Genomic DNA, 115,343 nt, shown 5'->3' with positions numbered 1-115,343 from the left:
CCTGGCTTACATCTTGCAGCCACACGTCACCAACGATCATTCACCCGTTAATTATTCCGGGCAAGGGACGCGTCGTTAAGGTTTACCCCTGGAACCGCACATTACTTCGAAACACTTTAATACTTCACGAACATAAAAAAGCGGAGATCAAACGCGATACCCTCTTTATTGACGGGAAACCTACACAGCACTGTTATTTTACGAAAGATTATTATTGGATGACCACCACACCTGGGCAGCCAACAGGCTCTCAATTGTTTGGATTAGTTCCAAAAGATCACATCATTGGCAAAGCCTGGTTTATTTGGTTTTCTAAAAATGCACCATCTACTGGGCAATCAGCATATAGATGGAACAGGTTCTTCAAGGCCATTCATTAATCCGATTACAATAAACAATTTCTAGAAATTACGATATCAATGAGAACAGCTTATCTCTCTTCAGCCTATCTAGCTCCAATACAGTATTATAGTAAACTAGTCGCCTACGACAAACTCTATATTGAGCAACACGACCACTACCTTAAACAAACGTATCGCAATCGCTGCACGATTATTGGCCCGAACGGAGAACTATCCTTATCGGTTCCGATCATTCGTCCGGATCATCCTAAAACACCCATGAAAGATATTCAAATATCCGATCATGGAAATTGGCAACACCTACATTGGAATGCCATCGAATCGGCATACAACAGCACCCCTTTCTTTGACTACTACAAAGATGACTTCCAACCTTTTTATGAGAAGTCCTATCAATACCTAATTGATTTCAATGAAGATCTGTGCGAACTCATCTGTCGATTCATTGACATTTCCCCCAATCTGGAACGTACCGCCTCTTACAAAGATCTGCTTGCGGAGAACGAGTATGATTTTCGCGAGTTAATTCATCCCAAAAAAGATTTTCGGTTGACAGATCCTGGCTTCACTCCGACACCATACTATCAAGTCTTCGAATCAAAGCATGGTTTTATTGCGAATGCCAGCATTATCGACCTCCTATTCAATATGGGACCGGAAAGCCTTCTCGTCTTAACAAATCAAGCGGTAAGGTAATATTCTATTGATAAATCAATGTCGACAGATAATCCTCTGCAAACATTTCATTAGCCACCTCCAACAACTGACTGGAGGTGAGCTGGTCAATACGCTGAAACAAGACCTCTGGCAGTTCATATTTACGATAATGTAAATACGATTTAGCCATTCCTAAAGCATTCCCTTCGTTATTATCAGAAGCAACCCCTATTTGACCAATCAACTGTTTCTTAGCCATTGACAATTGCAAGTCACTCAGACGCACCTCTCTTAAGCGTTTTAATTCTTTATAAATCAGCCGCAGGCAGTGATTCATATCCGCCGGATCTGAGCCAAAATAGATACAGAACACTCCAGTATCCGTATACGACGTCAGATTAGATTCCACCGTATACACCAGTCCTCTCCGTTCACGAAGCGACACGTTCAGCCGACTATTCATTCCCGGTCCGCCCAACATGTTATTCAATAAATAAAGTGCCGTACGCTTTTCTTCAAAAGCATTATACCCACGACCACCAATCATCACGTGAGCCTGATGCGTGTCCTTAGGCACAACCAGTCGCTGAGGTTTATAAAGAGGAGGAGCTAGTCGTTTTTTCTCCAAATTCACCAAAGGAAGATCCGAGAAATGTTTTTCACATGAACGCACCACTTTCTTAAAGTCAACTCCGCCTAGAACAAAAAAAACCATATTCGACGGTTGATAGAATTGAGTGGTGAAAGCTAATAAATCGTCTGTACGAAACGTCTTTAAGATGTCAGCTTTACCCAATATATTGTGCCCTAGGGGGTGTTCCTTAAAAATCAGATCCTCAAAATCATCAAAAATAAGTTCAGACGGAGTATCATCATACGATTGAATTTCATCAAGGATGACTTCAGTCTCCTTCTCTATTTCATGTTGTGGAAAGACCGAATGAAAAACGATATCTCCCAATAACTCAACCGCACGATCAAAATGTTCCGTCAAGAAAGCAGCATGAACCACCGTTTCTTCCTTGTTGGTATACGCATTTAGGTCTCCTCCAACATTTTCCATCCGATTCAAGATGTGCCAAGCCTTCCGCTTTTTTGTCCCTTTAAAGATCAGATGTTCTACAAAATGCGCCATTCCTTGCTGTTCATCGTTCTCATCACGCGTACCTGCATCAATAGCAAATCCACAGTAAGCCACTTTCGACAGCGATGAACGATGAATAATTCTCAAACCATTTGGCAATATATGTTCGTTATAATACATCCTTTTACATCTATCTAATAATTGATCACGCAAAAATACAATAAAACTTATTGTCGTTTATAGAAAATTGCAGATATTTGCAGCCTATATTAGCGAAGTTGTGTATGAAAAATATTGGAATATTCTGTTCTGCATCGGAAAATATTGACAAATTGTATTTCGATACGGCTCGTGAACTCGGTCAATGGATCGGCCAGACCAATAGAACTTTGGTCTATGGCGGTGCAAATCTTGGGCTTATGGAGTGTGTTGCTCTGGCAGTCAAGGAAACTGGTGGAAAAATCATAGGAGTGGTACCAACCAAACTCGAGGAGAATGGAAAGGTGAGTGCACTCCCAGATCAAATCATTCATACGCACAACCTCAGCGATAGAAAAGATACCATTGTTGAGTTATCAGATATTTTGATTGCTCTTCCGGGTGGATTAGGAACTTACGATGAAGTTTTTCATGTCATGGCGGCCGCTTCTATTGGATACCACGACAAGAAAGTGATCTTTTACAACGTCAATGGTTTCTACGACACCCTACTAAAAAGTTTAGACGAACTTCAAGACAAGAATTTCACCCGCCAGTCTGTGTCGACTTACTGCAAAGTAGCCCACACTCTGGAGGAATTAATAACCCTATTGCAAAACTAATCTATATTTACGGATATCATGATAGAATCCATTAAAGAAATCCTAAGACAGGAGGCACTAGCTGTGCAAAACATTCCCGTAACCAATGCTTACGAGCAGGCCGTAAACCTTATTGTAGAGCAGGTACACCAGAAACGAGGCAAACTCGTGACTTCCGGTATGGGAAAGGCAGGACAAATTGCGATGAATATAGCAACCACGTTCTGCTCTACAGGTATACCATCAGTTTTTCTTCATCCAAGTGAAGCCCAACATGGCGATTTAGGAATATTACAAGAGAACGATTTACTATTACTCATATCAAATTCCGGGAAGACAAGAGAGATTGTTGAATTAACCTTGTTGGCCCACCATTTGAACCCGAACTTAAAGTTCATTGTCATTACCGGCAACCCCGACAGCCCATTGGCCAATCAGGCGAATGTTTGTTTAAGTACCGGACATCCCAAAGAGGTGTGCACCCTTGGCATGACTCCAACAACATCAACTACAGTAATGACGGTTATCGGAGATCTATTGGTTGTAGAAACCATGAAAAAAACCAATTTTACTATCGAAGAATATTCAAAACGTCACCATGGCGGTTATCTAGGAGAAAAGTCGAGAAAATTATGCGAAAAGTAATTGGAATAGGCGAAACTATTTTAGACATTATATTTCAAGAGAACCAACCTTCGGTAGCAGTACCCGGAGGTTCGGTTTTTAATGGCATGATCTCATTGGCTCGCATGGGAATAAAAACTTGTTTCATTAGTGAGACTGGCAACGACCGCGTCGGGAAAATGATTCTTGACTTCATGCATGAGAATCAATTATCGACCGATCATATCAACGTTTTTCCCGATGGAAAATCACCCATATCACTTGCCTTTCTAAATGACCAAAATGATGCTGAATATCTTTTTTACAAAGAATATCCTAAGCAACGTTTGGACATTATTTATCCGGAGATCCACGAAGATGATATTGTGATCTTTGGTTCTTACTACGCCTTAAATCCAGTCTTAAGAGACAAAGTCTTAGAACTTCTTCATAGAGCCCGTGAGAAAAAAGCAATCATTTATTACGATCCTAATTTCAGATCTTCACATAAAGACGAAGCTATGAAATTAGCCCCAACGATCATCGAGAATCTTGAATATGCCGACATTGTACGCGGATCGCATGAAGATTTCCTTAACATGTATGGATTAACTGATCTTGAGAAAATCTATAAAGACAAGATTCAATTTTACTGCCAAGAGTTTATCTGTACCACAGGTTCGAATCACATTGAATTACGCACTAGAAACCTTCAAAAAAGTTACCCGATTACACCCCTAAAGGCTGTAAGCACAATCGGCGCAGGGGATAACTTTAATGCAGGCTTTATCTATGGCTTACTCAAGTATAACGTACGTCATCGTGATCTTCCCTTTTTAGACGAAGAGACTTGGGACAAACTTATAGCTTGTGCAAGGGATTTCTCGGCCGAAGTTTGTAAAAGCTTCTGCAATTCAATCTCGCCAATCTTTGCCAATGAATACTCAAAGCAATAATCCACTTTCTTAAAATCTCTGTAGTTTGGCTAATTATAGCAAAGTAATTATGAAAGTTGGAAGTTATTTCTATCTTTGCGTATAGATGTTTCTAGTCCAATAAACTATGTATAAAAACTTAATCATACTTTTAACCTCGTTATGTATTTTGCCCTCATGTAGTCGCACCAAACCTAATATTACGGTTATCTGCGAAGAGAATGAGGTAGGTAATTGTATCATCAAGTGGGATGCCCCTTCACGTATAAGAGGGTACGTCAGAGTATATGCTTCTTTAAATAAAGACCTTATACCGGAAAGTACGCCGGTTGGGTTGGCCCCAGTATCTGCAGGTAAGATGGTGATCATCCCGAACGATCCCACAAAGCGATACTATTACACCATGGTTTTTAACAATAATATTAAGATCAAGGTAGCCACTCGAAATATCAATATCCCAGGAATAGAAAATTTCCGAGATCTAGGAGGATACTTATCGAACGACAAAAACAGAGAGACTAGATGGGGTATGATTTATCGATCGGCCAAGATCGATAATATTAACCCTTATGCTCTATCAGAACTAAAAAACATAGGCATACGAACTATTATTGATCTTCGTACTCCCGAAGAGATTAGCAACAAACAACCACTAGGTCAAATCAGAACTGTACATATTCCTATATCGACAGGAAATATGGATCGTTTAATCAGTCATATCCGCAAAGGAGAGAAGATTGACTCTATTCATACCATTCTCAAACAGATGAATCAAGATCTAGTGACAAAATACTCAAAAGAATACAAGCAAATTTTCACTATCCTTTCCGACTCATCCCAATACCCTTTAGTGATTGAATGCTCTTCCGGGAAAGAACGAACCGGAGTCATCACCGCATTAATTTTGGCCTCTGTCGGTGTGGACGAAAATACAATTATGAGCGATTATGAGTTAAGTAACAATTACTTTAATATCACTGAATCATCTAAATACGCCTATAAACTCCCCATAAAATCGCAAGAAGCCATCACCACGATCTATTCAGCGAAACGAGAGTTTATAAATGCAGCAAAAGAGACTATAGAATCTAGATTTGGCAGCGTCAATGCTTATTTGCAGAAAGAGCTCGGACTTAAAAAAGAGCAAATCAAGCAACTTCAGAACCTCTTTTTAGAGGCAGAAGACCGGAAATGTTTTCTTTTTTAATATCTAGAATCTTATTAATTGTCAACAGATAAGCAATGATTCTGAATCTTTTCCTATCTTTGCAACCGAAATATAAAGATATAGAGATATTTAATGAAGACATTTGAAGAGCTTGGTGTTTCTCCGGAGATACGAAAAGCAATTGAAGAAATGGGATACGAAAGCCCCATGCCGGTACAAGAAGAAGTAATTCCGTACCTTTTAGGAGAAAATAATGACGTAGTAGCTCTTGCACAAACCGGAACTGGAAAAACAGCCGCATTTGGTCTGCCGCTACTCCAACAAGTTAAAACAGAAAAAGTTGTTCCTCAATCACTTATCCTTTGCCCAACTAGGGAATTATGCCTGCAAATAGCAAGTGATTTACATGATTACTCAAAATATATTAATGGCTTAAAAGTGCTACCAGTATACGGTGGTTCATCTATTGAAAGTCAAATCAGAAGTTTAAAACGTGGCGTACACATCATCGTGGCCACCCCAGGACGTTTGCTCGACCTTATGGAACGCAAAACGGTTTCTCTTGCAACCATTCAAAACGTGGTCATGGACGAAGCCGACGAGATGCTTAACATGGGTTTCACAGACAGCATCAACGCCATCCTAGCCGATATACCTAAAGAAAGAAACACGCTTCTTTTCTCAGCGACCATGAGTCCAGAAATTGCACGTATTTCAAAGAAGTACTTAAACAATGCAAAAGAGATCACCATTGGTCGCAAAAATGAAGGAAACAACAATGTCAAGCATGTTGTTTATACCGTTCATGCCAAAGACAAATACGAGACACTCAAGCGTATCGCCGACTTTTACCCACAGATCTATGGTATCATCTTCTGCCGTACTAGAAAAGAGACTCAGGAAATTGCCGAAAAATTAATGCACGAAGGGTATAATGCAGATTCTCTTCACGGTGAACTATCACAGTCACAACGCGATGCTGTGATGCAAAAATTCCGTCTCCGTAAAATCCAATTATTGGTTGCAACCGATGTTGCAGCACGCGGATTAGATGTAGACGATCTAACCCATGTTATCAATTACGGATTACCCGACGATACAGAGAGTTATACTCACCGAAGCGGACGTACAGGTCGTGCCGGTAAAACAGGTACTTCAATCGCAATTATCAACTTGCGTGAGAAAGGGAAGATGCGTGAGATCGAACGAATCATCAGCAAGCAGTTCATCACCGGAGAAATACCTACAGGTAATGATATCTGCAATAAGCAACTGATGAAGGTGATTGACGATCTTGAAAAAGTAAAAGTCAACGAAGAGGAAATCATGAACTTCATGCCGGAGATCTATCGCAAGTTAGAATGGTTAAGCAAAGAAGATTTGATCAAGCGTGTCGTATCACACGAGTTCAACCGTTTCTCTGAATACTACCGTAATCGTGCTGAAATTGAGATTGCTACAGATAGTCGTTCGGAACGTGGTGGACAACAAAGAGGAGGAAATCGCGGAAGCCGACAAGCCGAAGCCGGTTACAAACGTTTATTTATCAACATTGGACGTACGGACAACTTCTTCCCTAATGAACTGATTAACCTCCTTAACAGTAACACCCGCTCGCGGATTAATTTAGGCAAGATCGACATCATGAAAAACTTCTCTTTCTTCGAAGTAGAAGATAAAGAGGCTCAGAATGTATTAAAGTCGTTAAACCGACAGAAATGGAATAACCGAAAAGTTGTTGTTGAATTGGCCGACAAAGAGCCTAAAGAACAGACCGATCATTCTAGAGGAGCAAAAAGAGGCAAAGATCGTCCGAGCCGTGAGTCACGCGGTTACTCAAACGCCCGTGGTCCTAAGAAAAAAGACGATTGGCAACAATTCTTCGACGAACCCAAACCTAATTTTGAAGAAGAAGGATGGGCAAAAAGAAAGAAATCGAAGAAGTAAAATCGATGCTTTTTCAAGAGAAAGCAACTCGATGAAAGAGATTTAGACAATACCGATCAATAAAATCGCTATAGTAATATTCAAAAACTATAGCGATTTATTTTTTATCCATAAATCAAGCATCAATCTTGAGTTCTTTGATTAGCCGAGTCGCTTTACCATATTTCTCAATAACAAAAAGCATATATCGGATATCGACTCCAATACACCGCTGAAGATTAGGCTCAAAAACCACGTCGCTGCTCATTGCTTCCCAATTTCCATCAAAAGCCAGTCCTAGAAGTTCTCCTTTAGCATTAAACATCGGACTGCCGGAGTTTCCGCCGGTAATGTCATTATTAGAAATAAAACAGACCCTCATATCACCGTTTTTGTCGGCATAGGCTCCGAAATCACCCGACGACAAAAGGGACAACACCTCGGGTTGTACAGTAAAATCAGGATCTCCGGCATACTGCTTAGCTTTATCAAAGATCCCCTTCACCGTCGTATAATAATCAAAAACGACGCCATCGATAGGCGAATATCCACCAACCGTACCAAAGCTAAAGCGCATGGTAGCATTAGCATCCGGATAATAGTGACAATCGGCGTACATACGCCTCATGGCAGCATTAAACTGCCGTTCGTCCTTCTCAATTTGATCAGAAAACGAAGAGATGCTTTGATTCATCTCATAGAATTTAACTAATAAATCGATCGAAAGTGCAATTGCCGGGTCATTAACCAAATTATAGGTACTATCCCGTTCGAGGAAGCGTTTAAGTCCTTTGATCGAAGTGATCGACGATTTAGAGTAGAGTGAATCGACATACGCTTCTACATTGCCATTATAGATCGAATCAACCTGATGATATAATGGAGGAAGATATTGAGTCGGGACTTTAGACCGATAAGCCTTAATCATACCTTCAAACACCTCTTTATCAAGATTTAGATCGATGTCGTCATATTTTTTGATGAGCCCCTTCAATTTAGTCACCACACTTTTCTGATCAGCTCCGAAGTCAAAATTCAAGATTTCCAATCCTAATTGCACCAATTCCGGTCCGTTAATAAAGGCTTCGCCAAAATAAGACAATGCCCGGTTAGTTTCCTTCCGATTGCCATAATTTAGTTCCAAAGAAGAGAATAAATGCATCAACGCCTCTCGTTCTTTGGGAACAGAACTGATCCAAGCACGAAGCGTTTCCTCCGATTGCCGTTTTTTATCAAGCACCTGGAGTTTTATGATCGCTTCATTTTCTCCAATACTATTCTTATAATAGTTTGAACTCTCATCATATTTAGAGGCATATTTGATGTAGATATCCGACCGTTGATCCATTTCACGCTTCCAGATTCGCTGTTTGACCGCCCTAAGATCAATCATCGCTTGATTCAACCCTGTCATTTTTTCCTCAATACCATACGAGGACAGAAAACGCTCGGTACTTCCCGGGTAACCTAAAGTCATACAAAAACTTCCTTCGTCATATCCATTAAGAGAGATGGGCGCAACATACTGAGGGTGATAAGGCACATTATTAGTCGAGTAATCTGCAGGACGATTATCCTTATCCGCATAGATCCTAAATACACTAAAATCACCGGTATGACGAGGCCAGACCCAGTTATCGGTATCCCATCCAAATTTCCCAATCGATGAAGGCGGAGCAAAAACTAAACGCACATCAGTATAGTCACGATAAACCGACAGCCAAAACTCATTACCACCGTAATAAGTATCCACCACGCCCACCAGCGTACTATCTTTCGAAGTGACTTCTTGAGCAATCACACTCATCACAGAATCGATCACACTCCGCCGTTCAGTCTCTTTCATACCAGACTTAACCGGCTTTAAAACTCGCTTAGTGACCTCCTCTGTTCGAACCAAGAAACGAACAAATAGCTCTGATATGGGAAGCTCTTCGGAAAACGAATGAGATACAAAACCCTCTTTCAAATAATCATGTTCCACAGTCGACTGTTGCTGAATGCTACTAAACCCGCAATGATGATTCGTAAAGACTAAGCCATCTTCCGAAACCACGACTCCTGAGCAGAAACCACCAAAGCTAACAATAGCATCCTTGAGTGATTTCTTTTTAGGATGATAAATTTGATCGATAGGAGACGTCAGCCCCATTTGCTTTACGACATGCTTAACTTGCTTGTTTTGATTCAAACGTCCAAGAAGCCACATGCCTTCATCTCCATACCCCATCGCCGCAAAGCTTAAAAAAGCGATCAGCATCAATTGCCTTAATTTCATAGTATCGTGTTTTTGTGTGTGTCTGTTATTCGGTCAACAATTTAATGTTCTCTTGTCCTGTTCGGGCCTTAAGCCACTCTGCTATTTTTGCTTTTTCTTCCTCGCTAGGCTGCTGGCTAAACTTTAATAAAGCAATCGTTAAGGTATCGACTTGTTCCGAATCAACTTGCTTCTGAATAGCTTGAGAGATAGATACTGAAGTCACACTTGGATAAAGAACTTTCAGTTCCGGACTGATCTTCACTCCAATCTCATCATAAGACTTATAAACCTTAAGATCATTTTCCAACTTCGTGATTTTAGTCTGCTGCTCTTGCAAGCGTAACTCACTGTTCTTATAGAAGTCCTCCATCACCATCGCTCGGATAGAAGAAACATCCGTTGCAGCATTATTCACACCTTGTAGAACAACTAAATTAGTTTCCCCAAGACTATAATCTTTCATCTTATCTTTCGCTATAGCAATCGACTCTTTGGGAACATCCGCTCCAATCAGAACCACACGAATCTCTTTAGGTTTAGAAGAACTATTAATACTTCGATCGACCACCTGAGCATGTTCAAAATGCAACTCTTTATTGATAAACTTATTCGCAGCACTCTCATAGAAACTCTTTTGAATAATGCCAACAGTCAGATAAATAGCCGGACACATCGTACCAACAACAATCAAGATCAGGTATCGTCTGACTTTACGTTCACGCTCTTTATCCAAGAACTGTTTACGTTCAAAATGCATTCCACGCACACCAAGGAAAGTCGCCAAGGAGATAAACACCGAGTTAATAAAATAGAGATAGAAAGCCCCAAGAAAATAGACCAAGTTACCTGTAGCGAGACCATATCCGGCCGTACAGAGCGGAGGCATCAAAGCAGTCGCAATGGCCACCCCGGGAATCACATTCCCCTTTTCCTTGGTAGACAAAGCAATCACTCCGGCCAATCCACCAAGAAGTGCTATAAAGACGTCATATATCGTTGGAGAAGTGCGAGCTAAAAGCTCCGATTGAGCCTCAGCGATCGGAGTAATCAAAAAATAGACTGTTGCTGTTGCCACACTAAATGCCGTTGTAATCAGAAAACTCTTCAGAGAGCGTTTCATCAACTCAAAGTCATTCAATCCAACCGAAAGTCCCACTCCCATGATCGGGCCCATAAGTGGAGAGATCAACATGGCACCAATAATAACAGCAGTCGAATTAACATTCAACCCAAGAGAAGCCATGAAAATAGCTAAAATCAGAATCCATAAATTAGCCCCTTTAAATTCCACTCCTTTGCGAATGGAATCGACAGTTGCCAACTCGTTATCTTTATCTTTACGAAGATCAAGATACTCTCTTATAAACTTTCTGACAATAAACTGTGTTTGACGTTCTGTATTCATAACTATTCTTTTTTAATAAACCGATGAATCAAAGCTTTTTTCACAAATAGAAAATCACTATTTATAAGATAACAAACAAACAGCCCTAAAAGTAAGGTTCGGAAAGCTAAACGCCAAACAATTGACTCAATATGTACACCTTGAGCTATAAAATAAAGTACAACTGTGGTTAATACATAACCACCGATCTTTTTCAAATCATAATGGATAGGGTATTTTTTCTGTCCGATGACATAAGATAATAGCGTAATGACAGCATATCCTGCCACCGAAGCCCATGCCGAAGCGACATAACCATAAGTGGGGACTAACCAAACATTCATCATCACAATAATCGCACAACCCACAAGCGAGAAATACGCACCCCAGCGGGTCTCATCGGTTAGCTTATACCAAAAAGAAAGGTTAAAATAAATACCTTTAAAGATCTCTGCACCCATCACTATAGCCACCACGCTTAAGCCCTCCCAATATTCGCGATTAACCAGATAACGGAGAATATCAAGATAGAACATGATTGCAAGAAAGGCCAAGAGCGAGAAGATCAAGAAATATTTCATTGCATCGGCATACATCGCCCGATGATCACCCTCCTTATTCTTACCAAACACAAAAGGCTCGTAAGCATATCGAAAAGCCTGAGTAAACATCGCCATAACCATTGCGATCTTACTTGTAGCACTATATATTCCCAACTGAACCAAACCTTCTTGTCGATCGGTAAACAAAAACGGATAGATCATCTTATCAACAGATTGGTTCAAAACCCCAACCAAACCCAAAATAAGAATAGGAAAAGAGTAAGTGATCATCTGCTTCATCAGTCGTTTGTCAACACGATAAGCAAATCCCTTGAGTTCCGGAATAAAGAAGAACAGTTGAATGACCGAAGTGACCACATTAATCGCAAAAATATAGCCCACCAAATATTGGGGATCATAGAACCAAGAAACGCTTCCGGGCCAATGTGCTTCTAACCACGGACAAACGAGTAAGAAGAATAAGTTTAGACCAATATTAAGAGAAATAGAGAACAACTTGATTCCCGCAAACTTCATTGGCCGCTTCTTGTAGCGCAAAAAAGCAAACGGAATACTTAAAAAAGAATCTAGAGCGATCACAATCACAATCATCCCAACAAACTCCGGATGAGCATCATAATCGAGCCAACCCGCCAAAGGATGCAAAAAGGCCAGACATAAGACCAGAAACGCCAATGAAAGCCCCCCCACATAGATCAAGGCATTAGCGTACACTTTCATCGGTTCCTCGTCCGACTTATTCGCAAAACGGAAAAAGCCGGTTTCCATTCCAAAAGTTAGGAACACGAGCATGAGTGCGGTAAACGCATACATATTCGAGACCACCCCATATTGGCCTGAAGCTACTGGTAGAACCGCCGTATGCAAGGGCACCAATAAATAATTCAGAAATTTCCCAATGATGCTGCTCAATCCATAAACAGCCGTATCTTTTGCTAGCGATTTTAGTCCAGCCATAACAATCTTCTATTTATATACAATATTAGTCTTCAAACAACATTTTCTGGCTACGGTATAGATTCCGCCCCAGGTGTTTGTAAGCCAATTCAGTTACCTCACGTCCACGAGGAGTACGCTTCAGAAAACCTTCTTTAATTAAGAAGGGTTCATAAACTTCTTCAATGGTTCCAGGATCCTCACCCAAGGCTGTTGCAATAGTCGTCAGTCCCACCGGTCCACCATTAAATTTATCAATAATGGTACATAAGATTTTATTATCGACCTCATCCAATCCGTATTGGTCGATATTCAAAGCCTCCAATCCAAATCTTGCAATCTCCGTATCAATGCGTCCCGAACCTTTGACTTGAGCAAAGTCGCGCACACGACGCAACAAAGCATTCGCAATACGCGGGGTACCACGACTACGCGACGCAATTTCACCTGCCGCATCACTCAAACACGGCACATCCAAAATCGAAGCAGAGCGACGGATAATACCATTAAGCACATCATCGTCATAATATTCAAGATGGAGATTGATACCAAAGCGCGCACGCAACGGAGCTGTTAGCAACCCGCTACGTGTAGTCGCTCCCACCAAAGTAAACGGATTCAGGTCGATTTGAATACTTCTCGCCGAAGGACCTTTATCGATCATAATATCGATCCGATAATCCTCCATGGCCGAATAAAGATATTCCTCTACAATAGGCGATAAACGATGGATCTCATCAATAAACAAGACATCATTAGGTTCCAGGCTGGTCAATACCCCGGCTAAATCACCCGGTTTATCGAGTACCGGACCTGAAGTTATTTTAAAGCCAACTCCTAATTCGTTGGCAATAATATTCGAAAGCGTTGTTTTTCCTAATCCGGGAGGTCCATGCAATAACACATGGTCGAGAGCCTCCCCACGTAACCGCGCAGCTTTAACAAAGATACGCAAATTGTCGACCACTTTGTCTTGCCCACTAAAGTCGTCAAAGCTTAGTGGTCGAAGTGCATTCTCAAAATCACGTTCTTTTGGGGTTGGACGGTAATCTCTTATATTAAAATCTTCTTGTTCCATTGATCATTAGAATAGGTTACAAAGATAACGATTTGACCTAATCTGTCACTAAAATTGGCATAAAATAACAATGAGGGCCGTTCACCTCAAACCGATCTTCCGATAAGTTATGCTATGAACAAAGGGCGGCATAAAAAAAACGTCCCTAATGCATTTGTAAAAACACATCAGAAACGTCTCATATCTGAAATAAAACTTATTATTCTTTTTCGCCGTAAGCTAAATCACCGGCATCACCCAATCCAGGTACAATGTACGAATGTTCATTGATTTCAGGATCAATAGCCGCACACCAAATAGTCGTACGATCTTCAGGGAAAATGCTCATGATATGTTCCACAGCCTGACGACTAGCAATAATAGCAGCCACATGAATCTCTTTAGGATGCCCTTTAGTCAACATTGCTTGGTAACTCAATTCCATACTTCCTCCGGTCGCCAACATCGGATCGGTAATAATCAGAGTTTTATCATCGATACGCGGTGAAGCAATATATTCAATATGTATATCAAATTTAAGCGTATCCTTATATTTACGGTAAGCAGACACAAACGCGTTCTCCGCTTGGTCGAAATAGCTAAGAAATCCTTGATGAAAAGGAAGGCCGGCACGCAAGATTGTACTAATCACCAATTGATCGTCGGGTGTGCTAACCGGCGCAATGCCTAGAGGCGTTTGAATCTCTTTAATTGAATATTGAAGGGTCTTACTCATCTCGTAAGCCATAATTTCTCCGATACGCTCAATATTACGACGAAAACGTAAGCGATCGTTCTGAACATGAACATTTCTTATCTCTGATACGTACTGATTTAAAATAGAGTTTGTTTGACTGAAATCAATTACTTTCATTTTTTAGAATTTTGTTGTTAAGTGTAATGTGCTAAACCTTATTAAAGAGGTATTTGTTTCTTTTTAGTGGTCTGTACGCACACGATTCCAGGCTACAAAGGTAATTGATTATCTTCAAATTGCAATATTCAGTTGGCAGATTTTGTTATCGATTTATAAAAGGATATAGATTAAAGAAAAATTTCTCTAATAACTTCTTTCTTTTCAAAGAAAGTATTACTTTTGTGACAGAATAGATCGATAAAAACAGATCTACTGTCTTTTTTAAGGTAACAAGAGATTATTATTTGACATACCAATTTTTAATTAATTTCAAAAGAAAATGGCAAATTTAGATTTAAGCAAGTACGGTATTACCGATGTGAAGGAAGTTTTCCACAATCCTTCTTACGATGTATTGTTCGCTGAAGAAACAAAAGCTGGTTTAGAAGGCTTTGAAAAAGGTCAGGTGACAGAATTAGGTGCAATGAACGTAATGACAGGTGTTTACACAGGTCGTTCACCTAAGGATAAATTCTTCGTGAAAGATGCTACAAGTGAAAATACAGTTTGGTGGACTTCTGAAGAATACAAAAACGATAACAAACCAGTAGACGAAAAATGCTGGAAAGCTGTTAAAGAATTAGCAACAAAAGAACTTTCTAACAAAAGATTGTATGTTGTTGATGCTTTCTGTGGTGCTAACGAACACACTCGCTTGAAATTACGCTTTATCATGGAAGTAGCTTGGCAAGCACACTTCGTAACTAACATGTTCATCCGTCCTACAGCTGAGGAATTAGCTAGCTTTGGCGAACCTGACTTTGTTATTATGAATGCTTCTAAAGCAAAAGTTGAAAACTACAAAGAATTAGGTTTGAACTCTGAAACAGCAGTTGTATTCAACTTGACTGAAAAGATTCAAGTCATCTTGAACACATGGTACGGTGGTGAAATGAAGAAAGGTATGTTCTCTTACATGAACTACTTACTTCCATTGCGCGGTATCGCTTCTATGCACTGTTCTGCTAACACAGATATGGAAGGTAATAGCTCTGCTATCTTCTTCGGTTTGTCTGGTACAGGAAAAACTACTTTGTCTACAGACCCAAAACGTTTATTGATCGGTGACGACGAGCACGGATGGGATGACGAAGGTGTATTCAACTACGAAGGTGGTTGCTACGCAAAAGTTATCAACTTGGACAAAGAAAGCGAACCAGATATCTTCAACGCAATCAAACGTGACGCTCTTCTTGAGAACGTAACTGTTGATGCAGAAGGTAAGATCGATTTCAGCGATAAGAGCGTAACAGAAAACACTCGTGTTTCTTATCCGATCTACCACATCGAAAACATCGTGAAACCAGTTTCTAAAGGTCCTCACGCTAAACAAGTTATCTTCTTGTCTGCTGACGCATTCGGTGTATTGCCTCCAGTATCTATCTTGAACGCAGAGCAAGCTCAATACTACTTCTTGTCTGGATTTACAGCTAAATTGGCTGGTACAGAACGTGGTATCACAGAGCCAACTCCAACATTCTCTGCTTGTTTCGGTGCTGCTTTCTTGTCATTGCACCCAACTAAATACGCAGAAGAATTGGTTAAGAAGATGCAAAAAGTTGGCGCTAAGGCTTACTTAGTAAACACAGGATGGAATGGTTCTGGCAAACGTATCTCTATCAAAGATACTCGTGGTATCATCGACGCTATCCTTGATGGTTCTATCGACAGCGCTCCTACAAAAACTATCCCTTACTTTGACTTCGTTGTTCCTACAGCTCTTCCAGGTGTACACGCTGAGATCCTTGATCCACGCGACACTTACGCTGATGCTACTCAATGGGAAGAAAAAGCAAAAGATTTGGCTGGACGTTTCGTTAAGAACTTCGCTAAATTTACAGGTAACGAAGCTGGTAAAGCTTTGGTTGCTGCTGGTCCGAAATTGTAATTTCAGAACATCAGATATTCTTCAAAAGGCTGCCGAAATTCGGCAGCCTTTTTTTATTTCCCTCTGCCTATTACCACAAAAGACATTCATTCGGCCTGATTGTTCCGAAAGGAATCAAGAATGAATCTTCTTCAAATTTCTTCTTTCACCGAAAAAGAACTATTTTTGACCGACATATATTGCCAAAAAGCACGGATATTCCTATCCAATAAACCATGACTCACAATTTATAAACAAATTCTTTATTGTTAACTCATAACTCTCAACACATGAAGAAGCACGGTCTATTCATAGGGGCACTATTATTCAGCATCGCCTCTTGGGCTCAAAGTCCCGAACCATCACAGCCGCTGACCATCTGGTCGGATACTCCCAACACCCTACACGGACATTCTGTCTGGAAACTCGCCCCGTCGAATGAATGGGGAACAAACCACAAACCGACGTATGCAGGCTCAAAAAGCACTAAAAACCCCGATCCAGAATGGGAAACCCAATCCTATCCTATCGGCAATGGAAGCATTGGCGCCAACATTATGGGCTCCGTTGCTGCAGAACGCATCACATTCAATGAAAAGACACTCTGGCGAGGCGGCCCAAACACCGCCAAAGGAGCCGATTATTATTGGAATGTCAACAAACAGTCGGCTCATCTCTTGCCAGAGATCCGCCAAGCCTTTGCCGACGGAGATTTGAAAAAAGCCGAGCAGCTCACCCGAAAAAATTTCAACAGTGTAGTGCCCTACGAACCTTATGCCGAAGCCCCTTTCCGTTTTGGCAACTTCTCAACCATGGGCGAATTCTGTATTGAGACCACCCTCAATGAAGTCGGCTTATCGGATTACCAAAGAGCTTTATCCCTTGACTCGGCACTGGTGACGGTCAACTTCATTAAAGATGCCGTACACTATCGCCGGGAGTTCTTCACCTCCTATCCCGATAACGTCATGGTAGTCCGCTTCACAGCCGATAAAGCTCAAAAGCAAAATCTGATCTTCCGTTATTTCCCCAATCCGATTTCTACCGGACAGTTTTCAGCAGATGGGCACCAAGGCCTAGTCTATAAAGCCCACCTCGACAACAACCAGATGGCATGGACCGTACGCATTCAAGCCATCCATCAAGGGGGAGAATTGATCAACACCGGCGATCGATTAGAGATCAAGAATGCTGATGAGGTGGTTTTTCTGGTTACTGCCGATACCGACTATAAGATAAACTTCAATCCCAACTTTGCCGATCCCAAGACTTATGTCGGTGTAGATCCCAATGAAACCACATCCCAATGGATGACCCACGCCAAGCAACTAGGGTACAAGCAACTTTTAGCTCATCACTACAACGATTATTCGACTCTTTTCAATCGCGTGCAACTCCAGCTTGCTTCACCGGAGGAGAACGAGGAACTCTCCACCGCCGAACGCTTGCGAAGATACCGAGCCGGCAAAGCCGATCCTTACTTAGAAACCCTATACTATCAGTTCGGACGTTACCTACTCATCGCCTCTTCACGGCCAGGCAACCTACCGGCCAACTTACAAGGCATTTGGCACAACAACGTCGACGGTCCTTGGCGTGTGGATTATCATAACAACATCAATGTACAGATGAACTATTGGCCCTCTTGTACCACCAACCTACCGGAATGCATGCTTCCACTGATCGACTACATCCGCACCTTAGTAAAACCGGGTGAACGCACGGCAAAAGCTTATTTTGGAGCACGCGGATGGACCGCTTCTATCTCTTCCAATATTTTTGGCTTCACCGCCCCACTCATCAGTGAAGATATGTCGTGGAACCTCAACCCGATGGCAGGCCCGTGGTTGGCCACACACCTCTGGGAATATTATGACTATACCCGCGACCACACCTTTCTCAAAGAAGTAGGCTACGATCTCATTCGAAGCAGCGCCCGCTTTGCAATAGACTACCTCTGGCACAAGCCCGACGGGAGCTATACCGCTGCTCCATCTACCTCACCCGAGCACGGTCCTATCGATGAAGGAGCGACCTTTGTACATGCAGTGATCCGTGAGATCCTACAATGCGCCATCAGTGCCAGCAAAACCTTGAACGTCGACGCCAAAGAACGAAAAGAATGGCATCACGTGCTTGCTCATCTAAAGCCTTATCAGATCGGGCGATACGGACAATTGATGGAATGGTCGACCGACATTGATGATCCGAAAGATCAACATCGTCATGTCAACCACCTTTTCGGACTACATCCCGGATCGAGCATCTCCCCCATCACGACACCCGAACTCTCAGAAGCCTCGCGCGTTGTACTCGAGCATCGTGGCGATGGGGCAACCGGATGGAGCATGGGATGGAAACTCAACCAATGGGCTCGTCTTCAAGACGGCAATCACGCCTATAAGCTCTACGGTAATCTTCTCAAGAATGGCACAGTCGACAATCTTTGGGACACCCATCCCCCTTTCCAGATCGACGGGAATTTCGGAGGAACAGCAGGAGTCACCGAGATGTTATTGCAAAGTCACATGGGCTTCATTCAGCTCTTACCCGCCCTCCCGGAGGCTTGGAGCAAAGGCTCGGTCAGCGGTCTATGTGCCCGTGGCAACTTTGAAGTCAGCATGCAGTGGGAAAACGGCACCCTCGTTCGCGCCACCATCACTTCCCACTCCGGCGGCCCCTGTCAGCTTCACTATGCCGACAAAACCCTCACCCTGAAAACTGTGAAAGGCAAAACCTATACTGTTGATGGCCATTTAAACCGCCTTCCTTAAATGACGCCCCTTACCGGGCAACCGAATCCAATAAAAAAAGGCTATCCACTTGTGGATAGCCTTTTCTATCTATTCAATAGAATACTTTAGTTCTTATTGGCACGTTTACGTTCCGTCTCATCCAAAATCACCTTACGCATACGCATTGATTTCGGTGTAACCTCAACATATTCATCCTCCTTGATATATTCCAATGCTTCTTCCAAAGAGAACTGCACCGGCGGGATCAAACGTACTTTATCATCCGAACCGGAAGCACGCATATTCGTCAATTTCTTCGATTTTGTGACATTAACCACCAAGTCATTATCGTGTGAATGTTCACCAACCACCTGACCGGCATAGACCTCGTCTTGTGGGAAAACAAAGAATCGTCCACGATCCTGAAGCTTGTCAATCGCATAAGCAAACGCTGTACCGCTCTCCATCGCAATGATCGAACCATTTGTACGACGTTCGATATCTCCCTTAAACGGTTGATATTCTTTAAAGCGGTGTGCCATGATAGCCTCACCCGCAGATGCCGTCAACACGTTCGTACGCAAACCGATAATACCACGAGAAGGCATGTTAAATTCAAGATTGATACGCTCACCCGTATTCTCCATCATCACCATCTCCCCTTTACGACGAGTTACCATGTCGATGATCTTACTAGAATACTCTTCAGGTACATTGATCGTCAATTCTTCGATCGGTTCACATTTCACGCCATCGATCTCCTTATAAATAACCTGAGGCTGACCAACCTGAAGTTCGTAACCCTCACGTCTCATCGTCTCGATCAATACCGATAAGTGAAGGACACCACGACCTGAAACGATCCATTTGCCATCCTCTTCACTCTTTCTCACGCGAAGCGCCAAGTTCTTATCCAATTCTTTCTCCAAACGATCGTGAATGTGGCGTGAAGTCACAAACTTACCATCTTTACCAAAGAAAGGCGAGTCATTGATTGCAAAAAGCATACTCATTGTTGGCTCATCGATTGCAATTGGCGGAAGTGCTTCAGGATTTTCAAAGTCACAAACCGTATCTCCAATTTCAAAATTCTCAATACCAACCAACGCACAGATATCACCCGACGAGACTTGAGACGTTTTTGCACGACCCAAACCTTCGAATACGTGAATTTCCTTCACCTTTGTACGACTGATGCTACCATCACGTTTCGACAACGACACATTCATACCTTCTTTCAATGTACCACGATGTACACGACCGATCGCAATACGTCCGGTATAAGAAGAATAATCTAAAGAAGTAATCAACATCTGTGGGGTACCATCCAATTGTACCGGAGCAGGAATGTTCTCAAGGATACAATCCAATAACGGCGTAATGCTATCAGTGGGTTGTTGCCAGTCTGTGCTCATCCAGCCATTCTTAGCCGAACCATAGATGGTTGGGAAATCAAGCTGCTCTTCAGTAGCATCAAGGCTAAACATCAAATCGAAAACCATTTCATGTACCTCATCCGGACGACAATTCGGTTTATCTACCTTATTAACGACCACGATCGGTTTCAATCCAATTTCCAACGCCTTTTGAAGTACAAAACGAGTCTGTGGCATCGGACCTTCAAAAGCGTCCACCAACAAGATACAGCCATCAGCCATATTCAAAACGCGTTCCACTTCACCTCCAAAGTCACTGTGGCCCGGAGTGTCAATAATGTTAATCTTTGTCTCCTTATAGTTAATAGATACATTTTTGGAAAGAATCGTGATTCCACGCTCGCGCTCCAAATCGTTATTATCTAGAATGAGTTCACCACTGTTTTGGTTGCTGCGGAAAAGATTACCCGCTAAAAGCATCTTGTCAACCAATGTTGTTTTCCCATGGTCCACATGGGCAATGATTGCAATGTTTCGAATGTTTTGCATATAATACCTACTTATTTGGCTGCAAAGTTACTAAAATTGAATTAGAAATAACTGGTAATAAGCTTTTTTTTATTCTAAACGATTGCGAGTTAGCGAAATAATACATATCTTTGCAGCCTCATAGAGTATTTATATTAAAAATCTAAGAATTATGTATTTAGATTCAGCTAAAAAAGAAGAAATCTTTGGCAAGTACGGAAAGTCTAACACTGATACTGGCTCACCTGAGGCGCAGATAGCATTGTTTTCATACCGTATTTCTCACCTGACTGAGCACATGAAGCTCAACAGAAAAGATTATAGCACAGAAAGAGCTTTGACAATGTTAGTAGGTAAACGTCGTCGTTTACTTGACTATTTGATGGCAAACGATATCACAAGATACCGTGCTATCATCAAAGAACTTGGTTTACGTAAATAAGCCAATCTCTGCTAAGAAACCCAAAAGAGGATCTCGACCAACGAGACCCTCTTTTTTTATTCCCTAACCCGTCTTCCTCTTTATCGGCTATTAAAAGCAGTAAGCATCCAAACGAGTTTCTCTTGTTCCTTCAGATAGTCGCTCATCAGAGCCACGGTCACCTCATCACCCGCTTCGGAAGCCAGCGACAACACCTCCCGTTCTTTTGCAATCAAGTGAGCTAAAGTCTCCAGCACTTGAGCCAAAGCCTCATCCCCCCGAGTCACCAATCCCGCTTCACGGATCGACGCCAGCTTAAGATACTCACTAAACCGACTCGAAGGCACTCCACCCAAAGTCAAGATGCGCTCAGCCACCTCATCAATCTGATCGGCCACTCCATCATACATTTTCTCGAACTGACTGTGAAGCACAAAGAAGTCCGCCCCTTTTATATTCCAATGGAAACCCCGGAGGTTGGTATAATAAATCTGGAAGTCAGCCAACAACTGTTGCAACGACACCACCACACGTCCCACTTGTGACTCCTCGAGTCGAATAAAATCTAATGTTTTCATATTCATCTGTTTTTAGTTTATTAAATCATTTCTTTCTTGTGATACAAAAGTAGCCGAATGAAAAGACTCGTCCAACAGATAAATTCTATCCCATGATAAGATTTTTCAATCTATCCGCCCCCTCCCGTTCCACGCCCCGCCCCGGTAAAAACCGACAGACAAACAGAGATAAGTATCAAAAAGTCAAATAAATAGTCGGCATCACCTTAAAATATCGACCGATTCCTTTCTTTTGTCTTTAATAAAAAATATATTTGTATCCAAAACCTTTTAAATAAAATCAGATCCATGATAACACAACAGTTATTACGTCCTCAAAGCATTGTGGTTGTCGGAGCATCGAACAACACCCACAAACCGGGCGGAGCCATTCTAAGAAACCTTATCAACGGAGGGTTCTCCGGAAAACTCTATGCCGTCAACCCTAAAGAGACCGAAGTACAAGGTATAAAAGCTTATCCCAACGTGACCGATCTCCCCGAAACCGACTTAGCCATTCTCGCTATACCGGCCGAGATGTGTCCGGATGCCGTTGAAACCCTAGCCGCTCAAAAGCAGACACGAGGATTCATCATCCTCTCGGCAGGATTTGGAGAAGAGACCCATGCCGGCGCTTTACTCGAAGACCGCATCTTAGAGACGGTCAACACCTATCAAGCCTCCCTCATCGGTCCCAACTGCATTGGTTTGATGAACACGTGGCATCATAGCGTATTCACCCAACCCATTCCAAACTTGAACCCTAAGGGTGTTGACCTCATTTCAAGTTCGGGAGCCACCGCCGTATTCATCCTAGAATCGGCCGTCACCAAAGGCCTACAATTCAACTCCGTGTGGTCGGTCGGCAATGCCAAACAGATTGGCGTAGAAGATGTCCTCCAACACATGGATGAAACCTATAACCCCGAAGTCGACTCCTCGATCAAACTCCTCTATATTGAAAGCATCGCCGACCCCGACCGCTTATTGGCGCACGCCTCATCGTTGATCCGAAAAGGATGTCGCATCGCAGCCATTAAAGCCGGCAGTTCAGAAAGTGGCAGCCGTGCCGCCTCTTCGCATACCGGCGCCATAGCCAGCTCAGACTCGGCTGTAGAAGCCCTCTTCCGAAAAGCCGGCATCGTACGTTGCTTCTCCAGAGAAGAACTAACTACCGTTGGCTGCATTTTCACCCTTCCGGCACTCAACGGTAAAAACTTTGCGATTGTCACCCATGCCGGTGGCCCCGGAGTGATGCTCACCGATGCCCTTTCAAAAGGAGGGTTGAGCGTACCTAAACTAGACGGCCCCTTGAGCAACGAGCTCAAAGAGAAACTCTATCCCGGTGCTTCAGTAGCCAATCCGATCGACATCCTAGCCACAGGTACCCCCGAACATCTCGGAATAGCCATCGACTATTGCGAAGAGAAGTTCGATCATATCGACGCCATCATGGTCATCTTCGGCACCCCCGGTCTAGTCACCGTGTTCGATGCTTACGAAGTGCTCCATCAAAAGATGCTAACCTGCAAAAAGCCGATCTTCCCCATCCTCCCCTCCATACACACGGCAGGAGAAGAAGTTGCCGGTTTCTTAAAGAAAGGACACGTCAACTTTGCCGATGAAGTCACCCTAGGAACCGCTCTAACGCATATCCTAAACACACCCAAACCGGCTAGCAATCAGATTGAACTTCAAGGTGTCGACATCCCACGCATTCGTCGCATCATCGACGCCATCCCCGAAGACGGCTACATCGAACCGCACTATGTCAATGCCCTATTAAATGCCGCAGGCATCACCGTTGTGGACGAGTTCGTCTCCAACAATAAAGACGAAGTCCTCGCCTTTGCCCGTCGTTGCGGCTTCCCCGTCGTTGCGAAAGTCGTCGGTCCCGTACACAAGTCGGATGTTGGCGGTGTCGTTCTAAACATCAAAGAAGAGAAGCACCTCGCCCTAGAGTTCGACCGGATGATGAACATTCCCGATGCGACCTCCATCATGGTACAACCCATGTTAAAAGGTACTGAGCTGTTCATCGGCGCCAAATATGAAGAGAAATTCGGTCACATCGTATTTTGCGGATTAGGCGGTATCTTTGTTGAAGTCCTGAAAGACGTCTCTTCCGGATTAGCTCCTCTGACCTATTCCGAATCAGACTCGATGATCCGTTCGCTACGCGCTTATAAGATTATAAAAGGTACGCGCGGACAAAAAGGAATCAACGAAAGCAAGTTTTCCGAGACTATTGTCCGCCTATCCACCCTATTGCGCTTCGCAACAGAGATCAAGGAGATGGACATCAACCCATTGCTCGGGACAGAAAAATCGGTTGTTGCCGTCGATGCACGCATCAGGATTGAGAAGAAGAAAGACTAATTCTTTCTCACGACATATAGGAAGATAAATTCTTGACTATCAAGGGGAGGCATCAGTTGACGCCTCCCCTTACATTTTATAAAATTAAATCAAGAATATTTCACTCTAACAATCGACAAAAGAAGAATGTCTATCATAACAGTGGATAGATGCATTAAGCTAAGTCTTTAGATAAGTTATCCTCACTTTATTCAATAATATAATCACCAAAAATATCTTTCTTAATGGTTTTAGAGTGACCTCTATCGTCCTTAATAACATAGTTGCCAAAAGCATCCTCCTCAACCGTTTGACGATTACCTCTTTCGTCCTCAATAATAGTATTACCGAAAATATCCTTCTTGATGGTTTGGCGGTTACCCCTTTCGTCCTCAATAATAGTATTACCGAAAATATCTTTCTTTACTTTCCGACGATTCCCCCTATTATCCTCAACAACCGTATTACCAAAGATATCTGTCTTGATGGTTTTACGATTACCTCTATCATCCTCAATAACCGTATTACCAAAGATATCTGTCTTGATGGTTTTACGATTACCTCTATCATCCTCAATAACCGTATTGCCGAAAATGTCTTTCTTAATGGTTTTACGATTACCTCTATCATCCTCAACAACCGTATTACCAAAAATATCTGTCTTGATGGTTTGGCGGTTACCTCTTTTGTCCTTAAGAACTATATTACCAAAAATATCCTCCTCAACCGTTTGGCAGTTGCCTTTATCATCTTCAATAACTATATCACCAAAAATGTCTTTCTTGATGGTTTTACGATTGCCATTACTATCGTCAATAATAACCTTGGACAAGACATCCACATTCAAAGAGTCTACGTTCTCATCATTCTTTTGAGGAATAGCTCTTTCGAATGTTCCCTCTTCAATACCCCTCTTCTCCCAGTTGGAATTATAAAAGCAGTTATTATCTCCAACAGTAACCATTCCATAACATTTTACAAACTGAGGAGTTATAAGAAATTGTGACGCTAAAAGAATAAATAAAACATTTTTCATGACTTTCATTTTTTGTTTACCTCAAAAGTAAGTCAGAAAAAACATAACAGATAAGTATATTCTATATCAATCGATAGGGGAATCCCTAAACGGGTCAAATTATCATTTAACTTGTCTATAAAGCATGATCTTTTTATGCATATGAGAAAATAATTACACATCTCAAGTAAATATAACATTCGTGTCTATCTAAATAGCCTTCAATTAAATGTACAGTTTTCAAGAGCACACAAAATCCCTTATTCCGTCTACCTTTTTAGGAATAAGGAGAGAGAAGAGTCTACAAAATCAGGAATAAGAAAAGCAATGCCCACAAAAGGTTTATTTTTTTCATCTATGAAAAAGACAAGAGACACGCCGTCAGAAGAATGACCTAAACTGCAATAGGCTTTTATCAATCAGAGAAAAAAAGTTATCACAAAGCGAAACTCACAGTTGCACCCTACGACAATCTAGTGCCACACTGTAAATCTTTTTGTTTCATGCGGTGAAGCCGACAGTTTCATGCAATGAAACTAGAAGTTCCCTTGGGCGAAACTTTTGTTTCGTCCTAATGAAACTCCGTCGTCGTCCATAGAAACTAAAAGGAGTGCCGTGGATGGCGAAAATCGCCCATAAGCAGATGAAAAAAGCGAAGTGACAGCAACTGGATCTATCACCGATCTGCAACACCCATCTGCAACACCGTATAACCGCTAACAGTCAGACGATTAACAGCGGTTTGGTGGCAGATGGCAGATCGAATGCGAAAAAAAAGTCTAGGGAGAAGTAGAATCAGTGAAAAGAGAACAGAACTGAAAAAAGAGAAGTTTCAACCCGCCCAATTGTCGCGATCTAGATTCCGGTAACTGATGGCCTCGGCCAAGTGGGGCGAGCGCACACGCTCGGAATGATCCAAATCGGCAATGGTACGTGCCACCTTCAAGATGCGATCGTAGGCTCTGGCCGATAGGTTGAGACGGTTCATCGCACTTTTAAGCAAAGTGAGTCCCTCGGCATCGGGACGGGCATAGGTTGCCAGCAGGCGACTGGTCATCTGGGCGTTGCAATACACCCCATCGAAAGCGGCATAACGTGCCTCTTGAATCTTTCGGGCTTCGATGACTCGCTCGCGAATGGCCGTGCTCGACTCCCCTTCGTGCTGGTTGGAGATCTCATCGAAGGAGACGGGAACGATCTCGATCTGGATGTCGATCCGGTCGAGCAACGGACCGGAGATGCGGTTGAGGTATTTCTGTACTTGTCCCGGGCTACAGACGCAAGCTTTGGTGGGGTGGTTATAGTAGCCGCAGGGACAGGGGTTCATGGAGGCCACGAGCATGAAGCCTGCCGGATAGTTGACGGTGCTCTTCACACGGGAGATGGTGATGCAACGGTCTTCGAGGGGTTGTCGGAGGACTTCCAGCACGCTTCTGTTGAACTCAGGCAGTTCGTCGAGGAAGAGAACGCCGTTGTGCGCCAGACTGATCTCACCGGGTTGAGGGAAGCTTCCTCCGCCAACCATGGCCACTTGCGAGATGGTGTGGTGAGGGTCGCGAAAGGGACGTTGGGAGATGAGGGAGGTGTCGCCCTCCAGTTGCCCCGCCACGGAGTGGATCTTGGTGGTTTCGAGGCTTTCGCCGAGCGACAGAGGAGGAAGGATGGAGGGCAGACGTTTGGCCATCATCGACTTGCCACTGCCGGGTGCGCCGATCATGATGAGGTTGTGTCCGCCGGCGGCAGCGACTTCGAGGGCGCGTTTCACGTTCTCCTGACCTTTGACATCGGCAAAGTCGAAGTCGAACGTGGCTTGTTGGCGATAGAACTCGTCGCGGGTGTTGACGATGGTGGGTTGCAGGGTGATCTCGTCGTTAAAGAATTGGATCACCTCTTTGATGGTGGTCACCCCGTAGACGTCGAGTCGGTCGACAATGGCAGCTTCGCGTGCATTCTTCTTAGGAACGATGAAGCCTTTGAATCCGAGTTCGCGAGCTTTGATGGCAATGGGAAGGGCGCCTTTGATGGGGCGGATGGTACCGTCGAGGCTCAACTCGCCCATCAACAGATAATGCGACAGCTTGTCGGCACGGATGGTTTCGTTAGCGCCTAAAAGTCCGATGGCCAAGGGAAGGTCGTAGGCCGATCCTTCTTTGCGGATATCAGCAGGCGCCATATTGACCACTATATTCGTCGTCGGCATTTTATATCCGCTCACTTGTAAGGCGGAGATGATCCGTTGGTGACTTTCCTTGACGGCGGAATCGGGAAGTCCCACGAGATAGAACATGCAGCCTCGTGTGCTGTTGACCTCTATGGTAATAAGAGTTGCTTCAATGCCTTGAACAGCAGCTCCAAACACTTTTATTAACACGGTTTCTTTATTTTTTTTTGATCGCTATGATTCTGTTCGTTCATCTTGATCGGCCAAAGAACCGGTTAGGCAGCGGACTACTTCTTTTTAGTCTTGGAGTCGTCTAGTAGTTGCTTAATCTGTTTCTTCAACGCGTCGCCCCAAAGGTTACGAGCTAAGATCTTGCCCTCGGGTGAAAGGATGACGGTCATCGGCAGACGGTCGACGGCAAAGCGTCGGATCACTTCCGAGTTCAGGCCACCGAAGTCGCACACTTGTTTCCAAGTGAGAGAGTCTCTCTTGATGGCTTGCGTCCATTGGGCTTTATCGGTATCGGCGGAGATGCCCAATAGGGCGATCCCTTTCTGATTCTTATACTGGCGATGAAGGGCTTTCAACTCTTGATTGGCTTTTGCATTGTCGAGGCTATCGCTCCATGACGACCAGAAGTTGATCAGGAGGAGCTTTTGTTTAAAGGCGTCGGACGACCGTGAGAAACGTTCACCTTTCTGGTCAGGGAGACTGAAATAATATGCGTAACGATCGACTGAAGCACTGCTCTGATCGGTTAGCTTGGCATCGATTTGCGACCAATAAGGGGTATCTTGCAGATAACCGGAAAGTTGTTTGAGTAGTGCTCTCAACTGTTCGGGATGATCGTATGGCTGCTGTACGAAATAGCGGTCGATGAGGTAAAGAGAGACTAAAGAGGCGGGATGATCTTTGATGAACGCCTCGGCTTTTTGTTGTCCGATCGAATCGTTGCGATGAGCTGCTTCTAATCCTTGGCAGAAGGCGGTATATTCGTCGTTTAAGGCATTACCGGTAGCCGATAAGCCCGTGGCTAAGTCGCCGGTACCTGTAACGGTAATCTCGTCTCCTTTATTGAAGAACAACGGGTATTCTACTTTTTGGTCGAGCAGCAGAAGACCATAGGTCAACGTGTCGACCTCGATCCGCTGACTGAAGCGTCCATCGGAAGCGATAATGGTATCTACTCGATCGTAAGTGCCATCTCCACTATAGAGCAAAAGAGTGTCGTTGGTCAATCCTTTGATCTCGCCCTGAAGCATAAGCCCTTGAGGCGACTGGTGACAAGAGGTCAGCCCGATAATAACCAACAACCAAAAAGCAAGATTCTTCATTGTTCAATTTCTTTTTTGCGAAATTACATCTTTTAGCTATAAAAAAAAAGAATTGCTTATCATTTTACATGACAAGCAATTCTTGTGCGTTTATTTAGTGAGTCGAATCAAGTCTTACTTGATGATACCCATAAATTCTGCGTTAGTGAAATATTTAGCAAACTCTAGATCAGTAGCTGCTTTCTTAGCCAATGATGCGTCTTTAGCAACAGCGCTCTTCAAGCTGCTGGTTACCATAGAAGAGTTGTTTGTTCTAGCACCTAATACAGCCATCAAATAGTCTGTATAAGCATCTGCTCTTTCAACACCGGCCAAAGTTGTTTTTGCTTTGTTGTAATCTTTAGCCAAAATCTGAGCCAAAGCAGCACTGTTAGTCTTAGCATCGCCAAAAGCAGAAACCGCTTTGTCGTATTGACCTTGAGCCACGTAAAGGTTACCCATTGATTCGTTCAAGTGTTTAGAACCTGCAGCTTTACCAAATGCAGCTTCAGCAGCAGCTTTGTCACCCTTAACCAATGAAACCAAACCTAAGTTCATGTAAACTTCAGGAGTAGCGTTTACGCTAGCAGCTTTCTTCAAATAAGATTCAGCCTTGTTGATCTCACCGGCTTGGTAAGCCAATTTACCTAAGTTATTATAACCACGGTAGTCGTTAGGGAATTGTTTAGTTGCTTGTGCATAGATCGCTTCTTGCTTAGCAGCATCGTTAGTCAATGTTGCAGCGTAAAGCAATTCTTCTACGTTCAATTGAGAAGGATCTGATGCAGCTAACTTAGTGATTTCTTCGTCAGACTTACCGATAACGTTGTAGTTCAAAGTCAAACGTGAACGACGCAATTGTGGTAAAATGTCTTTTGCAAGTGTTCCGTAAACAGAAGAGATGTTTTTGATCTCTTGTTCTCTTTGAGCAGGATCTTGGTACATAGAAAGTACGCGTAAGATCAACTCTTTATCTTGGATGTCTGATTTAGAAACCAATTCTTGGAAACCATCCCAGTCTTGAGCAGTGTATTTAGAATCTACAGCAACGTCAAGTTTAGATTTCTTCAAGTTCTTAGCCAACAATTTAGCAGTGTTACCTTCACGATCTTCTGCCAAACCTGTGTTCAACTTAAGACCACCATCAGGAGATGCGTATGCAGAAACTTCGATGTTAGAGATTTCTTTGTTAGCAGCGTCTTTTACATTTGCAACTTCGTTGTTGAATGCTTTAGCTTTCTTCAATTCGCTTGAACGGATGTTAGCTTGTTGAATCAAGAACATAAGACTTTCGTCATGTTTTTCTTTGATGATACGTTGGAAAGCGTCTTCACCCAATGCAGGGTTAGCGTTACCCAAAGTATTGCCAAGTAATTCAGAAGTAGAGATCACACCATCAGCAACCTTAACGGCTGGGATAGTAACGACTTTCTTACCAACTTTAGCTTTGAATTCTAGATACAATTCAGATTTTGCCATTTCTGGAACATAATCGAAAGAGGTTTTCATCGTGTAGCTACCACCTGCTTTGTAAGAGATGGCTTGATCATTACCTTCAACTTTTTCACCTTGGAATACAGCGCTTTGACCTCTAGATTCACCACCATTCCATTTCAACACCGGAGTCACTTCGACTACAGCTTTCTTGTTGAAATACTTTTCAGGGAACTTACCGTTGATGGTTGCAGGAACTTTACCACCTACTGCCTCCAGAACTTGCGGAGTTACCGTGAAATAATCTGATGATAATTCACCCATTTTTTTGCTGCACGAAGAGAATAGTGCAACGACCATTGCCATGAGTAAAGGCAAATACAACTTCTTAGTCATTTTAGGTATAAATTAAATGTTTGTAATTGAAATATCGTTTGTTTATCAATAAGTTCTAGCCTTAAATTATGTAAAACATAACGCAAAGATATTAAATCTAAATTATCCGCTTTAATTTTTCCCCGATTTTATCATTATTTAATGAAATAACTACCCTCTATGTGGGGTATAATCGATATTTCTGGGGTGATGTTCAATAATTTCACTCCGAAGCATCTCGCGATCGATATGCGTGTAAATCTCAGTGGTGACGATCGACTCGTGCCCCAGCATGCATTGTATAACTCGCAGATTGGCACCGCCTTCAAGGAGATGAGTCGCAAACGAGTGACGAAAGGTGTGGGGACTGATGGTCTTAGTGATGCCGGCCACTTCAGCCAATTCTTTAATCAAATGGAAGATCATGATCCGCGATAAAGCCTTTCCTCGTCGATGGCTCACAAACACAAAATCTTCATAGTCTTTTTTAACTTCAATCTGATTACGGTCGATGAAATAGAGCTTTAGCTCGTTGATGGCGCGACCGGAAATGGGAACGAGCCGTTGCTTGCTCCCCTTACCTTCGACCTTGATGAACCCTTCATCGAAATAAAGGTCGGAGAGTTTCAGGTTAACGAGTTCTGAAACACGTAGTCCACAACTGTATAGGGTTTCGAGAATCGCTCGGTTGCGCTGCCCTTCGACTTTACTCCGATCAACGGCGGCAATCATGGCATCAATTTCTGCCAGACTCAGCACTTCGGGCAACTTAAAACCAATTCGGGGCCCTTCCAGCAGTTCACTCGGATCGGCTTCAATCTTATCGGAGAGAATCAGAAAATAGAAAAACGATTTGATTCCCGAGATGATACGGGCCTGAGAACGGGCCGAAATACCAATATCGTGAAGCCCGGCGACGAAACGCTGAAGGTCGGCATAACACACTTCAAGCACAGAAATACCCTCCAAAAGAAGAAAACTGAGCAATTTATCTAAGTCGGTCAAATAAGCGTCAATTGTGTTTGGTGAAAGGGATTTCTCGAGTTTTAAATAGACCTTGTACCTATTTATTATATCCCCAACCTCTTCCTTCTTTTGTTTTTTTTCATTGATTTCCATTTCTTTTTTCTAACTTTGCAGCTTGAAATAATGTTCTTTTGAAACAAAGGTATTAAAAAAAGCACGAAAAAGGCATGAAAATACAGATTATTAACGGGCCGAACATAAATATGCTGGGGAAACGTGAACCTTCTATTTATGGGAGCGTTTCTTTTGAAGAGTATTTGATTGATTTACGGAAAACTTACCCAAATGTAGAGCTAGCCTATTATCAATCGAACATCGAAGGTGAATTGATTGACTGTATTCAAAACGTAGGATTTGAATACGATGGGATTATCCTCAATGCCGGGGCTTATACGCATACCTCGATTGCGTTGCAAGATGCCATCCGTTCGATCCCCTCACCCGTCATAGAAGTCCATATCTCGAACGTACATAGCAGAGAACCTTTCAGACATCAATCGATGATCGCTTGTGCTTGCAAAGGGGTGATTTGCGGCTTTGGGCTAAATTCTTACAGACTAGCCTTAGAGGCTTTATCGGATATTGTTAACAAGTAAATAAATATATAAATAGGTAAAAGAATATGTTATTGAAACAGACTAAGATTGTCGCTTCCATTTCCGACAGACGTTGTGAGGTGGATTTTATTAAACAGTTGTTTGAGGCCGGAATGAACGTTGTTCGTATGAATACTGCTCATGCGAGTCGTGAAGGCTTTGAAACATTGATAGCCAACGTACGTAGCGTTTCTAACCGTATAGCCATCCTTATGGATACTAAAGGTCCGGAGGTTCGTACTACAGCTTTGGAAGAACCGATCCCTTATAACATCGGAGATCAGGTGAAAATCGTCGGCAATCCCGATGTGACTACAACTCGTGAATGCATCGCTGTTTCATATCCTCTTTTTGTGAATGACCTTAACGTGGGCGGTATCGTCTTGATCGATGATGGCGACTTGGAACTTGAGGTGATCGAGAAACATGAAGATCATCTGCTTTGTGTCGTAAAGAACGAAGCAACTTTAGGCAGTAAGAAAAGTGTCAATGTTCCCGGTGTTCGCATCAACTTGCCTTCATTGACTGAAAAGGATCGTAATAACATTCTTTACGCTATTGAAAAAGATATCGACTTTATCGCTCACTCTTTCGTTCGTAACAGACAAGACGTTTTAGATATTCGCGAGATCTTGGATGCACACCAAAGCGACATCCGAATCATTGCAAAAATTGAGAACCAAGAAGGTGTAGATAATATCGACGAGATTATCGAAGCTGCCGACGGTGTGATGGTTGCACGTGGTGACTTGGGTATCGAAGTGCCTCAAGAACGTATCCCGGGCATCCAACGCATGTTGATTCGCAAATGTATCTTGGCGAAGAAGCCGGTTATCGTAGCGACTCAGATGTTGCATACCATGATCAATAATCCTCGTCCGACTCGTGCTGAGGTGACTGATATTGCTAACGCCATCTATTACCGCACTGACGCGTTGATGTTGAGTGGAGAAACGGCTTATGGTAAATATCCGGTGGAAGCTGTAAAAACAATGGCTAAAATTGCGGCTCAGGCTGAAAAAGATAAATCGGAAGAAAACGATATTCGTATTCCGTTGGACGAAAACAGCAATGACGTGACTGCTTTCTTAGCTAAACAAGCCGTTAAAGCAACGTCTAAATTGAAAATAAGAGCCATCATCACCGATAGCTTCAGCGGACTTACAGCTAGAAACTTAGCGGCTTTCCGTGGAAAATACCCGGTATTGGCCATCTGTTACAAAGAAAAAACCATGCGTCATTTGGCTCTTTCATACGGTGTGGAAGCCATCTATATGCCGGAATTGGCTAACGGACAGGAATATTACTTCGCTGCACTACGCCGCTTAGTTAAGGAGGGTCGTTTACACCCAACAGACATGGTTGGTTATTTGAGTAGTGGTAAGGCGGGTACAAGAACCTCATTCCTCGAAATTAATGTGGTTGACGATGTGTTGAAGCATACCGAAGAAACAGTGCTTCCAAACAACAATCGCTACCTATAAGCATAGAGCAATGAAAGAGGTTGAAACGATAGACGAGTACATTTTAAACCATATCGACCCCGAAAACGACTATCTAAAGGCGCTCTATCGGGATACGCATGTCAAACTACTCCGTCCGAGAATGGCTTCGGGCCATCTGCAAGGCCGGATGTTGAAGATGTTTGTCGAGATGATTCAACCCAAACAGATCCTCGAGATCGGAACCTATAGCGGATATTCCGCCCTTTGTTTGGCCGAAGGCTTAAAAGAGGGGGGAATGCTCCATACGTTCGAGATCAACGACGAGCAGGAAGATTTCACTCGTCCTTGGTTGGAGCAGTCGCCTTATGCCGATAAGATTACGTTTCATATTGGCGACGCCCTCGATCTGGTTCCCTCTTTGGGAGTCGTTTTCGATCTGGCTTTTATCGATGGGGACAAGCGAAAATACATTGAATATTATGAGATGACCTTAGCCCATCTGTCGGATGGGGGGTATATCATCGCCGACAATACCTTATGGGACGGACATGTCATCGAAACGCCCCATGCCAATGATCATCAGACGATCGGCATCCAAGCGTTCAATGACCTCGTGGCGAACGATCAACGTGTAGAAAAAGTCATCCTTCCGTTAAGAGACGGATTAACAATTATCAGAAAGAAATAGTGTGGGAATTGTACTCACACTAGGATTATAAGCATTCATTATGGAAACAACAAGACAGAACAAAATAGCTCGTTTACTACAGAAAGAACTGAGCGAGATTTTTTTGTTACAAACAAAAGGTATGCCGGGTACTCTAGTATCGGTTAGCGCTGCACGTATCAGCCCCGACATGAGTATTGCACGTATCTATTTAAGCGTATTCCCTTCGGAAAAGAGCGAGGAGATCGTGAAGAATATTAACGAAAACATGAAATCGATCCGCTATGAGCTTGGTGGCCGTGTACGTCATCAGTTGCGCATCATCCCTGAACTGAAGTTCTTCGTTGACGACTCTTTGGATTATATCGAAAAGATCGATTCTTTATTAAAGTGAACCTTCCCTTTTACATAGCACGACGTTATCTTTTCTCTAAAAAGAAACACAATGCCATTAATGTGATCTCCGGAATATCGGTCTGCGGGGTGACTTTAGCCACTCTTGCGCTAGTCTGTACGCTATCGGTATTCAACGGTTTTCAGGATATGGTTTCGAACTTCTTTACGGCGTTCGACCCTGAACTGAAGATTACGATTCGTGAAGGTAAGGTGTTCGATGCAAACGCTCCACAGATCAAGCAGATTTGTGGATTACCGGAGATTGCCGTCGCCACACAAACACTCGAAGAGAATGCCATGGTGCAATACAAAGATCGCCAGGCTATGGTCGTGTTAAAAGGAGTGGAAAACAACTTCCAACAACTGACTTCTATCGACAGCATCCTTTATGGTGCCGGAACATTCATCTTACAAGACTCCATTGTACCGTATGGAGTAATGGGAGGCGATTTGGTCTCGACGCTAGGCACAGGTATAGAGTTTGTCGATCCGCTTGAGATCTTTATTCCTAAGCGGAACGCTAAGGTCAACATGGGCAACCCGTCTGCCTCTTTTTCAAAAGATTATCTCTTCTCACCGGGCGTTGTCTTTGTGGTGAACCAGCAGCAGTACGACAGCCATTATATCCTCACCTCGCTTCAGTTCATCCGCAGCTTACTGAATTATGAGTCGGAGGTTTCAGCCTTGGAATTGAAGCTAAAACCAACAGCCAATATCGATAAGGTAAAAGACCATATTAAACAAATCTTGGGAGAGGATTTTCTTGTACAGGATCGCTATGAACAGCAAGCCGACGTCTTTAAAATTATGAAGATCGAGAAGCTCATCTCTTACCTCTTCCTGACGTTTATCCTAATGATTGCCTGCTTCAATGTGATCGGTTCGTTGTCGATGTTGATACTCGACAAGAAAGAGGATGTGATGACCTTACGGAATCTTGGAGCGAACGATCAAATGATCTCGCGCATCTTTCTCTTTGAAGGGTGGCTGATCTCTTTGTTCGGAGCTATATCGGGTATTGTCTTGGGGCTCATTCTCTGTTTCGCCCAACAAAAGTTTGGCTTTATCTCACTCGGCAATGGAAATAACGCCTTTGTGGTGAATGCCTATCCGGTCAGCGTAGAATTCGGTGATGTCGTCTTGATCTTCCTGACGGTTTTGTTGGTGGGGCTATTATCGGTATGGTATCCTGTACGCTATCTAAGCCGCCGCTTACTCCAATAAACACCCTTCTCATACGATTTATGACTGGCAAGACGTCCTAAAAAATTAGGACAGACTGTGATAACCATCGACTGTGCGCCTAAAAACAGATTAATAAAAGGTCCCGTCAAGAGACGGATAAAAAAAAACTGTGCCAGCCTCAATGACTAGCACAGTTCTATATTCAAGTTCAATAATCCGGTTTACTTCACTTCCCAGATATCGTTAGTCATCAGCAATTCTTGGAAATTATGATATTTCTTCTTTCCTTTGACTTCTTCGATCTGTGCCTCAACAGATTCATCGTAAGTTGGTGCTTCAACATCGCGAATAACGCCCAATGCGATAGGATAATCAGGACCTTCCATCAAAGCTAATTTCATCTGTAGGGTATTGTCCATACAGTGTGCATCGTGGATAAGAATATCTTTCTCAGTCACTCCGTTTTCACCAAGTTTCACCACTTTCAAACCGAATCCTTCCTGCATCAAACCGAACTCTTTATTCTCTCCGAACAACATCGGTTGACCATGTTCAAGGTAAATCGCGTTCTTAGCACGACCTTCTTTCGTCGCTACCGTTTCGTGAGTACCATCATTGAAGATGACACAGTTTTGCAGAACTTCGACAACAGAAGCACCTTTATGAGCGGCAGCAGCCTTCAATACTCCGACAGAAGCAGCACCATCGACCGCAACACAACGAGCAAAGAATCGACCACGTGCTCCAAAAGCAAGCTCAGCCGGACGGAACGGATCTTCTACCGTACCATAAGGAGAGGTCTTGCTCACGAACCCTCTAACTGATGTTGGTGAATATTGTCCTTTGGTTAATCCATAAATACGATTGTTCAATAGGATCATATTGAGGTTGATGTTACGACGTACGGCATGAATGAAGTGGTTACCACCAATGGCCAAACCATCGCCATCACCTGAGATTTGCCAGATTGTTAAGTTTGGATTAGCCACCTTAACTCCTGTTGCAATGGCTGCCGCTCTACCATGAATGGTATGGAAGCCGTAGGTGTTAACGTAATAAGGCAAACGAGAAGAACAACCAATACCGGAAATAACAGCCATGTTATGAGGTGCTACTCCTAATTCTCCCATTGCTTTATGAAGTGAGTTAAGAAAGGCGTGATCGCCACATCCCGGACACCAACGTGGTTGTCCGAATTTATAATCTGCTGCAGTATATTTAGTTTCACTCATATCTTATTCCTCCATAAGTTTAGTAAATGCATCTATCAATTCTCTCGTCACAAATGGTTGTCCTTTGACTTGATTGTACTGGCTAATATTCAATCCGGGCACTTTCATACGAAGATAACCGGCAAACTGACCAAGGTTCTGTTCAGCAACCACCACTTTCTTATATTTCTTAAGCAACTCTGCCGTATTTTTAGGAAGAGGATTAATGTATTGGAAATGAGCTAAAGCGACTTTCTTTCCTTGACGACGCATATAGTCCATTGCTAAACGAAGGTGTCCATAAGTACCACCCCAGCCTACGATCAATAAATCTGCATCTTCGTCGCCCAAAATCCCTTGTTCAGGAATAAAGTCGGCGATCTTATCCACTTTCGCTTGACGAAGCAAGGTCATCTTCTCATGGTTATCCGGATCTGTTGAGATCACACCGGTCTCATTACACTTCTCTAGACCTCCGATACGATGCATAAATCCTTCAGTACCCGGAACAGCCCAATAGCGTACACCTGTTGCCGCATTACGCTGGAACGGTGTCCATGTACCGGCCATGCCAGGAGTGACATAAGGAGGTTTAATGGCAGGATATTCTTCTAGGTTAGGCAACTTCCAAGCTGCAGAACCATTCGCAACAAAAGCATCGGTCAGCAGCACCACAGGAGTCATGTGTTCCAAAGCAATCTTAGAAGCCATATAAGCAGCATCGAAACAATCGGTTGGAGAAATTGCAGCGATCACAGGCATCGGACTTTCACCGTTACGACCATACAATGCTTGCAACAAGTCGGTTTGTTCCGATTTGGTTGGAAGACCGGTTGACGGACCACCACGTTGCACATTAACCACCACCAAAGGGAGTTCGGCAATCACAGCCAAGTTCATCGCTTCGCTCTTCAAACAAACACCAGGTCCCGAAGTTGTAGTGACAGCCATCGCCCCTGCGAATGATGCTCCTACAGCCGACGCACAACCAGCGATTTCATCTTCACACTGAACGGTTTTAATGCCAAGCGATTTATGCTTAGCCAACTCATGTAAGATATCTGTTGCCGGAGTAATCGGATAAGAACCTAAGTAAAGTTGTAAGCCAGCTTTCTCTGCTGCAGCAATAAGACCGTAAGCCGTCGCTTTATTACCGTTAATATCGGTATAAAATCCTTTTGATTTTTGATCAATGCTTTCAATCTTATAAGTCGATACACAAGCATGTGTATTGGCACCATAGTTATAACCATCGTTCAAAACCTTAATATTAGCTTCGGCAATGGCAGGCTTCTTTGCAAATTTCTCGCGCAACATTTTTTCTGCTGCACTAAGATTACGATTAAACAACCAGCAAACCAGACCTAGTGCAAACATATTTTTACAACGAAGGATAGATTTATTGTCTAATCCGGAGTCTTTCAAACTCTCTTTACACATCGAAGAGATGGGTACCTCAAGTACTTCTTGACGAATACCTAATTCTTCAAAAGGAGAATCAGTAGAGTATTTGGCTTTCTCCAAATCTTTTGCCCCAAATGAATCAGAATCAGTGATCACCAAACCTTGTGACTTACAATACTTAATCTGAGTCTTAAGAGCAGCAGGGTTCATCGCTACCAACACATGGCAACGGTCACCCGGAGTGTAAATCTGTTTGGCCCCCACATGAATCTGAAAACCGGAAACCCCTGTTAACGTCCCTTGTGGAGCACGAATATCAGCCGGATAATCAGGGAATGTACAAATATCATTTCCTACAATCGCGGACACGTTTGAGAAGATGTTACCAGCCAATTGCATACCATCGCCGGAATCGCCGGAGAAACGTACAACGACTTCCTCCAATTCTTTAACCATCATTTCGTCTGCCATAATTTCAATTCATATATTAAATTATAAAAACAACTTGCTTATGTTAACGCTACAAAGGTGGGAAGGTTAATCGAATTTTCAAAATGAAAAAAGAGTTATTATTATCTATATATTAAGGTTTTGAACCAACATTACAGAATAGTCAAAAATTACTCTTGTGAAATCCATCGAAACCCTTATCTTTGCAACAGAAAAAGGCCTTGTAGTTCAACGGATAGAATAGAAGTTTCCTAAACTTTAGATAGGGGTTCGATTCCCCTCGAGGCTACCATTCGCAACAAGAGATCATTAGCTGCATCATAGACATGCATGACTTCTTTTCACTACTTCTTAGATTTTTAAGGTTAACGCTTCTCAATCACTTTTAAAAAACAGGCTTCAAACTCTATTTGGATCTTTCTCGGATTCCCTTTCAACCATTTTGTTGAGGTAATTTGGAAGATTCAGCCAGACTATGCCTTTAATCTGTGATCTATATAAATGAGTCAATAATAAAAAACCTCCTCCAAAATTGGAAGAGGTTTTTTTATTTGATCAAGAGTCTACTCTTCTATTTTCTTATTTTTCAACATGTTATATGCTATAGGAGAAGCAATAAACAATGAAGACAATGTACCAATAACCACACCAAGGATCATGGCAAAGGCAAAGCTACGGATAGAATCACCACCAAGAATGAAGATACACAACAATACGATAAGTGTACTCATTGAGGTGTTGATGGTACGAGCTAAAGTCGTATTCAACGAATCGTTGAATAAGTCGCGAACACCACGTTTCGGATACAGTCCGAAGAACTCACGCACACGGTCGAAGATTACCACCTTATCATTAATAGAGTAACCAATAGCGGTCAAGATAGCACCGATAAAGGTTTGATCGATTTCCAACGAGAAAGGAACAATACCCCACAATAATGAATAAGCACCAATGATCATGATAGTATCACTCGTCAAAGCCACTACAGAACCAACACTATAAGCAATGTTACGGAAACGAAGCAAGATGTATAGTCCGATAGCAACAAGAGCCAATACAACCGACCAGAATGCTCCGGTCTTAATATCGTCTGCAATACTTGGTCCTACTTTTTGTGAGCTAATGATACTACCACCGGTATGATTATCACGATCGATAAATGTTGCCAAAGTAATGTTTTGAGTCAACAATGGTTTAACCGATTCATATAAGAAGGCTTCGATTTCAGAGTCAACATTCTCAGCGTCTTCCTCTATACGGTAGTTTGTACTGATACGTACGGTTTTCTTATCTGTACCGATTGCGATCACGTTAACATTGGCGTCCTTACCAAATTTATTCGCGATCAAATCACGCACTTGTTCCGGTTCAACAGGTTTCTCAAATTGAACTTTAAAGTTACGTCCACCGGTAAAGTCAATACTTTGGCTAAGGCCGCGGATCGCAAACGAACCCACACACACCAAAATAACAAGACTAACAATCATCAACGACGTCTTGTTGCTTCCCATAAAATCAAAACGACTATTAGCCATCATGTTTTTAGAAACTTTTGATGTGAAAGTTAAGTTCAACCACTTATCCTTGCTCATAAAGTGTTCATAAACCAAGCGAGTAACGAACACTGCAGTAAAGAACGACGCCAAGATACCGATGATTAAAGTAGTCGCAAATCCACGAATAGGACCTGTACCAAAGTAGAACAAGATAATACCGGTAATGATTGAAGTTAAGTTCGAGTCGAAGATAGCAGAGAATGCATTCGAATAACCATCAGCAAGTGCTTGTTTAACACCCTTTCCGGCACGAAGTTCTTCTTTCGTACGTTCGTAGATCAATACGTTAGCATCCACAGCCATACCCAATGAAAGCACCATACCCGCGATTCCCGACATGGTCAATGCAGCCTGGAACGACGACAAGACACCCAATGTAAAGAAGAAGTTCAAGAACAAAGCACTATTAGCCACCATACCCGGTATAAAGCCGTACATGACACACATATAAATCATCAATACCACCAAGGCCACGATGAAAGAGAAAATACCGGCGTTGATAGATTCTTGTCCTAATGACGGACCTACGATATCTTCTTGAACGATGTGAGCAGGAGCCGGCATCTTACCAGACTTTAATACGTTGGCCAAGTCTTTTGCTTGTTCCGGTGTAAAGTGTCCGGTGATTTGTGAACGTCCACCTGTAATTTCAGAATTTACATTCGGTGCAGAATACACATAGTTATCCAAAACGATCGCAATAGAACGACCAATATTTTGTTTAGTCAATTGTGCCCAACGACGAGAGCCGTCAGAATTCATACCCATACTAACAGCAGGTTTACTGAATTGGTCGAACTCATCTTTCGCATCAGTTACCACATCCCCTTCAAGAGGTGCTTTACCGTTGCGTTCAGTCGATTTAATTGCATAAAGTTCGAAGATCTGTCCTTTCTTGTCGAATTCAGCAGGAGAAACACCCCACTTTAATCGCAAGTCTTTAGGAAGTTCAGATTGAACCTCAGCCATAGATAAATAACGATTAATATCCGCTGTATCTTTATAGTTTGCATAACCAACAATCGGACCTTGACCGCTAGAGTTTAATTGAAGTATAGCCAATAACGGATATTGCTTCTTCATATCAGCTGTAGCCGTTTCTTCTTTTTCAGCCTTCTTGTCGCCTTTCAATGCAGCAGCAAGACTGTCAGCAGCATTCATGCTCTTCTCAACTTTGACCTCTTGAGCAACAGCTTCTTTCACAATAGAAGAATCAGTTGTTAAGGAGTCAGTTGTTGTTTCATTAGTTAAAACAGCATGCAATTTACGATCGGCAGCTTGAATATAAGGAAGAGCTTCTTTAGCTGTATAAGTTTCCCAGAACTCCAAGTTAGCAGAACCCTGCAACAACTTTCTTACGCGCTCAGGCTCTTTAATACCCGGAAGTTCCACCATGATACGTCCCATTTTATCCTCTAAGCTTTGGATATTAGGTTGAACCACACCGAAACGGTCGATACGTGTACGAAGGACATTATACGAGTTTTCAACAGCAGCTTTCACTTCTTCTCTCAAGACTTTTTCAACCTCAGCATCAGATGATTTTTGGCTGACTTTATCTTTTAACTGTTGTGTCGCAAATAATTCAGAAAGTTTAGCTCCAGGTGCAACCTTGTGGTATTCTTTAACAAATAAAGAGATCACATCCTCTTGGCTGTTCATTGCTTGTTTGGCAGCAGCCCCCAAAGCTTTGTTAAAGTTCTCGTCGGGTTTGTTATCTGCAAGCGACTTAATAACATCAGGAACAGAAACTTCAAGAATAACGTTCATACCACCTTTTAGGTCAAGACCTAAACTAATCTCCATCTCGCGACATTGTTTCAGCGTATAGTTACCCAGCCAGATCTTCTCATTCGAGAGAGAATCTAAGTAGTCTTGCTCCATCTTCAAATCTCCTTTTGCATACTCTTTTGCCTTATTGGTATAATGGCGAGTTACAAAAGAAAAGGATAGATAAAACAAACAGACTAGTGTGAGTAATACCGCAAAAACTTTAATAAATCCTTTGTTTTGCATTTTACTTAGTTTATTTATGATTATTTTTTAATTTAATTCGGTGTATACAAGGCTGCAAATATAGTTTTTTTTTCACATTTGATGTAATAACCGCCCAAATATTTGATAATTAGAACCCGTTTTGAACCTCTTTTTTGAAGTTTTCATCGGTTCTATTTATAAATATTTCAAAAAAAGAGAAAAGCACCCGTGACAGATCATCGTCCCTTTGGGCGATAAGCCTCCAAAAGCAGGTCGATTATTGCTCTCAGCTCACAGTTATCTAACATTAATCCCCGGAAAGCGATACCGCTTTCCGGGGATTAATTCCACCAAGAGAAGTATAGAGAATGACCGATTAATTAATCAATCATTCCTCTATTCTTAAGCATAGGCTCCAATTGAGGTTCAGATCCACGGAAGTTCTTATAAAGAGTCATCGGATCTTCGCTATCTCCTTTTTGAAGCACATTACTTCTAAACAAATGAGCTGTTTGTTGATCGAAAATGCCCTTTTCTTTAAAAGCTTCAAAAGCATCATTATCGAGAACGTTAGCCCAAAGATAGCTATAGTAGCCGGCAGCATATCCGCCAATGATATGATTAAAGTAAGTTGTCCGATAACGAGGAGCTATTTCCGGAATCAGACTCAACTGATCCATCGCTTGTTTCTCAAACTTAATCGCATCAAATCCTTTGACCTCTTTCAACATATGCAAGTCCATATCAAGAATCGCAGCAGCCAACAATTCAGTCGTCATAAATCCTTGATTGAAAGTCTTTTGTTTTAAGATTTTAGCCACAATTTCATCCGGAATAACTTCACCGGTTTTATAGTGCTTAGCATACATCTTCAACACTTCCGGTTCAGTAGCCCAATGTTCGTTGATTTGCGAAGGTAATTCAACGAAATCACGTACCACACTTGTACCTGAAACCCCACGATATTGGCATTTCGTCAACAAGCCATGTAAAGCATGTCCGAACTCATGGAAAAGCGTCTCCACCTCATCCAAAGTCAGTAATGAAGGTGTATCGCCAACAGGTTTAGTAAAGCTAGCCACGTTACAAACCAAAGGACGGATATCGCCTTGCTGGTCGCGATAGTTGCTCATCCAAGCTCCACCTCTTTTACCCGAACGAGGATAATAGTCGACATAGAAAATACCAATCTGCGAACCATCGGCATCTTTCACATTGAAAACCTCAACATCCTTATGATACGTCGGAACATTATTCAACTTTTCGAGGGTAATGCCATAAAGTTTATGAGCTACCATGAAAGCCCCTTCACGAACATTCTCTAATTTGAAGTAAGGTTTCGTTTCTTCTTCACTCAAATTATATTTTTCTTTACGAAGCTTCTCAGTGTAATACCACCAATCCCAAGCTTGTAACTTTTCACCTTTGCCTTCTTTATCCATCATTTTTTGCAATTCTCCGGCTTCAGCTTGAGCTTTCGGCAAAGCATACTTCCATAGTTTATTCAAAAATGCCATCACCGTTACATCATTCTTAGCCATCGTATTGTCTAAGACAAAGTTAGCATAGCAGTCGAATCCAAGCAACTGAGCTTTTTCTAAGCGTAACGCTAAGATGGTTTTAATCACCTCCTTATTATCGTTCTTGTCATTATTGTTGCCTCTATTGATATAAGCCTTATAAATTTTTTCACGAAGGGCTCTGTTATCGGCATATTGCAAAAATGGAAGTCGACTAGAGTTTTGAAGTGTAAACACCCACTTACCTTCTTTTCCATCCGCCTTAGCCTCTTCAGCCGCACTCTGGCAGAACCATTCCGGCAATCCGGCAAGATCTTCTTTCTTATCGACCACCAACTGGAACGCATTATTCTCATTCAAGATGTTATTGCTGAATGTGATACCCAAAGTCGATAATTCCTTATTAATCTCGCGCAAACGAGCTTGTTTCTGAGCATCCAATCCGGCTCCCGAGCGGACAAAATCTTTATAAACCTTATCCAAAAGACGCTTTTGCTCCGTATTCAGTTGCAAGCTATCCTTTTGTTGATAAACCACATTAATCCGTTTAAACAAATCGGCATTTAATAATATATTATCGCCATGTTCCGATAAAACCGGAGCTAACTTGATAGACAACGCCGTCAACGAATCGGTCGTTTCAGCATCGGTCATATTATAAAAAATCAAACTCACACGATTTAAGATCGGAGAACTATTATCAAACGCCACGATCGTATTTTCGAAAGTCGGAGCTTCCTGATTCTCAACAATCGCTTTGATGTTTTGATTCTGTTCTTCGATACCCTTTAAGAAGGCCGGTTCGTAGTGTTCAAGCTTAATTTGATCAAAAGGAGGCACACCATGCTCCGTTTGAAACTCACTCAAGAAAGGATTACTTTCTGTCTTTGTAGCGCAAGAATATAACATACAACTTACAGCTAAAACGGTTAATGTTTGTTTAATCATAAGGTTTTTTTAAGTTTAAGTATTTAGCGTTTTTTTACATAGCACCAAATGGGATAATGATCGGATTCCTTAATAGAACGATCCACAGTACAATTAAAGGCCTCTAAGTTAGTACTAATTAAAATATTATCAATACGAAAGTAGAATTTGTTTTGATTATAAGAGATTCCCAATCCGCGTCCGGATTCAGTAAACGCATCGTCCAATCCTTTCCTCATAATGCGATGAGTATACGATATGGAGGCATCATTAAAATCGCCGCACACAATCACCGAAGGATAGGTCGACTGCTCAACCACCTCGGCCACTGCCTCGGCTTGTTTAGAACGAATCACAGAAGCCTCAGCCAATTTCCTAACCAGATGCTTCAAGCCACTCTTGACTTTCTTGGCTTCCGGTTTATTCAACATCTCTTCATAAATCACCTTATCTTCCTTCGTGAGCTTATTCGATTCTAAGTGATTATTAATCAACATCAATGTATCGTCTCCGATCTTCAACTTATAAACCATCGACCCGTTGTAATCACTCTCATAATCGACCTTATCGGCACTCAAAATCGGATACTTCGAGAAGCAAGCCATCTGATTACCGCCTCCCTTTCCTCCAACAGATTGAATTCGTCGGTATCGATACGCTTTCAAGGCCGAAAGGATCTCCTTCCGAGTGAGATACTTCCGATCTTTAGTCTCAGCATATTCTTGTAAGCAAATCACATCCGCGCCACTCTGAACCAAATAATTCAAAATCTCATTCTGCCCCTTCACCTTTTTCAGTCCATTAAAGCCCATAACGTTGTACGACAACACCTTTAGACTTCCAGCCGGAACATCAGTCACCGAATGAATAGGCACATACGTTCTGATTTGAGGAAAACAGATGAGAAGAGCAATCAAAGAAACCAAGGCATAACGGTAGTTGACGAACAACCAAAAGATAAAAAAGCAAAGCGTAAGCGCGAGGAAAAAAGGGAAAGTAAGTCCCACACAAGAGACTAGCGGGTGTGCAGCCGGGTGAACATACGAGCTGTATGCGATTAAAATAAAACAAATCGCCAAACCCATATTGATGGCTAAAATCACGCGCCCAACAATCCGACCGACCCTTTTCATACCCCAGAAATTACATTTTTATCGTTTACTCGCATCGAACAAACTCTTCTTCTCTTCGGTCGTCAAGCTATTATAACCCGATTTCTTGAGTTTATCTAAGATACGATCAATCTCATCCGACTGCTCCTTCTTACGCGCATTATAATCGTAATCTTGCTGCCGTCCCCCTTTATGATAGTGCACCTTCATTTTAGGTTTGCGTTTAAACGACCAACCGGTCGTCAGCCATCCGCCTATCGTATCTATCACCTTGTTTACCCAAGCCGTTAGATCGGTGCCCCTCTTTAGAGCCATAGCAAAACACAAGCCTCCCAAAGCTCCACCTAAGTGAGCAATATGTCCCCCGGCATTCGACGAAGTCATCAAGAGCAAATCCGTTCCAAAAACAATCAATGCTAAATATTTCAGTCGAATGGTTCCAAACAAGAACAAACGTATCGGATAATTAGGTTCACGGTAAGCAATAGCAGAAACGATAGCCAACACCGAGGCCGATGCCCCCACAAGAGTCGCCTCCATGAGATGTTCTTCAAAGAAAGGAAAAACGTTATAAGCCAACATATAAAGCAATCCCCCAAAAAGTCCCCCAATCAAATAGAGGCCGCGAAGATGTTTAGAAGAAAAGAAATATAAAAACAGAGTACCAAACCAATAGAGCCACAGCATGTTAAACAAGATGTGGATAAATCCGGCATGCATAAACATATAGGTCAGCAACGACCAAGGCTGCTCAATCCATCGCTCCACAGAAGCCGGAAGCGCTAAGACCTCGAGAAATCCGGCCGCTGTCCGGTTGAATAAATTCAAAAGCACCTCTATCAATGTGGTCACCACAAACAGCCCCACATTAATATAAATCAGTCGTATAGCCACATTGCCTTTACGAAAGGCCTCCCGAAGATCAGTTATAATAGCCCCCATCGTTTTTTTTCTTTTTCCAATACATGATGAAGATAAATCCAAAAATCATACCACCGAGGTGGGCAAAGTGTGCCACGTTATCCCCGGGGTTGTTAGCAATCCCCGAATAGAGTTCAATCAACGCATAACCGATCACAAAGAAACGCGCTTGAATAGGGAAAGGAAGTGGAAACACAAACATCTTCTCGCGAGGGAATAACATACCAAAAGCCAACAGAATGGCATAAATCGCACCGGAAGCCCCAACCGTTGTCATTTCATTCAAGAACGCATCCATCGACATAATGGTTGTTCCCGTATTGACCTGAGTATACTGACTCAATTCTGTGACATATTGGATATATTGTACCAACTCCTGAATCAATCCGGCTCCGATACCACAAGCGATATAAAAAAACAAGAACTTACGAGGTCCCCACACCTTCTCTAGCAATCCGCCAAACATAAAGACGGCAAACATATTAAAAAAGATATGAGAGAATCCGCCGTGCATAAACATATACGTGAATAATTGCGCCGGATTAAAATCGCTTGCTAAGAAAAAATGCAATCCGAGATAGTCAGTCAAATCAATACCATAACGTTCGCCAACGATCGTAGCAAAAAAGAGCAAAGCATTGATTATGATTAGGTTTTTAGTGACTTTAGGCATAGTTGATCTTTTATTTTTTAGACATATAGAGGCAAAAGTAAGAATAATTTCTGTTTTAAAGCATCAAAACAAGTGTCTATTAGTTCTTTTTCAATATTTTACTACCTTTTTTTATGTTTTTATTTGATATATTATTTTGTTCGTTTATATTTGTCAAACAGTAACCCAGAGTTAACCTTTTGGATAACATATATATACATATTATTTAATTAATCATTTTTTGTGTTATGAATAAATCTGAACTTATTAGCGCAATGGCAGCTAAATCTGGCTTAAACAAAGCCGATGCCAAGAAAGCATTAGAAGCTTTCGTTACTTCTGTTACAGAATCTTTGAAAGGTGGCCAAAAAGTTTCACTTGTAGGTTTTGGTACTTTCTCTGTAAATGAAAGAGCAAAAAGAACCGGAGTAAACCCGTCAACTAAAAAAGCAATTGTTATTCCGGCTAAAAAAGTGGCTAAGTTCAAACCGGGAACGGAATTAGCAGAAGCTGTTGAAAAATAAAAAAACAGCGTGATCTGATATTGACTATTTAAATATCCGAAGCCAATCCCTAAGAGAAAAACACGAAATGAGAGAGAGCCGGATACCCGGAAAGATCTTACATCATTTAGGGAAGCCGAAGAATAGATCTAATCGATAAACCTTATTTATAGCTGATAACACCACATTGAGTCGTGGGGTTATCAGCTATTTTTTTATTCTCTTCTCTCCTTAGCGGCAAGAGGTTATGAATATGCGAAAAATATAATTTACTCTTGCATCAACCCGTAAACCTGCATTTTTTTCATCTAATAGACCTAACCTTAGCGAATTATAAGTTATCTTTGCACCAAGAAAATAATAGTAAGACATGAATATAGAAGAAAAGCTGACAGGTTCAGTCATTAACGCCCTGAAGTCTCTTTACGGACAAGAAATTGCGTCAGGACAAATACAATTGCAAAAAACAAAAAAAGAATTCGAAGGACATCTCACCCTCGTTGTCTTTCCTTTTTTAAGACTTTCTAAAAAAGGACCGGAACAAACCGCACAAGAAATAGGAGAATACCTACAAGCGAACGAACCGGCTGTAGCCAACTTTAATGTCATCAAAGGATTCTTAAACCTCAGTATAGCTTCCTCTACATGGATTGAGTTATTGAACACTGTTCACACCAATGAGACCTTCGGGATTACCCCAACCACAGAACAATCTCCGTTGGTGATGATCGAATACTCCTCGCCCAATACAAACAAACCTCTTCACCTCGGCCACGTCAGAAACAATTTGTTAGGTAATGCCCTATCGAACATCATGGCAGCCAATGGCAACAAGGTGGTGAAAACCAATATTGTCAACGACCGTGGTATCCATATTTGTAAGTCGATGTTGGCTTGGAAAAAATACGGTAATGGCGAAACTCCTGAGAACAGCGGAAAGAAAGGCGACCACTTGGTAGGCGACTATTACGTGGCATTCGACAAGCACTATAAAGCTGAACTTGCCGAACTGATGGCCAAAGGAATGAGCAAAGAAGAGGCAGAAGCCGCTTCACCGTTAATGGCAGAGGCTCGCGAGATGCTTGTGAAATGGGAAGCCGGCGATGCTGAAGTGCGTGAACTTTGGAGCATGATGAACACCTGGGTTTACGACGGGTTCGATAAGACTTATCAAAAGATGGGCGTTGGATTCGACAAGATCTATTACGAATCGGACACTTACCTCGAAGGAAAAGATAAAGTCATGGAAGGTCTCCAGAAAGGTTTCTTCTTTAAGAAAGAAGATGGCTCGGTATGGGCTGATCTCACTGCAGAGGGATTAGACCACAAGTTATTGCTCCGTGGTGACGGTACATCGGTCTACATGACTCAAGATATAGGTACAGCAAAATTACGTTTCGCCGATTATCCTATCGATAAGATGATCTACGTTGTAGGAAACGAGCAGAACTATCACTTCCAGGTATTATCGATCTTGTTAGATAAGCTCGGATTCGAATGGGGAAAAGGTCTCGTACACTTCTCTTATGGGATGGTTGAACTTCCGGAAGGAAAGATGAAATCACGTGAGGGTACAGTGGTCGACGCCGATGACTTGATGGAAGAGATGATCACAACCGCTAAAGAAACGTCTCAAGAATTAGGCAAATTAGACGGGCTGACTCAAGCAGAAGCCGACAACATTGCCCGTATTGTTGGTTTAGGAGCCTTGAAATATTTCATCTTAAAGGTGGATGCAAGAAAGAATATGACTTTCAACCCGAAAGAATCGATCGACTTTAATGGTAATACCGGTCCCTTCATCCAGTACACTTATGCCCGTATCCAATCGGTATTGCGCAAAGCGGCTGAATCGGGTATCACTATCCCTGAAGAACTTCAATCGACCATTGAGTTGAACGAGAAAGAAAAGGGACTTGTTCAGATGATCGCAGACTTCCAGACTGTTGTTAAACAAGCTGGGGAAGATTATAGCCCTTCAATCATTGCAAACTACATCTACGACCTCGTTAAAGAATACAACCAATTCTATCACGACTATAGCATCTTACGTGAAGAGAATATGGAGGTTAAGGTTTTCCGACTCGCTCTGTCTGTCAACCTAGCTAAAGTAGTTCGTCTAGGTATGGAATTATTAGGTATCGAAGTTCCGAACAGAATGTAAAAACGATAAACACACATATACAACTAAACAACTCAAAGAGGTTGCTTCACATCTGGTTGAAGCAGCCTCTTTTTTCGTAGTCCACTCTCCAGAAGAATAAAACAGATCGATTTATCCCACACTCCCACACTAAATTCCCCGAAAAGTCTGTATTGCTCGACTTTTCAGTCAAGTGTGGGATAGCTTGTTTGAGCAATTATCCCACACTAAAGGCGGGGTATCTCACACCATCCCTCACTCAGCGCCCCGTTTACCTTCAAAGGCAAACAACTCTTAGTCTCCTTTTAATGGATCCTTCAGCACAATTAAACAGTCTCTCTATGTCTCGAACAACTCTACCTATTTAATTAAGCACCATTGAAGTTCGATTTATTGGCGTTGAAGCTTCATTAGCCGTTGTTGAGGTTAAATTTGTTGAGCCCTCGAACGTGGGCTCTTCAGCCCTCGAAGGAAAACCCATGAGCCCTCGAACGAGGGCCGAAGAGCCTTCGAACGAGGGCTCAACACATGCAACTTGCTCAGCACTTAAAGGCCGTACAAAAACGGTTAGACTCGCTGTGAGATTAGTTAATAGCAATGTGATTCTGATGTGATTCACTTTATGATTCACCTCATGAAGGGCCGGAAAAAGCGTGTGGCATTTATTCGATCTGACACCCATCTGCCACACCTATCTGCAACGCCTCTTTCTGACTGAAAGACAAACACTTAAACCTAAGGAGTGGCAGCGTTGCAGATCTTTCACAAAAAACAACCGCATGTGGAGCGTATCGCTAAGAGGGAAACACAAGAACAGGCCGCCTCAACATCGATTGAGACAGCCTGTATCGCTTATTCTTAGTCGTTGATGAGCTACCAAAGCTCTGAACAACGTTTTATTTCTTCTTAGTCGTGCGACGCTTACGTGCCGGAGCATTAGCCGCCTTCTCTTCCTGAAGTTTGATCAAGTCCATACAACTCTTCAAACTCAAGTCCTGCGGAACAATATCCTTCGGAATCTTATAGTTGTTCCCTTTATAAGCAATATAAGGTCCGTAACGACCATTCAAGATCTCCAATTCCGGTTCTTCTTCGAACGCTTTAATATGGCGTTCCGCTTCTTTCGCCCGCTTCTGCTGAATCAAGACAATAGCCTCATCCAAAGAAACCGTCATCGGATCTAACTCTTTAGGCAAAGAGACATAAACACCACTATGTTGGATATAAGGTCCAAAACGTCCAATACCCACCTTGGCCACCTTACCTTCATATTCTCCCAATTCACGAGGCAACTTGAAGAGTTCTAAAGCATCTTCCAAGGTAATGGTTTCCATCGATTGTCCTTTCATCATTTGGGCAAAACGAGGTTTCTCTTCATCATCGGCTGTACCAATCTGAACAACGGGACCGTAACGACCGATCTTCACCGAGACTTGTTTACCGGTTCCGGGCTCTTCACCAAGTACGCGTTCACCGACCTTATGTTCGGTCTTAGTGGCTAAGGTTCGTTCCACAGAAGGGTGGAAGGCCTCATAGAATTTCTTCATGATCGACGTCCACTCCACACCTCCTTCAGCCACCTCATCAAATTCCTTCTCAACGGTTGCCGTAAAGTTGTAATCCAAGATATCCGGGAAATATTCGGTTAAGAAATCATTCACCACAAAGCCAATATCGGTCGGGAAAAGTTTCGCTTTCTCAGTACCAACCACTTCGCTAAGCGTTTCATCCTTCACGGCGTCATCGCGCAACGTCAAGGTGTTATATAAACGTTCTTCTCCTTCTCTATTTCCTTTTTCAACATACTCACGTTGTTGAATGGTAGAGATGGTCGGTGCATAAGTAGAAGGACGTCCGATGCCTAGTTCTTCCAATTTACGAACTAAGCTGGCTTCCGTATATCGTGGAGGACGTTGTGTAAAACGTTCAACGGCCATCACCGTCTCACATTGCAACGATTGTCCTTTCTTCAATGGCGGCAACAAGTGGCTTTCAACCTCCGGTTCATTATCGTCATCATACGACTCACGATACACGCGAAGGAAACCATCGAACTTGATCACTTCACCAACAGCGACAAAATAATCGGCTCCTGCACTCATATGAATGGTTGCAGTGGTCTTTTCAAGTTCGGCATCCGACATCTGCGAAGCGATCGTACGCTTCCAGATCAGATCATATAATTTTTTCTCCTGAGCACTACCTTCGATGCTTTGATTCTCCATATAAGTTGGACGAATCGCCTCATGGGCCTCTTGTGCTCCCTTAGTACGGGTTTCAAAATGTCGGTTATGAACATAAGAGTCCCCCATCAAATTTAGAATGGTCTCTTTACATCCTTGAGTCGCGTAATCGGATAAGTTCACCGAGTCGGTACGCATATAGGTGATGTATCCCGATTCATACAACCGCTGAGCGATGATCATCGTTTGAGCCACCGTGTATCCAAGCTTGCGAGCCGCTTCTTGTTGCAAAGTAGACGTCGTGAAAGGAGCCGCCGGCGTTTTCTTTACCGGACGTTTGCTGATATCATCAATCACGAAAGTCGATTGTCGGCAATTGGCCAACAGGCTTTCGGCTTCACTCTTCGTTTTTAATCGACGGTTCAGCTCGGCTTTCATCTCTACAAAGCTACCTCCATCTTCAGGTACTAAAAATACCGCGGTTACTTTATAAGAGGCTTCACTCTTAAACGCATGAATATCGCGTTCACGCTCAACAATCAGACGTACAGCAACCGACTGCACGCGACCGGCGGATAAAGCCGGTTTCACTTTCTTCCACAAAACCGGCGACAACTCAAAACCTACGATTCGGTCAAGAATTCGTCGGGCTTGTTGCGCATTCACCAAGTCTATATTAATGTGACGTGGCTGTTCAATGGCTCTAAGTATGGCAGGTTTCGTAATTTCGTGAAAGACAATCCGCTTTGTGTTCTCAGGCTTTAGCTTTAAGACTTCATAAAGGTGCCATGCAATAGCTTCTCCCTCGCGGTCCTCATCGGATGCGAGCCAGACGACTTCTGCCTCTTTAGCTTCCTTCTTTAGTTCGCTAACCAACGCTTGTTTGTCTCCCGGGATCTCATAATGTGGTTGAAAGTTTTTTTCTATATCAATACTGAACTCTTTCTTCTTGAGATCACGTATATGACCGTAACTGGAAAGAACTTTGAAATCCTTTCCAAGAAACTTTTCAATGGTTTTTGCTTTTGCCGGAGACTCGACAATGACAAGGTTTTTCTGCATAATTCTTTTCGTTCTAATGGTATTACCATAACATTCAGCCGCAAAAGTAGAAAAAAAGATTCTCCTTACCTTAATAAAAAACAAGATATTCTCTCTTTTTAATTAAAATAGGAGTTTTAAATTGGCCCTCTAACATTATATAACGCAAAACTCTCCATAAATTAAAAAGATGTTAAGGCTTTATTTTAAAAGGTCTATCGTTAGGGGAATGGGCATTATACGGCGAAATGGGCATTCTAAAAAGGCGTTTTTAAGATCTATTGATCAGAAATAAGGTTCACATCGGCAAATGTTTATATCTTTGCATCAAATTGAACGGTTATTCAACAACGAAGCGGTCTACTCTAACTTAACCGACTGGTCATTGGTTGATTAGACGGATCAATTCTGTAATTCTATCGCATATATTCATGAAAATCAGTTCTCCCGACACCCAGCAATTTATAGAACATCATCTTCAAGATAATATTCGTTCTTTAGCTCTTCAAAAAGGGAAGTATCCCGATGTTGATCTCACAGAGGCCATCACTCAGATTGCCGGCTATCAAGTTGCACAAGAGAAAATACCGACATGGGCAAAGCTCAGAACAATCGTCTACCCACGACACCTCTCGCTCGAACAATGTTCGTCCGAGGCAACGGCATTATATAAAGCCTCACTTGTTGAGGGCAACGAATTGGTCGACCTCACCGGAGGTTTCGGCATTGATTGTAGTTTCATGGCTCAGAAGTTCAAAAAGGCCACTTATGTTGAACAGCAAACCGAACTATGCGATCTGGCCACCCACAATTTTAAAGCACTAAACCTAGGACACATCCGTGTAGTAAACAGCGACAGCGTTGAGTTCTTAAAAGAGATGTCGCCGGTCGACACGCTCTTTATAGATCCGGCAAGACGCAATGAACATGGAGGGAAGACGGTGGCGATCTCCGATTGCGAACCCAACGTGGGCGATCTGGAAGATCTTCTCTTACAAAAAGCGCCACAAGTGATGATTAAGTTGTCTCCCATGCTCGACATGACCTTGGCCACTAGAGCTTTAAAGAGGACAACAGCCATTCACATCCTTTCGGTCAACAATGAGTGTAAAGAGTTGCTTTTCATTCTTCAAGAGACTCCCGAACCAACAGACTTCCGATTATATTGTACCAATATTACTTCTGCAGGAGAACAGCCGTTATTCTCATTCACGCGAAAAGAAGAAGCAGAAAGCGAATGCCTTTATACCGATCAGGTAAAAAACTACCTCTTCGAGCCTAACGCATCGATATTGAAAGCGGGAGCCTACCGGAAAGTCGCCGAAACATTCGAGCTCGAGAAGCTACATCCCAACAGTCATTTATATACCTCGGACGAACCGAGCAGTGCTTTTCCCGGTCGAAAATTTCAAGTTGAGGAGGTGTGCGGATTCAATAAGAAAGAACTTAAGCAATTGTTAGGATATTCAAAAAAAGCGAACCTCACGATCCGTAATTTTCCGTCGACTGTGGCCGAACTTCGCAAAAGATTAAAGATCGGAGAAGGCGGTGACGTCTACCTTTTTGCGACAACTTTAGCCAACGAACAAAAAGTGTTGATACGATGTAAGAAAATCTAGTTGAATGATTATCTTTGCAACAAAACTTACGACTTAATTTTATGGATCTACTACTACTCATTGGAGGATTACTACTTATTCTTTTAGGGGCAAACGGGTTAACAGACGGTGCAGCATCTGTAGCTAAACAGTTACGTATTCCCCCGATTGTGATTGGTCTTACGATTGTAGCTTTCGGAACTTCAGCCCCCGAACTCACGGTCAGTGTATCATCTGCACTCAAAGGCAGTGCCGATATCTCCATCGGTAATGTGGTCGGAAGCAATATCTTTAATACGCTGATGATTGTGGGATGCACGGCTCTTTTTGCCCCCATCGTCATCACACGTAACACGTTACGGAAAGAGATTCCTCTATGCATTCTAGCCTCCATCGTTTTGTTTATTTGCGCCAATGATGTTTGGTTCGATCATCATTCACAGAACGTCATCAGCATCACCGATGGCTTATTACTCCTCTGCTTTTTCATTATTTTCCTAGGATATACCTTTGCCATCGCCTCGCATTCGAATGGAGACAGCCCGGAAGAGATTCGACAAATGCCGTGGTGGAAATCCACGTTATTCATTTTAGGTGGATTAGGAGGACTGATCTTCGGTGGCGATTTATTTGTAACCGGTGCCACAGGTATTGCCCGCGGATTAGGAATAAGCGAGTCAATCATCGGCTTAACGCTCGTAGCCGGTGGCACTTCACTTCCGGAATTGGCCACTTCGATTGTTGCGGCTTTGAAAAAGAATCCGGAGATAGCGATTGGTAACGTGATCGGCAGTAACTTATTTAACATTTTCTTCGTTCTGGGATGCAGTGCAAGCATCACTCCACTTCGAGTGAATGGCATCACCAACTTCGATCTAATCAGCCTCATCGGGGCAGGAGTTCTGCTCTGGCTGTTCGGTTTATTCTTTGCCAAACGAACCATTACCAGGATAGAAGGAAGCCTGATGATTATAGGCTATATCGTCTATACCGTGATACTGATTTATAACGCTTAATGACGACGACAGGACGTTTATTTCAACGAGACAAGTGTGATTTACACCCGTCATCCAATTGATAATTAAAGATTATCAACTATCTTTGCTTGCTCAATCATAAATATAGATATGGCTATTACAATTAAAAAAGTCTCAACTAAAGGAGAACTTAAGAAGTTTATTCGCTTCAATTACCAATTATACAAAGGTAGCCCTTACTCAGTACCCGACTTGTACGACGACATGTTGAATACCTTCAACAAGAAGAAAAATGCAGCATTTGAGTTTTGCGAGGCCGATTACTTCTTAGCTTATAAAGACAATCAAATCGTGGGACGCGTAGCGGCAATTATCAATACTCGCGCCAACGAAACATGGAATAAAAAAGAGGTTCGCTTCGGTTGGATCGATTTCATTGATGACCTCGAGGTTTCTTCTGCCTTGCTTCAAGCCGTTGAGCAATGGGGTAAAGAACGAGGGATGACCGACATCCAAGGGCCTTTGGGCTTCACTGATTTTGATGCCGAAGGAATGCTGATAGAAGGCTACGACCAGCTCAGCACCATGGCAACCATCTACAACCACCCTTACTACCCTCAACACATGGAGCAGTTGGGCTATGCCAAGGATGCCGATTGGGTGGAATATAAGATTTACATTCCTGAGGATATTCCTGAAAAGCATAGACGCATCTCCGAATTGATCCAGAAGAAGTATAATCTGAAGATTAAGAAGTATACCTCTTCTAAGAAATTGGCTAAAGATTACGGACAAGCGATCTTCGAATTGATGAACGAAGCCTATAGCCCACTTTATGGTTATTCGGCACTGACGCAGAGGCAAATCGATCAGTATGTACGGATGTATCTGCCGATTGTGGATCTTCGAATGATCACACTGATCACCGATGCTGAAGACCAGCTCATTTGTGTCGGTCTGTCGATGCCTTCTCTTTCGGAAGCTTTACAAAAGTCGCATGGGCGATTACTCCCCTTCGGTTGGTATCACCTCTTTAAAGCCTTGTTCATGAAACGAAGAGCTAAAGTTCTCGACCTCTTACTTGTGGCTGTAAAACCTGAATATCAGAACAAGGGGGTTAATGCCTTGTTGTTTTACGACTTGATTCCGGTTTACAAAAAATTAGGCTTCATTTATGCTGAGAGTAATCCGGAACTTGAGATCAACGGTAAGGTACAAGCTCAATGGGAATATTTTAAAACCGAACAACATAAGCGTCGCCGCGCATTTACCAAACCAATCGATTAATATTTTAAACGAACATGGAAAAGAACGAATTGATCATTAATCCAGACACTAACCCGATAGAGTATACAGACGATAACATCCGCCACCTCAGCGATATGGAACACGTACGTACCCGTCCCGGTATGTACATTGGAAAGCTTGGTGACGGCTCTCATGCCGAAGATGGAATCTATGTTCTTTTGAAAGAAGTGATTGATAATAGTATCGATGAGTTCAAGATGCAGGCCGGAAGGAAGATTGAAATCTCAATAGAGGACAACCTACGCATCTCTGTTCGTGACTACGGTCGAGGTATACCACAAGGTAAACTCGTTGAAGCCGTAAGTGTATTGAACACCGGTGGTAAATATGACAGTAAGGCTTTTAAGAAGAGTGTCGGGCTAAACGGAGTCGGCGTAAAAGCGGTCAATGCCTTAAGTTCGAATTTTGAAGTTCGTAGTTACCGAAACGGTAAGGTTCGTATAGCAACTTTCTCGAAAGGAGAATTAAAAACAGACCAGACGTTGAGTTCGGAAGAAGAGAATGGTACGTATATCTTCTTTGAACCGGACAATTCCTTGTTTTTAAATTATAGTTTCCGAACAGAGTTTATAGAGACGATGTTACGAAACTACACCTATTTAAATACGGGCCTGGCTATCCTCTTCAACGGACAGCGGATCATCTCTCGCAACGGACTAGTCGATCTGTTGAACGACAACATGACCGCCACGGGGCTTTATCCGATCGTCCATCTTAAAGGAGACGATATTGAGATCGCCTTTACTCATACGGGACAGTATGGCGAAGAGTACTACTCGTTTGTCAACGGACAACATACCACACAGGGTGGTACGCACCAGAGTGCCTTTAAGGAGCACATCGCTCGCACCATTAAAGAGTTCTACAATAAGAATCAAGATTATACCGACATCCGCAACGGACTGGTCGCTGCCATCGCCATCAACGTCGAAGAACCGATGTTTGAGAGCCAAACGAAAATTAAGTTGGGTTCGACCAATATGATCCCCGGTGGGATAACGGTCAACAAACATGTGGGCGATTTCATCAAACAAGAAGTGGACAACTTCTTACACAAGAATGGTGAGACGGCAGACCTCATGCTCCAAAAGATACAAGAGTCTGAGAAAGAACGAAAAGCCATTGCAGGAGTCACCAAGTTAGCCCGCGAAAGAGCTAAAAAAGCCAATCTTCACAACCGGAAACTGCGGGACTGCCGCGTGCATCTGAACGATACAAAAGGCAAAGGATTGGAAGAGGAATCTTGCATTTTTATCACCGAGGGAGATTCAGCGAGTGGTTCAATCACCAAAAGCCGCGACGTGAATACTCAAGCCGTATTCAGCCTTCGCGGTAAGCCGCTAAACTCATTCGGACTCACCAAAAAGGTGGTTTATGAAAATGAAGAGTTTAACCTGCTACAAGCTGCACTAAACATAGAAGACGGTATCGAAGGGCTTAGATATAATAAGGTGATTGTTGCTACCGATGCCGATGTCGACGGCATGCACATTCGTCTATTGTTGATCACCTTCTTTTTACAGTTCTTCCCGGACCTGATCAAAAAAGGACACGTTTATATCTTACAGACCCCTCTATTCAGAGTTCGAAACAAAAAGAAAACGAACTATTGTTACAGTGAAGAAGAACGGGTTAATGCCATTGAGGAACTCGGGCCAAACCCTGAGATCACGCGATTTAAAGGATTGGGAGAAATCTCTCCGGATGAGTTCAAACACTTCATCGGCAAAGACATGCGATTGGAGCAGGTTTCATTAAAGAAGACAGACGCCGTCAAAGAATTGCTTGAGTTTTATATGGGCAAGAACACGATGGAGCGTCAGACCTTTATCATAGAAAATTTGATGATTGAAGAAGATTTAGCATCATGAAAAGAGCTATTTTCCCCGGGACATTCGATCCCTTCACTATTGGGCATGCCTCGATAGTAGAACGTGCATTAACCTTTATGGACGAAATCATTATAGGTATTGGTATCAATGAAAATAAAAATTCTTACTTTCCGACGGAGAAAAGAATCACCATGATCCAAAACCTTTATCAAAATAACCCTCGGATTAAGGTGCTGTCGTACGATAGTCTAACGATCGATTTCGCACGTCAGGTTGAGGCACAGTTTATCCTCAGAGGCATTCGCACGGTGAAGGACTTTGAGTATGAGGAAACCATCGCAGACATCAATCGCAAACTTGCCGGAATTGAGACCATACTGCTCTTCACCGAACCGGAGCTGACTTGTATCAGTTCAACCATTGTACGTGAATTACTTTCTTATAAAAAAGACATTAGTCAGTTCATCCCGAAAGGTATGATCATTGACGACTAACTATTTATACATTATGACGAACATGAAATATCTCAGCCTCTTTTTAATCAGTCTTTGTACACTAAGCTTAAACGCACAAGGTTTCGGATCACCTGCGATGCAAAAGCTACAGATGGCAGAATTCGCGATATCGAACCTTTACGTCGATAAAGTTGACGAGAACAAGCTGGTTGAAGAAGCCATCATCAAAATGCTCGCTCAGCTTGATCCCCATTCAACCTATTCAGATGCCGAAGAGGTGAAAAAGATGAATGAGCCTCTGAAAGGTAACTTCGAAGGTATAGGTGTACAATTCCAAATGATTGAAGATACTTTGTTAGTGGTACAACCGGTCAGCAACGGCCCATCAGAAAAGGTTGGAATTCTTGCCGGTGACCGAATTGTCGCCGTGAACGATTCTGCCATTGCAGGGGTTAAGATGAGCACAGAAGAGATTATGAGCCGGTTGCGCGGACCTAAGAATTCCAAAGTCAACCTAACAATCATTCGCCGCGGTGTCATTGATCCCCTCCTCTTCACCGTTAAACGTGATAAAATTCCAATCTACAGTTTAGATGCCTCATACCTCATTCAGCCAAAGATCGGATATATTCGAATCAGTCGCTTTGCGGCCACCACAGCCGATGAATTTAATGCGGCTATTAAAAAATTGCAGGCCAACGGTATGGTTGACCTCGTTCTTGACCTCCAAGGCAACGGGGGTGGGTATCTCAATGCCGCGATCGACATTGCAAATGAGTTCCTCGGTCAAAAAGAGCTGATCGTCTACACAGAAGGTCGGAAAGCACAACGTGCTGAGTTTTTTGCAAAAGGCAATGGCAAACTACGCAACGGACGCCTCATTGTCCTCATTGACGAGTACAGTGCTTCGGCAAGCGAAATCGTCACCGGAGCGATTCAAGATTGGGATCGCGGTCTTGTTGTTGGACGCCGTTCCTTTGGAAAAGGTCTCGTTCAACGCCCTATCGACCTCCCCGACGGATCAATGATTCGTCTGACCATCGCTCGATATTATACGCCTTCGGGACGTTGCATCCAAAAACCGTACAATAGCACAGCAGATCTAAAATTATCGACCAATAGTGCTGCAAGTGGAGAAGCAAACATCTCTCAATATCATTCCGATCTATTAGAACGCTACAATCGCGGTGAAATGACCAATGCCGATAGCATTCATTTCCCGGACTCTCTGAAGGTCTATACCAAAAAGCTCAAACGAACGGTATATGGTGGGGGTGGTATCATGCCGGACATCTTTATTCCTATTGATACCACATTGTATACGGACTATCATCGTGAATTAATAGGTAAAGGGGTGGTTATTAAATATACGATGAAATATATCGAGAAAAACCGCATAGGATTGAAACAACAGTATAAAAAAATCGATTCATTCATCAAAGACTTTACCATTAGCGAAGAGATGCTAAGTGAACTCCGTCAAATGAGCGAAGAAGAAAAGATAAAATGGGACGAAACTCAATACCAAAAATCACTCCCAATGATTAAAGTACAATTAAAAGCACTGATCGCAAGAGATCTATGGGACATGAATGAGTATTTTCAGATCATCAACTCGACTAATCAAAGCGTACAAAAAGCATTAGAAATCCTTAATTCTAAAGCGTACGAAAAGAAACTCAAATAATTAAAGCCCTCGTTACAATAGCTTGTAACGAGGGCTTTTTATTCCTTATCAATTATCACCCCCTACTCTTGTTCTTGTAGTTTACTATTAAAATACAAATATTCAATCACATGATTTTTCTAGAAATGTGATTGAATATCCATTTTCAAAGCTCTAATCTCAAAAACAGTTCAAAGCTCTCCATGTTGCATTGGAATGCCGTTTCTGGACCTTATTGGATAATATTTAAATCAAAATGCAGGATTAAAGAATAATTTCTTTAATCCTTTGGTTGATCCATTTAATTACCCTATTTTTGCACCTTGTATAGAACACCTAATCAAAGCATTATAGTAATAATTATTAAATAATTTAAATTCAATCATTTATGTGGTTAAGTAATTCATCTGTAGGAAGGAAAGTGGTGATGAGTGTTACCGGACTCGCCCTTGTCCTATTTCTAACCTTTCACATGGCAATGAACCTTGTTGCTATTTTTTCAGCAGAAGGGTACAATTTGGTTTGTGAATTTTTAGGTGCAAACTGGTATGCTTTAGTCGCAACAGCGGGCTTGGCAGCACTTTTTGTAATTCACATTATTTATGCATTTTGGCTAACGATCCAAAATCGCAAAGCGCGTGGTAGCGAACGTTACGCCGTAGCTGAAAAGCCTAAAAACGTAGAGTGGGCTTCACAAAACATGCTGGTATTAGGCATTATTGTGATCCTTGGTTTAGGTTTACACCTTTTCAACTTCTGGGCAAAAATGCAGTTACCGGAGTTGATGCACAAAATGGGTTGTGCAACAGCCGACATCACTTATGCAGCAGATGGTGTATACCACATTCAGAATACTTTCTCTAATCCGATATATGTCGTATTATACCTTGCATGGTTAGGCGCTATCTGGTTCCATTTAACTCACGGTTTCTGGAGTTCAATGCAATCACTTGGTTGGAACAACAAAGTATGGATCAATCGTTGGAAATGTATTTCTAACATCTACTCTACTGTTGTGGTTGCATGTTTCGCCATTGTAGTGATCGTATTCTACATCCAATCACTTGCAGTGTAACAACGCAACTTGCTAATTTATTTTTTATAAATGATTAAATCGGACATAAGATTATGATTAAGATAGATTCAAAAATTCCGGAAGGACCAGTAGCAGAGAAATGGACCAATTATAAAGCTCACCAAAAATTGGTAAACCCTGCAAACAAACGTCGTTTGGATATCATTGTTGTAGGTACAGGATTAGCCGGTGCATCAGCAGCAGCTTCCCTTGGTGAAATGGGATTCAAAGTACTTAACTTCTGTATCCAAGACTCTCCTCGTCGTGCACACTCTATTGCTGCACAAGGTGGTATCAATGCCGCAAAAAACTACCAAAACGACGGTGACTCTGTTTACCGTTTATTCTACGATACAGTAAAAGGTGGCGACTATCGTGCCCGTGAAGCTAACGTTTACCGTTTGGCTGAAGTATCGAACGCTATTATCGACCAATGTGTAGCTCAAGGCGTTCCATTCGCACGTGAATACGGTGGTACACTTGATAACCGTTCATTCGGTGGTGCCCAAGTATCACGTACATTCTACGCAAAAGGTCAAACCGGACAACAGTTATTGCTTGGTGCATATTCAGCATTGAGCCGTCAGGTCAATACCGGAAACGTTAAATTATACACTCGCTACGAAATGCAGGATGTCGTTATCGTTGACGATCGTGCTCGTGGTATTATCGCTAAAAATCTTATCACAGGAGAACTAGAACGTTTCGCTGCTCACGCTGTAGTTATTGCTACAGGTGGATACGGTAATGCTTATTTCTTGTCGACTAACGCTATGGCTTGTAACTGTACAGCAGCTATTGCTTGTTACCGTAAAGGTGCAGTATTCGCTAACCCTGCTTACGTTCAAATTCACCCGACTTGTATCCCGGTTCACGGTGACCAACAGTCGAAATTGACTTTGATGTCTGAGTCATTACGTAACGACGGTCGTATCTGGGTACCCAAAAAACTAGAAGATGCGAAGAAACTTCAAGCAGGAACTTTACAAGGTAGAGACATTCCTGAAGAAGATCGCGACTACTATTTGGAACGTCGTTATCCGGCTTTCGGTAACTTGGTTCCTCGTGACGTTGCGAGCCGTGCAGCTAAAGAACGTTGCGACAAAGGCTTCGGCGTAAACAATACCGGTTTAGCTGTATTCCTTGATTTTAGCGAAGCGATCAACCGCTTAGGCAAGGATGTTGTTGGTCAACGTTATGGTAACTTATTCGATATGTATGAGGAGATTACCGACGTAAGCCCTTACGACAATCCAATGATGATCTATCCGGCTATTCACTACACTATGGGAGGAATCTGGGTAGACTACGAACTTCAAACGACAGTGAAGGGTCTATTCGCTATCGGTGAATGTAACTTCTCTGACCATGGAGCTAACCGTTTAGGTGCATCAGCATTGATGCAAGGTTTGGCTGATGGCTATTTCGTATTGCCTTACACCATTCAAAACTACTTGGCTGATCAGATTACTGTTCCTCGTTTTTCTACCGATCTTCCTGAATTCGTAGAAGCAGAGAAAGCTATCGAAGCTAAGATTGATCACTTCATGAATATCAAGGGTACTGAGTCTGTAGATACAATTCATAAAAAACTTGGTCACGTGATGTGGGAATACATGGGTATGGGACGTACTGAAGAAGGGTTGAAAACCGGTTTGACTAAACTGAAAGAAATCCGTAAAGAGTTTGAAACCAAACTATTTATCCCTGGATCAAAAGAAGGTATGAACGTAGAGCTTGACAAAGCTATCCGTTTGTACGACTTTATCATTATGGGTGAACTTGTAGCTTACGATGCATTGAACCGTAACGAAAGTTGTGGTGGTCACTTCCGTGAAGAGTACCAAACTGAAGAAGGTGAAGCAAAACGTGATGACGAGAACTTCTTCTATGTGGCTTGCTGGGAATATCAAAACAATGATGATACTGCACCAGTGTTGCACAAAGAATCGCTTGTATATGAAGCAATCAAAGTTCAAACTCGTAACTACAAGAGCTAATCGTTGACGTATAACATTAAAAAGACTCAAAAAAATGGATAAAAATATAAGTTTCACGCTCAAGGTATGGCGCCAAAAAGGCCCGAAAGAAAAAGGCGCTTTTGAAACATACCCAATGAAAGATATCCCTGGCGATACTTCATTCTTGGAAATGCTCGATATTCTTAACGAAGAATTGATCAGCAAAGGTCAAGAACCAGTTGTTTTCGATCATGACTGTCGCGAAGGTATTTGCGGTATGTGTTCATTGTACATCAACGGACACCCTCACGGACCAGCAACAGGTGCAACGACTTGCCAGATCTACATGCGTCGTTTCAACGACGGTGACACCATCACAGTAGAGCCATGGCGTTCGGCCGGTTTCCCAGTCATCAAAGACTTAATGGTCGATCGTACAGCGTTCGACAAAATCATGCAAGCCGGTGGTTATGTTGGTGTACGTACAGGTGCTCCTCAAGATGCTAACGCCATCCTTATTGCTAAACCTATTGCTGACGAAGCTATGGATGCAGCGTCTTGTATTGGTTGTGGTGCATGTGTAGCAGCTTGTAAAAATGGTTCAGCAATGCTTTTCGTTTCTGCAAAAGTTAGCCAATTGAACCTATTGCCACAAGGTAAACCAGAAGCCTTACGCCGTGCTAAAGCGATGCTTTCTAAAATGGACGAACTTGGTTTTGGTAACTGTACCAACACTCGTGCTTGTGAAGCGGAATGTCCTAAGAATGTATCTATCAGCAACATCGCACGTTTAAATCGTGACTTTATCATCGCTAAGTTGAAAGACTAAATAGCTTGATTTGATTAATAGCATAAAAAATCCCTTTGAATGAATCAAAGGGATTTTTTTTATCTGCTCACCGTCTAACTAATTCTTTAACCGATCCACTGGTATACCCCACCCGCTAAAACACGCAACATCCCTTTCATCTCAAGTCCCAAAAGTAAGGCATTCATCTTCTGTATAGGGATCTCCGTCTCAACTACCAAAGTATTAATATGTAAATGACCACGGGAACTCAATAAGTCACCTATTTTTTGCTCTTCAGGCGAAAGATCCAAAAATAAACAACGTTGAATCCCTTCGGAGGATTGGACATTCGAGACACACTCCCAACCCATCGCTTGGATAAAATCGGTTGCTGAACCGATTAAAGCGGCTTTATTGTCACGTATTAAAGCATTACAACCTTTTGAGTATTCAGCAAAAACACCCCCCGGAAAAGCGAAACAATCACGTCCATAGCTTTCGGCAATCTCAGCAGTGATCAAAGCCCCACCCTTCGCGGCCGACTCCACTACAATCGTTGCATCAGCCATACCTGCAACAATGCGATTACGACCAACAAAGTTGTGACGATCAGGAGTAGTCCCGCTCATGAACTCTGTCAACAATCCACCACATTCCAGCATCTCAATAGCCGTTCGACGATGTACAGAAGGGTAAATTCGGTCGAGCCCATGAGCTAAAACCCCAACTGTGGACAGTTTGTTGAGAAGAGCATTCCGATGTGCATGAATATCGATTCCATAAGCCAATCCGCTCACTACAAGTAGATCGGGACAATACGTCTTTAAATCTTGCAAGAAAGATGAGCAAATCTGGGTACCATAATCGGTTGCATGGCGAGTCCCTACCAGATTGATGACCCGATGCGTATTCAGGTTGGCAGTTCCTTTAAAGAAAAGTAAAATGGGAGCGTCTTCACATTCCCGAAGACGGGAGGGGTAGTCCTCACTGTTGAAAGTCAAACAAGCAATATGATTCTTTTGAGCAAAAAGATATTCTTGTTCTGCGCGTTTAAAAGCCTCCTTAGAAGTTAAGGCTTCAATAATCTTAGGATTAACACCTGGAATGCGTTCCGGTAATTCATTCCGAAGCCGGAACACATCAGTGGCATTACCTATTTCTTCGACTAACCGTTTTCCCCAAATATGCCCGATACCGGGAATCAAAGTCAGTGCAATGCTAGAAATTATTTCTTCATCATTCATTATTCCAATAAGGAGCGAAAACCTGATCAAACAACTCACTTGTGCTTAAACGGCCTTTCACCAAACAGACAGACTCAACGACGGCCTTCACCACCACTTTATTGTCCGCTTTGCGGAAAATATCTTGGTAGAAGACATATTTGATTCCTTCTTTCTTCATATAGAGCTTGCAGACAAATTCATCTCCACTTTTTAATGGCGTTTTAAAAGCCATATTAATGCGAGCAACGACCGGATCAATACCCTCTTCATGAAGTTTTGCAAAATCTAGTCCAACAGAAACCAAGAATTCATGACGAGCATGCTCTAAGTAGTGTTGATAATTGGCATTGTTCACAATCCCTTGTAAATCACATTCATAGTCTCGCACCTTAAGCGCCAATTCGTAGATATATTCCATAAAAACAATTCAATGATTAATACTATTCCAATCCCTTAAACTTCTTCAGTTCCTGAGTAGAAACTAGTTTATAGAGTTTATCACTCGGACGAATCTTATCCAATTTCATCGAGAAATGTTCACCTTTCTTCACCGAATCCACCGATTTCAAGTCCACTCTAGCTTCATCGAGTGTCGCAAATAAAGCCCCAGTGGTTGGTCCTGTAATCAACAGTTTATCCCCAACATTTAGTTCAGCCGCCTCAACTAAGAATTCTGCTACGCCAATATTACTGAAATACTTCACTCCCTTACCAACATAAATCTTACGTTCTGTAGCCTCCGAACCATAGTTTTTGCTCCACTCTCCTAAACGCTGCCCTAAATAATAACCATCCCAAAAGCCACGATTGAAAACGGTTTTCAAACGTTCATCCCATGCTGCAATCTTTTCATCTGTGAAAGTATCCTCAAGATTCGACTGAATAGCCTCTCGATAACATTCAACCACTGTGCGTACATATTCAGGTCCACGTGCACGTCCTTCTATTTTAAAGACTCTCACTCCGGCATCCATCATTTTATTCATGAAATGAATGGTCTTTAAATCTTTAGGCGACATAATATACTCGTTATCCACCTCAAGTTCAATACCGGTTTCTTTATCCTTTACATCGTAAGCACGACGGCAGACTTGCATACAAGCTCCTCGGTTAGCTGAGCTATTCATCTCATGCAAAGACAGATAGCATTTACCGGAAACCGCCATACATAATGCTCCATGGCAGAACATCTCTATGCGAATCGGTTCACCTTTAGGCCCACAGATATTCTCTTCACGGATGCAACGATAGATCTCGGCCACTTGATCAAGATTCAATTCCCGAGCCAAAACCACCACATCAGCAAATTGAGCGTAAAATTTCAACGCCTCTGTATTCGAAATATTTAATTGAGTCGACAAATGCACTTCTTGCCCAATTTGACGAGCATAGCTCATCACAGCCACGTCAGCAGCAATTACAGCCGAAATCCCAGCTGCTTTAGCTGCGTCAACAATGGTACGCATCAATGCGACATCTTTATCATAAATAATAGTATTCACCGTTAAATAGCTCTTCACACCATGCTCATCACAAGTTTGAGCGATTTCTCGCAAATCGTCAATCGTAAATGTATTGGCCGAACGTGCGCGCATATTTAGATTTTCAATGCCAAAATAGATCGAATTTGCACCAGCTTGCAAGGCAGCCGCTAAAGACTCGCGAGAGCCTACCGGTGCCATGATCTCAAAATCAGTTATCTTTGAATTCATATTCCTTTTTGTATATATTACCTTATCGCTATAAGACTGCCCCCATCGTTATCAAGATCTCTTTCAAACGATTTATAGTACAGTTAACCTTATAAAGCATACAAAGGTAGACTTTTTTTCCGTATTTTTGCGACCAAAATAGGAAGTTACTTCCAATATATAACTGTTAAACATCAAATAATCAATGAAAATAGATCACATAGATTTGGGCGAATACCCTATTCTACTGGCACCCATGGAAGATGTGACCGACCCGGCTTTTCGTTTAATGTGCAAATCATTTGGGGCCGATATGGTATATACTGAATTTGTCTCGAGCGATGCTTTAATACGCGCTGTCAACAAAACCGAACAGAAACTCAATATTAGTCCGAAGGAACGTCCTGTAGCCATCCAGATTTACGGAAAAGATACCGAAACAATGGTGAAGGCGGCACAAATTGTCGAAGAAGCTCAGCCAGACATTCTAGATATCAACTTTGGCTGCCCGGTAAAACGAGTCGCAGGTAAAGGAGCCGGAGCAGGTATGCTGCAAAATATTCCGTTAATGCTCGAAATTACTCGATCAGTCGTCGACGCTGTAAAGATTCCGGTTACCGTAAAAACGCGTTTAGGCTGGGACGCTAATAATAAAATTATCGTCGATCTAGCTGAGCAACTACAAGATTGTGGAATTGCTGCGTTAACGATTCATGGCCGCACACGTGCGCAAATGTATACCGGCGAAGCCGATTGGACACTGATTGGAGAAGTGAAAAATAATCCACGCATGCATATACCAATCATTGGCAATGGCGACGTCACAACCCCAGAACGCTGCAAGGAGTGTTTCGATCGATATGGAGTTGATGCGGTTATGATCGGACGAGCAAGTTTCGGTCGCCCATGGATTTTCAAGGAAATCAAACATTACCTAACCACTGGCGAATTACTTACTCCACTCGATTTTGATTGGAAGATGAACGTACTCCGCCAACAAGTCGTCGACAGCGTGAATCTATTGGATGAACGCCGTGGCATCCTACATGTCCGTCGTCATCTAGCGGCAAGTCCATTATTTAAAGGGATTCCGAATTTTAAGAATACACGGATTGCAATGCTACGTGCCGAAACCAAAGAAGAGTTATTCGAAATCTTCAAAACCATAGAAGAAGATTTAAAAAAATCGTCTATTAGCCTTTAAACCCTTTTAAAAGGCTCTCCAAGAGAAGACTTTGATTTAAAAAGAAATAATAAAAATGCTCTTCCAAAAGGAGATTTTCTCCATAAGAAGAGCACTCTATTTTATCCTAGCTCAAAAATCACTCAGATCAAGCTTTTATGCTTTGAATAAAGGGGTTTTGAACCATCGGTTGAAAACCCTAGAAACAAAGGTATAAATAAGAATGGCTGAGAAAAAACCAGCAATGGCATCGATGACATAATGCGCTTGAATATAAACAGTAGCACCGCAAAGTAGAAAATAAATGGGTGCTAATCCAAAGAATAATCTCTTATCCCCTCTCCAAGCCATAATCATCAAAATAGTGGAAACGCCAACATGCGAACTCGGGAAAGCAGCCGTAGGGCGTTCACCAACTTGTTGTGATCCCTCAACCAAACTATAGAAAAAGCCTTGTTGATCACCAGGACCCGGCAACAATTCATGATGAAAATTGAAATAATCCCCCACTGATGGAAATACCCCCTTAGCCACATTATCCAATCCGATAGCCGGATAATAGAATTGAGGTCCTGCAACCGGCAAAAAGATGTAAATCAGATAATAAATAAAGAAGGAGGTCACCAATACAAAAGAGACCTTCTCGAAATGCTCAAACTTAAAGAAAAAGTAATAAAGCATAACAATTAAAATCATCGGATAATAGAAGAAATACCCCATATTAAAGGCCTCACTCACAATCAAATGAGGAAATGTACGAGAAAACCAAATAGCAGGCTGACCATTAAATATAAACTCTTCAGCAGAAGCGAAGATATGATCTAAATTGGGGAAAAACCGATTAAACTCAAAAGTATCCGGATACCAATAAGAAAGTAAACTCAGCTGAACAGCAATGCGAATAAATGCCGAGAACTTACAAGGCGCCAATCGATATAAGTACATCAAAAGGAAGGTAACTCCTACAATAACGACCCGATCCAAAAGCATCTTCCAAGGATGATCCATCTGTTGGAACAAAAAGAGAACTAAAATGGAAGTCAACAATGTATAGATCAATGTCGCTTTCTCTACAGCAAACAATCCTTTGCGCGTTTCTACCCGTTTAAACAAATCTAAAGCCATCCTTCTTTCTTATACCATGTAATTGTTTCTTCAACGCCTCTCTCTAATTTATATTCTGGAGAATAACCCAATTCATTTATGGTCGGAGTTATATCACATTGCCAATTACGTTGTTTCATTATTTTGTATTTATCAGAATTTAAAGTACTCCCTTTTCCAGAGCGTTTCGCTATAAATTCAGCGAACAAAGATATAGTTTTTAAAATAAATAACGGACATTTCAGATGAATAACAAACGGATGACCAAGTTCTTTCTGTATAAGATCAGAAAATGCACGACTATCATAAACTTGTCCATCAGACAAAGCATACGCGCGACAACTGACATTCTTATCTATAGCCTTGAAAACAGCCTGAACAACATCTCTCACATAAACAAAAGTCAGATCCTGACGGCTATAGCCAACCGAAAAATCCAAGTGCTGTTTAATCGACTTTGCCATCAAGAAATAATCCATCTCACGGGGTCCATATACCCCAGTTGGACGAAAAATCACGTAAGGAAAACGGGGAATGCTTTGAATATAAAGTTCCGCCTTAAGTTTGCTTAATCCATAAGCCGTATTTGGTAGAGGAGAGTCATCTTCACGAATAGGTTCGAATGTTTGTTCGTGAATAGGGCCGAACACACTTAACGTGCTCACATAGATAAATTGTCTCGGTACCATATTCAACTCTCGCAACGTATCTACAAAATATTTAGTTTGTAGATAGTTAACATGATCAAACGTCTTCTCTTCTGCACATTTGGTTACACCAGCACAATGTACGATATAGTCAAACTTATTATAAGTCCCTTTATGACCTGAAAGCTGAGCACGAAGGGTATTCGGATGAGCAAAATCCAATTCTAAAAAATGAATTTTAGGATCTTGAAGATAAGTCCGACTACTCGTGGAACGTATTCCGGCCCAAACTCCAAAGTCTCGTTTTAAAGCTTCTTCAACAATAAAACTTCCAATAAAGCCACTAGCCCCTGTAATTAAAATACTACCCATTATTTCTTAGGTTCTACGTGAATATTAATCAGCGTACGCTGCCCAAACATCTCTCGGAGTCTTTGCTCAATAGCAACAGTCACAGAATGAGCTTCCTCCAAAACAATCTTTCCATCCATGCGAATATGAACTTCAATCGCACAATAACTACCAATCCTTCGAGTACGTAAATGATGCGGTTCAGAGACCTCAGGAAACGAAAGTAAAATACCTTCAATGTCTTTCTCAACCTCTTGAGGTAATGATTTCTCCAACAATTCTTCCATGCATGGAATAAAAAGTTGCAAAGCAACTTTCACGATGAAAAAGCTTACGACAACAGCAGCGATTGGATCCAAAACACTCCAATCGGCTCCAAGCAAGACAGCACCGCCAATACCCAAAGCTGTTCCTATCGACGAAAAAGCATCACTGCGATGGTGCCAAGCGTTAGCAACAACCGGACTCGATTTAAGCCGTTTACCGACTTTTACGGTATATTGATATAATAATTCTTTCGACACAATGGACAATAAAGCGGCAATCAAGGCAATATAGCCTGGCGAGGATAAAGGTTCACCCTTATAAAAAGCATAAATCGCAGAAGCCCCATTCCAGAAAATACCTAAGCCCACACCAATCAATAGCACTCCGATAATTGCTGTCGCCATCGTTTCGTACTTGCCGTGACCATAATCATGCTCCTCATCTTGTGGCTTATTAGAGATGCGCACAAAGAGAATCACAATAACGTCTGTAACAAAGTCGGATAGGGAGTGAACAGCATCGGCAATCATCGCCGCACTATGTCCTAACACTCCTGCCGCAAACTTTAAAACAAGCAATAACAAATTAACAACACTCCCCCAAAGGGTAACTGTATATATTTCTTTCTCTCGAGCCTTCGAAACTAATTCATTCATTTTCTAAATTTTTAGCATGATTATTTCTGCAAAGATAAAATAAAGTTATATAAAACAAGAAGTTGCGTTGCAGCTTTTTACTTCCATCTGCAAAACGACGATCAGTAACAAAACTTTTATCTGAATCCTCTCTATTTAATTCAAAAAATTGTTTACTTTGTATTTTATCAAAAGAATATAGAACGATTATTAAATTCAAAAATATGGCGAAAAAGAAAGAAAAGAAAGAAAAAAAGGCCGGGAAAAGAATGAATAAAAAGCAACTGGCTAAGCTGTTGATAGACTTTTTCCAAGCCAAATCAGGAGAAACCCTTAGCATGAGGTACATTTTCTCTGAGCTACACCTCACGACTCATCCACAAAAGATGTTGTGCGTAGATATTATTCATGAATTATTGTACGATGACTACATTACGGAAATAGAAAAGGGACAATTTCGTGTCACCAGTCATGGAACCGAGTTGATCGGAACTTTTCAACGCAAAAGCAATGGAAAGAATTCATTTATTCCTGAAGGAGGAGGGGATCCGATTTTCATTGCCGAACGCAACTCTGCACATGCCATGAACAATGATAAAGTTAAAATCATGTTTTATGCCAAGCGCAAACAAAGAGATGCCGAAGGAGAGGTTATCGAAATTATCGAGCGAGCCAATGACACCTTTGTCGGTACATTGGAAGTCGCAAAGTCATATGCCTTCTTAGTCACAGAAAATAGAACATTGGCCAACGACATCTTTATCCCGAGAGATAAACTAAAAGGCGGAAAAAATGGGGATAAAGCCATTGTCAAAGTCATCGAATGGCCCGATAAAGCCAAAAATCCGATCGGGCAAGTCATTGATGTTTTAGGAAAAGCTGGTGATAACACAACTGAGATGCATGCTATTTTGGCGGAATTTGGGTTACCCTATATCTATCCTCAAGCTGTGGAAAAGGCTGCAGACCAGATCCCGGCAGAAATAACCGCCGAAGAAATTGCTCAACGAGAAGACTTCCGAAAGGTCACGACCTTTACGATCGACCCTAAAGATGCCAAAGACTTTGATGATGCTTTATCCATTCGTCCACTCTCGACAGGCGTATGGGAAGTTGGAGTTCACATTGCTGACGTAACGCATTATGTCAAAGAAGGCAGCATCATCGATAAAGAAGCAGAAAAGCGCGCTACATCGGTCTACTTGGTCGACCGTACCATTCCGATGTTACCTGAACGTCTTTGTAACTTTATCTGTTCACTTCGTCCAAACGAAGAGAAATTGGCTTATTCAGTCATCTTCAACATCACAGAAAAGGGAGAAGTTAAAGATGCCCGAGTGGTACACACCGTCATCAATTCCGATCGACGCTTCACCTACGAAGAAGCGCAACAGATCATCGAGACTAAAGAAGGGGACTTTAAAGAGGAAGTTCTCATGCTTGACACGATCGCTAAAGCCCTCCGCGAAAAACGATTTGCTTCGGGAGCTATCAACTTCGATCGTTACGAAGTGAAATTCGAGATTGACGAAAAAGGTAAGCCGCTTAGCGTCTATTTTAAGGAATCGAAAGATGCGAACAAACTTGTAGAAGAGTTTATGTTATTGGCCAATAAGACGGTTGCTGAAAAAATCGGTAAGGTGCCTCAAAACAAGAAAGCCAAAGTACTCCCCTATCGTATACATGATCTGCCAGATCCTGAAAGGCTCGATAACTTAGCACAATTTATTGCCCGATTTGGTTATAGAATGCGTACCAGTGGCTCAAAGACAGATATCTCCAAATCCATCAATCATCTGCTAGATGATATCCACGGGAAGAAAGAAGAAAATCTGATTGAAACCGTTTCTATTCGGGCCATGCAGAAAGCCAGATATTCCACTCACAACATTGGGCACTACGGTTTGGCATTCGATTATTACACCCATTTCACCTCTCCGATCCGTCGTTTTCCGGATATGATGGTTCATCGTTTAGTCACTAAATATCTGGATGGCGGACGTACAGTCTCAGAGAGCAAGTATGAATCACTGTGCGATCATAGTTCGAATATGGAGCAAATCGCAGCAAATGCAGAACGAGCTTCGATCAAGTATAAACAAGTTGAATACATGACCGAACGCCTGGGACAAATCTACGATGGTGTTATCTCGGGTGTAACAGAATGGGGACTTTACGTTGAACTTAATGAAAACAAATGTGAAGGAATGATCCCTATTCGTGATTTGGATGACGACTATTATGAATTCGACGAAAAGAACTATTGCCTTCGCGGCCGCCGCAAACATCGCGTTTATAGCTTAGGTGACGGCATCACAGTTAGAGTCGCTCGTGCCAATTTAGAAAAGAAACAATTAGATTTTCAGTTGGTAGAGTAATTAGAGAAAAATTAAACAATGAAAACAGTTACAATTGAAGATCCAATACGCATTAAAGAAATCATAAAAAAAAGCGATATTTGTTTTGTTGGAATAACCGATCTAGAGGGGCATCCGTACGTATTACCGATGAACTTTGGATATCACGATGATGCCATTTATTTACATTCCGGACCGGAAGGCAGTAAGTTAGAAATGCTTCATCGAGACAATCATGTCTGCCTAACTTTTTGCTCCGGCAACGAGCTTGTTTATCAGAACTCCAAAATTGCTTGTAGCTACAGCATGCGATCAGAAAGTGCGATGTGCCGAGGAAAAGTTTCTTTTATTGAGACCTTTGAAGAAAAGCGCCAAGGGCTAGACATTATTATGCGCCATTATACCGACAATGACTTTCGATATTCAGATCCAGCCATAAAGAATGTCAAAGTCTGGAAGGTCGAAATAGAACAATTAAGTGGTAAAATCTTCGGGTTAAGAGGTAACGAGAAGCCATAAACCATCCTAACTTCTTTTACAAAAGCCGATGCAATAAAGGCGGATGAGTCTACTGCGTCGGTTTTTTTACTATCTTTGCCGCACATTAATTGATAATAAACAACATATATATTTTTTATGGCTTTACAATGTGGTATTGTAGGACTTCCAAACGTGGGAAAGTCCACTCTTTTTAACTGTCTGTCGAACGCAAAAGCTCAATCGGCAAACTTTCCTTTTTGTACAATAGAACCTAATGTCGGCGTCATCACTGTACCCGACGAACGCTTAAATAAACTAGCAGAACTCATCAACCCTCAACGCATTGTTCCAACAACTGTCGAAATTGTCGACATTGCCGGATTAGTTAAGGGAGCAAGTAAAGGAGAAGGATTGGGTAATAAGTTCCTAGCCAACATTCGTGAAACTGATGCTATTATCCATGTGCTTCGTTGTTTCGATGACGATAATGTAACACACGTTGATGGCAGTGTGAACCCCATACGAGACAAAGAGATTATTGACTATGAACTTCAACTAAAGGATTTAGAAACAATCGACAACCGCATCCAAAAAGTTCAGAAGCAAGCTCAAACTGGTGGCGATAAAGTAGCCAAACAAACTTACGATGTTCTCGTGCAATATAAAGAAGCATTGGAACAAGGAAAATCGGCACGTACCGTAACATTCGAAACCAAAGACGAGCAAAAAATCGCTCACGAATTATTCCTGCTAACTTCCAAGCCGGTAATGTACGTTTGCAACGTAGATGAAGCTAGTGCCGTAAATGGTAATAAATACGTAGATATGGTTCGGGAAGCCGTAAAAGACGAAGATGCAGAGATTCTAATTCTAGCTGCCAAGACCGAATCGGAGATTGCCGAGCTAGAGACTTACGAAGATCGTCAATTGTTTTTAGGTGAAATCGGATTGGAAGAATCTGGAGTCAATCGCCTCATCAAATCAGCTTATAAACTCTTAAACCTCGAAACTTACTTTACTGCCGGCGTGCAAGAAGTGCGAGCATGGACTTATGAAAAGGGATGGAAAGCCCCACAATGTGCCGGTGTGATCCACACTGATTTTGAAAAAGGTTTTATCCGTGCTGAGGTCATAAAATATGAAGATTTCATTAACTACGGATCGGAAGCCGCAGTAAAAGAAGCCGGCAAGTTAAGTGTAGAAGGAAAAGAATACACTGCACAAGACGGTGATATTATGCACTTCCGATTTAATGTATAAACAATAGGCAACATGAAATACCTTGTTATAGGAATAGGAGGTGTCGGAGGCAGCATAGCGGGTTTTCTATCATTAGGTGGAAAAGATGTGGCTTGCATTGCTCGCGGTGAACATTTAAAAGCCTTACAAACTAACGGATTACATCTGAAGTCCGATTTAAAAGGCGAACACCATCTTCATCTTCCAACTTATGCCACCGAAACCTATAACGAGAAAGCCGATGTCATATTTGTTTGCGTTAAAGCTTACTCATTAAACCCTATCATTCCCTTCATTGAGCGAGTTTCACATTCCAAAACCATTGTTATTCCGATTCTCAATGGTTTTGCCATTGGTTCACACTTGCAACAGATGCTCCCCACAGTAACCATACTGGAAGGCTGCATCTACATCGTCAGTGAACGTATAAGTCTTGGTGAAATTAATCAACAAGGTAACATCTTTCGTTTAGTCTATGGTGTACCTCCGGGAAGCCATTGCCCCATTGAACCTCTAGAAGCCATTAAAGAAGATTTAACCAATTGTGGCATAAAAGTCGATCTTTCGGATCATATCCGCCGCGACACCTTTATCAAGTGGGCGTTCATTTCCGCTGCAGCAGTCACCGGAGCCTATTACGATGTTCCGATGCGTGAGCTACAAAACCAAGGACACCAACGCGACACTTTTATTCGTTTATCCGAAGAGATTCAAGCTCTAGCCGGTCAGATGAACATTATCCTACCTGAGGATCAAGTGAGTTACAATTTAAAAGTTCTGGATAAAATGCTTCCGGAGTCTCGATCATCCATGCAACGAGATCTTATGTGCGGAGGCAACTCCGAACTACAAGCCATTTTATTCGATGTCCTCAGATTCGCTGAAGACTATCAAATAGACCTTCCTACTTACCGTCTGATGGCCAACCATTTTCAAAACGTCGTACAAACTTCAAATCATAATCAGCAATGAACACTTTACTACTCTCCATTCACTGGAATCCAAATCCGGAATTAATCAATCTTTTCGGCATTTCCATCCGTTATTACGGACTCTTATGGGCTGTTGGTATCTTTTTTGCCTACATGATAGTTCACTATCAATATCGTGACAAGAAAATTGATGAAAAGACCTTCGAACCTTTATTTTTCTATTGCTTCTTTGGCATATTAATCGGTGCTCGCTTAGGCCACTGCCTCTTTTATGCACCCGAGTATTACCTGTCTCATTTCTGGGAAATGATTCTTCCCATCAAATTTCTACCCGGTGGTGGATGGAAGTTCACAGGCTATGAAGGTTTGGCTAGCCACGGAGGAACATTAGGATTGATCATTGCCCTTTGGCTCTATTGCAGAAAAACGAAGATGCACTATCTAGATGTTGTCGACATGATTGCAGTTGCCACCCCAGTTACCGCAGGGTTTATCCGATTAGCCAACTTGATGAACTCCGAGATTATCGGTAAACCAACCGATGTACCTTGGGCCTTTGTGTTTGAGCGCGTCGATCTCCAACCTCGTCACCCGGGACAGCTCTATGAAGCAATAGCCTACTTTATCCTTTTCTTTATCATGATCTATCTTTATAAGAAATATAGTTCAAAACTGCACCGTGGATTCTTCTTTGGACTATGCCTGAGTTATATTTTCATCTTCCGATTCTTCATCGAATTTGTAAAAGAGAATCAAGAATCTTTCGAAGATAGTATGATGTTCAATATGGGCCAATGGCTAAGCGTCCCATTCATTATTATCGGAATATACTTCATGTTCTTCTACGGGAAGAAATCTAAAAAGCTCGTTTAAAATAGACTTCATAAAAAACAATAAGAACCGATCATGACGAATACTCAGTCAATATCGGTTCTTATCGTTTTAAAAAACGAGTAAAAGTTCTTTTTACTCGTTTAAATTAATAAAAAGAATTCGGATTCCCCCTAACCAGCGAATCACTTCCTATCAATCTTCTAATTATATCATTCTAATGCTAAGCTGTTTTAGCTCTATTATCTCCTGTCTATCTCGATAGAATAAAAAGGACTAAAAGCAACACACAATAATAAAATTCCATAGGTATAGCTATTACTTTTCATCACAAAAGTAAGGCATTCGTCATTAATAATAGGTTAATAGAATGTTATCATTCAAATAAAGCATTTAGGCTTTACGAAAAACGAACAGAGTGCTCGCTCGACCTTGTCCTATTCCGCCTCATCCAATTGTTCATTCCAAAATCGATAATAAGCTCCACCCGATTTATAAAGTTCTTGATGCGTCCCAGACTCCAAAACTTGCCCTTTTCCCAATACAACAATCTTATCGGCACGCTTTACCGTGCTCAATCGATGAGCGATGACAAGAATTGTTTTACCTTGCTTTAGAAGAGTCTGAAACATTTCCTTAACATACCGTTCAGATAGAGAATCTAACGATGAAGTCGCTTCATCAAAAATCAAGATATCCGGGTCTTTATATAAAGCTCGAGCAATCGCGATACGCTGACGTTCACCTCCAGAAAGAGAAACACCATGTTCCCCAATATACGTCATAAACCCTTGAGGCAAATTTTCAATGAACTCCTTCAAGCCTAACTGTCCAACCAGACTAATAACTCGTTTCATATCAGGTTGAAGATCACCCACAGCTATATTTTCTGTGATACTCCCTGCAAACAACTCTATTTGCTGAGGGACTGCACCGATACGCTGACGAAGACTCCTATGGTCAATCTGTGCAAGATTATACTCCCCAATACGAATATGTCCCTTTTCTATGGGATAGATACCCTGCAAGAGCGAGATTAGCGTAGTCTTGCCCGATCCACTCTCACCAAGTATACCGGTCATTTTCCCTTTCTCCAACCTCAAATTCAACCCCTCGAAGACCTCTTTACGCGAACCGTAACGAAACGAAACTTCTTCGAAACAAAGATCACCAATCATATCTGAATCTAAGCGCACCTTACCTCGATCATCTTGCTCCCGTTCCAAGTCCATGATTTGAAACAATCGATCGGCTGCGATCAAAGCCTCTTGAATCGTTTTATTCGACGATATTAACGATCCAATAGGAGAAACAATATATCCCACTAACGAATAAAACACCATTAACGTACCAGGCGTCAGTTCTTGATCGATCACCATAAGACTTCCCAACCATACCATTGCGATGGTGATACCCGTCGATACAAACTGAATTCCTCCCTGCGCCATTATTGCTCCATAAACACTTCGATAGGTGTTCCTAAGCAAATGCACAAAACGGGTTTCCGTTTTCAGATTAGAAAACTCCTCAAGTCCAAAGCATTTAATGGTTGAAATAGAATGGACCGATTCGACCAATTGAGATTCTAATTCAGCACTACTCTCCATGATTCCACGTTGATATTTACGATTTAACCGATTAAATCCCCAGAAGATCAAGAAAAAGAGCGGTGTCGAAAGCATCGTAACAAAAGCCAGCTTCCAAGAATAAACCAACATTAAACCGGCAGAGAAAACAAGAATCATTGAATTAACGATTAAATCGAGTGACACACCGTTTATAAAGTTTCGTATCTTCACCGCATCATTCACACGAGAGATAATCTCTCCGACCCTCATCGTATCAAAAAACTGCTGTGGCAAAGTCAACAAGTGTTTATAATATCCCAGGATAAGTACCGCATCAATCCGTTGTCCGGTTTTTAAAGCCAGAATACTCTTCATCGCCCCAACGAAGGTACGGAGCAACAAGATAAACAACATCATCACTCCCAACAAATTCAGTAAGTTTACATTCTTATCAACGAGCACATAATCGGTTATTTTCCCAATATAAATAGAAGTCGATAGTCCCAACAAACTATAGACTAACGCTCCGAAAACCGCTTGAACCATATTACTCCTATGAGGCCAGAGCAAAGAGAAAAACCTTTTGGTTAACCCAACCTTCATATCCCCTTTTTTGAACATCTCATTCGGCGTGGCCAGAACCAAAACGCCGGTCCATTCTTCTTGAAAATCATCACATGTTCGTTTGTGCATCTTTCCATCCTCAGGATTCATGTAAAGGATATAGCGATCGGTCACTTTATAGATTACCACAAAGTGCTGACGCTGATCTTCAAGAATGATATGGGCTATAGCCGGCTTAGGAATGATTCTCAAAGCCTCAAACTTGGCTCGAACACCCTTAGCCGAAAATCCAAGTTTCTTAGCCGCTTCTATTAACCCTAAAACATTGGTTCCTTTCTGATCAGTAAATGCATATTGACGAATACGCGCAATGGGAAACAACAGTCCATAATAGGCACAAATCGATGCCAAACAAGTGGCTCCGCAATCGGTAACATCCTGCTGTTTAAGCTTTACTCCCTTTTTATATCTATTCATATTTATTCTTTATCCTCTATTATCATCCACTCTAAGTCCGTTTCACATGACCTTCGCCTCATCATTATATTGTTTTGGGTTCACCCAATTGTCCATGGTCTGATAAAGCAGATCGAACAATGAACGTCGAGTAACCATAAAATGCACATTTGCAGTCATCCCCTTTCTAAGTCGACCAATCCTCCCATTTTTCAATTGTAGAAAATAACGTTTAATCTCACATTTCACTTTAAAGACCATACGTCCACGATGATCGATCTGAAAATCCGAAGAGATTTCTTTTACTCTTCCGGGAATAGTCCCCCACTCCGCATAATTAAATGATTCGATCTGTGCGTTTATAGGCATACCAATGCTTATTAGCCCAATATTTCTAGGCTCAACATAAGTTTCAAGATATAGCGTAGAATCAGGGCTGATAACAGCCAATAGCTGTCCGGTTTGAACATTACTTCCGGAATATATACCCGAAAATTGATCCACAGTCCCGTTCACGGGGCTCCGAACCAGATAGAATGCCCGACTCTTGACTTCTTGTTGTAAAGCCATCTTTATCTCATCATATGAACGGCGATATTCGCTTAAATCAGATTGCCACACATTCAACTGGCTCTCAATCAAAGTTTGCAGCTCATCTTTTCGATCCTGGTAGTCAAAAAGCGAACGATCATATTCCTCCTCTGAAATCACTTGTTTCTCAAATAAGACTTGGTTTCGCTTATAATTCTTTTTCGCTTGTGCCAATGCTATCTCAAGCTTGTGCTTTCTTTGATCATAATAAATAGACTCTTGTTTTCGAAGCATCGAAGAAAAAGTCGAAGGAGATTTACCGATCGACAATAGCTCCAAATCGGCCAATTGTTTCTCACAATCGCTCAAGCGCGACTTCTGATAACCAATTCGATGATCCGATTGTCCCGTACGAAAACGCAAAATCAGCTCCCCCTTATGGATTTGTTGTCCCTCTCGCACATAAACAGAATCAACTTGTTCAGTAAGAACGGCATTAATTTCACTCTTTTCCGCTATTGGTCTTACCATGCCATTACCTTGCACAGAGATATCCACATAAATAAACGGCAAGGCAACCAAGGTCACCATAACAAACAATAGCACAATCCAATAGATGACTTGTGACTTTGTGGTGCGTTGATAGATATACGTTTCAATACTATCTTCTATCCATTCATCCGGTAATAACATCTCTATATACGCTTTCTCTAATCCAATCTGCTACAAAACTAGACCTTCCCCAAAAGAAAGTAGGTTATTTAAAAGTTATCGTTAGGTTAATGGTCACGACACTTTTAAAGCAGAATAAAAATAATCATTTCTCAAAAAGGCTCCTCAAGAAGGAAAAACGATTGCTGACAGTATGATGCACAAAAGGATGCTATGAATAGCATCCTTTTGTCGGTTCACCTGTTTTGTCACAAAAAGAGTAACTGAGAACCTTCCTCTCAAAAGCCCTCTTTGGAGTGTATAAACTACAGTGAAAACCATTATACCTCTTTATAAACAGGAATCCATTCGCCATCAACACAGATATACTCCACGATGATAGCCTCTCCGCCATAAATGTCAATAATCTCGTCAAGAGGTAATTCCTCCACTAATCCATTTTTCAATTCTTCCATATTTCCTTTTTTTGGTTTACACAAACCTACTTTCATGAAAAAGGAAAAAAGGTTATCAAAAGGTTATATAATATTATCACTTTGTTATATCTTTGCTCAAAATTAGAATATGAAAAATGTTCACATAAAAATTATAACGATTGTTGGACTTATAGCCATATTAGGTCTCCAAATCATGTGGCTATACAGCACATATTCTATCATTAATCAAAATCTATCAGACGATTGTTACCGTCTTTTTGAAGAAGCGTCATTTAAAGAAGCCACTTCGCATTTCAGCGAAGTTCCGTCAGGAACCAAAGCCCTCGGAGCCCCAAGAAATAAAAAAGACAAAAAGAAAAAAGTATTAGAATCGACTTATTTATTAGAAAGTTTCTTACAATTCAACATTGATATCAACATAGAGAACCTGGATTCTATTTATACCGGACTCTTAAAAGAAAAAGGAATAGATACGTCTATATACATTGAGCGCATTAAAGCCTCCAACCATTCGATTATAGGAACAACGCAAGAGACCAATAGTCCGATGTTTGGTGCCATAAAGACCCAGATGATCCCCATCCGCTTAGACGAGTCTCAAGCCGTACAAGCCACCATCTTAAGTCCCTATTATACAGTCTTTCAGCGTATGATTTTACTTATGTTGGCGACTGTTATCATGATGATTATCGTTGTGAGTTGCATTATCTATCAGATAAAAATAATCACCAGACAAAACAAAATTGCACGAATTCGAGAAGACTTCTCTTATGCCATGATACACGACATGAAGACGCCACTCAGTTCGATTATGATGTGCACCAACTTTATTCATAGTGGAAAGCTCGATCACAAACCCGAATTAAAAGAGAAATACTTTAATATCATAGAACAAGAAGGAGAACATCTACTTAAGCTGACCGATAAGGTGCTCACGTTATCGAAACTTGAGAATCATAAGCTGGAATTATCATTTCAACTCATTGATCTGCCATCGATGATTGTTGATCTGATCGAGAAGTTTTCTGCAAAAGCCAATAAACCCATTCATTTCGCCACACACCTTGAAGCCCAAGAAGTCTGTGCCGATGAAGATTTCTTAAGAGAAGTATTAAGCAACCTCATTGATAATGCCATAAAATATTCAAAATCAATAGTAAACATCACCATTAGTAGCTCCAACAACAACGATTATACCTTAATCAAGGTTCACGACGATGGACTTGGTATATCCGAGAAAGACCAAAAGACCATTTTTGAGAAGTTTGAAAGAGCCTCTGCCGTGAAGCTTACTCGAAAAGGAGGACCTTCCGGATTCGGGTTAGGACTAAACTATGTTTATCAAGTGATACAAGCCCATCGAGGCAAAGTCTATGTCAATAGCATAGAAGGTGAGTTTACAGAATTTACGCTATATTTACCCTTGATCATGAAAGACTATGATTAGATTACTACTTGTTGAAGACGACCCTACACTAACCTATATTGTTCAAACCGGCTTACAAGACATCATTGGCGGTTATGAAATCATTACCGCATCGAATGGAGTAGAAGGCCTTAAAGCTTGGGAACAACATCAACCCGATATTATCATTGCCGATATCGACATGCCGGTGATGACAGGTTTTGAAATGGTAGAACGCATTCGAGAAACGGATGGCGACACCCCTATCCTATTTGCTTCTGCGCTAACTTCACCTAAAGATGTAAAAGAAGGGTATAAATTAGGAGTCAATAATTATGTGAAAAAACCATTCGTCCCAGACGAACTGGATGCTCACATTCATGCCTTACTAAAAATGAAACAAGGTCTCAAGTCGCGCTGTGAAACCCACGACTGTCGTTTGGGACGTTACACCCTAAACGCTCAACACGCCACTTTAAAAGATCACGTAACCGGCCGAACCGAAACATTAACCGTCAGAGAAGCTCAATTGTTGGAACTCCTCAGTCAAAACCAGAACGAAACCGTGAAACGAGAAATTATCCTAGCCAAGTTCTGGGATACTGAGAAAGATTTCTTTGCCTCACGAAGCCTCGATGTGTTTGTCAGTAAACTGCGCAAACTTCTCTCCGATGAGCCCCATATTGAGATCAAGACCATTAGAGGAGTAGGACTGATGTTGATCAACCGTCCATGAGGTCCTCTATTTCCCTTTCACGATCTTTTTAATATCGTTCAATTTATTCAAGGCCTCTATAGGAGTCAGATTATTCACATCGAGCGTTAAGATCTCATCACGAATCTGACAAAGCACCGGATCCTCCAATTGGAAGAAACTGAGTTGCATGCCCCCTCGATGTGTACCGACTTCGGTCAAAGGTTTACCAGAAATACCTTGCTGACGATTGTCCGACTCCAGTTGCTTCAAGATCTCATCCGACCGCTTCACAATGCTTTTCGGCATACCCGCCATCTTCGCCACATGAATACCGAACGAGTGCTCGCTGCCTCCACGTTCCAATTTCCGAAGGAAAATCACTTTATTATCAATCTCTTTCACCGAGACATTATAATTCTTAATCCGCTTGAACGATTTCTCCATCTCGTTCAACTCATGATAGTGTGTGGCAAACAACGTACGCGCTCTAGCCTTAGGATGTTCATGGATATACTCCACAATAGCCCAAGCAATAGAAATACCGTCGTAAGTCGACGTTCCGCGTCCCAACTCATCAAACAAGACCAGACTACGCGACGATATATTGTTCAAGATATCAGCCGCTTCGTTCATCTCGACCATAAACGTCGATTCCCCGACTGAAATGTTATCGCTCGCTCCTACACGCGTAAAAATCTTATCGACCAAACCGATTCGTGCACTTTCGGCTGGTACAAACGAACCAATTTGAGCCATTAACGTGATCAAAGCCGTCTGTCGAAGCAAAGCCGATTTACCCGCCATATTAGGCCCCGTAATGATCATCACCTGTTGCTCAGTCGTATCGAGCAACACATCATTAGCAATATACTTCTCACCAACCGGTAACTGTTTCTCAATCACCGGATGACGACCCTGACGAATATCGAGCACATCGCTCTCCTCAATTACCGGACGAATATAGTGATTCTCACGAGCAATATTAGCAAATGAGAGTAAACAGTCGAGCCGGGCAATCTGATTCGCATTAATCTGGATCGCCGGAATAAATTCCGTCAAACCCTGTACCAATTCGTTATAGAGTCGTGTTTCGAGAGCTAAGATCTTATCCTCAGCACCCAAGATTTTCTCTTCATACTCTTTGAGTTCCTGAGTGATATAACGTTCGGCATTGACCAACGTTTGCTTACGTACCCACTCTTGGGGCACTTTATCTTTATGGATGTTACGAACCTCGATATAATAACCAAACACATTATTATAAGCCACCTTCAAGCTAGGAATACCCGTTTCCTCACTCTCGCGCTGCTGGATCTTCAACAAATAATCTTTTCCCGAATAAGAAATACGACGCAACTCATCCAACTCCTCATTCAAGCCATTTTGAATCACCCCTCCCTTATTGATCAACAAAGGAGGATCATTAACAACCTCTTTCTCAATCCGTTCGCGAATAGAGAGACACAAATTCAGCTGTTCACCGATCCGGTTTAAGCTCGGATTCTCGGCTTGAAGACAAGCCTCTTTAATGGGTTGAATAGCCTGCAAAGCCACTTTCAACTGCACCACTTCACGCGGTGAGACACGGCCAACAGCGACTTTCGAAATAATACGTTCCAAATCGCCTATGAGATGTAACTGTTCCTCTATGAGCGATTTAAATTCCGGCTCCCGGAAAAAATATTCCACCACATTCAGTCGGTCGTTAATCGGTTGCACCTCTTTCAGCGGAAACACCATCCAACGCTTCAACAAACGCCCTCCCATGGGACTGATGGTTCGATCGATCACATTAATGAGGCTCGTTCCACCATCATTCATGCTACCAATCAGTTCCAAGCTACGCACCGTAAACTTATCCAGACGGACATATTTATCCTCTTCTATGCGCGACAACGCCGTAACATGCCCAATCTGTGTATGCTGTGTCATGATGAGATACTGCAACACCGCTCCCGAAGCCACAATACCGTTCTTAAGCTGTTCCACCCCGAATCCTTTCAAATTCTGAGTTTCAAAATGTTTCAAAAGTCGTTCACGGGCAGTAGTCTCGGTAAACACCCAATCCTCCAATTCGAAAGTAAAAAACTTCGTTCCGAAATTCCCTTCGAACATCAGGCGCTTGCCACGTTCGAAAAGCACCTCTTTCGGCGCAAAGTTATTCAACAACTTATCAATATAATCTAAAGGTCCTTCAGCTGTCAGAAACTCCCCCGTCGAGATATCAAGAAAAGCGACTCCACAAGATAACTTACCAAAATGAACGGCTGCCAAGAAGTTGTTCTCTTTATAATTTAGAATGGTATCATTGATCGAAACCCCCGGAGTAACCAACTCCGTAATTCCCCGTTTTACCAATTTTTTGGTCATCTTTGGATCTTCCAACTGATCACAGATTGCTACCCGTTTACCGGCACGAACCAATTTAGGTAAATACGTATCTAGGGCATGATAAGGGAATCCGGCCATTTCAACGGTTTTCTCCTTACCATTAGCTCGTTTAGTCAGAGTAATACCCAAAATCTCCGAAGCAATCACCGCATCGGTTGAATACGTCTCATAAAAGTCGCCGCAGCGAAAAAGCATCACAGCATCAGGATGCTTAGCCTTTAAGTCGAGAAACTGCTTCATCATTGGGGTCAGTACGATATCTTCTTTACTCACGTTGTAGTCTGCTTTAGGATGATCAATTAAATTTTATCGAAGCAAAGATAATCGATTTTAAAGAGAGTATCAACAGGTTTAGAGAATGAGTGATTTAAAGAAATGTTGGCAGAATTTAAAAAAGCACCCATTTTATTAACATTTTGGACAAATGTATTAAAACGTGTTATAAAACATGGCTTTTTCTTTGGAAAATTTGCAGATGTCCCCAAAGTCCGTACCTTTGTACTGTGTTTTTCATAGTATTAGATTTAAGGTTAACAAAGGTTGGAGTACAGCGGTACTCCTTTTTTTTGCCCTAAACTCTCGTCAGCTTTTCAGCATCCTCTCACATGACCGTTCTTATTTTCCTAACAGCCTCTTTTTCAGCGATTCACAACCCTTACCGTAGCAACAACCAATGATTCCGTTAGCATTGATTTATTGGTTTGCCTATAGGCGAACAAAAGAAACACCATAGGCGGACAAAAGTTTGCCTATAGGCGAACGAAAGAATGTCTATAGGCAAACCAATAAGCCGCTGTAAGAAAAAAGATTAGTCCATGCGGTCCAATCGGTTAGCTTTAGGAAACTCACAGAATGCCATATAGAATTAAAAATGGTTACACATTGCTAATAAACTTACCAATCCCATAACTTTTGTGTAACTTTGCTTTGTTTTCAAGTTGTAACACTTAAAAAGCCAGAGTTATGAAACGTAATATTCTAATCTTTTCCTTATCACTCCTAACCACCGGTTTATTATTCACCGGTTGTGTCACCAAAAAACAGTTTACCGGTCTACAAGACGATTATAGCAAATTGCAAACTGAGAATAACGAACTTAAAAAGAGCTATCAAGATGCTCAAATTCAATTAGCCGAATGCCGTACAAGCGGCAAAAGTCTGGAAGAACGTATTGTTGAAGCTAAAAGAAACAATGAAGAGCTTCGTGCCTCTTATGCGGCATTACAAGGCTCACTCGACAAAAGTTTAAGTCAGAATTCTCAAGGCAACGTCAATATCTCTAAATTGGTCGATGAGATCAATGCCTCCAATCGCTTTATCAAACAGTTGGTACAGACCAAGAGCAAATCAGACTCACTGAATCTCGTCCTATCGAACAACCTCACCCGTTCTTTAAGTCGCGAAGAATTGAAAGAAGTCGACATACAAGTCCTAAAAGGGGTTGTTTATATCTCCTTAGCGGACAATATGCTCTATAAATCGGGAAGCTACGAGATCAATAGCAGAGCCGACGAGACCTTGAGCAAGATTGCTAAAATCATCACGGATTACAACGACTACGAAGTGCTGATCGAAGGAAATACCGACACCGACCCGATCTCACGTCCTAACATTCGCAACAACTGGGATTTAAGTGCACTGCGTGCCTCATCGGTGGTACAAGCCCTACAAAATAAATATGGCGTTGACCCGAAACGATTGACAGCGGCCGGTCGTGGCGAATATAATCCGGTGACCGACAATAACTCGGCTGTGGGTAAACAACGTAATCGTAGAACACAAATCATCATCACTCCAAAATTGGATCAGTTTATGGAATTGATCGATAAAGCGCCAGAATCATCGGAAACTTCGAATAACGAATAAAAAGATCATCTAACACAAGTGCTCTAATCGAAAGTATAGAAAAATGGGCTGAAAATCATTTAAAGGTTTTCAGCCTTTTTTTTTGCCCCCAATAAACCCCACCAATGATACAAGCGGCACCAACCAAAGCCACACCGGTGATCCGTTCATTGAGAATCAGCACCGAAGCAATCATCGTCACTAATGGATTGAGATAGATATAATTGGAGGAAAGTACTGTACCGAGCTGCTTCAATACGACATTCCAAAGGATATAGCAAACCAACGACGCTAAAAGACCTAAAAAAAGAAGGTTACCCCATACGATAGGGGACAGCAAAACCTCCCAATGCAAAGGTGTGGGATGAATTAAGAACATCGGAAGAACGGTGAGTAAACCATAGAAAAAGATCTTACGTGTCATAAACACGGTAGAATATCGCCCAGTCATCTTTCGAATGATCAGACTATAGAACGCCCACGATAAGGCAGCAAGCAACGTGAGCATATCCCCCAGCGGATTGATCTGAAGAATAAAACTCCCATTAAAGATAACGAGTCCGACCCCAAAAAGAGCCAGCAACGAGCCGCCCATCAATCGGCGACTAATCCGTTCATCCCGATAACAAACTCTCGACAGTAAAATGGTCAACAGAGGTGCGGTACAGATCAAAAAGGCAACGTTCGACGTTTGTGTTATCTCCAACGCGGTATTCTCAGTGATAAAGTAGAACGAACCACCAAAAACCCCACCGGCCATCAGCCATAGTTCATCTTTTAGGTTAGAAGCGAGAAGACGTTTAGGCGAAACAAACCAGATTCCGAGATAAGCGATCAGGAAACGAAGTACGAAGATCGTCTGAGGCGATAAACCATTGGTTATTAAAACCTTTGTAGAAATAAAGGTCAACCCCCAAATGGTGACCGTCAGAATAGCAATCAGATGATAATGCAGCAACCGTAGCTTCATGCGATGTAGGTATTGAACGGCAACAAAGATAGATGAAAATAATCAAGAGAAAGCATCTTGAAAGATAAAGTTCGTGCGATGAGCCGATTATTAAGTTAGAAAAGGCATGGCTTATTCAACCGAAAAAAGAGAAAAGAGAATAAATGTATTATCTTTGCGCCCATCCAGATTTTAATTATCCGTTAACGCTATGCAAAACAACTCCTTTTTCCTCATACTTTTTTTTCTAATGACTTTGACAGCCTGTCAAAACGATAAGAATTTTAAAAAGGAGACTAAACGCCAACTAGATGAGCTGGATCAAGTTTTGAGAAATAAAGCGCAGTATGAGAGCACGAAAGAGATTCAGCTAAACACCATTAAACAACTGTTGCCGAATTGTCAATCGCCCGAGGAGCAATACAATGTACTCGATAGGCTGTACGGCGAATATTACTATTACAACAACGATTCCGCATTCCTGTATGCCAATATCAAGCGACAAATCGCCACTGAGAAACAACTCAAAAACGTTTTTGTCGATAGCAATCTCGATTGGGTCGAGATTCACCTCATTGCAGGTATGTATAAAGAGTGCTTCGACATCTTAAACCAAGTGGTCCCCGACCTGTCGGATACCCTACACCTCACTCGATACTATTATTTAAATCGATCGCTTTATCGGGCTATGGCCTCCGTCTCCATCGAAGATTCTCTGAAACAATATTATACTCGAAAAGGGCTTACTTTTTTAGAAAAGAGAAAGGCGGCTTTACGCCCCAACACCATCGATTATTTCTATTCACAGATGGAAAGGCTGCAAAATCAAAAACAGTTTAGAGAAGCCATTGCCCTAGCTAACCAAGAATTACAGTCGCCAACCCTTACTCTAAAAGAAAAAGCCGTGGCGGCCTATTTGCTTGGATCAACCTATGATACTTGGAATAAAACGGAAGAAGCAGTCTATTACTATGCATCGAGTGCTATTTACGATGTCAAGATCGCTACACACAAACACTCTTCTCTGCAGCGTCTGGCCGAATTACTATTCGCCAAAGGGGAAATTGAGCGTGCGTATAGCTATATGAATTATGCCATGAACGACGCCCTATGTGTAAATTCTCGCGTCAACATTCATTACATCAGTCAGCTCTTGCCTCTCATCCAACAAGCGCACGATAAGCTGATGGAGGAAAAACGCATTCAACTCCATCTGTTAATAACCATCATCAGTGTATTATTAGTAACCTTATTGATAGCGGTTTATATTGTTCATAAAAGTAAGAAGAAGGTGACGGAGTCGAAGCTGATTCTAGATAAGATGAACGCCGAATTACTGACTCTAAACGAAAAGTTGACCGCAATTAATCTGAGTTTAACCGAATCGAACAATATCAAAGAAGCGTACATCGGCTATTACATGGATTTATGTTCGGCCTATATGAATAAAGTGGAAGAATATAGGAACGAACTGAACCAAGTCCTCCGAACCGAAGGGATGAATGCGCTAACCAAAGTCATCAGACAACCGTCGCTAGATAAAGATGAGATCGACCATTTTTATCAAAATTTCGATGTGACCTTTCTAAAAATCTACCCCAACTTTGTCAACCAGTTTAACGACTTATTATTAAAGGATAAACAGATTGAGTTGAAAAATGGAGAGTTACTCAATACCGAACTAAGGGTCTTTGCACTCATTCGTCTTGGCATTAACGATTCATTAAAAATCGCTGAATTCCTCCGCCGTTCACCATCTACTATTTATAATTATCGGGTGAAGTACAGAAACGGAGCAGTCAACAACCGGGACGATTTTGAAAATCAGGTTCGTCAAATCGGCTAAAAAACCGCCTAAGTAAAAGAAAAACTTTCAAAACCCACTACTAAAACGAGATTTTACAGACAACACAAATAATTGTAAACCAACTTATTACTATTAAAATCGCACTACTTTTTTCTCAAAACGCTCGTTTTGAGCTCTTTTTTCTCTCTACTTTTGCCGCCATCGATTTAAGACTAAAAGGATCGACTTATTTGTTCCTCAAATTCTAATTTATTATGGGTAAAAAACAGTCTAATGGCGGAAAAACGCGCTTTATGTTATGTTTGCTACTGAGCATTCTACTCTCGGCAAACATGTATGCACAACAACTCCTCGTTAAAGGTCACATTAAAGATGCAACCGGAGAACCGATCATCGGTGCTAACGTGGTAGAGAAAGGAACTACCAACGGAATGATGACCGATATGGACGGAAATTTCGAACTACAAGTTAAACCGAATGCTATGCTCGTTGTGAGTTACATCGGATATACCACTCTCGAGATGAAAGCTCAAAAACAGATGACCATCTTGTTGAAAGAAGATACACAGATGCTCAATGACGTCGTAGTCATAGGCTACGGAGCGGTTAAGAAATCGGATGCAACCGGTTCGGTCATCGCACTTAAGCAAGATAAAATCGGTCAGCAAACTTCTGCTCAAGACGCTTTGGTAGGCAAAGTGGCCGGTGTAAATGTGGTGGCCGGAAGCGGTGCACCCGGATCGGGTGCAACGATTCGTATTCGTAGCGGAGCCTCTCTCTCGGCATCGAACGATCCGTTGATCGTCATCGATGGCATTCCGGTTGACAACTCGGGCATTGTAGGAGCCGGTAATGTGATCGGTTCAATCAACCCGAACGATATTGAGACTTTTACGGTACTAAAAGACGCGTCTGCTACAGCTATCTACGGATCAAGAGCATCGAATGGAGTTATTATCATCACAACTAAAAAAGGAGCAGACGGCGGAGTCAAAATGAATTATACCGGAAACTTCTCGGTAGGTTCAATCACAAAGAAAATGGACGTCTTATCGACCGATGAGTTCAAATCGTTCGTACCAACGGTTACCGGGGTACCAACACAACCACAATTTGGTGGAGCAACAACCGATTGGCAAAACGAAATCTATCGCACAACCATAGGACAAGAACATAACTTCTCGCTCTCAGGAGCAGTTAATAAGCAAACGCCTTATAGAGTTTCTTTAGGCTATACCAATCAAGATGGTATTATCAAGACAAACAATTATCAACGCTTCACAGCTTCAGGAGGCATTGGTTCCACATTCTTCGACAACCATCTCAAGATCGATCTTAATGCTAAATATTCAAAAGAAAATAATCATCAGGTTTCCGATGGTGTAGTCGGTAGCGCTGTTAGCTACGACCCAACACGTCCCGTGAAAACAGGAAGTGCCACCGCAACAACCGATCCGGGACTAGGTTACTTCATTTGGATGAACGGCAATTCACCAATGGCTATCCAAGCTGATAATCCCGTTGCCGTATTAGAACTCACTCAAATGAAAAATGAAGTTAGCCGTTTCATGGGTAACATGACTGCTGATTATAAAGTACATGGTTTCGAAGATTTGCATCTTAATCTGAACATGGGATATGACGGGCTAACCGGCACATTCAACAAAGCGGTTCCAGAATTAGCCGGCATGATGTATACACAAAATCAGAAAAATGGTACCGGACTTCAAGACTATGCGAAGCAAGAGAAACGTAATACTTTGCTCGACCTTTATGCGAACTACACCCACACCTTTGCAGAAAAGCACGATTTAAATATTATGGGAGGATATGGATGGCAACATTTCTGGAAACGCCAAAACTCAATCACCAATGATACCAAAGGAGCTGAGTTAGCTTCTCCTAAACATTATGAATCGGAGTACTACTTACTATCGTTTTATGGACGTGCAAACTACACTTTTGCCGATCGCTATATGATTACCGCTACTTTACGCTCTGATGCTTCTTCTCGTTTCAATCCAAACAACCGCTGGGGAATCTTTCCTTCAGTAGCTTTAGGATGGAGAATTAATCAGGAAAATTGGCTAAAAGACTCAGAAATTGTATCGGACTTAAAACTTCGTTTAAGCTATGGAGTCACCGGACAGCAAGATATTATCAACGATTACCCATACATGAGTACCTTTACCGTATCTTATCCGGAGTCGTGTTATCAGTTTGGTGATCAATGGTATCATACTTACCGTCCGAACGGATATGACTTCGACATCAAATGGGAAACAACCACAACTTACAATGTCGGCATCGATTTTGGTTTTCTTAAAAACCGAATATATGGTTCGATAGATGTCTATAAGCGTTATACTAAAGACCTATTAAATAAGATCAATGTCATAGCGGGGACAAATTATGCTCCGGTACTATTTACCAACATTGGTCGAATGGAAAATAGTGGAGTGGAGATCTCTCTGAATGCCGTACCTGTACATACCAAAGACTGGGAATGGACTGTCGGTATGAATTACACTCGTTCCAATTCAAAAATCACCAAATTAAATGTTGTTGACTCAAATGCCAGCTTCGTGGAAACCGGATTTATTTCGGGAACGGGTAAATATGTTCAGGTTTTCATGGTAGATGAAACTCCTTACACGTTCTATTTGGCTAAACAAGCTTATGATGACAACGGCAAACCATTAGAGGGACAATATACACAACCTGACGGTAGCGTTTCAACCACAGAATCTCGTTATGCCACAAAGAAAAGTGCTTTACCGCACACGTTGTTAGGTCTGAACACAAAGGTTAATTACAAAAATTGGGATTTAGTGATCAACGGGCATGGGGCTTTTGGAAATTATATCTACAACTTTGTAGCAGCCGACCAATATAAAGAACAGGTTTATAGCGACCAAGGCTCTTATTCTAATATTTTGAAGCGAACTATGGATAACGGTTTTAATCAACAGCGTTTGTATACCGATTATTTCCTTGAAAACGGATCGTTCTTCAGAATTGATAACATCTCTTTAGGATATACCTTTAAGAGAGTGTGGAACTCAACTAACACTCTAAGAGCCAACTTTAGTGTACAAAATGTAGCACTGATAACCTCATATAGCGGTATGGATCCTGAAATATACCAGGGAATAGACAAAGAAATTTATCCAAGACCTCGTACGTTTACACTGGGATTGAACTTAACTTTTTAATCGATAGAATCAATGAAAACAATGAAACATACTATACAACGTTCGATTGCTCTACTAGCAATAGGGATGTCACTTCTCGTGACCTCTTGCTTGAACGACTTAGATACTCTTCCTCTAGACAACAATCAATTGGTCGGCGAACAAGTTTACAAAACATCGGAAGGTTATGTCGGTGTTTTAGCTAAATGTTATGCCTCACTCATACAAACCGGTCAGCAAGGTGGTGATGGCGGTAATGGCGATCTTGAAGGAGCTAATGAAGGTTATTCAGGTTATGTCCGCTGTCTGTTCTACCTCGAAGAGCTTTGCACGGATAACTTTTTAATGCCTTCAAGTTCGAATGGCCTTCGTAACTGTCTTAACATGACTTGGACAGCTTCAAACACTAGTGTCATTAAGTGGACTTATCAACGCTTATATATGAGTATCGCTTACTGTAATGAGTTCTTAAGAGAATGCACAGAAGAGAAACTAAAAAGTCGCGGACTATACGATGAAATGAAAGATGAATATAGCTATTACCGCGCTGAAGCTGCATTTATTCGCGCTTATTGCTATGCACAATTATGCGACTTATATGGAGCGGTACCTTATATCGACGAACAAACTAAGGTGAAAGATATTCCTGAACAATGGAGTAGAGAAGCTATCTTCGACTTTACGACCAACGAGTTGATCAGACTTCAAAACGAACTCAAAAAAGCTGGACAGAATGAATATGGACGGGTCGATCAAGCGGCCGCATGGTTTCTTCTTTCTAGAATGTATCTGAATGCTGAAACATGGATTGGCAGAAACGAATATCAGAAAGCCTACGATTATGCCAAGAAAATTATTGATTCTAAGGCTTACCCATTAGATAAAGATTATCGCCACATTTTCTTAGCAGACAATGATCAATGTAGCGAGATTATTTGGCCATTGGTTCAAGATGGACTGAAAGCACAGAGCTCTGCCGGTACAAACTTTTATGTTAAAGCTTTTGTAAACGGCCCAATGAACGAATTGTACCAAACAGGAGTTGGATCGAAAGGATGGGGAAATGTCAGAGCAAAAACCAACTTGGTCAACGCTTTCGACTCCAAAGATGTGGTTTTCGATCGAGCAGATACTTGGGGAAACCAAAAGAATGATAAACGGGCACTATTCATGACTGCACTTAACGGACAGAAAAAAGAAACTTGGGACGATAATGAGAAAATGACTAGTACCTTTACTTGTGGATATGGTTACATCAAATGGAGAAACGTGACGAAAGAAGATCAAATTTGCGCTTCAGGCGATACCTATACTTCAATCGATTTTCCTCTTTTCCGTACCGGTGAAGTTTACCTAAATGCAGCTGAAGCCATCCTCAGAGGAGCAAAAGCCAACGATTCGGAAGCATTGAATCTCATTAATGAAATCAGAACTCGGGCATACATGAGTGATGGTTATGCACAAACCGGAATCAAATCGGATGTATCGGGAAAGATTGCCGCTCAAGAATTGACTCTAGACTTTCTTCTAGCTGAACGTCAAAGAGAAATGGCTTCGGAACTCATTAGACGAACCGATCTGATTCGCTTCAATAAATTTACAGCCAACAATGATTGGGATTGGAAAGGTGGTACTAGACTTGGGAAAAGCATAGACCAGATTTATACACTCTTCCCCATTCCGGATAGTGAAATGACTAATAACCCTAAGCTTAAACAAAATAAAGGATACTAACAATATCCTCTTATTAACAATCCAAATATTAATAATTTCTGATGATTCTCTTCTGAATGTTCGTGTGATACAAATGTTCAGAAGAGATAATCTTAAGTAAACACAACGACATGAGAATTTTAACGACACTTTTTTTTCTATTCCTTTCAATAAACTGTATTGATGCACAAACCACGATTAAAGAACTTTACAGTGACCTTAACAAAACGGGAAGTGTATATTACGCTTATCCAACTGCATCTATTAAGGAGACTCCTGCTCCAGAAGGTTATGAACCGTTCTATATCTCACACTATGGACGACATGGTTCCCGTTATCTGATTAGCGACAAAGATTACAATACTTATGTTCAGTTGTTAGGCAAAGCCGATTCATTAGGAATACTAACGGTAAAAGGAAAAGAAGTGCTCAAAAAGCTCATCATCATAGCTAAAGATGCTGAAGGACAAGGAGGAGAATTGACTCCACTTGGTTTTCAACAACATCAAAACATTGCCAACCGAATGTTTCACCGTTTTCCTGAGGTTTTTAAACATCGCAAACAAATTAATGCTTGTTCAACAGTCGTTATCCGCTGTGCCTTAAGCATGGCTAAATTCTGTGAGACTTTAAAAGGATTGGATCCTCATTTGGATATCCATTTGGGGTCAGGCGAACGCTATATGCAATATTTAAACTTCTGGAATGAAGAAGCATGTGCATTTACTTCCTCTTCTTCAACATGGAGAAAAGATTTCGAAGCCTTTAAGAAAAAACAGATTCAACCAGATCGGCTCATTCATTTGTTAATTTCTGATCAGGCCTTCATAAACAATCACATCGAGAACAAAAATGACTTTATGATGGGAATGTATTGGATCGCCTCTGATCTTCAGAACGTAAAATTAGACCTCTCTCTTTATGATATATTTGAAAAGAAAGAGTTAGTCGATATCTGGCAAGTCATCAATTATGAGCATTACATGCAAAGCGGTGCTCATCCACTAAGTACAAAGCCTATTTTACAAACCTATATTCCACTGATGAACAATATTCTGGAATCGGCCGATAAAGCGATTAAAGGAGGCCATATAGCTGCCAATCTACGTTTTGGACATGACGGAAATGTCATGCCTTTAGTGAGCTTCTTAGCTTTTGAATCGTTCTGCAATAAAGAAACAAATCCAGAGTTATTTTATAAAGCCTGGAGCGATTTCAAAGTGGTACCCATGGCGGCTAATGTACAACTCATCTTTTATCGTCACAAAACGAATAAAGACATAATAGTTAAGTTTCTACTCAATGAAAACGAAGTCAACATCCCAATAAACAGCAACCAAAAACCGTATTATCATTGGGCCGACGTAAAACAGTTTTATAAAAAGAAAATTCAAAGTTTAAGATAATCCTTCCCCCACCCCACGACCTCACCGAATCATTAATATTCAGAGATCGTGGGGTTCTTTTTTAGTACCCTTTCTTTATCTTCTCTATAATCTTTCATTTCAATCATTTAATCTTCCTTTTTTGATCGAAATCGCACGATACTCCCTCACCACAAAGGTTTTTCATACATCCGTGTGGTAATCTGAAAATATTCACGTAAATTTGTTGCCTCAAACAAAAATACGTATAAATCACTATAAATAAAAAGATTATCGCTATGGAGTATAATTTCAGGGAGATCGAAAAAAAGTGGCAAAAGAATTGGGTAGACCATAAGACCTACCAAGTGACGGAAGACGAATCAAAACAAAAATTTTATGTCCTCAATATGTTTCCTTATCCTTCGGGAGCAGGACTTCACGTTGGACACCCATTAGGTTACATCGCTTCTGATATTTATGCTCGTTATAAGCGATTGCAAGGCTTTAATGTTTTGAATCCAATGGGATACGATGCTTATGGCCTTCCGGCCGAACAATATGCGATTCAAACCGGCCAACACCCTGCAATAACTACAGTCAACAATATCAATCGCTATCGTGAACAGTTAGATAAAATAGGATTCTGTTTCGACTGGAATCGCGAGATACGGACTTGTGATCCGGAATATTATCATTGGACGCAATGGGCATTCATGAAGATGTTCAATAGCTACTATTGTAACCAAGCCAAACAAGCTCGCCCTATTGATGAACTCATTGAAGTTTTCAAGACTTCCGGAACAGCCGGATTAGACATCGCATGTAGCGAAGAACTAACCTTTAGCGCTGAAGAATGGAACGCTAAAACAGAGAAAGAACAACAAGAAATATTAATGAACTATCGAGTAGCCTATTTAGGTGAAACAATGGTAAACTGGTGTCCGGAGCTCGGAACAGTGTTGGCCAATGACGAAGTAGTCGACGGCGTTTCAGAACGCGGTGGATATCCGGTGGTTCAGAAAAAGATGCGTCAATGGTGTCTGCGCGTATCAGCTTATGCACAACGCCTGCTCGACGGATTAGATACAGTCGATTGGACCGATTCATTGAAAGAGACTCAACGCAACTGGATTGGTCGTAGTGAAGGAGCGGAAATGAACTTCAAAGTGAAAGATTCTGATCTGGAATTTACCATCTTCACAACTCGTGCCGATACCGTTTTTGGAGTTACATTCATGGTTTTAGCACCGGAAAGCGAATTAGTCGCTCAGCTGACCACCACCGAACAACAAGCGGAGGTAGAAGCTTACCTTGAAAAAACAAAAAAACGCACTGAACGCGAACGTATCGCCGATCGTAGTGTGAGTGGCGTGTTCTCAGGAAGTTATGCCATTAACCCATTGACCAACGAAGCCATTCCGGTCTGGATTAGTGATTATGTTTTGGCTGGATATGGCACAGGAGCTATCATGGCAGTACCGGCACACGACAGTCGCGACTATGCGTTTGCTAAACACTTCAATTTAGAAATCCGTCCCCTAATCGAAGGGGCTGATGTCAGTGAAGAGAGTTTTGACGCTAAAGAAGGCATCATGATGAATTCTCCTCTTCCGGGTGCTCCTGAAGGAGGACTAGTGTTGAACGGTCTAACCATCAAAGAAGCGATTGCTAAAACCAAAGAATATATCCACACCACAGGATTAGGTCGTGTGAAAGTCAACTTCCGTTTACGCGATGCTATTTTCTCGCGTCAACGTTATTGGGGAGAGCCATTCCCTGTATATTACAAAGAGGGTATGCCATACATGATCGATGAAAGCTGTTTACCACTCGAATTACCGGAAGTTGCCAAATTCTTGCCCACAGAAACCGGTGAGCCTCCATTAGGTCATGCAACTCAATGGGCTTGGGATACAGTGAATAAACGCGTCGTGGAGAACACAGCCATTGACCATGAAACTATTTTCCCGATCGAACTCAATACCATGCCTGGATTTGCAGGTTCTTCGGCTTATTATTTGCGTTACATGGATCCACGCAACTCTAAAGCCTTGGTCGATGAAAAAGTGGATCAATATTGGAGAAACGTCGATTTATACGTCGGAGGAACCGAACATGCTACCGGCCACTTGATTTATTCGCGTTTCTGGAATAAATTTTTGCACGACTTGAAGGTCTCTTCTGTTGAGGAACCATTCCAAAAATTAGTCAATCAAGGAATGATACAAGGGCGTAGTAATTTTGTTTATCGCATTAAGGATACCAATACTTTTGTTTCTCTCCACTTGAAAGATCAATATGAAGTCACTCCTATTCACGTGGATGTGAATATCGTATCCAATGATTTCTTAGATCTTGAAGCCTTCAAAGCATGGCGTCCGGAATATACTACAGCCGAATTTATCCTTGAAGATGATAAATATGTTTGCGGATGGGCAGTCGAGAAGATGAGTAAATCCATGTTTAATGTGGTTAACCCGGATATGATTGTCGATAAATATGGCGCTGATACTTTACGTATGTATGAAATGTTCCTCGGCCCCATTGAGCAATCTAAACCTTGGGATACTAATGGCATTGATGGGGTACATCGCTTTATCCGTAAATTCTGGTCACTCTTCTACAATCGCAATAACGAATATACGGTGGTTGACGAAGCAGCCAGCAAAGAGGAATTGAAAGCATTACATAAACTGATCAAGAAAGTGACTTTCGACATCGAACAGTTCTCATACAATACTTCAGTCAGCGCATTCATGATTTGCGTCAATGAATTATTCACGCTGAAATGTAGTAAGAAAGAAGTACTCGACCAATTGATCATCGTTTTAGCTCCATTTGCTCCACACGTTTGTGAAGAGTTATGGCAGACGCTTGGTCACGACACCTCTGTATGTGACGCACAATGGCCCACTTTCAACGAGGATTATCTGAAAGAAGATACCATCAATTATACCATTTCGTTCAATGGTAAAGCTCGATTCAATATGGAATTTTCAGCAGATGCAACCTCAGAAGCTATTCAAGCAGAAGTTTTAGCCGACGAACGTTCACAAAAATGGACTGAGGGTAAAACACCGAAAAAAGTCATTGTCGTTCCTAAGAAGATTGTTAATATCGTTATTTAAAATAAGAAATAATTCATGCAAACATTAGAAAAGGCTAAAGTGATGAGGGAGGTAAAAGACTACTTTTACATTACTCTCGGATTGATCAGTTATTCTTTAGGTTGGGCTGCTTTTTTACTGCCCTACCAGATCACCACCGGAGGAGTTACCGGTATCGGAGCGATCATATACTATGCTACCGGCTTCCCGATCCAATGGTCGTATTTTATCATAAATGCCGTTTTAATGACTTTTGCCATTAGAATATTAGGCCCCAAGTTTAGCATAAAAACGACGTATGCCATCTTTATGATGACTTTTCTGCTTTGGTCTTTGCAACTATTGGTCAATACCTATGCAACAGTACCTGATGTCACTCCCGATGGACGCCCCCTATTGCTAGGAGTTGGTCAAGACTTCATGGCATGTATCATTGGTGCCGCCATGTGTGGTATCGGACTAGGCATTGTTTTTAACTACAATGGAAGTACTGGAGGAACAGATATTATCGCAGCGATAGTCAACAAATATAGAGATGTCTCTCTAGGGCGAATGATCATGATTTGCGACGTATTTATCATCGGATCGTGTTATTTCATTTTCCATGACTTGCGACGGGTCATCTTTGGTTTTGTCACCTTATTTATCATCGGTGTCGTACTTGACTGGATCATAAATAGTGCACGTCAATCGGTTCAATTTCTCGTATTTTCTCAAAAATACGATGAAATAGCTGATAAAATCATTAAAGACACGCATCGAGGAGTAACAGTTCTCGATGGTACAGGATGGTATAGCAAAAATGAAGTAAAAGTATTAATCGTATTAGCAAAAAAGAGACAATCTTTGACTATTTTTCGACTGATCAAAAACATTGATCCCAATGCTTTCATTTCACAAAGTTCGGTTATAGGTGTCTATGGCGAAGGATTCGATCAACTTAAAGTCAAGTAAGAATGGCAAAGCGTAAACTTGTGTTTGCAACCAATAACGCACACAAACTACAGGAAGTGAGCGACATTTTAGGAGATCAAATTGATCTTTTAAGCTTGAAAGATATAAACTGTAATACCGATATAGACGAAACGGGGATAACCCTTGAGGAAAATGCATCCTTAAAATCTTCGTTTGTTTATAAAAACTTTCAGATCGATTGTTTTGCTGATGATACGGGACTAGAAGTAGAAGCTTTAAATGGCGAACCTGGTGTTTATTCTGCGCGCTACGCCGGAGATAACCACGACTCAGAAGCCAATATGCAGAAGCTTTTGGACAACCTCAATAATAAAACCAATCGAAAGGCACGATTCCGAACCGTTATTTCTTTAATTATGGACGGCAAAGAACTCTTTTTTGAAGGAATTATTGAAGGAGAAATTACCAAAGAAAAACAAGGTCATTCTGGATTCGGATATGACCCGATCTTCCAACCCGATGGCTATCACGAAACTTTTGCCGAGCTAGGTGAAGACATCAAAAATAAAATCAGTCATCGCTCTATTGCAGTAAATAAACTCTGTAAATATCTTCGTGAATTATAATTAAACAAAGGGGCTGTTAATGACGGCCCCTTTGTTTAATCTGTATATACACTTAACTCCGTTTATATTCATCCAAATCGATTACTGCATCAAAAAAAGATTGTAGATAGCGATGATGCGTAACAAAAACAATAGTTACCTCTTCTTTTAGATGAGTTAAGCAGTCAACTATGATCTGTTCATTTTCAGCATCAAGAGAGGAAGTCGCTTCATCAAGTAGCAGTAGCTGAGGTTTTCGTAACAAAACCCTTGCCAATGCCAATCGCTGACGTTCACCTCCAGAAAAATGAAATTGATAATTAGAAATAACCGTATCCAAGCCATCCTTCTGCCTCATAATTAAATCATAAGCATTAACTGACCTCAACACCTCTTCTATTTCACGGTCCACAAAAGGATAAACTGTATCCCAAAGTATGTTCTCTCTGATACTTCCATCGATGAAAAAAGAATCTTGAGGCAAATACCCCATCTTCTTTCTCCATGCCGCCCATTTTTTATCAGTCAACAGATAATCGTCTACTGTAATCGTACCCGATTCAGGAGGTTGCAGACCAGCTAAAATATCAATCAAAGTTGTCTTACCACTACCTGAATTTCCTAATATCCCGGTGATTCGATTAGCCGGTATCGCCATATTAAAATCAACAAATAAAGGATGATCATATCCAAAATTTAGATGACTTACAACGATTTCTTTTTCCAAATTCACCTCATCTGTCTCCCACTCCATATCCTTTATAGACTGCATCGAGTCTAAATCAAGATCAAGATCAAAGATTAATTCAACCGAAGCGGCATTGGCACACAACAGATTTAGGTCATTATTCAGACTAACAAACTGAGGGAAGATTCGACTAAACAATAAAATCAATATTAATAACAGTGAAAAAGACAAATGAAAATAAGTATATGCCACATAAATCATCCCAATCAAGGATAAGATTCCTAAGAGCATAAACCACAATGTGGAAATGGCTCTGTTATAAACCAATTTATTTTGAAAGCCAATCATCTTCAAGTTAGATTCATTAAACTTTTTCAAATAATACTCTTCAGAATGATGCACCTTAGCCACTTTAATTGTACCCCAGAAGTCGTCAATACGTTTCAACACATCTTTAAACACGACAATATTAGCACGCCCTAAACGTCCGGACTTTTTAAAATAACTTCGCAACACAAACAAAATCACGGCACTCAACACCAATACAAATAAAGTGAACCAGATGGAAAGAAAACAAGCAATAACCAAATGCGATAAAATAAATAACGTTTTAGTTATCAACCCCAAATAAAAACTATAATAAGTAGCCATTTTAGGAACCTCTGTCGTAAGGATTTGTATATGACTATGTTTACTCCTTTTATTAAAAAAACGCCATTCACTATTTATTATTTTACTAAAAAGCCGTTGCCGTATTTCGTAAGAGAACCCTTGTTGATAGGAAGATTGCAAGACAGATTGCCAATAATTGAGCACCACAACCCAAAGGAGCAAACCTAAAAAGAAAAATAAAACAGTAGAAAGAGTAATGGTTAAGCCACATACCTCTGTCAGTTGACTAAAAAATTTAGCCCACTTATTATCCAAACCTCCATTCATCTTCGGATCTAAAAGAGCCAACAATGGAATTAACAAAACGATGGATACTCCTTGACTTAACGATTGAAGTATAGTTACAATAAATAAAATAATAAGTTTGATCGGATGATAACGAAAAAACAAATTAAAGCTGTATAAAATAAATTTATTATTTAACACGTAGTAATCTCCTCTTAATAAAACTATAGGGTCTATAAAAATAATACATAAACATCGGTAAATTTCGATTTTCCAAATCACCTTGTCGGACCAACAGTCCACTGATACTTTCTATTTTATACGACCATTGTGGGAATAACAGGAGCATATAATATCTCCCTATCAACAAATCTCTAACCGTTAGATTCACAATATCCAGCTTATTTATAAATTTTTGAGGATATGAAATTATAAAATGAGGAGGGGTTATAGATGGAGCAAAGGAAATATTTTTTTTAAAATAAATAATCAACAAGGCATTAGTCTGCGCAACCACTCTTTCTGCTTTAAACAAATGAACCAAATCATTAAATCGCTCTACATCTATATCAGATAAAGGATACTCATTGATATCAACCAACCATTTCAATCTTCCCCAAGCATGTTTGGCCCCATGAAGCATCAAATAAAGTAGTTCAAGTTCTGGGTTCAAAATCATAAAGGTTCTATTAAATACAGTTACAGAACTTAGGTTTTGACGAACAACTTTTAAAAGCTGTTCCTGTTTTATGGGTACTTGTTGTAACAACGTCCAATGTAATTCAACACAGAATTTTATCTCTTTATTATACAAAACCACATGATGCAAATGTTTTTTAACCCATTCTTGTTTATTCTTCTTTTTAGGCCATACCCCACTTTCTAGAAAATGAAATCCATTCTCTTCTAGTTGAACTAAAGCCAAACTAAGATCTTTCAAATCAATAAGTAGATCAATATCATGAGAGAAACGGACAGAAGCATCACCATATAGTTTATAAGACAAAAGCGGACCTTTGATTGAGACGTATGAAACATTGTTTTTTGAAAGCAGATCGGTTACAAAAAGAAATTTTTTAACTCGATCCAATAACTCAACTTTTTCTGCCAAAAAAGAACTACCGCTACTCGAATTAAACCACCGATCTATTTGCTGATGACTCAAACGGTGACGATCATATAAATATTGACGAGTATAATTTATCTCTTTTGAAAGATCTTTATTTTCCATATTGAGCAATTATAATTAATTAACAAACAAATCGTATGTTTTTTTGTTTTAAAAATAAAAAAATAGAGCATTTTAAAGAATTAAATTACTATTTTTAACCAATTATTAACTTTAAAAGAAATATTATGGAAGAAAGAACCAAACAAAAGCTAGAATGGATCACTCCGGAAATCATTGATTTGGATATAGAAAAAACTTCAAAAGTTTATCATGCTGATGAATCTTACACTACTGGCGTAGGACCGAGCTAATGAATTATTCCTTTCCTCTAGATGAAACTGACATTCAAATAGTTAACCAGCCATTTGAATCTATTGAAAAGTCTATATTCAAAACGGAAAGACTTCTCATTAACGAACATGAACTAAGTCTAAGGATTGAGAATGTGGCATCATATAAGGTAAAGAATGGGAGTAATATCCTTATATATCCAGAATACAATGCCGACCATGATTCTATACAACTCTTCCTTAGTGGTTCTATTTTAGGAGCTGTATTACATCAAAAAGAAGACGTTATCCCTTTTCACGGGAGTTCGTTTAGCTATCACGGAAAATCTTTCATGATCTGCGGACATTCGGGAGTAGGGAAATCGTCTGTTGTAGCTGCTTTTTGCAAAAATGAAGGCTTATTAATCAACGACGATATCACTCCAATACAAATAATTAATCGGGATATACATATTCTTCGTTTAAAAACAAGGATAAAATTATGGGATGATGCGATAAATCTATTGCAACTACAAAATGAGAAAACAACAAAAATCAGACCGTTGTTGGAAAAATATTATATTGAGTCGTTTGAAAAAAATAATCAAATATCCGATCAACCTTTACATACGATTATCATCTTAAAGACACACAATGAAGATAAATTTAAAACCGAAATTCCTAGCGGTGTAGATAAATTCGAGCTTCTCAGAAAAAACATTTATCGAAGAATCTACCTAAAAGGCATGCCTCAAACGGAAAAAAAATATTTTCAAGAATTAATTAAAATAGGCAATTCATTAAACGTTATTGTGGTTTATAGACCCAAATTAAGTCATGCATTAACTACAATGGAATATATTCGCCAACACATCCTCAAATGAAAAATATTTTTTGGTTAGTCTCATATCCTAAATCCGGAAATACATGGTTTCGTATGTTTTTGGCAAATTACCTTGCTAATGCATCGGATCCATTACCTTTAAACGAGATTAAAGAAACAGCGATATCGAGCAGTGCTTTAGATTTTGAAGAATTTATCGGGCTCAACCCTTTTGAACTTACACCTGATGAAGTGGATTTATATCGCCCGGAACTATATCGGATGCTATCAAATAATAGTAACGACATCATTTACAAGAAAACACATGATGCCTATACTTATAATGATCAAAAAGTAGCTCTTTTTCCTAAAGATATTAGCATCGGAGCTGTTTACTTTGTACGTAACCCTCTAGACGTATGCATCTCTTACGCTAATTACAACTCTTCAAACGTTGAAAAAACGGTTCAGTTGATAAATGATGAAAATGCAACTATTGCGGGAAAAAAAACAGGCCAACTCAGACAAAAGCTTTTATCTTGGCAAGAGCATTATATGAGCTGGAACAATCAAACCAATATTCCGATACATCTAGTAAGATATGAAGATATGAAGCGTCAACCGATATCGACATTCAAAGGTATTATTCAATTCTTACAACTCGATTATGATGAAGATCGCTTAAAAAAGGCCATTTCGAATAGTGATTTTAATTTATTGAAAGAAATGGAAAATACTCAAGGATTTAGTGAAAGAACACAAAAGTGCAAACATTTTTTCTGGAAAGGAACCATTTGCAATTATCAGAAATACCTATCTGAAGAACAAGTGGAAACGATTATTAAAACGAATCAAATAGCTATGAGAGAACTGAATTACATGGATACAAACGGGAAATTAACCTTATAAAAAAGCATGGAAAAAATATATAAAAAATCAGAATTAGTAGAAGGACAACTGGATGACAACCAAATTATTATGGACATCGAAAGAGGAAAATACTTTGGACTAAATAGTCTTGGAAGAAAAATATGGGAATTATTGGAAACGCCTCTCACTTTAGATGAAATCATAAATAGATTACTCTCTGAATACCAAGTCAGCGAAGAAGTTTGCTATAAAGAAGTCAGTTCTTTTATTAATAAAGCCATCTTATTGGGTATTATAGAAAAGCGTGAAGAAAATATATAAGATCTTTAAAATCAATTCGAGAGAGAGGCAACTCTTTTTTGAAGCCTCTCTTTGGATGTTTTACTACAAAATATTACTTTGTTTCTTTTCGTTCAAATATTGTATAAAGAAAAATAAGAAAAGAGAATTTTCAAATCAGCCTCCCGACGACGCCTTATTAAAAGAAATACGCACAGCCATTTATAGAGCAAATCTATTGGCTGTGTGGAAAAACAAATGCCTTGTGATCTCCTTAGCTGCCAGAAAGATGGTCGAAAAAAGAGGGATAGCTTCCACGATGCATTTTGGAGTTAGATTTGTTCATGCGAAACAACTTGAAGCTCATGCTTGGTTAACTGTTGGCGACTTTTATATTACCCAAAGCTGGACAGATAACCATCAAGAATTTACTTTCCAATAAATTGTTTTTCCTTAAATAGATAATTTAAAATATACTCTGCTGATTCATCAGGGGATAAAATTGTAGTATCTAAATGTAACAAGGGCGTTTGTGGTATCTCATACGGTGCATCTATACCCGTCATCCCAGTGAACGCTCCTAATAAAAATTTCCGATACAAGCCCTTAGGATCCCTCTGTTTACAAACTTCAATGTCAGCGTCAACGTAAACTTCAAGAAAACCATTACCGATAATTTGAGCAGCCATTTGTCGATCCGATTCATAAGGAGATATAAAGGCGGCAATAACCATTAATCCGGCATTATTCATCATTTTGGCCACCTCAGCTGCCCTACGAATATTTTCCGAACGATCTTCAGGAGAAAAACCAAGATCTGAATTTAACCCATTCCTTAATTCATCACCATCTAATACATAATTCTGAATGCCTCTCTCTCGCAATTTTTTTTCAAGTAAACGCGATATGGTCGATTTACCTGCTCCGCTAAGTCCTGTTAACCAAATCGTAGTAAAGCTTTGTTTATTTTCCGAACGATCGGTTGAAGAAACTAAATCCCCACTCCCTATTTTACGGTCAGATGGTTCCAAAACAATGCCGGCACCACTCGTAGAATGACTATTTCTGTCAATTAACACAAACGCCCCCATTGTTCTATTCTTTTCAAAAGAATCATAAACCAGAACCTGTTTCAAGATCAATTCTACCTCTCCAATGTCGTTTAAAGATAAATTATCGGTCGCCAAATGAGTTAACTCATTAAGATCATATTTATATAAAACACGTTTAATCTGTACAGGAATACACTGAGTATTGCTTTTCAACAAATACTCTTTCCCCTCCCGTAAAGGAGAATCATTCATCCAAACAATCTTCGATTTCAAAATATGATTCATTAATGGATTATAACCTTGCTTCACCAATACTGATCCACGCATGATATCCAACTCCTCTTCCATCGTTAATACAATAGGCATAGAAACAAAGGCTTCATCAATAGATTCTTTATATCCTTCTATTGATTTAATTTTAGTCTTTCTCTTTGAAGGAAGAACCATCACCTCATCCCCTCGCCTAACACTTCCGGAAACAACACTCCCCGCATAACCTCTAAAAAATGAATTAGAACGAAGAACATATTGTACGGGGAAACAAAAATCATCTTTATTCAATTTCTTATCCAATGTAATGCTTTCCAAATGGCTTAACAGAGGAAGTCCCCTATACCAAAGCATCTCTTGGGTTGAATGAACCACATTCTCCCCTGTTAAAGCCGAAATTGGTATAAAATAAATGGAAGTGGCATTTATCTTTTTTGAAAAAGAAAGGTACTCCTGACAAATTTTATCGTAAACCCTTTGATTATAGTTCACTTTATCCATCTTATTGATCACCACTATAATCGTTCTAATTCCCATAATTGTTGCAATGAGACTATGTCTTCGAGTTTGTTTTTTTACCCCATTTTCAGCATCAACTAAAATAAGAGCCGCATCACATTGAGAAGCCCCGGTTGCCATGTTACGTGTATATTGTTCATGTCCTGGAGCATCACAAATAATAAAAGCCTTTTTTTCTGTAGAAAAATAGCGATAAGCAACATCAATTGTTATTCCTTGCTCACGTTCAGCTCGTAAGCCATCGGTCAACAATGATAAATCAATTTCATTTTGAGTAGTATTAAACACTTTAGAATCTTCATAAATAGATTCTAAATGATCTTTATAAATTAAATGAGAATCATATAACAAACGACCAATTAAAGTCGATTTACCATCATCAACACTACCCGCAACCAATAATCGCAACATCTCTTTTTCTTCATGTCGCTTCAAATAAGCAGATAAATCTTGAATGATAAAATCCTGCTCTCTAACAATATAATCAATAACAGCTCTCTTCATGAATCAATTCATTTAAAAATACCCTTCGCGTTTTTTTTCCTCCATACTAGCCTTGCAGTCAAAATCAATCACACGCCCTTGACGTTCAGATGTATTAACCAGTAACATTTCTCTTACAATTTCATCGATCGATTCAGCATTCGACTCTATCGCGCCTGTTAATGGATAACACCCTAAAGTACGAAAACGTACTTTTTTAAATTCTATTTTTTCTCCTTCCCTCAATTTCATTCGTTCATCATCAACCATAATCAGCATACCATCCCTCTCAACAACCGGTCGAATTTTAGAAAAATAAAGCGATACAATAGGAATGTTTTCTAATTGAATATATCTCCAAATATCCAATTCCGTCCAATTTGAAAGTGGAAAAACACGAATCGATTCTTTCTTATCAATATATGTATTATAAATGTTCCATAATTCAGGACGTTGATCCTGTGGATTCCATTGATGAAATTCATCTCTAAGACTAAAAATTCTTTCCTTGGCTCTCGATTTTTCTTCATCTCGACGAGCACCACCAAAAGCAGCATCAAATTTATAAGTATCTAATGCCATTTTCAAAGCATCGGTTTTCATGATACGCGTATGCATCTCCGATCCATCATCAAAAGGATTAATAGATTGACTTAAACCAATAGGATTAGTAAAAACAATCAAATTAAATCCAATTTCACTTTTCATCTGTTCACGAAATCGAATCATTTCTCCAAATTTCCAAGTAGTATCAATATGCATTAATGGAAAAGGAATCGGATTAGGATAAAATGCTTTTTGAGCCAATCTTAACATAACAGACGAATCCTTACCTATAGAATAAAGCATAACCGGATGTTCGAAAGTTGCAGCAACTTCACGAATGATATAAATGGCTTCAGCTTCTAATTGTCTTAAATGTGTAAATTTATAATCCATACTTTTTTACAAAAATTTTAAAAGAGTCAAACTTCCTAATAAAAGTGTCGCCCAACCAATAGTTCGTCCGAGTAACTCATCAGATATGAGCCGAATCGTTTTAACAGCAGGAACAACACTAAGTAAAGAACCTAAACAAATTGGAACTAAATAATTTATATTAATAGTTCCACCAAGAGTAAAAAAAACGATAATTCCAATTAAACAAGTAAAAGCCTCACAAAAGGATGTTATTGCAACAGCCTCTTTTTGGGATATACCTGACAAGATCTGTCCACTTGTTAATAAAGGACCATATCCACCACCAGATACTCCTTTATTAAAAGCAGCAACAACACCTAACAATAATAATTTAGAATGATTAAATGAAGTCTTTCTATTATTTTTAAAATAGAAACGATAAATAATATATAAACCAATCATCATTACCATGATGGCAATATATAAATTAACATATTTTTGATCTATTATTTTTAAGTAGTTACTAAATAAAATAGCACTAACAACTCCGATAATAGAAGGTATAATCAGGCAAATTAAAGCAAATTTAATTTGTTTATTTCTTAATAGATCAACATTGCCCTCTTGATGATGCTTTAGTCCGGCAAATAGTCCGGAAAATAATTCAGAAAGTAAAACAATCGGAACTATTTCTACACGAGCAAGACCTAAGGTTAAAACAAACGGAGTAAAGGTTGTTCCATAACCCATTCCTAAAGAACTATCGATATATTCACAAAAAGCTGAAGCAAAAAAAAGAATAATTAATAAAAAAGAATGAGGTACATAGAATGTTTTTATATCAAAAAATAAAAAGAAGATGATAATGCAATTTAGAAGTAAAAGAGCGATCCATATCAACGACGTTTTCTTTGCATTCATAGTATTATCTGGTCAATAAAGTTTATGTTGTGAAATATCTCTAAAATTACAACCTTTTTTATTACTAAAAGTTCATCTACCTAACTTTTTTATTAGTTATTTTTATCTATCCAATAAATATTTAATTTTTAAGCATAATAAATATTTAAAAAAAAGATGTGGAATTATTAGAAAAACAACACAAACTGTCGTTAATCAGCACTAAGCATAGAAATAGATACAAAATAGAATATGAAGGAAATAATTCACTCTATTAAAATAGAATACACTAACAACGATTTCAAAAAAAAGTAATTACATCGAAAATAAATCGGTGAATAAACATCTTTATAAATACGATAGGACTTTGAAAATCAAAATATTAATCAGTTAATAACTATATTAATAATGTAAAAAGGCACTTAGTATAACTCACATTTATACTAAGTGCCTTTTTTAGATTATTGTGGTTAATCAACTTGAAATGATTAGCCTTAAAGTTTAGAAGAGATTTCAAGCATTTTACGGATCGGATTTAATGCCTTTTTACTAATCTCAGGATCAACGGTTATTTCAGGAGATTCATTTTTTAAACACTCATAAAGCTTCTCTATAGTGTTCAAACGCATAAAACTACATTCATTACAAGCACATGTACTATCATTAGGAGGAGCCGGTATAAACAATGTCGTTGGACATTTCTTACGCATCTCATGCAAAATTCCAGACTCTGTAGCTACAATAAATGTTTTCTCAGGATGTTCCACCGCATATTTCAATAATGCAGCCGTAGATCCCACAACATCTGCCAACTTTAACACCACACTCTTACATTCAGGGTGAGCCAAGACAATAGCTTCAGGATATTGCTTCTTTAAATCAACTATTTTTTCCACCGAAAATTGTTCATGCACATGGCAAGCCCCATCCCAAAGCAACATCTTACGACCGGTGATCGAATTAATATAATTTCCCAAATTTCGATCCGGACCAAAAATTATTTTTTCATCCTTCGGAAAAGTTTCCACTATTTGTTTAGCGTTAGTCGACGTCACTACAACATCAGTCACTGCTTTAACTGCTGCAGTTGTGTTAACATACGAAATAACGGTATATCCGGGATGATCTTTAACAAATTGAGTAAACTGGTCAGCCGGACAACTATCAGCCAAGGAACAGCCTGCATTTAAGTCCGGTACCAATACTTTTTTATCAGGACAAATAATTTTAGCTGTTTCACCCATGAAATGAACACCACATACAACAATAATATCAGCTGTTGTTTGAGCTGCCCATTGTGCAAGTGCCAAACTGTCGCCAACGAAATCAGCAATATCTTGTATTTCTCCTACCTGGTAGTAATGAGCCAATATAACTGCATTATTTTCCTTCTTCAGTTTATTGATAGCTTTTATTAATTCACTCATAATATTATTTATATATGTTTTCTTTTTAAAGAAGAACTATGTTAGTAATAATAGTCGGTTAATATGGTTTGAAAATAATTTTAGTATTTTTTGCTTTCTAAGATATTAGTATTTTGTTTAATCTTATTAGCGTTATTATAAACAATGTCAATCTCATTTATTCCATTAGAAATCAATAAATAGATTGAAAATAGATTATTTTATTCACTACTAGTTTATAAAATGCAAAGTTAAAAACTTTATGCTTATTCTATAATAGAAAATAGGTTAAAAGTGCGTTGATGAATAGGTGGTAAATAGGGGTTATTATATTTTTATTCTTCATATCTGAATGCTCTTAATGACATTTTCCAATAAAACAAGTTTTTTTTATAAAATGATATACCTGCTGTATCGACAAGTTTTCAACGGTTATTAACTACTCTTTAAACAGAAATAAACTACCTTTGCCTTTAAATAGAAAAGATATGCGTAAATTAAAAATAACAGAGCTTAATCGTATTAGTACAGAGGACTTTAAAAACGTTGAGAAGACTCCTTTAATTATAGTTTTGGATGATATTAGAAGTTTGCATAATATAGGATCAGTGTTTCGTACAGCAGATGCTTTTAAAGTTGAAAGTATTTATTTATGTGGAATAACGGCAACGCCACCTAATGCAGAAATACATAAGACAGCTTTAGGAGCAGAATATAGTGTGAATTGGAAATGGTTTTCTGATACAATGGCTGCTGTTGAGTCTTTAAAGACAGAAGGTTATACCGTTTATTCTGTGGAACAAGCTGAAGGAAGTGTGATGTTGAATCAATTAGAGCTTGATCGACAAAATAAATATGCTATCATTATGGGAAATGAAGTGAAAGGGGTTAAACAGGAAGTTATTGACCATTCGGATGGATGTATTGAAATACCACAATATGGAACAAAACATTCTTTAAATGTTTCTGTCACTGCCGGTATTGTTATTTGGGATTTATTTAATAAACTAAAATAGGGGGTTGTTAATAACGTTGTTGATAAGGTGTATTTATAGGTGTTAACAGACTGTTTGATAAATGTTTATCGTGTTCAACCAAGAGGTTATAACTGACCATTTTCGACTAATATAACAACACGTTCTGTTAACTTATCTTCGCCTGTTGGATCGTACGTCTTTTTTAATGAAGCACCAAACAGAGAGGCAAAGGCTTGGTAAAAGCCCGCTTTGAAAGGTCCCATAAATGCCTTTACTAATTCGTATGAGCTTTGATTACTTTGTCTATCAATGAGTTTGATTAATAACTTACCTTGTGAGAAAGATAGTTTTTTTAGACGCGAAGTATATTGTTCTTTCAATCCTTTTTCAACCCGTTTAATATGTTTCTTTCGTTCCTTCTCATTAGGTAAGGTTTGCATATATTCATAGGTCTCAATAATAGCAAGATTAACTTCACGTGCTATTGGATAGACCTTTTTCACATTTCTAATCAGCCGATAATATTCTATCCGTTCTTTATCTGATTTGAATGCTAAAGGTTTAAAGATATAAACGGTTGGTAGATCGACATAAGGAATAGTATCTCCATTATACGAACAGACAGGAACCAAATAGCTGGAGCTTGACTGTTTTTCCTGTGCATGACAATATAACGAATTTATAGTTATCAACAGGGTAGTAATAGAGATGTTAATAGTTCTATTCATACTACAAAAGTAATATTATTATTTGTATTCTTTTTCTTTTCTTGCCTCATTAACCAATTTAAATTATATTTGTATATATCCTTACAAAATGGGGATCTAATACAATGAAACATATCTATTCTTTAAAGTTTATAAGTTTTATAAACAGTCTGTTGATAACTTTTATATGTAACGCTCAAGAGCCAAATGAAAGCCTTTTAGAGGAGATTATAGAAAATGAACCTGTTGATAACGTTGTTGATGAATTAGATGAGTTAAATGAATGGAGTACATATATAGATAAGCCACTTAATTTAAACACAGCTTCCCGTGGAGAATTGGAAAAATTTTCGTTTTTAACGAATAAACAAATAGAATGCTTGTTGGCCTACATCTATATTCATCATGGAATGAAAACCATTTATGAGTTGCAACTGGTTGAAGAGATGGATCGAGCGACAATCGATCGGTTAGCACCTTTTGTGTGTGTTGAACTTATTAACAATGATCGGTCGATAAAGTTGAAAAGCTTGTTTAAAAGTGCATTTAAATATGGAAAGAATGATTTATTAATTCGTTGTGATCTACCATTTTATCT

General features: G+C 40.8%; 89 protein-coding genes and 1 tRNA gene (2 of these 90 running past the window's edge). 51 read left to right on the top strand and 39 right to left on the bottom strand.

Annotated elements, in window-relative coordinates; translation table 11 throughout:
* Both AC4PG5_RS10760 and AC4PG5_RS10755 read left to right on the top strand, forming a co-directional pair.
* Window positions 1-380, top strand: partial view of a S26 family signal peptidase gene (locus tag AC4PG5_RS10760; protein WP_492028887.1) — the end only. 562 nt of this gene lie to the left of the window's left edge; the window shows 380 of its 942 coding nt (coding positions 563-942); its start codon lies beyond the left edge, outside the window; its stop codon occupies window positions 378-380.
* A gap of 39 nt (window positions 381-419) precedes the next feature.
* Window positions 420-1,058 carry a WbqC family protein gene (locus AC4PG5_RS10755; protein ID WP_492028886.1) on the top strand — a complete coding sequence of 213 codons (639 nt, stop codon included), beginning with the start codon at window positions 420-422 and terminating at the stop codon, window positions 1,056-1,058.
* A gap of 4 nt (window positions 1,059-1,062) precedes the next feature.
* Here the strand turns inward: AC4PG5_RS10755 and AC4PG5_RS10750 are convergent, their stop codons facing one another.
* Complete coding sequence (locus tag AC4PG5_RS10750) at window positions 1,063-2,283, bottom strand: M16 family metallopeptidase (RefSeq protein ID WP_492028885.1); 1,221 nt, start codon at window positions 2,281-2,283, stop codon at window positions 1,063-1,065.
* A 104-nt stretch (window positions 2,284-2,387) separates the two neighbouring features.
* Between AC4PG5_RS10750 and AC4PG5_RS10745 the strand changes: the two genes are divergently transcribed.
* From AC4PG5_RS10745 to AC4PG5_RS10725, 5 genes are all read left to right on the top strand, one after another.
* The gene (locus tag AC4PG5_RS10745; RefSeq protein ID WP_492028884.1) at window positions 2,388-2,924 is read left to right on the top strand and encodes an LOG family protein; all 537 of its coding nucleotides are present in this window, start codon (window positions 2,388-2,390) and stop codon (window positions 2,922-2,924) included.
* A gap of 18 nt (window positions 2,925-2,942) precedes the next feature.
* Window positions 2,943-3,548: an SIS domain-containing protein gene (locus tag AC4PG5_RS10740; protein ID WP_492028883.1), complete on the top strand. Its 606-nt coding sequence runs from the start codon at window positions 2,943-2,945 to the stop codon at window positions 3,546-3,548.
* Complete coding sequence (locus tag AC4PG5_RS10735; protein WP_492028882.1) at window positions 3,536-4,462, top strand: carbohydrate kinase family protein; 927 nt, start codon at window positions 3,536-3,538, stop codon at window positions 4,460-4,462. Before AC4PG5_RS10740 ends, AC4PG5_RS10735 begins: the two co-directional genes overlap by 13 nt.
* A gap of 106 nt (window positions 4,463-4,568) precedes the next feature.
* The gene (locus AC4PG5_RS10730) at window positions 4,569-5,648 is read left to right on the top strand and encodes a tyrosine-protein phosphatase (RefSeq protein WP_492028881.1); all 1,080 of its coding nucleotides are present in this window, start codon (window positions 4,569-4,571) and stop codon (window positions 5,646-5,648) included.
* Between the two features lie 93 nt (window positions 5,649-5,741).
* Window positions 5,742-7,556: a DEAD/DEAH box helicase gene (locus AC4PG5_RS10725; protein ID WP_492028880.1), complete on the top strand. Its 1,815-nt coding sequence runs from the start codon at window positions 5,742-5,744 to the stop codon at window positions 7,554-7,556.
* A gap of 115 nt (window positions 7,557-7,671) precedes the next feature.
* Here AC4PG5_RS10725 and AC4PG5_RS10720 read toward each other — a convergent pair whose 3' ends face one another.
* From AC4PG5_RS10720 to upp, 5 genes are all read right to left on the bottom strand, one after another.
* Window positions 7,672-9,813: a S46 family peptidase gene (locus AC4PG5_RS10720; protein ID WP_492028879.1), complete on the bottom strand. Its 2,142-nt coding sequence runs from the start codon at window positions 9,811-9,813 to the stop codon at window positions 7,672-7,674.
* Window positions 9,814-9,838: 25 nt separating this feature from the next.
* Window positions 9,839-11,200 (bottom strand): TIGR00341 family protein, encoded by a 1,362-nt coding sequence (locus AC4PG5_RS10715; RefSeq protein WP_492028878.1) that lies wholly within the window; start codon window positions 11,198-11,200, stop codon window positions 9,839-9,841.
* A gap of 2 nt (window positions 11,201-11,202) precedes the next feature.
* Complete coding sequence (locus AC4PG5_RS10710) at window positions 11,203-12,699, bottom strand: oligosaccharide flippase family protein (RefSeq protein ID WP_492028877.1); 1,497 nt, start codon at window positions 12,697-12,699, stop codon at window positions 11,203-11,205.
* 25 nt (window positions 12,700-12,724) lie between these two features.
* Entirely contained in the window at window positions 12,725-13,756 is a 1,032-nt protein-coding gene (ruvB, locus tag AC4PG5_RS10705; RefSeq protein WP_492028876.1) for a Holliday junction branch migration DNA helicase RuvB, read from the bottom strand.
* A gap of 199 nt (window positions 13,757-13,955) precedes the next feature.
* Window positions 13,956-14,609 carry a uracil phosphoribosyltransferase gene (gene upp / locus AC4PG5_RS10700; RefSeq protein ID WP_492028875.1) on the bottom strand — a complete coding sequence of 218 codons (654 nt, stop codon included), beginning with the start codon at window positions 14,607-14,609 and terminating at the stop codon, window positions 13,956-13,958.
* Between the two features lie 322 nt (window positions 14,610-14,931).
* Between upp and pckA the strand changes: the two genes are divergently transcribed.
* A complete protein-coding gene (gene pckA, locus AC4PG5_RS10695; RefSeq protein WP_492028874.1) occupies window positions 14,932-16,539 on the top strand; it encodes a phosphoenolpyruvate carboxykinase (ATP) in 1,608 nt (535 codons plus the stop codon).
* A 269-nt stretch (window positions 16,540-16,808) separates the two neighbouring features.
* Window positions 16,809-19,292 carry a glycoside hydrolase family 95 protein gene (locus tag AC4PG5_RS10690; RefSeq protein WP_492028873.1) on the top strand — a complete coding sequence of 828 codons (2,484 nt, stop codon included), beginning with the start codon at window positions 16,809-16,811 and terminating at the stop codon, window positions 19,290-19,292.
* Between the two features lie 86 nt (window positions 19,293-19,378).
* Here the strand turns inward: AC4PG5_RS10690 and typA are convergent, their stop codons facing one another.
* Complete coding sequence (gene typA, locus AC4PG5_RS10685) at window positions 19,379-21,178, bottom strand: translational GTPase TypA (protein WP_492028872.1); 1,800 nt, start codon at window positions 21,176-21,178, stop codon at window positions 19,379-19,381.
* A 151-nt stretch (window positions 21,179-21,329) separates the two neighbouring features.
* On the opposite strand from typA, the gene rpsO reads away from it, so the two are divergent.
* Entirely contained in the window at window positions 21,330-21,599 is a 270-nt protein-coding gene (rpsO, locus tag AC4PG5_RS10680) for a 30S ribosomal protein S15 (RefSeq protein ID WP_492028871.1), read from the top strand.
* Window positions 21,600-21,679: 80 nt separating this feature from the next.
* Here the strand turns inward: rpsO and AC4PG5_RS10675 are convergent, their stop codons facing one another.
* Window positions 21,680-22,156, bottom strand: a complete 477-nt coding sequence (locus AC4PG5_RS10675; protein WP_492028870.1) for a Dps family protein — start codon at window positions 22,154-22,156, stop codon at window positions 21,680-21,682.
* Between the two features lie 288 nt (window positions 22,157-22,444).
* Between AC4PG5_RS10675 and AC4PG5_RS10670 the strand changes: the two genes are divergently transcribed.
* On the top strand, window positions 22,445-24,514 hold the full coding sequence (locus AC4PG5_RS10670) for an acetate--CoA ligase family protein (protein ID WP_492028869.1): 2,070 nt from the start codon (window positions 22,445-22,447) through the stop codon (window positions 24,512-24,514).
* Window positions 24,515-24,701: 187 nt separating this feature from the next.
* Here the strand turns inward: AC4PG5_RS10670 and AC4PG5_RS10665 are convergent, their stop codons facing one another.
* The 5 genes from AC4PG5_RS10665 to xerD form a co-directional block, all read right to left on the bottom strand.
* The gene (locus AC4PG5_RS10665) at window positions 24,702-25,529 is read right to left on the bottom strand and encodes a hypothetical protein (protein ID WP_492028868.1); all 828 of its coding nucleotides are present in this window, start codon (window positions 25,527-25,529) and stop codon (window positions 24,702-24,704) included.
* An 811-nt stretch (window positions 25,530-26,340) separates the two neighbouring features.
* Window positions 26,341-27,879 carry a YifB family Mg chelatase-like AAA ATPase gene (locus AC4PG5_RS10660; protein WP_492028867.1) on the bottom strand — a complete coding sequence of 513 codons (1,539 nt, stop codon included), beginning with the start codon at window positions 27,877-27,879 and terminating at the stop codon, window positions 26,341-26,343.
* A 77-nt stretch (window positions 27,880-27,956) separates the two neighbouring features.
* Entirely contained in the window at window positions 27,957-29,003 is a 1,047-nt protein-coding gene (locus tag AC4PG5_RS10655; protein WP_492028866.1) for a DUF4369 domain-containing protein, read from the bottom strand.
* Between the two features lie 114 nt (window positions 29,004-29,117).
* Window positions 29,118-30,812, bottom strand: a complete 1,695-nt coding sequence (locus AC4PG5_RS10650) for a tetratricopeptide repeat protein (RefSeq protein WP_492028865.1) — start codon at window positions 30,810-30,812, stop codon at window positions 29,118-29,120.
* A 150-nt stretch (window positions 30,813-30,962) separates the two neighbouring features.
* Window positions 30,963-31,910 (bottom strand): site-specific tyrosine recombinase XerD, encoded by a 948-nt coding sequence (gene xerD / locus AC4PG5_RS10645; protein ID WP_492028864.1) that lies wholly within the window; start codon window positions 31,908-31,910, stop codon window positions 30,963-30,965.
* A 74-nt stretch (window positions 31,911-31,984) separates the two neighbouring features.
* Between xerD and aroQ the strand changes: the two genes are divergently transcribed.
* Genes aroQ through AC4PG5_RS10620 form a run of 5 tightly spaced genes read left to right on the top strand, consistent with a single transcriptional unit; the run spans window position 31,985 to window position 36,145 of the window.
* A complete protein-coding gene (aroQ, locus tag AC4PG5_RS10640; RefSeq protein ID WP_492028863.1) occupies window positions 31,985-32,413 on the top strand; it encodes a type II 3-dehydroquinate dehydratase in 429 nt (142 codons plus the stop codon).
* A gap of 26 nt (window positions 32,414-32,439) precedes the next feature.
* Window positions 32,440-33,897: a pyruvate kinase gene (gene pyk, locus AC4PG5_RS10635; protein ID WP_492028862.1), complete on the top strand. Its 1,458-nt coding sequence runs from the start codon at window positions 32,440-32,442 to the stop codon at window positions 33,895-33,897.
* Between the two features lie 10 nt (window positions 33,898-33,907).
* Window positions 33,908-34,546 carry an O-methyltransferase gene (locus AC4PG5_RS10630; protein WP_492028861.1) on the top strand — a complete coding sequence of 213 codons (639 nt, stop codon included), beginning with the start codon at window positions 33,908-33,910 and terminating at the stop codon, window positions 34,544-34,546.
* Window positions 34,547-34,586: 40 nt separating this feature from the next.
* On the top strand, window positions 34,587-34,919 hold the full coding sequence (rbfA, locus tag AC4PG5_RS10625; protein ID WP_492028860.1) for a 30S ribosome-binding factor RbfA: 333 nt from the start codon (window positions 34,587-34,589) through the stop codon (window positions 34,917-34,919).
* Window positions 34,916-36,145 carry an FtsX-like permease family protein gene (locus AC4PG5_RS10620; RefSeq protein ID WP_492028859.1) on the top strand — a complete coding sequence of 410 codons (1,230 nt, stop codon included), beginning with the start codon at window positions 34,916-34,918 and terminating at the stop codon, window positions 36,143-36,145. The genes rbfA and AC4PG5_RS10620 overlap by 4 nt, the downstream gene beginning before the upstream one ends.
* A gap of 182 nt (window positions 36,146-36,327) precedes the next feature.
* Here the strand turns inward: AC4PG5_RS10620 and AC4PG5_RS10615 are convergent, their stop codons facing one another.
* Together AC4PG5_RS10615 and AC4PG5_RS10610 are read right to left on the bottom strand one after the other, a co-directional pair.
* Window positions 36,328-37,338 (bottom strand): 2-oxoacid:ferredoxin oxidoreductase subunit beta, encoded by a 1,011-nt coding sequence (locus tag AC4PG5_RS10615; protein WP_492028858.1) that lies wholly within the window; start codon window positions 37,336-37,338, stop codon window positions 36,328-36,330.
* A 3-nt stretch (window positions 37,339-37,341) separates the two neighbouring features.
* Window positions 37,342-39,192, bottom strand: coding sequence for a 2-oxoacid:acceptor oxidoreductase subunit alpha (locus tag AC4PG5_RS10610; protein ID WP_492028857.1), 1,851 nt, complete (start codon window positions 39,190-39,192; stop codon window positions 37,342-37,344).
* 196 nt (window positions 39,193-39,388) lie between these two features.
* Here AC4PG5_RS10610 and AC4PG5_RS10605 point away from each other — a divergent pair.
* Window positions 39,389-39,463, top strand: a tRNA-Arg gene (locus AC4PG5_RS10605).
* 271 nt (window positions 39,464-39,734) lie between these two features.
* Here AC4PG5_RS10605 and secDF read toward each other — a convergent pair.
* From secDF to AC4PG5_RS10580, 5 genes are all read right to left on the bottom strand, one after another.
* A complete protein-coding gene (gene secDF, locus AC4PG5_RS10600; protein WP_492028856.1) occupies window positions 39,735-42,743 on the bottom strand; it encodes a protein translocase subunit SecDF in 3,009 nt (1,002 codons plus the stop codon).
* Window positions 42,744-43,084: 341 nt separating this feature from the next.
* Complete coding sequence (locus AC4PG5_RS10595; protein WP_492028855.1) at window positions 43,085-45,172, bottom strand: M3 family metallopeptidase; 2,088 nt, start codon at window positions 45,170-45,172, stop codon at window positions 43,085-43,087.
* A 23-nt stretch (window positions 45,173-45,195) separates the two neighbouring features.
* Window positions 45,196-46,284: an endonuclease/exonuclease/phosphatase family protein gene (locus AC4PG5_RS10590; protein WP_492028854.1), complete on the bottom strand. Its 1,089-nt coding sequence runs from the start codon at window positions 46,282-46,284 to the stop codon at window positions 45,196-45,198.
* Window positions 46,285-46,302: 18 nt separating this feature from the next.
* A complete protein-coding gene (locus AC4PG5_RS10585) occupies window positions 46,303-47,205 on the bottom strand; it encodes a rhomboid family intramembrane serine protease (protein WP_492028853.1) in 903 nt (300 codons plus the stop codon).
* Window positions 47,186-47,857: a rhomboid family intramembrane serine protease gene (locus AC4PG5_RS10580; RefSeq protein ID WP_492028852.1), complete on the bottom strand. Its 672-nt coding sequence runs from the start codon at window positions 47,855-47,857 to the stop codon at window positions 47,186-47,188. Before AC4PG5_RS10580 ends, AC4PG5_RS10585 begins: the two co-directional genes overlap by 20 nt.
* Before the next feature lie 227 nt (window positions 47,858-48,084).
* Between AC4PG5_RS10580 and AC4PG5_RS10575 the strand changes: the two genes are divergently transcribed.
* The gene (locus tag AC4PG5_RS10575) at window positions 48,085-48,360 is read left to right on the top strand and encodes an HU family DNA-binding protein (protein WP_492028851.1); all 276 of its coding nucleotides are present in this window, start codon (window positions 48,085-48,087) and stop codon (window positions 48,358-48,360) included.
* A 349-nt stretch (window positions 48,361-48,709) separates the two neighbouring features.
* Window positions 48,710-50,503 (top strand): arginine--tRNA ligase, encoded by a 1,794-nt coding sequence (gene argS, locus AC4PG5_RS10570; protein ID WP_492028850.1) that lies wholly within the window; start codon window positions 48,710-48,712, stop codon window positions 50,501-50,503.
* A gap of 875 nt (window positions 50,504-51,378) precedes the next feature.
* Here argS and topA read toward each other — a convergent pair.
* Entirely contained in the window at window positions 51,379-53,727 is a 2,349-nt protein-coding gene (gene topA, locus AC4PG5_RS10565) for a type I DNA topoisomerase (RefSeq protein WP_492028849.1), read from the bottom strand.
* Between the two features lie 410 nt (window positions 53,728-54,137).
* Here topA and AC4PG5_RS10560 point away from each other — a divergent pair, with 410 nt between their 5' ends.
* From AC4PG5_RS10560 to AC4PG5_RS10520, 9 genes are all read left to right on the top strand, one after another.
* Complete coding sequence (locus tag AC4PG5_RS10560) at window positions 54,138-55,325, top strand: THUMP-like domain-containing protein (RefSeq protein WP_492028848.1); 1,188 nt, start codon at window positions 54,138-54,140, stop codon at window positions 55,323-55,325.
* A 41-nt stretch (window positions 55,326-55,366) separates the two neighbouring features.
* A complete protein-coding gene (locus AC4PG5_RS10555; RefSeq protein WP_492028847.1) occupies window positions 55,367-56,320 on the top strand; it encodes a calcium/sodium antiporter in 954 nt (317 codons plus the stop codon).
* 111 nt (window positions 56,321-56,431) lie between these two features.
* The gene (locus AC4PG5_RS10550; RefSeq protein WP_492028846.1) at window positions 56,432-57,568 is read left to right on the top strand and encodes an N-acetyltransferase; all 1,137 of its coding nucleotides are present in this window, start codon (window positions 56,432-56,434) and stop codon (window positions 57,566-57,568) included.
* A 14-nt stretch (window positions 57,569-57,582) separates the two neighbouring features.
* Complete coding sequence (locus AC4PG5_RS10545; protein WP_492028845.1) at window positions 57,583-59,460, top strand: DNA topoisomerase IV subunit B; 1,878 nt, start codon at window positions 57,583-57,585, stop codon at window positions 59,458-59,460.
* Window positions 59,457-59,915, top strand: a complete 459-nt coding sequence (gene coaD / locus AC4PG5_RS10540) for a pantetheine-phosphate adenylyltransferase (RefSeq protein ID WP_492028844.1) — start codon at window positions 59,457-59,459, stop codon at window positions 59,913-59,915. Before AC4PG5_RS10545 ends, coaD begins: the two co-directional genes overlap by 4 nt.
* 22 nt (window positions 59,916-59,937) lie before the next feature.
* Window positions 59,938-61,563 carry a S41 family peptidase gene (locus tag AC4PG5_RS10535; RefSeq protein WP_492030746.1) on the top strand — a complete coding sequence of 542 codons (1,626 nt, stop codon included), beginning with the start codon at window positions 59,938-59,940 and terminating at the stop codon, window positions 61,561-61,563.
* Between the two features lie 367 nt (window positions 61,564-61,930).
* The gene (locus AC4PG5_RS10530; protein WP_492028843.1) at window positions 61,931-62,617 is read left to right on the top strand and encodes a succinate dehydrogenase/fumarate reductase cytochrome b subunit; all 687 of its coding nucleotides are present in this window, start codon (window positions 61,931-61,933) and stop codon (window positions 62,615-62,617) included.
* 53 nt (window positions 62,618-62,670) lie between these two features.
* Entirely contained in the window at window positions 62,671-64,617 is a 1,947-nt protein-coding gene (locus AC4PG5_RS10525) for a fumarate reductase/succinate dehydrogenase flavoprotein subunit (RefSeq protein ID WP_492028842.1), read from the top strand.
* Between the two features lie 34 nt (window positions 64,618-64,651).
* Window positions 64,652-65,407: a succinate dehydrogenase/fumarate reductase iron-sulfur subunit gene (locus AC4PG5_RS10520; protein WP_492028841.1), complete on the top strand. Its 756-nt coding sequence runs from the start codon at window positions 64,652-64,654 to the stop codon at window positions 65,405-65,407.
* 86 nt (window positions 65,408-65,493) lie between these two features.
* On the opposite strand, the gene dprA is transcribed toward AC4PG5_RS10520, so the two are convergent.
* The 3 genes from dprA to AC4PG5_RS10505 are packed head-to-tail and all read right to left on the bottom strand — an operon-like array spanning window position 65,494 to window position 68,306.
* The gene (gene dprA / locus AC4PG5_RS10515; protein ID WP_492028840.1) at window positions 65,494-66,612 is read right to left on the bottom strand and encodes a DNA-processing protein DprA; all 1,119 of its coding nucleotides are present in this window, start codon (window positions 66,610-66,612) and stop codon (window positions 65,494-65,496) included.
* Window positions 66,605-67,012 carry an acyl-CoA thioesterase gene (locus AC4PG5_RS10510; RefSeq protein WP_492028839.1) on the bottom strand — a complete coding sequence of 136 codons (408 nt, stop codon included), beginning with the start codon at window positions 67,010-67,012 and terminating at the stop codon, window positions 66,605-66,607. The genes dprA and AC4PG5_RS10510 overlap by 8 nt, the downstream gene beginning before the upstream one ends.
* Before the next feature lie 22 nt (window positions 67,013-67,034).
* A complete protein-coding gene (locus AC4PG5_RS10505; RefSeq protein ID WP_492028838.1) occupies window positions 67,035-68,306 on the bottom strand; it encodes a peptidase U32 family protein in 1,272 nt (423 codons plus the stop codon).
* A 184-nt stretch (window positions 68,307-68,490) separates the two neighbouring features.
* Here AC4PG5_RS10505 and dusB point away from each other — a divergent pair, with 184 nt between their 5' ends.
* Window positions 68,491-69,489 (top strand): tRNA dihydrouridine synthase DusB, encoded by a 999-nt coding sequence (dusB, locus tag AC4PG5_RS10500; RefSeq protein ID WP_492028837.1) that lies wholly within the window; start codon window positions 68,491-68,493, stop codon window positions 69,487-69,489.
* 135 nt (window positions 69,490-69,624) lie between these two features.
* Here dusB and AC4PG5_RS10495 read toward each other — a convergent pair whose 3' ends face one another.
* From AC4PG5_RS10495 to AC4PG5_RS10485, 3 genes are read right to left on the bottom strand one after another with little or no spacing between them, the layout of a single operon-like run.
* Window positions 69,625-70,593, bottom strand: a complete 969-nt coding sequence (locus AC4PG5_RS10495) for a phosphatase PAP2 family protein (protein WP_492028836.1) — start codon at window positions 70,591-70,593, stop codon at window positions 69,625-69,627.
* Window positions 70,584-71,591 carry an NAD-dependent epimerase/dehydratase family protein gene (locus tag AC4PG5_RS10490; protein WP_492028835.1) on the bottom strand — a complete coding sequence of 336 codons (1,008 nt, stop codon included), beginning with the start codon at window positions 71,589-71,591 and terminating at the stop codon, window positions 70,584-70,586. Before AC4PG5_RS10490 ends, AC4PG5_RS10495 begins: the two co-directional genes overlap by 10 nt.
* Complete coding sequence (locus AC4PG5_RS10485) at window positions 71,591-72,493, bottom strand: cation diffusion facilitator family transporter (protein WP_492028834.1); 903 nt, start codon at window positions 72,491-72,493, stop codon at window positions 71,591-71,593. Before AC4PG5_RS10485 ends, AC4PG5_RS10490 begins: the two co-directional genes overlap by 1 nt.
* Before the next feature lie 203 nt (window positions 72,494-72,696).
* Between AC4PG5_RS10485 and rnr the strand changes: the two genes are divergently transcribed.
* The 5 genes from rnr (at window position 72,697) to lgt (ending at window position 78,353) form a co-directional block, all read left to right on the top strand.
* A complete protein-coding gene (gene rnr / locus AC4PG5_RS10480; RefSeq protein ID WP_492028833.1) occupies window positions 72,697-74,850 on the top strand; it encodes a ribonuclease R in 2,154 nt (717 codons plus the stop codon).
* 18 nt (window positions 74,851-74,868) lie between these two features.
* Window positions 74,869-75,348 carry a pyridoxamine 5'-phosphate oxidase family protein gene (locus AC4PG5_RS10475; protein ID WP_492028832.1) on the top strand — a complete coding sequence of 160 codons (480 nt, stop codon included), beginning with the start codon at window positions 74,869-74,871 and terminating at the stop codon, window positions 75,346-75,348.
* A 117-nt stretch (window positions 75,349-75,465) separates the two neighbouring features.
* The gene (gene ychF, locus AC4PG5_RS10470) at window positions 75,466-76,569 is read left to right on the top strand and encodes a redox-regulated ATPase YchF (RefSeq protein WP_492028831.1); all 1,104 of its coding nucleotides are present in this window, start codon (window positions 75,466-75,468) and stop codon (window positions 76,567-76,569) included.
* Between the two features lie 12 nt (window positions 76,570-76,581).
* Window positions 76,582-77,520 (top strand): ketopantoate reductase family protein, encoded by a 939-nt coding sequence (locus tag AC4PG5_RS10465; protein WP_492028830.1) that lies wholly within the window; start codon window positions 76,582-76,584, stop codon window positions 77,518-77,520.
* Window positions 77,517-78,353 (top strand): prolipoprotein diacylglyceryl transferase, encoded by an 837-nt coding sequence (gene lgt / locus AC4PG5_RS10460; protein WP_492028829.1) that lies wholly within the window; start codon window positions 77,517-77,519, stop codon window positions 78,351-78,353. Before AC4PG5_RS10465 ends, lgt begins: the two co-directional genes overlap by 4 nt.
* 395 nt (window positions 78,354-78,748) lie before the next feature.
* Here the strand turns inward: lgt and AC4PG5_RS10455 are convergent, their stop codons facing one another.
* The 3 genes from AC4PG5_RS10455 to AC4PG5_RS10445 form a co-directional block, all read right to left on the bottom strand.
* Window positions 78,749-80,920: a peptidase domain-containing ABC transporter gene (locus AC4PG5_RS10455; protein WP_492028828.1), complete on the bottom strand. Its 2,172-nt coding sequence runs from the start codon at window positions 80,918-80,920 to the stop codon at window positions 78,749-78,751.
* Between the two features lie 42 nt (window positions 80,921-80,962).
* Window positions 80,963-82,123 (bottom strand): HlyD family secretion protein, encoded by a 1,161-nt coding sequence (locus AC4PG5_RS10450; protein WP_492028827.1) that lies wholly within the window; start codon window positions 82,121-82,123, stop codon window positions 80,963-80,965.
* A gap of 299 nt (window positions 82,124-82,422) precedes the next feature.
* Window positions 82,423-82,557, bottom strand: a complete 135-nt coding sequence (locus AC4PG5_RS10445) for a hypothetical protein (RefSeq protein WP_492028826.1) — start codon at window positions 82,555-82,557, stop codon at window positions 82,423-82,425.
* A 109-nt stretch (window positions 82,558-82,666) separates the two neighbouring features.
* Between AC4PG5_RS10445 and AC4PG5_RS10440 the strand changes: the two genes are divergently transcribed.
* Both AC4PG5_RS10440 and AC4PG5_RS10435 read left to right on the top strand, forming a co-directional pair.
* The gene (locus AC4PG5_RS10440; protein WP_492028825.1) at window positions 82,667-83,986 is read left to right on the top strand and encodes a sensor histidine kinase; all 1,320 of its coding nucleotides are present in this window, start codon (window positions 82,667-82,669) and stop codon (window positions 83,984-83,986) included.
* Window positions 83,979-84,680, top strand: a complete 702-nt coding sequence (locus AC4PG5_RS10435) for a response regulator transcription factor (protein WP_492028824.1) — start codon at window positions 83,979-83,981, stop codon at window positions 84,678-84,680. Before AC4PG5_RS10440 ends, AC4PG5_RS10435 begins: the two co-directional genes overlap by 8 nt.
* Before the next feature lie 6 nt (window positions 84,681-84,686).
* On the opposite strand, the gene mutS is transcribed toward AC4PG5_RS10435, so the two are convergent.
* Window positions 84,687-87,275, bottom strand: coding sequence for a DNA mismatch repair protein MutS (gene mutS / locus AC4PG5_RS10430; RefSeq protein WP_492030745.1), 2,589 nt, complete (start codon window positions 87,273-87,275; stop codon window positions 84,687-84,689).
* Between the two features lie 720 nt (window positions 87,276-87,995).
* Here mutS and AC4PG5_RS10425 point away from each other — a divergent pair.
* A complete protein-coding gene (locus tag AC4PG5_RS10425; protein WP_492028823.1) occupies window positions 87,996-88,898 on the top strand; it encodes an OmpA family protein in 903 nt (300 codons plus the stop codon).
* A gap of 55 nt (window positions 88,899-88,953) precedes the next feature.
* On the opposite strand, the gene AC4PG5_RS10420 is transcribed toward AC4PG5_RS10425, so the two are convergent.
* On the bottom strand, window positions 88,954-89,847 hold the full coding sequence (locus AC4PG5_RS10420; RefSeq protein WP_492028822.1) for a DMT family transporter: 894 nt from the start codon (window positions 89,845-89,847) through the stop codon (window positions 88,954-88,956).
* Between the two features lie 229 nt (window positions 89,848-90,076).
* Here AC4PG5_RS10420 and susR point away from each other — a divergent pair, with 229 nt between their 5' ends.
* The 7 genes from susR to AC4PG5_RS10385 all read left to right on the top strand — a co-directional run bounded on the left by susR (window position 90,077) and on the right by AC4PG5_RS10385 (window position 102,555).
* Window positions 90,077-91,672: a SusR family glycan utilization regulator gene (gene susR, locus AC4PG5_RS10415; protein WP_492028821.1), complete on the top strand. Its 1,596-nt coding sequence runs from the start codon at window positions 90,077-90,079 to the stop codon at window positions 91,670-91,672.
* Between the two features lie 212 nt (window positions 91,673-91,884).
* Entirely contained in the window at window positions 91,885-94,848 is a 2,964-nt protein-coding gene (locus AC4PG5_RS10410; RefSeq protein ID WP_492030744.1) for a SusC/RagA family TonB-linked outer membrane protein, read from the top strand.
* A gap of 21 nt (window positions 94,849-94,869) precedes the next feature.
* Window positions 94,870-96,561 (top strand): RagB/SusD family nutrient uptake outer membrane protein, encoded by a 1,692-nt coding sequence (locus tag AC4PG5_RS10405; protein WP_492030743.1) that lies wholly within the window; start codon window positions 94,870-94,872, stop codon window positions 96,559-96,561.
* Between the two features lie 110 nt (window positions 96,562-96,671).
* Window positions 96,672-97,946, top strand: coding sequence for a histidine-type phosphatase (locus tag AC4PG5_RS10400; protein WP_492028820.1), 1,275 nt, complete (start codon window positions 96,672-96,674; stop codon window positions 97,944-97,946).
* Window positions 97,947-98,203: 257 nt separating this feature from the next.
* Window positions 98,204-101,035, top strand: a complete 2,832-nt coding sequence (gene leuS / locus AC4PG5_RS10395; protein ID WP_492028819.1) for a leucine--tRNA ligase — start codon at window positions 98,204-98,206, stop codon at window positions 101,033-101,035.
* Between the two features lie 15 nt (window positions 101,036-101,050).
* Window positions 101,051-101,968: a YitT family protein gene (locus AC4PG5_RS10390; protein WP_492028818.1), complete on the top strand. Its 918-nt coding sequence runs from the start codon at window positions 101,051-101,053 to the stop codon at window positions 101,966-101,968.
* Window positions 101,969-101,970: 2 nt separating this feature from the next.
* Window positions 101,971-102,555, top strand: coding sequence for a non-canonical purine NTP diphosphatase (locus AC4PG5_RS10385; RefSeq protein WP_492028817.1), 585 nt, complete (start codon window positions 101,971-101,973; stop codon window positions 102,553-102,555).
* 52 nt (window positions 102,556-102,607) lie between these two features.
* Here AC4PG5_RS10385 and AC4PG5_RS10380 read toward each other — a convergent pair whose 3' ends face one another.
* Together AC4PG5_RS10380 and AC4PG5_RS10375 are read right to left on the bottom strand one after the other, a co-directional pair.
* Complete coding sequence (locus AC4PG5_RS10380) at window positions 102,608-104,320, bottom strand: ATP-binding cassette domain-containing protein (protein ID WP_492030742.1); 1,713 nt, start codon at window positions 104,318-104,320, stop codon at window positions 102,608-102,610.
* The gene (locus AC4PG5_RS10375) at window positions 104,310-105,350 is read right to left on the bottom strand and encodes a nucleotidyltransferase family protein (protein WP_492028816.1); all 1,041 of its coding nucleotides are present in this window, start codon (window positions 105,348-105,350) and stop codon (window positions 104,310-104,312) included. Before AC4PG5_RS10375 ends, AC4PG5_RS10380 begins: the two co-directional genes overlap by 11 nt.
* Window positions 105,351-105,475: 125 nt before the next feature.
* On the opposite strand from AC4PG5_RS10375, the gene AC4PG5_RS10370 reads away from it, so the two are divergent.
* The 5 genes from AC4PG5_RS10370 to AC4PG5_RS10350 are packed head-to-tail and all read left to right on the top strand — an operon-like array spanning window position 105,476 to window position 107,973.
* Entirely contained in the window at window positions 105,476-105,601 is a 126-nt protein-coding gene (locus AC4PG5_RS10370; protein ID WP_492028815.1) for a hypothetical protein, read from the top strand.
* Window positions 105,601-106,443, top strand: a complete 843-nt coding sequence (locus tag AC4PG5_RS10365) for a hypothetical protein (RefSeq protein ID WP_492028814.1) — start codon at window positions 105,601-105,603, stop codon at window positions 106,441-106,443. The genes AC4PG5_RS10370 and AC4PG5_RS10365 overlap by 1 nt, the downstream gene beginning before the upstream one ends.
* On the top strand, window positions 106,440-107,291 hold the full coding sequence (locus AC4PG5_RS10360) for a sulfotransferase domain-containing protein (RefSeq protein WP_492028813.1): 852 nt from the start codon (window positions 106,440-106,442) through the stop codon (window positions 107,289-107,291). Before AC4PG5_RS10365 ends, AC4PG5_RS10360 begins: the two co-directional genes overlap by 4 nt.
* A 6-nt stretch (window positions 107,292-107,297) precedes the next feature.
* Window positions 107,298-107,573: a PqqD family protein gene (locus AC4PG5_RS10355; RefSeq protein ID WP_492028812.1), complete on the top strand. Its 276-nt coding sequence runs from the start codon at window positions 107,298-107,300 to the stop codon at window positions 107,571-107,573.
* A 55-nt stretch (window positions 107,574-107,628) separates the two neighbouring features.
* Complete coding sequence (locus tag AC4PG5_RS10350; protein ID WP_492028811.1) at window positions 107,629-107,973, top strand: lasso peptide biosynthesis B2 protein; 345 nt, start codon at window positions 107,629-107,631, stop codon at window positions 107,971-107,973.
* On the opposite strand, the gene cysC is transcribed toward AC4PG5_RS10350, so the two are convergent.
* From cysC to nadA, 4 genes are all read right to left on the bottom strand, one after another.
* Entirely contained in the window at window positions 107,960-109,876 is a 1,917-nt protein-coding gene (gene cysC, locus AC4PG5_RS10345; RefSeq protein WP_492028810.1) for an adenylyl-sulfate kinase, read from the bottom strand. The two genes, AC4PG5_RS10350 and cysC, sit on opposite strands and share 14 nt — an antisense overlap.
* 12 nt (window positions 109,877-109,888) lie before the next feature.
* Window positions 109,889-110,794 carry a sulfate adenylyltransferase subunit CysD gene (gene cysD / locus AC4PG5_RS10340; protein WP_492028809.1) on the bottom strand — a complete coding sequence of 302 codons (906 nt, stop codon included), beginning with the start codon at window positions 110,792-110,794 and terminating at the stop codon, window positions 109,889-109,891.
* 6 nt (window positions 110,795-110,800) lie between these two features.
* The gene (locus AC4PG5_RS10335) at window positions 110,801-111,676 is read right to left on the bottom strand and encodes a sulfite exporter TauE/SafE family protein (RefSeq protein ID WP_492028808.1); all 876 of its coding nucleotides are present in this window, start codon (window positions 111,674-111,676) and stop codon (window positions 110,801-110,803) included.
* Between the two features lie 473 nt (window positions 111,677-112,149).
* Complete coding sequence (gene nadA / locus AC4PG5_RS10330) at window positions 112,150-113,082, bottom strand: quinolinate synthase NadA (protein WP_492028807.1); 933 nt, start codon at window positions 113,080-113,082, stop codon at window positions 112,150-112,152.
* A gap of 467 nt (window positions 113,083-113,549) precedes the next feature.
* Here nadA and AC4PG5_RS10325 point away from each other — a divergent pair, with 467 nt between their 5' ends.
* On the top strand, window positions 113,550-114,077 hold the full coding sequence (locus tag AC4PG5_RS10325) for an RNA methyltransferase (RefSeq protein WP_492028806.1): 528 nt from the start codon (window positions 113,550-113,552) through the stop codon (window positions 114,075-114,077).
* 86 nt (window positions 114,078-114,163) lie between these two features.
* Here AC4PG5_RS10325 and AC4PG5_RS10320 read toward each other — a convergent pair whose 3' ends face one another.
* Window positions 114,164-114,766, bottom strand: a complete 603-nt coding sequence (locus AC4PG5_RS10320) for a DUF4294 domain-containing protein (RefSeq protein WP_492028805.1) — start codon at window positions 114,764-114,766, stop codon at window positions 114,164-114,166.
* A gap of 152 nt (window positions 114,767-114,918) precedes the next feature.
* Between AC4PG5_RS10320 and AC4PG5_RS10315 the strand changes: the two genes are divergently transcribed.
* Window positions 114,919-115,343, top strand: the start of a protein-coding gene (locus tag AC4PG5_RS10315; RefSeq protein ID WP_492028804.1) for a helix-hairpin-helix domain-containing protein. The gene runs 1,555 nt beyond the window's last position; the window shows 425 of its 1,980 coding nt (coding positions 1-425); it begins with the start codon at window positions 114,919-114,921; its stop codon lies off the right edge, out of view.

The sequence above is a fragment of the Bacteroides sp. QWL-09 genome (genome assembly GCF_058683585.1).
This window is presented reverse-complemented; position numbering and strand designations above follow the sequence as displayed.

Excerpts from the sequence above, each read along its gene's own strand:
- AC4PG5_RS10755 (WP_492028886.1), top strand. The coding sequence starts at position 420 with ATGAGAACAGCTTATCTCTCTTCAGCCTATCTAGCTCCAATACAGTAT.
- AC4PG5_RS10750 (WP_492028885.1), bottom strand. The coding sequence starts at position 2,283 with ATGTATTATAACGAACATATATTGCCAAATGGTTTGAGAATTATTCAT.
- AC4PG5_RS10745 (WP_492028884.1), top strand. The coding sequence starts at position 2,388 with ATGAAAAATATTGGAATATTCTGTTCTGCATCGGAAAATATTGACAAA.
- AC4PG5_RS10740 (WP_492028883.1), top strand. The coding sequence starts at position 2,943 with ATGATAGAATCCATTAAAGAAATCCTAAGACAGGAGGCACTAGCTGTG.
- AC4PG5_RS10735 (WP_492028882.1), top strand. The coding sequence starts at position 3,536 with ATGCGAAAAGTAATTGGAATAGGCGAAACTATTTTAGACATTATATTT.
- AC4PG5_RS10730 (WP_492028881.1), top strand. The coding sequence starts at position 4,569 with ATGTATAAAAACTTAATCATACTTTTAACCTCGTTATGTATTTTGCCC.
- AC4PG5_RS10725 (WP_492028880.1), top strand. The coding sequence starts at position 5,742 with ATGAAGACATTTGAAGAGCTTGGTGTTTCTCCGGAGATACGAAAAGCA.
- AC4PG5_RS10720 (WP_492028879.1), bottom strand. The coding sequence starts at position 9,813 with ATGAAATTAAGGCAATTGATGCTGATCGCTTTTTTAAGCTTTGCGGCG.
- AC4PG5_RS10715 (WP_492028878.1), bottom strand. The coding sequence starts at position 11,200 with ATGAATACAGAACGTCAAACACAGTTTATTGTCAGAAAGTTTATAAGA.
- AC4PG5_RS10710 (WP_492028877.1), bottom strand. The coding sequence starts at position 12,699 with ATGGCTGGACTAAAATCGCTAGCAAAAGATACGGCTGTTTATGGATTG.
- ruvB (WP_492028876.1), bottom strand. The coding sequence starts at position 13,756 with ATGGAACAAGAAGATTTTAATATAAGAGATTACCGTCCAACCCCAAAA.
- upp (WP_492028875.1), bottom strand. The coding sequence starts at position 14,609 with ATGAAAGTAATTGATTTCAGTCAAACAAACTCTATTTTAAATCAGTAC.
- pckA (WP_492028874.1), top strand. The coding sequence starts at position 14,932 with ATGGCAAATTTAGATTTAAGCAAGTACGGTATTACCGATGTGAAGGAA.
- AC4PG5_RS10690 (WP_492028873.1), top strand. The coding sequence starts at position 16,809 with ATGAAGAAGCACGGTCTATTCATAGGGGCACTATTATTCAGCATCGCC.
- typA (WP_492028872.1), bottom strand. The coding sequence starts at position 21,178 with ATGCAAAACATTCGAAACATTGCAATCATTGCCCATGTGGACCATGGG.
- rpsO (WP_492028871.1), top strand. The coding sequence starts at position 21,330 with ATGTATTTAGATTCAGCTAAAAAAGAAGAAATCTTTGGCAAGTACGGA.
- AC4PG5_RS10675 (WP_492028870.1), bottom strand. The coding sequence starts at position 22,156 with ATGAAAACATTAGATTTTATTCGACTCGAGGAGTCACAAGTGGGACGT.
- AC4PG5_RS10670 (WP_492028869.1), top strand. The coding sequence starts at position 22,445 with ATGATAACACAACAGTTATTACGTCCTCAAAGCATTGTGGTTGTCGGA.
- AC4PG5_RS10665 (WP_492028868.1), bottom strand. The coding sequence starts at position 25,529 with ATGAAAAATGTTTTATTTATTCTTTTAGCGTCACAATTTCTTATAACT.
- AC4PG5_RS10655 (WP_492028866.1), bottom strand. The coding sequence starts at position 29,003 with ATGAAGAATCTTGCTTTTTGGTTGTTGGTTATTATCGGGCTGACCTCT.
- AC4PG5_RS10650 (WP_492028865.1), bottom strand. The coding sequence starts at position 30,812 with ATGACTAAGAAGTTGTATTTGCCTTTACTCATGGCAATGGTCGTTGCA.
- xerD (WP_492028864.1), bottom strand. The coding sequence starts at position 31,910 with ATGGAAATCAATGAAAAAAAACAAAAGAAGGAAGAGGTTGGGGATATA.
- aroQ (WP_492028863.1), top strand. The coding sequence starts at position 31,985 with ATGAAAATACAGATTATTAACGGGCCGAACATAAATATGCTGGGGAAA.
- pyk (WP_492028862.1), top strand. The coding sequence starts at position 32,440 with ATGTTATTGAAACAGACTAAGATTGTCGCTTCCATTTCCGACAGACGT.
- AC4PG5_RS10630 (WP_492028861.1), top strand. The coding sequence starts at position 33,908 with ATGAAAGAGGTTGAAACGATAGACGAGTACATTTTAAACCATATCGAC.
- rbfA (WP_492028860.1), top strand. The coding sequence starts at position 34,587 with ATGGAAACAACAAGACAGAACAAAATAGCTCGTTTACTACAGAAAGAA.
- AC4PG5_RS10615 (WP_492028858.1), bottom strand. The coding sequence starts at position 37,338 with ATGAGTGAAACTAAATATACTGCAGCAGATTATAAATTCGGACAACCA.
- AC4PG5_RS10610 (WP_492028857.1), bottom strand. The coding sequence starts at position 39,192 with ATGGCAGACGAAATGATGGTTAAAGAATTGGAGGAAGTCGTTGTACGT.
- secDF (WP_492028856.1), bottom strand. The coding sequence starts at position 42,743 with ATGCAAAACAAAGGATTTATTAAAGTTTTTGCGGTATTACTCACACTA.
- AC4PG5_RS10595 (WP_492028855.1), bottom strand. The coding sequence starts at position 45,172 with ATGATTAAACAAACATTAACCGTTTTAGCTGTAAGTTGTATGTTATAT.
- AC4PG5_RS10590 (WP_492028854.1), bottom strand. The coding sequence starts at position 46,284 with ATGAAAAGGGTCGGTCGGATTGTTGGGCGCGTGATTTTAGCCATCAAT.
- AC4PG5_RS10585 (WP_492028853.1), bottom strand. The coding sequence starts at position 47,205 with ATGGGGGCTATTATAACTGATCTTCGGGAGGCCTTTCGTAAAGGCAAT.
- AC4PG5_RS10580 (WP_492028852.1), bottom strand. The coding sequence starts at position 47,857 with ATGCCTAAAGTCACTAAAAACCTAATCATAATCAATGCTTTGCTCTTT.
- AC4PG5_RS10575 (WP_492028851.1), top strand. The coding sequence starts at position 48,085 with ATGAATAAATCTGAACTTATTAGCGCAATGGCAGCTAAATCTGGCTTA.
- argS (WP_492028850.1), top strand. The coding sequence starts at position 48,710 with ATGAATATAGAAGAAAAGCTGACAGGTTCAGTCATTAACGCCCTGAAG.
- topA (WP_492028849.1), bottom strand. The coding sequence starts at position 53,727 with ATGCAGAAAAACCTTGTCATTGTCGAGTCTCCGGCAAAAGCAAAAACC.
- AC4PG5_RS10560 (WP_492028848.1), top strand. The coding sequence starts at position 54,138 with ATGAAAATCAGTTCTCCCGACACCCAGCAATTTATAGAACATCATCTT.
- AC4PG5_RS10555 (WP_492028847.1), top strand. The coding sequence starts at position 55,367 with ATGGATCTACTACTACTCATTGGAGGATTACTACTTATTCTTTTAGGG.
- AC4PG5_RS10550 (WP_492028846.1), top strand. The coding sequence starts at position 56,432 with ATGGCTATTACAATTAAAAAAGTCTCAACTAAAGGAGAACTTAAGAAG.
- AC4PG5_RS10545 (WP_492028845.1), top strand. The coding sequence starts at position 57,583 with ATGGAAAAGAACGAATTGATCATTAATCCAGACACTAACCCGATAGAG.
- coaD (WP_492028844.1), top strand. The coding sequence starts at position 59,457 with ATGAAAAGAGCTATTTTCCCCGGGACATTCGATCCCTTCACTATTGGG.
- AC4PG5_RS10535 (WP_492030746.1), top strand. The coding sequence starts at position 59,938 with ATGAAATATCTCAGCCTCTTTTTAATCAGTCTTTGTACACTAAGCTTA.
- AC4PG5_RS10530 (WP_492028843.1), top strand. The coding sequence starts at position 61,931 with ATGTGGTTAAGTAATTCATCTGTAGGAAGGAAAGTGGTGATGAGTGTT.
- AC4PG5_RS10525 (WP_492028842.1), top strand. The coding sequence starts at position 62,671 with ATGATTAAGATAGATTCAAAAATTCCGGAAGGACCAGTAGCAGAGAAA.
- AC4PG5_RS10520 (WP_492028841.1), top strand. The coding sequence starts at position 64,652 with ATGGATAAAAATATAAGTTTCACGCTCAAGGTATGGCGCCAAAAAGGC.
- dprA (WP_492028840.1), bottom strand. The coding sequence starts at position 66,612 with ATGAATGATGAAGAAATAATTTCTAGCATTGCACTGACTTTGATTCCC.
- AC4PG5_RS10510 (WP_492028839.1), bottom strand. The coding sequence starts at position 67,012 with ATGGAATATATCTACGAATTGGCGCTTAAGGTGCGAGACTATGAATGT.
- AC4PG5_RS10505 (WP_492028838.1), bottom strand. The coding sequence starts at position 68,306 with ATGAATTCAAAGATAACTGATTTTGAGATCATGGCACCGGTAGGCTCT.
- dusB (WP_492028837.1), top strand. The coding sequence starts at position 68,491 with ATGAAAATAGATCACATAGATTTGGGCGAATACCCTATTCTACTGGCA.
- AC4PG5_RS10495 (WP_492028836.1), bottom strand. The coding sequence starts at position 70,593 with ATGGCTTTAGATTTGTTTAAACGGGTAGAAACGCGCAAAGGATTGTTT.
- AC4PG5_RS10490 (WP_492028835.1), bottom strand. The coding sequence starts at position 71,591 with ATGGGTAGTATTTTAATTACAGGGGCTAGTGGCTTTATTGGAAGTTTT.
- AC4PG5_RS10485 (WP_492028834.1), bottom strand. The coding sequence starts at position 72,493 with ATGAATGAATTAGTTTCGAAGGCTCGAGAGAAAGAAATATATACAGTT.
- rnr (WP_492028833.1), top strand. The coding sequence starts at position 72,697 with ATGGCGAAAAAGAAAGAAAAGAAAGAAAAAAAGGCCGGGAAAAGAATG.
- AC4PG5_RS10475 (WP_492028832.1), top strand. The coding sequence starts at position 74,869 with ATGAAAACAGTTACAATTGAAGATCCAATACGCATTAAAGAAATCATA.
- ychF (WP_492028831.1), top strand. The coding sequence starts at position 75,466 with ATGGCTTTACAATGTGGTATTGTAGGACTTCCAAACGTGGGAAAGTCC.
- AC4PG5_RS10465 (WP_492028830.1), top strand. The coding sequence starts at position 76,582 with ATGAAATACCTTGTTATAGGAATAGGAGGTGTCGGAGGCAGCATAGCG.
- lgt (WP_492028829.1), top strand. The coding sequence starts at position 77,517 with ATGAACACTTTACTACTCTCCATTCACTGGAATCCAAATCCGGAATTA.
- AC4PG5_RS10455 (WP_492028828.1), bottom strand. The coding sequence starts at position 80,920 with ATGAATAGATATAAAAAGGGAGTAAAGCTTAAACAGCAGGATGTTACC.
- AC4PG5_RS10450 (WP_492028827.1), bottom strand. The coding sequence starts at position 82,123 with ATGTTATTACCGGATGAATGGATAGAAGATAGTATTGAAACGTATATC.
- AC4PG5_RS10445 (WP_492028826.1), bottom strand. The coding sequence starts at position 82,557 with ATGGAAGAATTGAAAAATGGATTAGTGGAGGAATTACCTCTTGACGAG.
- AC4PG5_RS10440 (WP_492028825.1), top strand. The coding sequence starts at position 82,667 with ATGAAAAATGTTCACATAAAAATTATAACGATTGTTGGACTTATAGCC.
- AC4PG5_RS10435 (WP_492028824.1), top strand. The coding sequence starts at position 83,979 with ATGATTAGATTACTACTTGTTGAAGACGACCCTACACTAACCTATATT.
- mutS (WP_492030745.1), bottom strand. The coding sequence starts at position 87,275 with ATGATGAAGCAGTTTCTCGACTTAAAGGCTAAGCATCCTGATGCTGTG.
- AC4PG5_RS10425 (WP_492028823.1), top strand. The coding sequence starts at position 87,996 with ATGAAACGTAATATTCTAATCTTTTCCTTATCACTCCTAACCACCGGT.
- AC4PG5_RS10420 (WP_492028822.1), bottom strand. The coding sequence starts at position 89,847 with ATGAAGCTACGGTTGCTGCATTATCATCTGATTGCTATTCTGACGGTC.
- susR (WP_492028821.1), top strand. The coding sequence starts at position 90,077 with ATGACTTTGACAGCCTGTCAAAACGATAAGAATTTTAAAAAGGAGACT.
- AC4PG5_RS10405 (WP_492030743.1), top strand. The coding sequence starts at position 94,870 with ATGAAACATACTATACAACGTTCGATTGCTCTACTAGCAATAGGGATG.
- AC4PG5_RS10400 (WP_492028820.1), top strand. The coding sequence starts at position 96,672 with ATGAGAATTTTAACGACACTTTTTTTTCTATTCCTTTCAATAAACTGT.
- leuS (WP_492028819.1), top strand. The coding sequence starts at position 98,204 with ATGGAGTATAATTTCAGGGAGATCGAAAAAAAGTGGCAAAAGAATTGG.
- AC4PG5_RS10390 (WP_492028818.1), top strand. The coding sequence starts at position 101,051 with ATGCAAACATTAGAAAAGGCTAAAGTGATGAGGGAGGTAAAAGACTAC.
- AC4PG5_RS10385 (WP_492028817.1), top strand. The coding sequence starts at position 101,971 with ATGGCAAAGCGTAAACTTGTGTTTGCAACCAATAACGCACACAAACTA.
- AC4PG5_RS10375 (WP_492028816.1), bottom strand. The coding sequence starts at position 105,350 with ATGGAAAATAAAGATCTTTCAAAAGAGATAAATTATACTCGTCAATAT.
- AC4PG5_RS10370 (WP_492028815.1), top strand. The coding sequence starts at position 105,476 with ATGGAAGAAAGAACCAAACAAAAGCTAGAATGGATCACTCCGGAAATC.
- AC4PG5_RS10365 (WP_492028814.1), top strand. The coding sequence starts at position 105,601 with ATGAATTATTCCTTTCCTCTAGATGAAACTGACATTCAAATAGTTAAC.
- AC4PG5_RS10360 (WP_492028813.1), top strand. The coding sequence starts at position 106,440 with ATGAAAAATATTTTTTGGTTAGTCTCATATCCTAAATCCGGAAATACA.
- AC4PG5_RS10355 (WP_492028812.1), top strand. The coding sequence starts at position 107,298 with ATGGAAAAAATATATAAAAAATCAGAATTAGTAGAAGGACAACTGGAT.
- AC4PG5_RS10350 (WP_492028811.1), top strand. The coding sequence starts at position 107,629 with ATGTTTTACTACAAAATATTACTTTGTTTCTTTTCGTTCAAATATTGT.
- cysC (WP_492028810.1), bottom strand. The coding sequence starts at position 109,876 with ATGAAGAGAGCTGTTATTGATTATATTGTTAGAGAGCAGGATTTTATC.
- cysD (WP_492028809.1), bottom strand. The coding sequence starts at position 110,794 with ATGGATTATAAATTTACACATTTAAGACAATTAGAAGCTGAAGCCATT.
- AC4PG5_RS10335 (WP_492028808.1), bottom strand. The coding sequence starts at position 111,676 with ATGAATGCAAAGAAAACGTCGTTGATATGGATCGCTCTTTTACTTCTA.
- nadA (WP_492028807.1), bottom strand. The coding sequence starts at position 113,082 with ATGAGTGAATTAATAAAAGCTATCAATAAACTGAAGAAGGAAAATAAT.
- AC4PG5_RS10325 (WP_492028806.1), top strand. The coding sequence starts at position 113,550 with ATGCGTAAATTAAAAATAACAGAGCTTAATCGTATTAGTACAGAGGAC.
- AC4PG5_RS10320 (WP_492028805.1), bottom strand. The coding sequence starts at position 114,766 with ATGAATAGAACTATTAACATCTCTATTACTACCCTGTTGATAACTATA.